Source organism: Desulfopila aestuarii DSM 18488, assembly GCF_900143695.1.
Taxonomy (GTDB): Bacteria; Desulfobacterota; Desulfobulbia; order Desulfobulbales; family Desulfocapsaceae; genus Desulfopila; species Desulfopila aestuarii.
Window position 1 is genome coordinate 57,672 of sequence record NZ_FRFE01000011.1, and the last position, 115,343, is coordinate 173,014.

General features: G+C 50.3%; 88 protein-coding genes and 2 pseudogenes (1 of these 90 only partly in view). 49 read left to right on the forward strand and 41 right to left on the reverse strand.

Features of this window, described 5'->3' with window-relative positions; genetic code table 11:
* The 4 genes from dnaK to BUF15_RS12225 all read left to right on the forward strand — a co-directional run.
* Window positions 1–524, forward strand: partial view of a molecular chaperone DnaK gene (dnaK, locus tag BUF15_RS12210; RefSeq protein WP_073613773.1) — the 3' portion only. Its footprint begins 1,381 nt before the window's first position; the window shows 524 of its 1,905 coding nt (coding positions 1,382–1,905); the start codon falls outside the window, past its left edge; the stop codon is at window positions 522–524.
* A gap of 258 nt (window positions 525–782) precedes the next feature.
* Complete coding sequence (gene trpS, locus BUF15_RS12215) at window positions 783–1,748, forward strand: tryptophan--tRNA ligase (protein WP_073613774.1); 966 nt, start codon at window positions 783–785, stop codon at window positions 1,746–1,748.
* 43 nt (window positions 1,749–1,791) lie between these two features.
* Entirely contained in the window at window positions 1,792–2,358 is a 567-nt protein-coding gene (locus BUF15_RS12220; protein WP_073613775.1) for an HDIG domain-containing metalloprotein, read from the forward strand.
* Window positions 2,359–2,492: 134 nt separating this feature from the next.
* Window positions 2,493–3,989 carry a carboxypeptidase M32 gene (locus tag BUF15_RS12225; RefSeq protein WP_073613776.1) on the forward strand — a complete coding sequence of 499 codons (1,497 nt, stop codon included), beginning with the start codon at window positions 2,493–2,495 and terminating at the stop codon, window positions 3,987–3,989.
* A gap of 15 nt (window positions 3,990–4,004) precedes the next feature.
* On the opposite strand, the gene BUF15_RS12230 is transcribed toward BUF15_RS12225, so the two are convergent.
* A complete protein-coding gene (locus BUF15_RS12230; protein WP_234981165.1) occupies window positions 4,005–5,198 on the reverse strand; it encodes an MFS transporter in 1,194 nt (397 codons plus the stop codon).
* Between the two features lies 1 nt (window position 5,199).
* Entirely contained in the window at window positions 5,200–5,745 is a 546-nt protein-coding gene (locus BUF15_RS12235) for a hypothetical protein (RefSeq protein WP_200802376.1), read from the reverse strand.
* Window positions 5,746–5,900: 155 nt separating this feature from the next.
* Between BUF15_RS12235 and BUF15_RS12240 the strand changes: the two genes are divergently transcribed.
* Window positions 5,901–6,488: a class I SAM-dependent methyltransferase gene (locus tag BUF15_RS12240; protein ID WP_073613777.1), complete on the forward strand. Its 588-nt coding sequence runs from the start codon at window positions 5,901–5,903 to the stop codon at window positions 6,486–6,488.
* A gap of 74 nt (window positions 6,489–6,562) precedes the next feature.
* Complete coding sequence (locus tag BUF15_RS12245; RefSeq protein WP_073613778.1) at window positions 6,563–7,489, forward strand: DMT family transporter; 927 nt, start codon at window positions 6,563–6,565, stop codon at window positions 7,487–7,489.
* 87 nt (window positions 7,490–7,576) lie between these two features.
* Here BUF15_RS12245 and nrfD read toward each other — a convergent pair whose 3' ends face one another.
* The 3 genes from nrfD to BUF15_RS12260 form a co-directional block, all read right to left on the reverse strand.
* Window positions 7,577–8,764, reverse strand: coding sequence for an NrfD/PsrC family molybdoenzyme membrane anchor subunit (gene nrfD, locus BUF15_RS12250; RefSeq protein ID WP_073613779.1), 1,188 nt, complete (start codon window positions 8,762–8,764; stop codon window positions 7,577–7,579).
* Between the two features lie 391 nt (window positions 8,765–9,155).
* Window positions 9,156–10,121 (reverse strand): peptidylprolyl isomerase, encoded by a 966-nt coding sequence (locus BUF15_RS12255; RefSeq protein WP_234981166.1) that lies wholly within the window; start codon window positions 10,119–10,121, stop codon window positions 9,156–9,158.
* A gap of 205 nt (window positions 10,122–10,326) precedes the next feature.
* Window positions 10,327–13,398 carry a ChaN family lipoprotein gene (locus tag BUF15_RS12260; protein ID WP_073613781.1) on the reverse strand — a complete coding sequence of 1,024 codons (3,072 nt, stop codon included), beginning with the start codon at window positions 13,396–13,398 and terminating at the stop codon, window positions 10,327–10,329.
* Between the two features lie 165 nt (window positions 13,399–13,563).
* Between BUF15_RS12260 and BUF15_RS12265 the strand changes: the two genes are divergently transcribed.
* The 11 genes from BUF15_RS12265 (at window position 13,564) to BUF15_RS12315 (ending at window position 33,736) form a co-directional block, all read left to right on the forward strand.
* The gene (locus BUF15_RS12265) at window positions 13,564–15,327 is read left to right on the forward strand and encodes a B12-binding domain-containing radical SAM protein (RefSeq protein ID WP_073613782.1); all 1,764 of its coding nucleotides are present in this window, start codon (window positions 13,564–13,566) and stop codon (window positions 15,325–15,327) included.
* A gap of 112 nt (window positions 15,328–15,439) precedes the next feature.
* The gene (locus BUF15_RS12270; RefSeq protein ID WP_073613783.1) at window positions 15,440–16,621 is read left to right on the forward strand and encodes a phosphoglycerate dehydrogenase; all 1,182 of its coding nucleotides are present in this window, start codon (window positions 15,440–15,442) and stop codon (window positions 16,619–16,621) included.
* A 453-nt stretch (window positions 16,622–17,074) separates the two neighbouring features.
* Window positions 17,075–18,013 (forward strand): DUF362 domain-containing protein, encoded by a 939-nt coding sequence (locus BUF15_RS12275; RefSeq protein ID WP_073613784.1) that lies wholly within the window; start codon window positions 17,075–17,077, stop codon window positions 18,011–18,013.
* Between the two features lie 92 nt (window positions 18,014–18,105).
* The gene (gene fabL / locus BUF15_RS12280; RefSeq protein WP_073613785.1) at window positions 18,106–18,858 is read left to right on the forward strand and encodes an enoyl-[acyl-carrier-protein] reductase FabL; all 753 of its coding nucleotides are present in this window, start codon (window positions 18,106–18,108) and stop codon (window positions 18,856–18,858) included.
* 166 nt (window positions 18,859–19,024) lie between these two features.
* Window positions 19,025–19,630 (forward strand): Maf family protein, encoded by a 606-nt coding sequence (locus BUF15_RS12285; protein WP_234981167.1) that lies wholly within the window; start codon window positions 19,025–19,027, stop codon window positions 19,628–19,630.
* Between the two features lie 620 nt (window positions 19,631–20,250).
* Window positions 20,251–23,607, forward strand: coding sequence for a cyclic nucleotide-binding domain-containing protein (locus BUF15_RS12290; protein ID WP_073613787.1), 3,357 nt, complete (start codon window positions 20,251–20,253; stop codon window positions 23,605–23,607).
* A 72-nt stretch (window positions 23,608–23,679) separates the two neighbouring features.
* On the forward strand, window positions 23,680–25,473 hold the full coding sequence (locus tag BUF15_RS12295) for a DnaB-like helicase C-terminal domain-containing protein (protein ID WP_073613788.1): 1,794 nt from the start codon (window positions 23,680–23,682) through the stop codon (window positions 25,471–25,473).
* A 91-nt stretch (window positions 25,474–25,564) separates the two neighbouring features.
* Window positions 25,565–27,442 (forward strand): GspE/PulE family protein, encoded by a 1,878-nt coding sequence (locus tag BUF15_RS12300; protein WP_073613789.1) that lies wholly within the window; start codon window positions 25,565–25,567, stop codon window positions 27,440–27,442.
* Complete coding sequence (locus tag BUF15_RS12305; protein ID WP_073613790.1) at window positions 27,439–28,275, forward strand: HDOD domain-containing protein; 837 nt, start codon at window positions 27,439–27,441, stop codon at window positions 28,273–28,275. Before BUF15_RS12300 ends, BUF15_RS12305 begins: the two co-directional genes overlap by 4 nt.
* A gap of 546 nt (window positions 28,276–28,821) precedes the next feature.
* Entirely contained in the window at window positions 28,822–31,629 is a 2,808-nt protein-coding gene (locus BUF15_RS12310) for a hybrid sensor histidine kinase/response regulator (RefSeq protein WP_159441291.1), read from the forward strand.
* Window positions 31,610–33,736 (forward strand): putative bifunctional diguanylate cyclase/phosphodiesterase, encoded by a 2,127-nt coding sequence (locus BUF15_RS12315; protein WP_073613791.1) that lies wholly within the window; start codon window positions 31,610–31,612, stop codon window positions 33,734–33,736. The genes BUF15_RS12310 and BUF15_RS12315 overlap by 20 nt, the downstream gene beginning before the upstream one ends.
* Window positions 33,737–33,829: 93 nt before the next feature.
* Here the strand turns inward: BUF15_RS12315 and trmFO are convergent, their stop codons facing one another.
* From trmFO to mutL, 3 genes are read right to left on the reverse strand one after another with little or no spacing between them, the layout of a single operon-like run.
* The gene (gene trmFO / locus BUF15_RS12320) at window positions 33,830–35,143 is read right to left on the reverse strand and encodes a methylenetetrahydrofolate--tRNA-(uracil(54)-C(5))-methyltransferase (FADH(2)-oxidizing) TrmFO (RefSeq protein ID WP_073613792.1); all 1,314 of its coding nucleotides are present in this window, start codon (window positions 35,141–35,143) and stop codon (window positions 33,830–33,832) included.
* A gap of 57 nt (window positions 35,144–35,200) precedes the next feature.
* The gene (locus BUF15_RS12325) at window positions 35,201–35,773 is read right to left on the reverse strand and encodes a 3D domain-containing protein (protein ID WP_073613793.1); all 573 of its coding nucleotides are present in this window, start codon (window positions 35,771–35,773) and stop codon (window positions 35,201–35,203) included.
* On the reverse strand, window positions 35,755–37,722 hold the full coding sequence (gene mutL, locus BUF15_RS12330; RefSeq protein ID WP_073613794.1) for a DNA mismatch repair endonuclease MutL: 1,968 nt from the start codon (window positions 37,720–37,722) through the stop codon (window positions 35,755–35,757). The genes BUF15_RS12325 and mutL overlap by 19 nt, the downstream gene beginning before the upstream one ends.
* Before the next feature lie 203 nt (window positions 37,723–37,925).
* On the opposite strand from mutL, the gene BUF15_RS12335 reads away from it, so the two are divergent.
* Entirely contained in the window at window positions 37,926–39,797 is a 1,872-nt protein-coding gene (locus tag BUF15_RS12335) for a penicillin-binding protein 1A (protein ID WP_073613795.1), read from the forward strand.
* Between the two features lie 110 nt (window positions 39,798–39,907).
* On the opposite strand, the gene BUF15_RS12340 is transcribed toward BUF15_RS12335, so the two are convergent.
* The 4 genes from BUF15_RS12340 to BUF15_RS12355 form a co-directional block, all read right to left on the reverse strand.
* Window positions 39,908–40,108, reverse strand: a complete 201-nt coding sequence (locus BUF15_RS12340) for a cold-shock protein (protein ID WP_073613796.1) — start codon at window positions 40,106–40,108, stop codon at window positions 39,908–39,910.
* A gap of 105 nt (window positions 40,109–40,213) precedes the next feature.
* Window positions 40,214–40,477: an RNA recognition motif domain-containing protein gene (locus BUF15_RS12345; protein ID WP_073613797.1), complete on the reverse strand. Its 264-nt coding sequence runs from the start codon at window positions 40,475–40,477 to the stop codon at window positions 40,214–40,216.
* 256 nt (window positions 40,478–40,733) lie between these two features.
* Complete coding sequence (locus BUF15_RS12350) at window positions 40,734–41,999, reverse strand: inorganic phosphate transporter (protein ID WP_073613798.1); 1,266 nt, start codon at window positions 41,997–41,999, stop codon at window positions 40,734–40,736.
* Window positions 42,000–42,016: 17 nt separating this feature from the next.
* Window positions 42,017–42,631 (reverse strand): TIGR00153 family protein, encoded by a 615-nt coding sequence (locus tag BUF15_RS12355; RefSeq protein WP_234981168.1) that lies wholly within the window; start codon window positions 42,629–42,631, stop codon window positions 42,017–42,019.
* A gap of 10 nt (window positions 42,632–42,641) precedes the next feature.
* On the opposite strand from BUF15_RS12355, the gene BUF15_RS27380 reads away from it, so the two are divergent.
* Window positions 42,642–42,800: a hypothetical protein gene (locus tag BUF15_RS27380; RefSeq protein ID WP_200802380.1), complete on the forward strand. Its 159-nt coding sequence runs from the start codon at window positions 42,642–42,644 to the stop codon at window positions 42,798–42,800.
* A 269-nt stretch (window positions 42,801–43,069) separates the two neighbouring features.
* On the opposite strand, the gene BUF15_RS12360 is transcribed toward BUF15_RS27380, so the two are convergent.
* Entirely contained in the window at window positions 43,070–45,148 is a 2,079-nt protein-coding gene (locus tag BUF15_RS12360) for a metallophosphoesterase (protein WP_073613800.1), read from the reverse strand.
* Window positions 45,149–45,399: 251 nt separating this feature from the next.
* Between BUF15_RS12360 and BUF15_RS12365 the strand changes: the two genes are divergently transcribed.
* Both BUF15_RS12365 and BUF15_RS12370 read left to right on the forward strand, forming a co-directional pair.
* On the forward strand, window positions 45,400–45,885 hold the full coding sequence (locus BUF15_RS12365; protein WP_073613801.1) for a methylated-DNA--[protein]-cysteine S-methyltransferase: 486 nt from the start codon (window positions 45,400–45,402) through the stop codon (window positions 45,883–45,885).
* Window positions 45,886–45,934: 49 nt separating this feature from the next.
* Window positions 45,935–46,207 (forward strand): hypothetical protein, encoded by a 273-nt coding sequence (locus BUF15_RS12370; protein ID WP_073613802.1) that lies wholly within the window; start codon window positions 45,935–45,937, stop codon window positions 46,205–46,207.
* Between the two features lie 167 nt (window positions 46,208–46,374).
* On the opposite strand, the gene BUF15_RS12375 is transcribed toward BUF15_RS12370, so the two are convergent.
* The 3 genes from BUF15_RS12375 to BUF15_RS12385 all read right to left on the reverse strand — a co-directional run bounded on the left by BUF15_RS12375 (window position 46,375) and on the right by BUF15_RS12385 (window position 51,536).
* On the reverse strand, window positions 46,375–48,720 hold the full coding sequence (locus BUF15_RS12375; RefSeq protein WP_084553947.1) for an FAD-dependent oxidoreductase: 2,346 nt from the start codon (window positions 48,718–48,720) through the stop codon (window positions 46,375–46,377).
* A 75-nt stretch (window positions 48,721–48,795) separates the two neighbouring features.
* Window positions 48,796–50,436, reverse strand: a complete 1,641-nt coding sequence (locus BUF15_RS12380; protein WP_073613803.1) for a glutamate synthase-related protein — start codon at window positions 50,434–50,436, stop codon at window positions 48,796–48,798.
* Entirely contained in the window at window positions 50,394–51,536 is a 1,143-nt protein-coding gene (locus BUF15_RS12385) for a class II glutamine amidotransferase domain-containing protein (RefSeq protein WP_073613804.1), read from the reverse strand. Before BUF15_RS12385 ends, BUF15_RS12380 begins: the two co-directional genes overlap by 43 nt.
* A 271-nt stretch (window positions 51,537–51,807) precedes the next feature.
* On the opposite strand from BUF15_RS12385, the gene BUF15_RS12390 reads away from it, so the two are divergent.
* Entirely contained in the window at window positions 51,808–53,067 is a 1,260-nt protein-coding gene (locus BUF15_RS12390) for a hypothetical protein (RefSeq protein WP_073613805.1), read from the forward strand.
* A gap of 98 nt (window positions 53,068–53,165) precedes the next feature.
* Here BUF15_RS12390 and BUF15_RS12395 read toward each other — a convergent pair whose 3' ends face one another.
* From BUF15_RS12395 to BUF15_RS12425, 7 genes are all read right to left on the reverse strand, one after another.
* Window positions 53,166–53,411 (reverse strand): Sec-independent protein translocase subunit TatA/TatB, encoded by a 246-nt coding sequence (locus BUF15_RS12395; RefSeq protein ID WP_073613806.1) that lies wholly within the window; start codon window positions 53,409–53,411, stop codon window positions 53,166–53,168.
* A 33-nt stretch (window positions 53,412–53,444) separates the two neighbouring features.
* Complete coding sequence (locus tag BUF15_RS12400; protein WP_073613807.1) at window positions 53,445–53,639, reverse strand: twin-arginine translocase TatA/TatE family subunit; 195 nt, start codon at window positions 53,637–53,639, stop codon at window positions 53,445–53,447.
* A gap of 130 nt (window positions 53,640–53,769) precedes the next feature.
* Window positions 53,770–55,086: an amidohydrolase family protein gene (locus BUF15_RS12405; RefSeq protein WP_073613808.1), complete on the reverse strand. Its 1,317-nt coding sequence runs from the start codon at window positions 55,084–55,086 to the stop codon at window positions 53,770–53,772.
* Between the two features lie 29 nt (window positions 55,087–55,115).
* Window positions 55,116–55,988 (reverse strand): purine-nucleoside phosphorylase, encoded by an 873-nt coding sequence (locus tag BUF15_RS12410; RefSeq protein ID WP_073613809.1) that lies wholly within the window; start codon window positions 55,986–55,988, stop codon window positions 55,116–55,118.
* The gene (gene thrC / locus BUF15_RS12415) at window positions 55,981–57,378 is read right to left on the reverse strand and encodes a threonine synthase (protein ID WP_073613810.1); all 1,398 of its coding nucleotides are present in this window, start codon (window positions 57,376–57,378) and stop codon (window positions 55,981–55,983) included. Before thrC ends, BUF15_RS12410 begins: the two co-directional genes overlap by 8 nt.
* A 46-nt stretch (window positions 57,379–57,424) precedes the next feature.
* On the reverse strand, window positions 57,425–57,805 hold the full coding sequence (rsfS, locus tag BUF15_RS12420) for a ribosome silencing factor (RefSeq protein ID WP_073613811.1): 381 nt from the start codon (window positions 57,803–57,805) through the stop codon (window positions 57,425–57,427).
* 39 nt (window positions 57,806–57,844) lie between these two features.
* Window positions 57,845–60,262 (reverse strand): DNA topoisomerase III, encoded by a 2,418-nt coding sequence (locus BUF15_RS12425; protein ID WP_234981169.1) that lies wholly within the window; start codon window positions 60,260–60,262, stop codon window positions 57,845–57,847.
* Between the two features lie 905 nt (window positions 60,263–61,167).
* On the opposite strand from BUF15_RS12425, the gene BUF15_RS12430 reads away from it, so the two are divergent.
* The 11 genes from BUF15_RS12430 (at window position 61,168) to BUF15_RS12485 (ending at window position 72,704) form a co-directional block, all read left to right on the forward strand.
* Window positions 61,168–61,623, forward strand: coding sequence for a ribosome maturation factor RimP (locus BUF15_RS12430; protein ID WP_073613813.1), 456 nt, complete (start codon window positions 61,168–61,170; stop codon window positions 61,621–61,623).
* Window positions 61,624–61,712: 89 nt separating this feature from the next.
* Window positions 61,713–63,143: a transcription termination factor NusA gene (gene nusA / locus BUF15_RS12435; protein WP_073613814.1), complete on the forward strand. Its 1,431-nt coding sequence runs from the start codon at window positions 61,713–61,715 to the stop codon at window positions 63,141–63,143.
* Between the two features lie 11 nt (window positions 63,144–63,154).
* Window positions 63,155–63,358, forward strand: a complete 204-nt coding sequence (locus BUF15_RS28335; protein ID WP_200802377.1) for a YlxR family protein — start codon at window positions 63,155–63,157, stop codon at window positions 63,356–63,358.
* A 104-nt stretch (window positions 63,359–63,462) separates the two neighbouring features.
* Window positions 63,463–66,345, forward strand: a complete 2,883-nt coding sequence (gene infB, locus BUF15_RS12445; RefSeq protein WP_073613816.1) for a translation initiation factor IF-2 — start codon at window positions 63,463–63,465, stop codon at window positions 66,343–66,345.
* Between the two features lie 9 nt (window positions 66,346–66,354).
* The gene (gene rbfA / locus BUF15_RS12450; protein WP_073613817.1) at window positions 66,355–66,774 is read left to right on the forward strand and encodes a 30S ribosome-binding factor RbfA; all 420 of its coding nucleotides are present in this window, start codon (window positions 66,355–66,357) and stop codon (window positions 66,772–66,774) included.
* A complete protein-coding gene (locus BUF15_RS12455; protein ID WP_234981170.1) occupies window positions 66,743–67,756 on the forward strand; it encodes a DHH family phosphoesterase in 1,014 nt (337 codons plus the stop codon). Before rbfA ends, BUF15_RS12455 begins: the two co-directional genes overlap by 32 nt.
* A complete protein-coding gene (gene truB, locus BUF15_RS12460) occupies window positions 67,749–68,522 on the forward strand; it encodes a tRNA pseudouridine(55) synthase TruB (protein ID WP_234981171.1) in 774 nt (257 codons plus the stop codon). Before BUF15_RS12455 ends, truB begins: the two co-directional genes overlap by 8 nt.
* Window positions 68,523–68,792: 270 nt before the next feature.
* Complete coding sequence (rpsO, locus tag BUF15_RS12470; RefSeq protein WP_073613821.1) at window positions 68,793–69,062, forward strand: 30S ribosomal protein S15; 270 nt, start codon at window positions 68,793–68,795, stop codon at window positions 69,060–69,062.
* Window positions 69,063–69,265: 203 nt separating this feature from the next.
* A complete protein-coding gene (gene pnp / locus BUF15_RS12475; RefSeq protein WP_084553949.1) occupies window positions 69,266–71,344 on the forward strand; it encodes a polyribonucleotide nucleotidyltransferase in 2,079 nt (692 codons plus the stop codon).
* Between the two features lie 102 nt (window positions 71,345–71,446).
* Window positions 71,447–71,929 carry a dUTP diphosphatase gene (gene dut, locus BUF15_RS12480; protein ID WP_084553959.1) on the forward strand — a complete coding sequence of 161 codons (483 nt, stop codon included), beginning with the start codon at window positions 71,447–71,449 and terminating at the stop codon, window positions 71,927–71,929.
* Between the two features lies 1 nt (window position 71,930).
* Window positions 71,931–72,704 (forward strand): MBL fold metallo-hydrolase, encoded by a 774-nt coding sequence (locus BUF15_RS12485; RefSeq protein WP_073613823.1) that lies wholly within the window; start codon window positions 71,931–71,933, stop codon window positions 72,702–72,704.
* A 43-nt stretch (window positions 72,705–72,747) separates the two neighbouring features.
* Here BUF15_RS12485 and BUF15_RS12490 read toward each other — a convergent pair whose 3' ends face one another.
* From BUF15_RS12490 to BUF15_RS12505, 4 genes are all read right to left on the reverse strand, one after another.
* The gene (locus BUF15_RS12490) at window positions 72,748–74,655 is read right to left on the reverse strand and encodes a GGDEF domain-containing protein (protein WP_073613824.1); all 1,908 of its coding nucleotides are present in this window, start codon (window positions 74,653–74,655) and stop codon (window positions 72,748–72,750) included.
* A 249-nt stretch (window positions 74,656–74,904) separates the two neighbouring features.
* Complete coding sequence (yhbY, locus tag BUF15_RS12495; RefSeq protein ID WP_200802378.1) at window positions 74,905–75,240, reverse strand: ribosome assembly RNA-binding protein YhbY; 336 nt, start codon at window positions 75,238–75,240, stop codon at window positions 74,905–74,907.
* 53 nt (window positions 75,241–75,293) lie between these two features.
* Window positions 75,294–76,490 carry a TraB/GumN family protein gene (locus tag BUF15_RS12500; RefSeq protein ID WP_073613825.1) on the reverse strand — a complete coding sequence of 399 codons (1,197 nt, stop codon included), beginning with the start codon at window positions 76,488–76,490 and terminating at the stop codon, window positions 75,294–75,296.
* Window positions 76,491–76,657: 167 nt separating this feature from the next.
* Window positions 76,658–78,469: a LysM peptidoglycan-binding domain-containing protein gene (locus tag BUF15_RS12505; protein ID WP_073613826.1), complete on the reverse strand. Its 1,812-nt coding sequence runs from the start codon at window positions 78,467–78,469 to the stop codon at window positions 76,658–76,660.
* A gap of 352 nt (window positions 78,470–78,821) precedes the next feature.
* Between BUF15_RS12505 and BUF15_RS12510 the strand changes: the two genes are divergently transcribed.
* The 4 genes and pseudogenes from BUF15_RS12510 to BUF15_RS28340 all read left to right on the forward strand — a co-directional run.
* Window positions 78,822–82,160: a transglycosylase domain-containing protein gene (locus BUF15_RS12510; RefSeq protein WP_073613827.1), complete on the forward strand. Its 3,339-nt coding sequence runs from the start codon at window positions 78,822–78,824 to the stop codon at window positions 82,158–82,160.
* A gap of 193 nt (window positions 82,161–82,353) precedes the next feature.
* Entirely contained in the window at window positions 82,354–84,162 is a 1,809-nt protein-coding gene (locus BUF15_RS12515) for a hypothetical protein (protein ID WP_073613828.1), read from the forward strand.
* A gap of 203 nt (window positions 84,163–84,365) precedes the next feature.
* Window positions 84,366–84,569, forward strand: coding sequence for a hypothetical protein (locus BUF15_RS26800; protein WP_143170710.1), 204 nt, complete (start codon window positions 84,366–84,368; stop codon window positions 84,567–84,569).
* A 36-nt stretch (window positions 84,570–84,605) separates the two neighbouring features.
* Window positions 84,606–84,842 (forward strand): annotated as a pseudogene (locus BUF15_RS28340) (hypothetical protein); the annotation flags it as partial.
* Between the two features lie 207 nt (window positions 84,843–85,049).
* On the opposite strand, the gene BUF15_RS12530 reads toward BUF15_RS28340, so the two are convergent.
* From BUF15_RS12530 to BUF15_RS12575, 10 genes are all read right to left on the reverse strand, one after another.
* Window positions 85,050–85,592 carry a DUF309 domain-containing protein gene (locus tag BUF15_RS12530; protein ID WP_073613831.1) on the reverse strand — a complete coding sequence of 181 codons (543 nt, stop codon included), beginning with the start codon at window positions 85,590–85,592 and terminating at the stop codon, window positions 85,050–85,052.
* A gap of 27 nt (window positions 85,593–85,619) precedes the next feature.
* Window positions 85,620–88,826, reverse strand: a complete 3,207-nt coding sequence (locus BUF15_RS12535) for an efflux RND transporter permease subunit (RefSeq protein ID WP_073613832.1) — start codon at window positions 88,824–88,826, stop codon at window positions 85,620–85,622.
* A gap of 47 nt (window positions 88,827–88,873) precedes the next feature.
* Window positions 88,874–89,899 carry an efflux RND transporter periplasmic adaptor subunit gene (locus BUF15_RS12540; RefSeq protein ID WP_073613833.1) on the reverse strand — a complete coding sequence of 342 codons (1,026 nt, stop codon included), beginning with the start codon at window positions 89,897–89,899 and terminating at the stop codon, window positions 88,874–88,876.
* 105 nt (window positions 89,900–90,004) lie between these two features.
* The gene (locus BUF15_RS12545; RefSeq protein ID WP_073613834.1) at window positions 90,005–91,351 is read right to left on the reverse strand and encodes a TolC family protein; all 1,347 of its coding nucleotides are present in this window, start codon (window positions 91,349–91,351) and stop codon (window positions 90,005–90,007) included.
* Window positions 91,352–91,602: 251 nt separating this feature from the next.
* Window positions 91,603–92,109, reverse strand: coding sequence for a DNA-deoxyinosine glycosylase (locus tag BUF15_RS12550; RefSeq protein WP_073613835.1), 507 nt, complete (start codon window positions 92,107–92,109; stop codon window positions 91,603–91,605).
* Window positions 92,110–92,147: 38 nt separating this feature from the next.
* Window positions 92,148–92,768, reverse strand: a complete 621-nt coding sequence (locus BUF15_RS12555; protein ID WP_159441292.1) for a DUF2799 domain-containing protein — start codon at window positions 92,766–92,768, stop codon at window positions 92,148–92,150.
* Between the two features lie 71 nt (window positions 92,769–92,839).
* Window positions 92,840–94,951: a PAS domain-containing hybrid sensor histidine kinase/response regulator gene (locus tag BUF15_RS12560; RefSeq protein WP_073613837.1), complete on the reverse strand. Its 2,112-nt coding sequence runs from the start codon at window positions 94,949–94,951 to the stop codon at window positions 92,840–92,842.
* 166 nt (window positions 94,952–95,117) lie between these two features.
* Window positions 95,118–96,332: an MFS transporter gene (locus BUF15_RS12565; RefSeq protein ID WP_073613838.1), complete on the reverse strand. Its 1,215-nt coding sequence runs from the start codon at window positions 96,330–96,332 to the stop codon at window positions 95,118–95,120.
* Window positions 96,333–96,500: 168 nt separating this feature from the next.
* Entirely contained in the window at window positions 96,501–97,751 is a 1,251-nt protein-coding gene (locus tag BUF15_RS12570; RefSeq protein WP_073613839.1) for a serine hydroxymethyltransferase, read from the reverse strand.
* A 533-nt stretch (window positions 97,752–98,284) separates the two neighbouring features.
* A complete protein-coding gene (locus tag BUF15_RS12575; RefSeq protein WP_073613840.1) occupies window positions 98,285–100,924 on the reverse strand; it encodes a cation-translocating P-type ATPase in 2,640 nt (879 codons plus the stop codon).
* Between the two features lie 225 nt (window positions 100,925–101,149).
* On the opposite strand from BUF15_RS12575, the gene BUF15_RS12580 reads away from it, so the two are divergent.
* Window positions 101,150–101,449: an MTH1187 family thiamine-binding protein gene (locus BUF15_RS12580; RefSeq protein ID WP_073613841.1), complete on the forward strand. Its 300-nt coding sequence runs from the start codon at window positions 101,150–101,152 to the stop codon at window positions 101,447–101,449.
* Window positions 101,450–101,625: 176 nt separating this feature from the next.
* On the opposite strand, the gene BUF15_RS12585 is transcribed toward BUF15_RS12580, so the two are convergent.
* The 4 genes and pseudogenes from BUF15_RS12585 to BUF15_RS28345 form a co-directional block, all read right to left on the reverse strand.
* Complete coding sequence (locus BUF15_RS12585; RefSeq protein ID WP_073613842.1) at window positions 101,626–102,219, reverse strand: SET domain-containing protein; 594 nt, start codon at window positions 102,217–102,219, stop codon at window positions 101,626–101,628.
* Window positions 102,216–102,680, reverse strand: coding sequence for a GNAT family N-acetyltransferase (locus BUF15_RS12590; RefSeq protein ID WP_073613843.1), 465 nt, complete (start codon window positions 102,678–102,680; stop codon window positions 102,216–102,218). Before BUF15_RS12590 ends, BUF15_RS12585 begins: the two co-directional genes overlap by 4 nt.
* 10 nt (window positions 102,681–102,690) lie before the next feature.
* Window positions 102,691–104,163, reverse strand: a complete 1,473-nt coding sequence (locus BUF15_RS12595; protein ID WP_073613844.1) for a RimK family protein — start codon at window positions 104,161–104,163, stop codon at window positions 102,691–102,693.
* Between the two features lie 138 nt (window positions 104,164–104,301).
* Window positions 104,302–104,484 (reverse strand): annotated as a pseudogene (locus BUF15_RS28345) (citrate/2-methylcitrate synthase); the annotation flags it as partial.
* 338 nt (window positions 104,485–104,822) lie between these two features.
* On the opposite strand from BUF15_RS28345, the gene BUF15_RS12605 reads away from it, so the two are divergent.
* The 11 genes from BUF15_RS12605 (at window position 104,823) to BUF15_RS12650 (ending at window position 115,223) form a co-directional block, all read left to right on the forward strand.
* Window positions 104,823–105,620 carry a TatD family hydrolase gene (locus BUF15_RS12605; protein WP_073613845.1) on the forward strand — a complete coding sequence of 266 codons (798 nt, stop codon included), beginning with the start codon at window positions 104,823–104,825 and terminating at the stop codon, window positions 105,618–105,620.
* A 567-nt stretch (window positions 105,621–106,187) separates the two neighbouring features.
* Window positions 106,188–106,541: a hypothetical protein gene (locus BUF15_RS12610; protein WP_073613846.1), complete on the forward strand. Its 354-nt coding sequence runs from the start codon at window positions 106,188–106,190 to the stop codon at window positions 106,539–106,541.
* Window positions 106,542–106,567: 26 nt separating this feature from the next.
* Window positions 106,568–107,806: a HEAT repeat domain-containing protein gene (locus BUF15_RS12615; RefSeq protein ID WP_073613847.1), complete on the forward strand. Its 1,239-nt coding sequence runs from the start codon at window positions 106,568–106,570 to the stop codon at window positions 107,804–107,806.
* A gap of 221 nt (window positions 107,807–108,027) precedes the next feature.
* Window positions 108,028–110,064, forward strand: coding sequence for a molybdopterin-containing oxidoreductase family protein (locus BUF15_RS12620; protein WP_073613848.1), 2,037 nt, complete (start codon window positions 108,028–108,030; stop codon window positions 110,062–110,064).
* A 247-nt stretch (window positions 110,065–110,311) separates the two neighbouring features.
* Complete coding sequence (locus BUF15_RS12625; RefSeq protein WP_073613849.1) at window positions 110,312–110,872, forward strand: NUDIX hydrolase; 561 nt, start codon at window positions 110,312–110,314, stop codon at window positions 110,870–110,872.
* A gap of 276 nt (window positions 110,873–111,148) precedes the next feature.
* Window positions 111,149–112,414 (forward strand): putative sensor domain DACNV-containing protein, encoded by a 1,266-nt coding sequence (locus BUF15_RS12630; RefSeq protein WP_143170712.1) that lies wholly within the window; start codon window positions 111,149–111,151, stop codon window positions 112,412–112,414.
* Window positions 112,415–112,464: 50 nt separating this feature from the next.
* On the forward strand, window positions 112,465–112,692 hold the full coding sequence (locus tag BUF15_RS12635) for a hypothetical protein (protein WP_073613851.1): 228 nt from the start codon (window positions 112,465–112,467) through the stop codon (window positions 112,690–112,692).
* Window positions 112,693–112,899: 207 nt separating this feature from the next.
* A complete protein-coding gene (locus BUF15_RS12640; protein WP_073613852.1) occupies window positions 112,900–114,297 on the forward strand; it encodes an aminotransferase-like domain-containing protein in 1,398 nt (465 codons plus the stop codon).
* Window positions 114,298–114,303: 6 nt separating this feature from the next.
* Window positions 114,304–114,447 (forward strand): hypothetical protein, encoded by a 144-nt coding sequence (locus BUF15_RS27125; protein ID WP_159441293.1) that lies wholly within the window; start codon window positions 114,304–114,306, stop codon window positions 114,445–114,447.
* 8 nt (window positions 114,448–114,455) lie between these two features.
* Window positions 114,456–114,953 carry a GNAT family N-acetyltransferase gene (locus tag BUF15_RS12645; RefSeq protein WP_073613853.1) on the forward strand — a complete coding sequence of 166 codons (498 nt, stop codon included), beginning with the start codon at window positions 114,456–114,458 and terminating at the stop codon, window positions 114,951–114,953.
* Window positions 114,954–115,007: 54 nt separating this feature from the next.
* On the forward strand, window positions 115,008–115,223 hold the full coding sequence (locus tag BUF15_RS12650) for a hypothetical protein (RefSeq protein WP_073613854.1): 216 nt from the start codon (window positions 115,008–115,010) through the stop codon (window positions 115,221–115,223).
* Window positions 115,224–115,343 lie beyond the last annotated feature (120 nt).

A 115,343-nucleotide genomic window follows, 5' to 3' on the forward strand; every position in this document is an offset into this window, starting at 1 on the left:
CGCGTGGGGTTCCGCAGATTGAAGTAACCTTTGATCTCGACGCTAACGGTATCCTTCATGTTTCCGCCAAGGATCTTGGTACAGGTAAGGAGCAGTCTATCCGCATCACCGCTTCTTCCGGTCTCACCGAGGCGGAAATTGAGCGAATGACCAAGGATGCCGAGCTGCATGCAGAGGAAGACAAGAAGCGCAAGGAACTGATCGAGACCCGCAACCAGGCCGACGCTATCGTGCATGCTTCTGAAAAGAGCCTCAAAGATCTTGGCGACAAGGTTGATGCTGAAACTCGTGCCAATGTCGAGAAAGAGATCAAGAATGTGAAAGAGGTAATGGGTAAAGACGATGTTGACGCGATCAAGAGCGCCATCGATGCCCTGACAGCAGCCTCCCACAAGCTTGCTGAGCTGATGTATGCCCAGGCCTCCAAGGATAATCCTGACGGACAGGGTGGTGCTGCAGGTGGTGCCTCAAAGAAGAAAGATGATGACGATGTTGTCGACGCCGACTTTGAGGAAGTGAAGTAATTCGCTTCGCTGCACAATATCCTATGTGCGGCAATAACCGGAAGGGAGTGGGGAAAGTGTTTTCCTTACTCCCTTTTTTTTGTTTTTTACGGTATGGTGTCCGGGTTGTCTTACGCCATAATTTCTGTGCCGTTATCCAGGAAATAGCTGGGGTCACCGGCAGTTGAGTCGGGCAACCAGGTCGATTTCCGTGCTCGCCATAGTGGTTTTGTTTACGCATGCGAGTTTATCTTCTTTTACTTTGAACAGTGTCATATTATGAAAGTACTATCAGGTATCCAACCTTCAGGAAAGCTCCATATCGGCAACTATTTCGGGATGATGCAGGAAATGATTTCCCGAATGGAAAGCTCGGAGCTGTATGTCTTTATTGTTGATCTCCATGCGCTTACCTCAGTGCATGATCGCGACAGGCTCGCCACCGGAACACTTGAGGCGGCCGCCGATTTTCTGGCGCTTGGCCTCGATCCGGACAAGTGTATTTTCTGGGTCCAGTCCGATGTGCCCGAGGTGTGCGAGTTGACTTGGGTTCTGTCCACTCTGGCGCCCATGGGGCTCATTGAGCGGTGTCATTCTTACAAGGACAAAGTTGCCAAAGGGATCATGCCGAGTCACGGACTCTTTTCCTATCCAGTGCTGATGGCAGCAGACATACTGCTGTATCAGGCAGATCGGGTGCCGGTGGGAAAAGATCAGAAGCAGCATCTTGAGGTTGCCCGCGATCTGGCCCAGAAATTTAATAACGAGTTTGGAGAGACTTTCACGGTTCCCGAGCCAGCTATCAGTGAGACCACTGCTATCGTCCCGGGGCTTGATGGCCAGAAGATGTCCAAATCCTACGGCAACACCATTCCCATTTTCATGGAAGGCAAGGAGCTGAAAAAGCGGGTTATGGCCATTGAGACTGATGCCACCCCGGTTGAGGACCCAAAAGACCCTGCTAACTGCAACCTCTTTAAGCTCATGAAACTGTTTGCAACGCCTGCGCGCATGGAGGAAATTCACGGTCTCTATGTGAACGGCGGTGCTGCTTATGGGTATCTCAAGCTGGAGTTGCTGGAGCTGATCAACGATAAATTCGCTGATGCCAGAAAGAAGAAAGCGGAGTTCCTGGCTGATCCAGCAGAACTGCGGGCAATTTTGGCCAAGGGTGGTCAGAAGGCTCGGGAAAAAGCGGTTGTCACCCTTGATCTGGTGCGTGATCGGGTTGGTTTGAAATACTGAGTTCATTATTGTTCTGTTATACACTTTGTGAGGAGTTGCAGATATGGGTTATGGAATAGAACGGGACGCGGCACTCGCCTTGGTTCGTGAGCATCTGCAAAACGAAAACCTGGTAAACCATTCACTGGCATCCGAAGCGGTATTGCGAGCAATGGCCAGAAAGCTTGGCCATGATGAGGACAAATGGGGGCTGGCTGGCCTTCTGCATGACCTTGATGCGGAGTCGGAACCTGATCTCGCTACGCATACGACCAAAACGGTGGCAATCCTCACTGAAAAGGGCGTCGATGCGGAGATTATCGAGGCCATTCGCCTTCATAATCTGGAGCCATATCCTGGCGCATCCCGTACTACACCATTGCAGCATTCGCTGGCAGCCGGTGAGACTATCACCGGTTTAGTAACCGCCGCGGCCTTGGTTCGACCGGATCGACAGCTCGGCTCTGTCAAGGTCAAATCGATAACCAAGCGTTATAAAGAACGAGCCTTTGCCCGCGGCGCCAACCGGGAAATCATCGCCGAGTGTGAACTTGTCGGTATCCCATTGACAGATTTCTGTGGGTTAAGTCTTGAGGCGATGCAGGAGATCGCCGGTGAAATAGGGTTGTAGCAATTTGTTGCTTGTATCTGAAGCGGAATGAGTGGAGTTACTCCGCTGTTCCGCTTTTTTGTTATTGTAACAGGCAATGTCTATGATGAGCCTAACCCATTAATACGCATCCCCAAGAAATAGAGGAGCATGTCATGAGTTCCGCATATTCCACATTGGTTGAAAAATTCCGGCAGCTCTCCAGGCTAGATCATGCAATGACCTTTCTGCAATGGGACCAGTTGGTGATGATGCCTCCCGGTGGTAATCAATCTCGGGCCGAGGCAATAGCCGAACTTGCCTCCATGCGCCATGAAATGCTGATTTCCCCGGAAATAGGCGAGCTGCTGCAGCAGGCAGAAAACCAGGTAGTTGAGGCACCTGAAAAACGTAGCCTTGTGGAAATGAAAAGAGAGTGGCAACAAGCGGTGTGTCTGCCGGCAAGTCTTGTTAAGGCACAGTCGCTTGCTGGCTCGACCTGTGAGCATGGATGGCGCAGTCAGCGAAAGGATAATGACTGGTCTGGATTTCTCAATAACTTTAAGGAAGTGGCGCAACTGGCCAGGGAAGAGGCAAAATTACGGCAAGAGGTGGAGCCGGAGAAATTCGCCACCCCGTATGATGCCCTGCTCGATCTCTACTGTACTGGTGATTCAAGCGCTTTTATTCAGGAAGTCTTTACTGGTTTGAAGGCGGAATTGCCAGCGCTGTTAGGGGAGGTGTTGGAACGACAGCACGCTTCGGCCGACCTGACAGGCTCCTATCCTATCGAAGCTCAGAAACATTTGAATGAGAAGCTTATGAGTTGTCTCGGCTTTGATTTCTCAGCCGGCCGGCTTGATGTGAGCATGCACCCCTTTTCCACTGGCGATCGGGGTGACCAACGGATCACCACACGTTTTCGCGATACCGATTTTGCCGACGCTCTTACCAGTACAGCCCACGAAACCGGTCACGCCAGCTATGAAGCAGGGTTGCCACTCGAGTGGGATGACCTGCCGGTGGGCCAGGCTCGGAACATGTGTATCCATGAAAGTCAGAGTCTGCTTTTTGAAAAACAGATATTTCTCTCACGCCCCTTCCTGCGATTCTTTACCCCTGCGATTCATAACCTGCTGCCTGAGTCGAAAAGGTTTGATGCTGATCAGGTATGGCGAGCCTGCATCAAGGTTCAGCCCAGCTTTATCCGGGTCGAGGCAGATGAGCTGACCTATCCTCTTCATGTCATCTTGCGTTTTGAGATCGAAAGAGAACTGATTAACGGTACGATCGAGCCGAAAGATATTCCTGAACTGTGGAACATGAAGATGCAGAAGTATCTCGGTCTCTCCACAGAAGGGAATTACCGGGATGGCTGTCTGCAGGACATTCACTGGACGGATGGCTCGTTTGGCTATTTTCCCTCCTATACTCTGGGGGCTATCAACGGTGCCCAGCTTTTTGCCACCATACGAAAAGAGCGACCGGACTGGCAGGACCTGGTCGTTAAGGGCGACGTCGGTTTTATTCGCGATTGGCTGCGTGAGAAAATCTGGAGCAAGGGCAGCACAATGGACTCTCAGCAGATTATGGCAGCGGCGACTGGTGAGGGAACCCATCCACGCCATTTCCTGGCCCATATTCGGGCCCGATATCTTGAAAACAGCTATTGAGGAGAGATCTGCTGTTCAAAGACTATGAAACTGATCGGGTGCACTGCGCGCTTGTGTGCGCAGTGCACGGTATTCTATAATGCCGGTTGTCAGCGGCACTAGCAGAAAGCACATCACGAAGAACACCACCCCATGCCAGCCGTTACGCTGGAACGCAAATCCCGCACCGGTAATTCCCAGCCAGCCTCCCGCATAATAGAAGAGCACGTAGAGGGCATTGGCCTTGCCGTGACCACCTGCCAGTTTTTTGTTGAGCAACCCCACTGCCACCGCATGGATGGTGAAAAAACCGGCACAGACCCCGAGCAGGCCAAGTACAATGGCTATAACTGACGGGAGGAGCAGGGTGAGGTGGGACAGGCCGAGAATACAGGTGCCGCCGATGAGGGCGGTACCGCCGCCGAAACGGTTGCTCATCTGTCCGGCAATGGGGCCTAGAAAAATACCGAGAACATAGACAAGGTAAATGAGTGTGATCAGTTCTGTCGGAAAATGGAAGGGAGGCCCGGCCAGTCTATAGGGAAGAAAGTTGAATACCGGGGAGAACATCAGAAATGCCCCGCCACCGCAGCAGTAAATGAGCAGCAGGTCTTTTCTCCGGATAAGTGAGGAAAAGGTGGTGGATGTATTAGCGGTGGATTGTTCCCTGACCGCTTTGCGCGGCAATACTATGAGGGCGGCGATGGTTGTCAGAAGAATCAGGGCTGCTGCGGAAAAGAAGGCGTAACGCCAGTGCAGGGGCGGGTGGATCCAGCCACCGAGCAATCGACCGCCAAGGCCGCCCAAAACCGTTGCCGATACATAGGAGCCCATAACCACGCTTAATCGTTCACTGGGAAGGGTTTTGGCCAACCAGGCCGCAAGGCTGGTGGTGAGGGCGGGTAAAAAAAGGCCTTGCATCAGCCGGGCACCGACCAGATGATGAAAATCATGGGTCAATCCGGCGTATATCCCTGCGGCGGCAACCAGGATGCCCCCGGTGAGAATGATAGGCTGAATAGGAAACCGATCGGAGAGAAAACCAAAAAAGAGGTTGGAGAGGACAATCCCGAGAATGACGGCGGAGACTGTTATCGAGACCTGAACCGTACTGACCCCGAACTCCGCCTGCAGTACCGGCAGGATGGGCTGGGTGAGGTAGACATTGGTAAATGAAGCGGATACCAGCGCAAATACGGCAAACTGCAGCTTGACCATCCCTTTGTCCACGTCAGTTGCTCCCTCTTGACTGCTTGGGCAGGATGAACTCAAGTGGCGCGTTGGGGAATCGATGTTGGAGCTGTGCGATATAACCGACATCATCCAGGCAGTCGGGATTGTCTATTTCGGTGCATGGTATTTCCACCACCTTCCAGCTTCCATTTTCCTGGTGCAGCAAGGCTGAAACATCTTCATAGCTGTTTGTCCCATCCGGCGATTGCGGCCGGCTGTCTACCCAGGCCCAGCCATCCTTGACCAGGAAGTTTTTGATCACAAAAACCACGTGTAATCCGTGCAGGTCCAATACTTCTCGGCGTAGTTCATCAAGGATTACTTTTCTGAGGATGCTGCCGGCGGGCGGCGTGAAAGCGGAGCTGTCGTTCGTGTCGTCGGACTGTGCCAAGGTATTGCCATACCCAGTCAAAAGAAATTGCAGTAGTATCAGTAAAAGGATGAAGAAACGTAGTGGCGAAAAATCGGTGGATAACGTAAAGAAGTTCAATTGCTCTTCCTCCAGGGCGTAATTGACTGAATGAGAGTTGACGCCATTACTCAAACATCGGTTTCTTCTCTATTACTTTTTATCAGGGAAAATGAAAAGCCCAATGCCTAACTGGGCGAACGATAGTATATCGTATCAGAAGGATCATAGGGTCGCATCGACAGATGGACAATCATTTGTCATGAATCTTTTGGGAAACGAGGCCGCACATGTGGGATCAGCGCTACAACACGCCGGAATTCGTTTATGGCGAGGAACCGAACAGTTTTTTGGTAGAAAATACGCAGTATTTAATGCCTGGATCTCTGCTTTGTCTGGCTGAAGGAGAGGGGCGGAATGGAGTATTCTTGGCCAGGAAAGGGTTTCAGGTTATTGCTGTTGACTCATCAATGGTTGGTTTGCAAAAGGCCAGGGCCTTGGCAGCTCGCCATAAGGTTGAGTTGCGTACAGTCGTTGCCGATCTTGCCGAATATGTGATTGATCCAGAGAGTGTTGATAATGTTGTCTCGATTTTCTGCCATTTACCACCCGAGGTGAGGAAGAGGATTCACGGGGCTGTGGTGAATGGCCTCAAGCCTGGTGGCGTCTTGATTCTTGAGGCGTATACGCCTGACCAACTCCTGCTGAAAACCGGTGGCCCTCCTGCAAAAGAGATGATGATGACCCTGGGAGAGTTGAGATCCGAACTGGCTGGACTTGACTTTGTTTTTGCACAGGAGATAGAGCGGGAGGTGGTGGAAGGGCGTCTCCACACTGGTGTAGGAGCTGTAGTGCAGGTAATAGCCAAAAAGCCGTAATGTTATGAGGTTCTCGGGCTCATGCGTCTATGATGAGCCTTCGTCTCGTATGTAGTCATTTCCCATAGGCCTGTATGTCACATTTGCAAGCTGTTTCGTTGATGGTTCTGGCAACCCTGATGTGGAGCATTGCCGGAGTTGTTACCCGGCATCTCGACGCTGCCGCATCTTTCGAGGTAACCTTCTGGCGCAGTACGTTTAACGGACTGGCATTGGCAACGACCCTGACAATTCTCCGCGGACCGGCGCTCTGGCGCCAGTTGGTAAAAGCACCCAGTGTGATCTGGGTCTCGGGTGTTTGCTGGAGCATTATGTTTACCGCCTTCATGGTAGCGATGACCCTCACCACAGTGGCAAATGTTCTTATTGTTATGGCTACTGGACCACTGGTGACAGCTCTTATTGCCCGATTTTTTCTTCGGCACACTCTTCCGCCGGCTACCTGGCTGGCTATTGCAGCTGCCGGGTTGGGGATTTTCTGGATGTTTCTGGAAAGAGGTGATGGCTCGCTGTCACTGGTCGGCTCCTTGGTAGCTCTGTCGGTACCTTTTGCCGCGGCTGTGAATTTTACGGTAATGCAGCGGGTCGGTATGGAGCGGGTCAAAGCTTCTGTCGCGGGCGGTGTGCCGGTTCAGGATATGCTACCGGCGGTTCTGGTGGGTGCAGTGCTTTCGTCTCTTGTGACGTTACCATTGTCTTTGCCTTTTCAGGCCAGTGGGCATGATATTGGGTTGCTGGCATTACTGGGCATTTTTCAGCTCGCGGTACCCTGTTTGCTGGTTGTTCGATTGACAAGGGAGCTTCCCGCACCGGAAATTTCTCTGCTGTCCCTTCTTGAAGTGATCTTCGGCGTAGCCTGGGCCTGGTTATGGGCCGGTGAACAGTTGTCGGTGCATACATTACAGGGAGGACTGCTGGTGATTGCGGCCCTTGTTGCCAATGAGATGGCTCGGATCGCGAGACAGCGCAGAGCACTGCAAAATCTTGAGGTTATGTTGTAGAAAGGAAATACGCTGGTGGGTGTCTCTTGTGGATCGTGGAAAAAGCGCGGGCCGGATCACAAGTGACACGGCCCGCTTTGGGAAAGATTATCTATTCCGCCATCTTTCAAGGGTCAGCGAGTTGAAAATGAGTTCGCCCCCCAGGAAGGCAGCCAGGAAGAAACTGACAGAACCGGTAACCATCATGTATTCGTGGAGAGTAGGGCTGTAGGAGTAGAGCGATGGATAACCGAAGAGATCGTACTGATGAAAATGGGGGATCAGCTGGCCCACAATTATCAGATCATAAAAGGTGACCGCTATACCGATCAGGATGCTAAGGCAGGCAAGAGCATACAATCCTGTTCGTTTTCCGCCGTTACTGGCAAGCAGCAGAATCAAGGGCAGGACAATTGCCAATCCAATCTCACCAAGCCAGAAATTCACGGCAAATTCGCCACGCACCAGAAGTTGCATCGCCTCGGGGTTATCGGTGAATTTGGTGGAGAAGCCGCCAAGGGCTTTCATTGCCGCGAAACACAAGACACCAACCAGCAGAGCCATGGTCAGTTTGAACAGTGCGGACATCGCGTCCTGTGCTGCTGTATCGACCTTGCTGTTCTGCAGCCAGCTACTTAGCCAGGTCAGCAGAATGATCATGCAGGATGCGGAGAGGGTGGACACGGTCAGGAAAAAAAGCGGCATGTAGTTCTCAGCCCAGAATCCGCGAGAACCGAGCAGGGCCATATCTGAATTCATATTGAGATTGCCACAAGTGATGGCCACCAGGGCACCAAGAGCAAACCCCCAGGCGGTTTTTCCACGACCCATCAGAAGGAACATGAAGTTGAAAGCCATAAGCAGCAGAAATAGCGTATAGATGGAACTCTTCCACCAGATATTGGACAGGGGATTGGGACTCAGAAAACCGAATATTGCCATGTTCCACGGATTTTCAATCTCGAGACCGATAGACATCAGTCCGGCTGCCATTGCAATTATGGCGAGAAAGACAGTGCGGTTGACAAGTGGGGCCAGCGTTTTGATGCCAAAAACCTGGCCGAGTGATGAAATAATACAGATACCTGTGGAGAGACAGGCGAAAAATACGTAGGGGGTGATGAGAATTCCCCAGGGAACTTCCCGGGAGGTGCCGAAGACGTGGTCGTGTCCGACAAAAAGGGCGTGGATAGCAAAAGCAACACCGACACCGACCAAGAGCGCGAACAGCACCAGTGGAGGTAGAAGGTTTTTGCCCGGCACATTCTGATCCTGAACGTTACTGAAAAATATCATACGGTTTCCTATTGTTTGCTCGTTTTTTCAGTTGTTCTGCCACTCTAGGAGCAGCAGGCTATGAAACACAGTCCCCTCAGCTGGATAGGACGCCTTTGAACACGTTGATTACATGTGGCCTCAAATAAACATCAGCGTCCTTAAATGTAAGGGTATCATATTGTTTGGCTTTGCAGAAGTACGACAGGGTAATAATACTGTGATGTGGAACCAAAATCAATGAAGCAGGTGAAGGAACGCTTTAATTGTCAGATTTTTCTGTCGACACATTCAGAGAATTATTCAGTGAATACGCGGGAGCAAGCTATAAAAGAAAAAGGACCTGCAACGTACAATGCAGGTCCTTTTGAGGTTCAATTGTGGATCTGAATCCCTTTAGGGTAATTCTTTTTTAGAAGTCAACCAGCTCCACATCGAAGACCATGTAGGCATTGGGTGGGATCGGCCCACGGCCGGAGGGGCCGTAGCCAAGATCCGGCGGAATGATCAATACCCGCTTCTCGCCTTTCTTCATACTAAGAAACGCCTCATCCCAGCCTTTGATGACCCGTCCCTGGCCAACTGGAAAATCGATCGGCTGGCCTCGGTCATAAGAGGAGTCGAATTTGGAGCCGTCCAGCAGCTTGCCGGTGTAGTGGGCCTTGACCATGGTGCCGGCAGAAGGGGTGGCGTCGCCTGTGCCTTCGCTGACTACTACATATTTCAGTCCGCTCGGGGTGGTGACAGCGTTAGGCCAGTTCTTTTTGATCTGGTTCAGTTCGGCTTCCTGGGCTGCTTTGGCCTTTTCGTTTTGAAGTTTTTCAAAATTCGCGAGCATACCATCAAATGCGGCCTGGTCACTTTTGAAAGCTTCGGCTTTTTTGCCGACGCGGACGATTTCAATATGGTTGATCTTGTCGCCTTGTTTAATAGAGTTCACAACATCCATACCCGAAACGACATGGCCGAAAACGGTATGTTTGCCGTCGAGCCATGGGGTTGGGACATGGGTGATGAAAAACTGGCTGCCGTTGGTGCCGGGGCCAGCATTTGCCATTGAAAGAACACCGGGAGAATTGTGCTTTAAGCTCGGATCAATCTCGTCCGGAAAGGTGTAGCCGGGACCGCCGGTGCCTGTGCCGAGCGGGCAGCCGCCCTGGATCATGAAATCATCGATCACTCGATGGAAGGTGAGGCCGTCGTAGAAATTTTCACCCTTCATTTTGGCGCCGCCACCGAGCTCTTTAGTGCCCTCTGCCAGGCCGACAAAGTTAGCGACAGTGAGAGGGGTTTTCTCAAATTCGAGGGCACAGACAATTTCGCCCTTGCTGGTGTCAAATTTGGCGTACAGGCCATCTTGAAGTTGTTCGCTTGCCATTACTGGTTCTCCGGTAAAAGTTGATAATAACAGTGTGAGTACAAAGAAAACAGACACGTTACGCATGGTTGCTCCGTTTGGGAAGAGATAATCTTGTATAGAAACAGGATCAATACAATCAAAGCCTCGACAATATACATGAAAACAACAGACTGCAAGGTGTAAAGGTAGCCCGGGTTTTTCGAGAATCCCACATGAAATTTATTCAGGGATGTTGCCCCGGAGGTTGTGAGGGTGTGAGGTCAATCGTGAAATCAAGGTGATGAGTGGAGCTTGCCTGCTTCCTTTCTACCTGGATATTGACTGTCTTTGCACCTGCCATATCCAGCATGGCTATACGTACGTCAACCATGTCCGAAACAGGAAATCCGGCGATGTTTCGAAGTACATCGCCTTTTTTGAGACCGGCCTCAGGTGCTTTACTTGTAGGGCTGAAGTCGGTAATTTCCACATAGGGTTGATCGTTCTTGACGTGTTCTTCCAGCATCACTCCCATTTTTGGCAGTTCTTCCAGCTTAATGGAAGACGAGAAAAAGAAATAATCGGCGATGTCAGCAATATCGGTTGTTGGCTGGTCTGCTGCGACATTCAACACTACTCCCTGGTCAATTTTCATTCGCCGTGCTACCCGCGGTGGAATGCCGGAATCCTTTCTGGTATGACCGTTTCCGGCCAAAACCACCATTTTGCGGTCGGAATGTTGGCGGAGATATTTGACAATGTTTTCAGCCATGGTCTCGTCCCATATGGCCTGTGCCTGAATAAAACCGCTGACTATGCCGCTGCCATGTCCGCCCTGTTCATGCATGGAGTGCACTGCCAGGAGCCGGTCACTGTAGCCGGGTAGGTCAAGATCGCGCTCAGGCGGTAAGCTTTTTCGATCTGCGGCTGAGAGCTCGTCTGTTCCGCCAGTGCGATAGACGGTGGAGACGATATCCCTCTCTAAATTGAGGCCAATAACCGGGATCTTTTTCGTCTTGGCCAATGAAAAAATTTCCCGGAAGTAACGATAGTCATATTGCCACACCTCAAAATAGCGCGACGCTTTCAGAAAATCCTTTTCTGTCATGAACCCTTTGCCCAATACATATTCGTCTAAGGCCTGCTGGCTGGTGGCGGGGAACATTTCCATCCCGATAGCCAGAGAAGGAATACGGGCTGAAAGGACCTCGATTAAACGCAGCTGCAGAAGGTGATCGCTGACTGATGTATGGTTTTCACCGATATATATAACATCCTTTTCGGCAAGCTCGCGGACAATTTTCTCAAATGAGCCAAGCTGGCTGGTGGCCCCTCCGAAAATTGGTTCTTCCAATACGATGTGAACACCATTTTTGCTCTCTGGAATCCGTTTTTCTGTCAATCTGCCCTGGGAAAAGTGAAGAAATCCATATTTGCCGTAATGGGAGAGGCGGTTGGCCACGGCTGCAGTCTCTGCTGTCGAACTGCTGGAGACAAGAATCGCCACATGTTGGGAAGTAAGAGGATTACGGCGAACATCGAGGGTGAAACCTTTTTTGGGATGGCTGGGGCTTGCAAAAAGGGTCCGGACTGACTGCTGATTGAGGCCAAGGAGGAGGAGATCGGCGTCCCGCAAATCACTATTTTTGACTTCATCATCGTACTTTACTTGCAGGTTGTTATTTCTCAGTATTTCAAGTAGGGGGTGGAAGATGGGTTCATCCTGTCTGGAGGCAAGAATTGCCAGCCGCCTCTCAGATCCAAGAAAATCCGACCATATTGCGGGGCGTTCGGGCGGGTCAAGACGACGAAGCAGGGCTGAATCGGGGTCAAGGGTAAATGCGAGAGGGCGTTCGGGTAGTTGGAGCTCAACTTCTGTCCGCTCTTTATCGGAAGTGACGGTAAAGGGATAGGTGCTGTTTGGGGTGGAGACGACCACCGGAATGGACAGTGAATACGGCTTTTCGGTTTCTTGTACCAGGGTAAAGGTGAGCAGGTTTCCCGTAGGGCGCGTTAATACCTCTATCTGTTCCGCATGAAATGCGGGGATGTCGGTCCGTTGTAACCGCTCTGTAAAAAATTGGGAAAGATCAACACCGTGTGATCTTTCGGCAAAAGCAAGCCTGAGGTCATTCCAGGTGGCGGAGCCGTGCTGGTGTTGGGCATAAAAGGCGCGAAGGCCGTTCATGAAATGAGCATGACCGAGCCGTTCATGGAGTTCATGAAAGAGCATCATGCCCCGGGAATAGCCGACGGCCCGTCTGGCCAAAGCTTCAGGCTGGGAGTGGCCGGCATCGATAAAATCGGAGAGAGGAATGACATTTGTCTCATGCACATAGCTCAGATAATTGAGGATCGCCTCTTTTCGGTAGGCTGCTCCTTCCCCCTCATCGGTACGAAAGGCATGATCGGCAAGATACGAGGTGAGTCCTTCGCACCAGTTCCCCTGGCTGGGATCGACGTCGACACTGTTGCCGAACCAGGAGTGGATGATTTCGTGGCCTAGCGAGGTATCCTTGATAAAGGGCAGCCGCAGTACTGCCTGGCCCAGAAGGGTAAAGGTGGGCATACCAAGGCCCGTAGGGTTGCGATTGGCGACGACAGCATAATAGCCGTAGGGGTAAGGGCCAATTTCCTTTTCATAACGAATGATATAGCCCCTGGCCTTTTTGAGATAGTCGTTGGCCAGCGCTCGATCTTCCGGGAAAAAGAGGGTGTGGACTCGCAGGTTGTTCCGGACGGTAATCTGAGCAGTATCATATCGGGCTGCGGCGAAGTGGATGGAAGAAAGCGGTTGATGCAGTGCCGCGGTGACGATGTTTCCTTTGCGCGCCAGCGGAAATGTCTCTGATTCACTGATGGCGGTAAAACCCTCAGGCAAACTGGCAGAAAGCTGATAATGCATTTTTCTTTTCGGTTTGGGATACCAGCCAGACAGCAGGGTGATAGCGTCGGAGGTTATCAGGTTCTGGTCGTTGGCACCAGCCTGATACGTGTAAGAAACAAAAAGCTCCTGCGGTTTTGGGTTGGCGTCAACAATGATCGTGGTGCCGGAAGTGAATGTACCTTCCATAGCGGTGGTGTCTTGCCTTTTCAGCAGGATGCCTGTTATCGTAAGCCCGCTGCTGTCAAGGGCCAGTGTCTCACCGGCTTTAACCTCGATTCGACTGGTGCCGGTCAGAAGGCCCCGTTCGCAGTCAAAGGAAACAGCCAGCTGGTAATCCGCTTGCCATTCAAGTTGGGCAGGAGTTGCAGCTTGCGTCTCAACAATGAAGAGCAGGGTAAGCAGGAAAAAGGGTATTGTTATCAGTTTCATGGTAGTTGGAAAGAAAGGCAGGACGATGAATCGTTATGTGGTCAATTCAACAGTAACCGTTTGCAATAAAAAAATATTGAAAATGAGGAAGCAGAATATCGGAGATAGTCCGGTAATTGCCGTTTTCTCAAGAGTAAAATCTCAAATACAATTCGTAACAAAGTAATGACAGAGACCTCTTCACGCCAGGAAAAAACTCCTGCGACTATCTCACGGCCCCGAATAAAACTTGTGGCGCTGAATGCCAGGTACACCCACTCCTGTCTTGCGCTATTTTATATCCGAAATGAATTGGCCGTCCATCTACCCGAAATGGAGGTGGAGATACTTCAGCTCACCATCAATGATAATAGTTATGAAAGTCTGTTGCGGATAACGGCTGATGAACCTTTCGGGGTCTTTTTTTCCGCTGCAATCTGGAACAGTAACAAGATAGCGGAACTGGCAGCAGATGTACGGGCATGTCTGCCGGATTGCCGGATTGTGGTAGGCGGACCGGAAGCCGGGGTGCTACGTGATAAGCTGCCGTTGAAATGTTGTTCAATGGTGATTGGCGATATCGAGGCCGTCGACTCTCAATTCTATCGGGATCTGATCTCAGGGCAACTGCAGGATACATATCAGGGGCGTTTTCTGAAATTGCAGGACAAAGTTTTGGGCTACCCTTTCCGTGATGAAGACTTTGCCGGCCCGCTCAAAAACCGTCACATCTATTATGAGAGTTCTCGCGGCTGTCCCTACAGCTGTACCTACTGCCTGTCAGCTACTGAACGGGGGCTGTATCATAAAGATATAGAGCAGGTTCAAGCCGAACTGGAACATATCCTGAGTTATAATCCCAGGGTGGTCCGGTTTGTCGACAGGACCTTTAACGATCTGCCGGAACGGGCACTGGCTATCTGGAAATTTCTTTTATCGTGCGACTGCGACACTCTCTTTCATTTTGAAATCGCTCCCGACCGCTTCACTCAAGAGATGTTTGAATTTCTGGAAACGGTCGGGCCGAACCGTTTCCAGTTCGAGATCGGCATTCAGTCAACCAACCCAGGGACACTTGAGGCGATAAACCGACGCATGGATATTGGTAGGGTGGGACCAATCATCGAAAAGATAGAGTCGCTTGAAACCATCCACCTCCATGTTGATCTCATTCTCGGCCTGCCTTATGAGACCAGGGAGAGCTTCGCTGACTCTTTTCGGGCGGTGTTTGCTATGGGTGCCCATTATATTCAGATGGGATTATTGAAAATACTTCCAGATACCCCGATTTGCCATGGGGCGAATGAGTACGGGTATGTGCATAGCGTACACCCTCCGTATCCGGTTTTTGCCAACAATTGGCTGAACTGTTCGCAGATGAGTGTGCTCTACTGGTTCTGTGAATGCGTTGAAAAATTTCATAACAACCGTTATTTCGTCTCGCTGTGGCGTTATCTGCGACACCAGGGGGGCGATATTTTTTCCTTTTTCCAACTGCTGCTGCAGGAAGGAGGGAAGGTCGGACTTCTTCAGCGTGCGGCCACACAGGAGTTGCTATGTGAGATCCTGGTCAAGGTTGCTTCGGAGCGATCGGACTGTTCTCGTATATGCGAACTGCTACGCTACGATTGGTTGAGATGCGGTTTTCGTAAGCTGCCCTCCTGTCTGGAACACGTTGCCGGGGAGGAGTCAATGGAGATGTCGCGAGATATCCTGTATCAGTCGCTGCCTGAGGAGCTCACCGATATGTATACCACCCAAAGCCGAAACCAGTTCTTCAAGCGTTCTGTCTTTCTCAAATTGTCAGGAGAGGTTACCACATTTCTTGGTTTGCCTGGCAGTGGTAACGCTGCTGTCCGCGTTGCTGTTGTTCAGGAGCGGGAGAAAACCATCCATGCCCACAACAGGGTTTTCGTTGTTGGCGAAGTCGGAAATGGACAAACAGATTGATTTGATTCGGAAACGACATATACTACCAACCGTTTAGCGGAGAATTATCTCATTTTTGCATCTGTTTTTTACGAGCAGTTTACCCATTTATCACCACCAGTCGAGGATTGTGATGACTACGTATCGAATACGTAAAATTAATGCTATTGCTGCCGAGGGGTTGCAGTTCTTTTCCGATGAATTTGCTGTGTCCGACATTGATCCGGATCCCCATGGCATATTGGTGCGCAGTTCACCGGTGAACGTGGACGATTATCCTTCATTGCAGGCTGTGGCTCGGGCAGGCGCAGGGGTGAACAACATCAATGTGGGTCGGGCAACGGAAAAGGGTATCTGTGTTTTCAATACCCCAGGTGCCAACGCCAATGCGGTGGTGGATCTTGTTTTCCCAATGATTGGGGTGTGGAAACGTAATATCTATAAGGGGATCCGCTTCTGTGAATCGCTGGCAGAGTTGGCAGCTGATGAAGTTGGGCCTGTGGTGGAAAAACGTAAATCGGCCTTTAAGGGTGAGGAAATTGCCGGCAAAACTCTGGGGGTGGTTGGCCTGGGGCAGATTGGGATGAGGTTGGCAAACGGCGGTATTCAGAGGCACATGAAGGTGAAAGGCTATGATCCTTCTCCGGCGATTGATAATATTCATCAGCTGTCGCCGGAGGTGAAAATCTGCCGCTCGTTGAAAGATTGTGTGGGGGATGCCGACATCGTCTCGATCCATCTCCCCTTAAACGACAAGACCAGAAACTTGGTGAATGGTGAATTTCTTGCGAAGTTCAAGCGCGGGGCAATGCTGGTCAATTATTCACGTGAACAGATTGTGGATGAACAGGCGGTGATCGAGGCCTTGGACAATGGATGGCTGGAGGCGTATCTCACTGATTTTCCCACATCGCAGAATGTGGGCCATGAGAAGGTGTTGACCACTCCCCATCTTGGTGCTTCCACCAGCGAATCCGAAGAAAATTGCGCCTGCATGGCGGTCCGAGAACTTGCGGCCTACCTTAAATATGGCAACGTAGTGCACAGCGTCAACTTTCCCAATATTGAATCGACACCGACCGATGCGGTGCATTCGCGCCTTATCGTTATTAACCGTGATGTTCCTGGAATGATCGCCTTCATCTCCAACGTTTTTGGCAATAAACATCTCAATATTGCCAGCTACTTGAATAGATCAAATGGAACAGTAGGGTACAATATCATTGATGTGGAGACAGAGATACCGGAAGATATTGTTAGTGAAATAGAAAAAAATCAAGATGTTACCAGAACAAGAATAATACGGTTTCGCTGAGATTTGGCCGATGTAGGGGTCGGGTATAAAAAACATTACGCTCAGGGGCGCGATTTTGGGTATTGATTGAGAAATTTTACTGAAAAGGGTGTATTTGTACAAAAAATTGTATATTTTTCGTGAGCTGGAACCTCTTTCGATTACCGGATTATCTGCTAACATATAAAGAAAACAGGCATTGGGCTGAATCAGATACAAATGGCACAGGAGATGCAATAAGTATTATGCTTTTATCTCTTCTCTCCTTTCTCCTGAGAAAAACCGACCCGGCTCCCCCGCCCGGTCGGTTTTTCTTATTTCAGGCTTTTTTTCGCAATTCACCGTAGATTTGACTCTTTTCTGGTAGTGTAATTGTTTTACCTGTCAAGTCAGATTGGCTTTTTCGTGAATGATGCAACCTTTGGATGAGATTGTACACATCCAATTGTTTTTGCAGATATATTATCAGATTGTATGACTTCAAAAATACAACAAACAGTTTTGTTAACAAGATGTGTGGGCTACGAGTCGTTATTGCTTGAAGAGCGTCTGCAGGCGGTGATGTCTTGTCTCGATCTGCCGGATACGTTTCATGGTCGGACCATTTTATTAAAACCCAATCTGATCAGTAGTCGAGGGCCGGCAATAGCCTGTACAAGCCCACTTTTTCTCGCAGCAGTTGCGCGCTGGTTCTATGAGCAGGGTGCAAGGATTTTGATTGGAGATTCGCCGGCGTTCGGTACCACCGAATCGGTGATGGAGAAACACGGTATGACCGCAGCTCTTAATGGCCTGCCGTTTCGCCAGATTCACTTCAAGAGCCCCGTGCGTCGAACTGTTGCTGGTGGCGTGACGATTGAAATCGCTGCCGAAGCACTGGAATGCGATCTGTTGGTGAATCTTCCTCGACTAAAGGCTCATAACCAGATGTATATCACCTGCGCGGTGAAGAATTTTTTCGGTATCGTCGTTGGCATGCGTAAGGCGATGCTCCATATGCGTCATGGCAAATCACACCGAGAGTTTGCCGACATATTGCTGGCACTCCCAGATCTCGTGACACCCCATCTTTCGCTGGTGGATGGAATCGAAGTCATGCATCGTTCCGGGCCATTAGACGGTGAGAAACTTATGCTTGGCTGTATTGGTGGCGCTCAATGTCCAGTGGCGCTTGATACCGCGATGCTCGAACTTCTTGGTGTGCCGAAATCTCACAGTCCCCTTTGGCAGGCGGCATACGGTCAGCAACACAAAGGCGCCCAGTCGGAAAAACTACTCTATCCGCTGGATGTCCCCAGTCAGTTTCACGGCTCAGGTTTCCTTTTGCCGCAAGGCTTGAACCCCGTTCGTTTCAGTCTATTACGGCTATTGTTGGGTGGTATGCGAAGATTGAAGCTTGCCTTTCGGCCCTGAATATGATGGAATGGCGGATTTTGTCAAACTCACTATAAAGTACAATTGTAATGAATCATATATTGTAAGTAGATCATAAAGGATAGATCCATATGTTTAATTTACGTGGAAAGGTTGCTCTTATTACTGGCGGATCTCGCGGTATTGGCCGGGCTATCGCCCTGCGACTTGCTGAGAACGGAGTTGATGTGGTGGTCAACTATGTTCGTCACAAAAAAGATGCCGAAGATACAGCAGCTCTGGTTGAAAAGGCTGGAGCCAGTTGTCTGGTGGTGAAGGCGAATGTTGCAAAAGAAGAAGACGTACATGCAATGTTTGGTGAGCTGGAAAATCGTTTCGGGCGACTTGATTTTCTTGTTTCCAATGCCGCCTCGGGGGTATTAAAGCCGGCCATGGAGTTAACGGAGAGGCACTGGAACTGGGCAATGGATATCAACGCCCGGGCTCTTCTATCTCTTGTTCAGCATGGAGTGCGGATGATGCAGTCCGGTAGTCGGGTGATGGCGGTATCCAGTCTTGGTTCGGTTCGGGCTATAGAAAATTACACCACTGTGGGTGCGTCCAAGGCGGCACTGGAATCTCTGGTGCGGCATCTCGCTGTCGAACTTGGGCCCAAGGGGATCATGGTTAATACCATCAGCGCTGGCGCAGTGGATACAGATGCCCTCAAACATTTTCCCAACCGAGATCAGATTCTGGAAACCGCACTCTCTAGAACTCCGCTTGGGCGGCTGACTACACCTGAAGATGTTGCCAATATTGCTCTTTTTCTATGCAGTGATCTTGCTACCATGATTCAGGGCCAGGTAATCACCGTCGACGGCGGTTACGCCATTCGTGGGTAATACCTTACAGATTGATTTCGTGTTTTTGCGCAAGAAAAGAATCTGCATGAAAGGTATTTATATCTCTTTGTTGAGTGTTAGTCCGTACCATCATCACGACCAACCCAATGGCTGGTATGTTCAGCCCTTGGGTTGATTTCTCTTACCTCTTTGTCCTCTTCCTGCCATGATGTATCACACCCTTAAGCCCCTGGTTCTTGCTTCCAATTCTCCAAGAAGAAAAGCTTTTCTCGATGATCTCGGACTCAACGTTACGATCTGGGCCAGGGATATTGATGAAACGCCTCTGCCAGGTGAAAACCCGCAGCACTATGTTGAGAGGATGGCCCTGGAAAAAGCTCTGGCGGTGAAAAACCGTTTTTCCCAGCACTATGTACTTGCGGCCGACACAGCTGTTTGCATTGGGGATACTATTCTTGGAAAACCGGCGGATGACGAAGAGGCTGTGGTAATGCTCCTATCGTTGGCCGGTCGGGTTCATCTGGTTCGCTCCGGAATATGTCTTCTTTCCGAAGCGGAAGGTGTGCAAATCGTTCATTCTGTTGCCACAGAGGTTCGATTTGCCGATTTTGATGAAGCGGTTGCCAGAGCGTATGTCTGTGAAGGCGAATCCCTCGACAAAGCTGGTGGTTATGGAATACAGGGAAAGGGCGCTTTTCTGGTGGAGCATGTGGCCGGATCCTACACTAACGTCGTGGGGCTACCACTTGTTGAGGTGGTTGCTTTTTTGACCCAACAGGGAGTTATCATTCCAGTCCGAGGCACAAAATAGGAGAATTTGCCCGAAATAGAAGTGGAATGGCATTCTTTGTTAAAAAATGAAGCTCAGCGCTGTGTGTTGACATTTTCGTATGTTGAGTGTAACAATTTTTCTCAATCTCTTTGAATTCAATTAATATTTATCAAAGATGAGCCAAAAAACAGCAGGAACTGCTTCTCTTTTGTCGGATTGCTGAATGGCAGCATGGAGCTGCCATTCTATTTTAAGGGATAAAACGCCAATTACATTTGGGTGTTTGAGCGAATATTGTTGAGATGCCTTGGAATTATATCAAATATTCAGTAGTATATTTTGTAAATCCTTGATGTGGCCGTCAGGCGTCTGCTGGCTTTCAGGATGAAAATGGCAGTTCTGGCAGTTAAGCGAAACTATCGCTGTTTGGAGCACCTATTTTTTTCATGCGGCTCTTGGCGGAGAAAACTGTGCAAAACTGCGGCCTGCAAATAGTAGTGATGTATTGTGTTACCTCGATCGGCGAATTTTTTGACTGTGTGTTGGTCTTTTCGTTATTCCAAACGATCGTGGAGGGGGAGGCGAGTTGACCGGAAATGCTGCTTCCGGCATACGACTGAAAACGCCAGATGTTTGCGTCCTTAAGCAGGAGCCCATAAATGACAGAGGCAATCCGCCAGCAAGAATGTCTTAACACCCTGAAGACCTTCAATAATACCGTTGTTACCATTCGGTTGTACCCTCCTAATGCACCGCAGATAGCCAACGCGGTTGAACGTGGCTATAAAAGCGTGAAGCAGTTTCTGCGACAATATGGTGCTTTTACCATTGCCCTCCGCGGTAATGAACCGGAGCTATGCGGTGAAGTCCTCGATCCGCAGGTTGTTCAGTCGATTTCCAATCTCATAGTTTTTCGGCACTTGAATCTGCTGCAGACCGATAGGCTGAGCATCACTGCCGGACTGGATCGGACTGGCTTTAAAAGGATTCTTGAAATCTTCAGTGCCAAGGTCGATCAGATCAAACAGGAAGATGGCGGCTGGGCCTATATTACCCGTCTGGGTCTGAATAAGTATTTTGCCGACCCCAATGCCGAAAAGAGTGAAGAAGCCGAGGAGAAAACAGATGGACCTGCGGCAATAGCGGAAATTGAAAGACATGAGGTTCGGCGTGAATATCTCGACGTTCTCCATGGGCGGGAAAATCGTTTTGCTGTCATTTCAGAGCTGAAGTCGGTCTTGGCAATTCCGGCAACCGGTGCCCCGATATTGGCGGCAGCGGTGCTGGGTGTGCTTGAAGGGATGGTCCAGAAAAAATTGTTCGTCGTTTCTCAACCGTTCCAGCTGATCATGGAGAACTGCGGTAAACTGATTGACGCAGGCCAGGCAAGAGAACTCGTTGCCGAGACAGCCACCATCCTCCTGAAGACAGCAGAACAGCCAGCGATTGTTCTGCTCATGTGCCAGTATTCCCAGGGCGAAACAGCCTCGATGCTTCTCCGGGCGCTGGAGCAGCAGATCCCGTTGGAGCTTTTCGGCTCCGTTATCCGGGATCTCCGACAGGCTGCCACACAGTTGCGAGTTACCCAGACCCGCGATTCCAAGCAATTGCAATTCGTGATCGATGCAACCGACCGGCTTTTGGTCACTCCTCGGGGAAAACAGTTCCTCGGGCAGGAAAAGGCTAAATCTATTATCGAGGCCGGGGAAAAGGCTCGGCGATCCCGGCGGGTAGAGGCAGGGATAAAGTCGCTGCTGCAGGGAAATGACGAGGTTCTGCAAAGTGAGGAGATACACACCCATCTGCCCTTTGTAGTGAGGAAAATGGAGGCCGAGGAGATGGATCGAGAGATCAAGGTTATCTTCTCAAAGCTTTCTGGCTACTACTTGGATGGCGATGGTCCAACGAGGGATCGGGCAATGAAAAGTCTGGCCCAGGTTGCCGAGAACCTCACAGAAGGGAAGCGCTATGATCTGCTGAAAATGATTTTCGAGCCGCTTTTCCATTGGCTGAAAACATCTGAAAACGGTGATATTATCTATGAAAAGGTTAGCCTGGCTCTCCATTGGCTGATGGCGGAATCCTGGAAAAGACAAGAATTTCAGGTCGGGGACGAGATCCTCAGTATGTTTTACCAGATACGTTCTGGCGCCTTGCGGCGACCGGGTCCGGTCAGGGCCATCATTGGCCGCGCTCAGGATAAAGGACTTGACCGGACGTTGATGCGGCAGCTGCTTGATCAATGCCTCGAATCACCGAATGATGAAGTGCTCAGCCGCAGGCTCATCCTCCAGGGCCCGATCGCCACGCGTTTTCTGGTGGACAGCCTTGTTCGAGCCGATGAAACGAATGACCGGTTAAAAATCATCGATCTCCTGACATATGGGGAGCAGTTTCTGCCGGCAATACTTGCTGAAAAACTGGCAGAGCCGATGCCGTGGTACGGTAAACGAAACCTTCTGAAGTTACTTGGTGAGACAGGCTCGGCTGATTACCTCGAAATGGTCTACCCCTTTTTGCAGCATGATGATCTGCGGGTTCAGCGGGAGGCGTTCATCTGCCTCTATAAAATGAGCGGTGAAAAGCGTAGAGACGCTTTGCTCCGGGCGCTGAATGAAAGCGGGGAGACCATGAAGTTACAGGTTGTCCGCGCCCTGGTGCCTCTTGGCGACAGTGAAGTAGCCGAGGGACTCCGCCAGGTGCTTGACGAGCACCGGTTCTATTCCGATGACTTTCGTGACACCTTGCTGTCCAGTGTCTGTCTTGCCATTGCTCGTTGCCCATATCCGCAAGCTGAGAGGATCCTACAGGGTTTTCTTGACCAAAAAGGCGATCGGGCAACCCGTAAGATCGGGGCTAAGGTTTGGAAGACTGCGGAAGAGGCTCTCAACCAGGTTTATGAAGCGCAGCAGGATGAACGGCAGTTGAAGGCCAAAGCTGGGCAGCTGCGAAAAAAAAGTTTATTAACTAAGGGGATCCCGGTAAAGGGCGGGGAACCCGAGCGCAGAAACATTACAGGGCTCACCGAAGAAAAGACGATTCGCGAACTGGTGGCAAATGACGATAAAGATCTTGCCCGGGCCCATCTTCTCGAGCTGATTACGAAGGTTTCACGGTTACGAAGATTCACACAGGCTGAACAGTTGCGTGAATGGCTGATTGAGATTGACTCTTCTGCCTTGACTGACATCATTCGGGCAGCGGAAATTATTGAAGAGGAAAAACACTCGGCGGTGGACAAGGGACATCTTGAGATATGGTCGGGGCTGTTTGATGTGCTGACGACTGAAGAGTTCAGCGCTTTTTATCATGCGTTGCAACATAAGCAGTTTAGCGATGAAGAGGTGATTATAAAGAAAGGCGCGACTCAGAACGCACTCTTTTTTATCAACACGGGCAAGGTTAAACTCTTTTTCCGGGATAAGGATCGCGAGATGCTGGCTGCAACCCTGCAGGGGGGGCAGATACTTGGTATAGGCTCTTTTTTTGACGCGTCTGTCTGGACCATTTCGGCAGCAGCCCTCGGTCAGGTTGATGTGTCAATCCTCAAATTTGAAAATATGCAGGAATGGAGCGAATCATATCCGGCCCTGGAGTCGAAACTTCATGACTTCTGCCTGAAATTTGAGAGTGTTGACAAGGTATTCAGCAAGGCAGAAAATGATCGTCGGCGCTACCCTCGCTACCCGACACCACCCTTGCGGCTTGCGGTAACGTTATTGAACAGTGCAGGACAGGGCGGCGTGACTACCAAAGCAGACCTGGCCGATCTTTCACGAGGCGGCGGTTCGTTTTTTATGCGTATTTCCAAGCGGGAAAATGCCCGGCTGTTGCTCGGCAGAAGTCTCAAAATCGCTTTGCCGGTTGAGGAACCCGACGGGAGGGCGATCTCGTTTTCTGGTGTGATCGTGGCCGTCCGGGCACAACATGCCATGGAATACGAATATTCTGTTCATGTCGAATTCGATACGGTCCTCGACAGCAGTCAAATGCAGAAGATTATGCGGTTGTTGTAATGGTAGTGCAACCAAGACTGAATCTTTTTGCTCTCTATGCGCTGTTGATGCGCCGATAAATTGATCCGGATCATGAATTCTTCTGAAGACGCAGTTTCGCGCTTTTATTTCGACCACCTGGAGAATGGCCGGCAGGACAAGGGGGTGCTCACCGCTGAGTGCCCTTTCTGCCGAACCCAAGAGGGCGAAAAAGCCGGAAAGCTCGTGGTCATCATAAACCCGGGAGCTTATTTTCATGGCTATTTTCGTTGTCTCAGTCGCTGTGTACCTGGTGGTTTTCCTCTCTGGTTTGCACATCTGATAGGGCTGGCTCCGGATGCTGTTCCCGGCTATGATCCTGATCGTGATCCATTACGGCAACTGCCCGATTACCCTGTAGCCAACATAAATGGAGAAATGCGGTCTTGCCATGACCGGCTCTCAGATGAGATTCTCACGAGATATCGGGAGATGGGGGTTCAACCTGAACTTCTTTCGGAGTTGCAGGTTGGATATAACGGTCGCTATATCACGTATCCCTATATCCAGGCCGATGGCAACTGCTATTCGCTGCGCTGCGTTTTTCCCGAGCGGCCTGAAGACTATTTCTGGCAAGGCGATGATCGCTTTTCTAACGATCCGTTCAGGATTTTCAATGTTCAGGATATTGAGCGATGCGCTGATGGAACGCTTTTTCTCTGTGAGGGTGAAGATAATTTCCTGACTATCAGACAGCAGGGTTATCCTGGTGTTGCCGTACCACACCACCAGGCGTTTGAGAATATTGATCCCGAACAGTTTAACGCTATTCGTACCATCTTCCTGGTCACCGTTCACAGTGGCGAGGCAGATGCTGCTGCTCGTGAACTTGCTGCTCGAATCGGTTACAAGGTCAGACTGCTCGTTTGGGCCCCTGGTACTCCACGGAACTATAGTCTCGCTGACCTGGCGCGGGAGAAAGGGAAAAACTTCCGGCAGGCTGTAACGGAAATGATCCGGCGTGCCAACGCTTTTTCTCCTTTTGCCGGCCCAGAGCGCGAATATGCACGATTCCTCCAGCAGTTGGCTGGACGGGGAGAGGGGGCCTACACCTCTATCCAGACCGGTTTTTCCCGCCTCGATGGAGCGCTTGAAGGATTGCATGGTCTCAATGTAATTGGTGGCGCCCCTAAAGTCGGAAAGTCGGCATTTGCCATTCAGGTAGCCAGCCAGATGGCTGAACAGGGAATTCCAGTACTGTATTATGATTTTGAAAATGGCCGACAGCAGATCTATCAGCGCATCCTCAGTCGGCTCTCTCGTCTCGAGATTCGGCAACTGGTCGAAGGCAAGCTTCAGGGAACTGAGCGTCAGCGTTTTGATGATGCTGCAGCGAAGCTACGTCGGATGCTGAATGTTTTGCGGGTAGTGAATGATCGTAAACTCACTCCCGAACTGATGCGTAGACATATCGACTTCATCCGCCATGAGACCCGCAGCAAATATGCTGTTGTGGTTATTGACAGCCTACATAAGCTGCCGTTCAAGGATTTTAACGAACGGCGCACAGGCATCGATGCCTGGCTCCGTCATCTTGAGTCGATTCGCGATGAGTTGCAGGTCTCGTTTCTGGTGATTTCCGAGTTGTCGCGCGGCACTGAAAAAGCTTATTCTGAAGAGCCGCATCTTGGGGTATTCAAGGGCTCTGGAGATATCGAATACAGTGCTGACAATGCTATGGTCCTTTTTCCGAAAACAGTTCAAAAGCAGAATGGCGACGGAGATAAGCGATCTGCCACACTCTGGGTAGTTGCTTCACGAGAACACAGCCCTGGACCAGTTGCAAGTTACGAGCTCGATTATCCGTTCTGGGGTTTTGTGGAAAAAGATGTTGAGCCTACTTTGTAGGCCTGATCCGCAAAAACTGTAGCCGTAAATGAAATGATCGGAGCTCAGCTCCTGTCGCAGGCTTGAAATATCTTCCTTCAACAACCATGTGATGACAAACGAAACCACGAAAAAAAAATATGGTGAGATCGTTTCCCTTTTGCTGGACTCGGGAAAGGTCAGCGAGAAGGATGTGCGGTACGCCGAGCGTATTCGTGAGAAGTTGGCGACACCACAGCCGCTTCTGAACATCTTGAAAGATCTTAAATTGATCACTGATGATACGGTACGGGAAACCATACAGAAAACCAAGTCGACTGTGCGGATCGGCGAGTTGCTGGTTGAGCTGGGCTATTTGGCACCGGATGATCTCCAGGCTGCGTTCAATGTTCAGAAGGAAACGGATACTTCGCTTCGAATTGGCGAAATTCTGGTAAAATATAACTTTATTGACAGTCGGTTGTTTAACAGGATCCTGTCGATCCAGCTCGGATACCCGGTAGTCCAGCCGACTCTTGCTGCCATCGATCGTGACCTCACCTCACGGGTGTCCACTAAGCTTCTTAAAAAACATAATTTCCTGCCGCTCAAAAATAAGGATGGCGCTACTATTGTCGCCTTTTACGATCCTACTGACCATGAGGCGATTGCTGTCGCCAGAAAACTGTTCGGTGCCCAGATCATTCCTGCTGTCAGTGATCAGAAAGCACTTCTCGACACGCTTAAGATCATGGAGAATGAGGCGGGTGGGAAGGCGATAAACGTTGATAATAAGACCGTTGTTGGAGTGGTTAATTCCATTATCCTGGCAGCCATTCAGAACGATGCCAGTGATATCCACATCGAGCCGATGGCAGATGTGATACGCGTCCGTTTCCGCCTCGATGGCGTCTTGGCTCATCATCAGGATTTCCCCAAGGATATTGCCCCCGCGCTCAGCAGCCGGCTGAAGATAATGTGCAAGGCGGATATTGCGGAAAGACGACGCCATCAGGGTGGCCGAATTCTCTTCGACTATAAAGAGGGCCAGGTTGATCTGCGCGTTTCCTTCTATGTGACGATTCATGGCGAGAAGATTGTTCTCCGGCTTCTCAAGCAGAAACAGGAGCTGTTGGATATCTATTCAATCGGTATGTCGTCCAGGATGATCCATCGTTTCCTTGAGGAGGCGGTCTATCAGCCAAGCGGTGTGTTGCTGGTCACTGGGCCAACAGGCTCAGGTAAGACTTCAACTGTCTACAGCTGCATTAACCATGTGAACAATCCGCAGATCAGTATTATTACTGCTGAGGAACCTGTGGAATATGTGATGGAGGGGGTGGCCCAGTGCTCCATTGACCCGGCAATTGACCTCACTTTTGAGGAGACGCTTCGTCATATCGTTCGACAGGATCCAGACATTATCATGATCGGCGAGATCCGTGATAAATTTTCTGCCGATATGGCTATGCAGGCTGCGCTTACCGGTCACAAGGTGCTGAGCACATTCCATACAGAGGATTCCATCGGTGGCCTTATTCGCTTGTTGAATATGGATATCGCGCCTTTTTTGGTATCTTCGACCGTGGTCAGTGTTCTGGCCCAGCGTTTGCTTCGAAGGATTTGCCCGGCATGCGCCGCACCGGTCAAGATTACACCAACCCAATTGCAGCGACTGGGGTGTGAGTTCGCCGACATTGCCGATGGTAAATTCATGAAGGGGCGCGGCTGCAGTGAGTGTCGGCAGACTGGTTATAGAGGCAGGGTTGGGGTTTTCGAATTGCTTGTCCTTGATGAGCTTGTTCGGGATGCCATACTTGACAAAAAAACCAGTTTTGAAATCCGGCAGATCGGAGTACAACATGCGGGATTGGTCACATTATTGGAAGATGGGCTGGTCAAGGCCGCGGCGGGTATAACTACAATAGAGGAGTTGCTGCGCTGCCTGCCAAAACTTATGCCCCCTCGCCCTCTTCATGTCATTCAGCGTTTGTGTGGAACCGTAAAATGAGCGATGTAAATTCTTTTATTGATGATATTGAACGCTTTATCGAGTCTGGAAAACTGACGTTACCGGTCTTCAACCCGACTGCCATGCGGGTACAGCAGGAACTGGTCAAGAAAGAACCGGATATGGGAGTGGTGGAAAAGCTGATTATCCGTGATCAGACTTTGGCAAGTGAAGTGTTGAAATTAGCAAATTCTGCCTTTTACCGTGGATTGGTGGAAGTGCGGACGGTAAAGGCTGCTATGATCCGGTTGGGAATGCGGGAGGTGGGTAAAATTGTGTTATTGGCCGCATCAAAGACCCAGTTTCGTATTGTTGATAAAGAGCTGTCTTTGATGTTGAAAAAGATTTGGCAACATTCCGCCGGCAACGCGCTTGCTGCCAACTGGCTTGCCCGGCGGTGTGAGTTTACCGAATTGGCTGGGCAGGCTTTTTTTAGTGGTTTGTTCCACGATATCGGGAAGCTGTTTTTACTGGTCGCAGTTGAGCAGGCCAAGTTGCGTACATCCGGTAAGATGACCAACGCCCTTCTGCTGGAGGTGATCAACACCCTGCACACCCGTCAGGGCTATAGCCTCATGCAACATTGGAATATGCCAGAGGAGTACTGTGTCGTTGTTCGGGATCATCATGAGCCAAACGTCGATGCCAAAAACACCCTGCTTATTATTGTTCGTCTGGCAGATATGGCCTGTCACAAACTAGGTATCGGTATGTGTTCGCTCACTGATATCAACCTGGCGGCCACACCTGAGGCAAACCTTCTGGAAATCACCGAGATTGATCTAGCTGAACTGGAGATCATGCTGGAAGACACCACTGCTCTGACGCGCTGAATAATCTATTTTTCCATATAAATTAAGCTGTATATTTTCCCATCTTTCCTGCAATAGGAATGGTGTTTTCAAGGTGCTATTTTTTTTCATCGCGATCTTCTTTTGCTACTTTTATGTAGAGCATCTGGATCACCCGGTATTACTACTTCTTTGTGCCATTACATCTATGGTAAATCTCAATTATGTAGGATAAATGCCTAGTTATTCATCAAAAACGATTGGACTTTTCTGATTATCTTTTGATAGAGTTCATGTGTTAGGACTATTTGCTATTTCTGAGTACTGTTTGAGCCATTTCTGAATGTTTTAACTCGTCTTTGTTGCCTGATTATATCAGGCGAAAAACGAGGACAGACATGCCAGGCTGAAAGAGATTGCAAAGAGGAAACCGTCAATCGTAAAACTTCGTTACACTGGATCAAAGATACATTCGGAAACGGATATAGAGACGGATTCCGAATATGTGGTTTGATTTTCTCCTATATCAACATGCACTGGCAATTTTATAGTCTTCCTATTCGCGATAAGCTGAAAGTTATCATCTTCATGGCATGCTCAGTGGCACTCTTGCTGACGGCTGTTGTGTCGGTGGTGAGTCAGTGGGGTGTTGCACGGGAACAGCTTAAGACGGAATTGGAGACACTGGTTCAGGTGATAAGTCAGAATAGTGTTGCCGGATTGACCTTTCATGATCGGGATGGGCTTGAAGATGTTTTGGGTTCTCTACAGGTAAAGTCAACTGTTATAAGTGCCCAGATAATGAACAGTAACGGTGAGGTCTATGCGAGATTCGTGAATCCTGCTTTTCAAGATGAATTTCGGGAAGAGATGACGCCTCGTGAGTTGCTGCAGCAGCCTATAGGGGTTCGGTCTACTTTTGAGTCAGCCAGATGCAATCAACCGATCACGCTGGATGGAAAACAGATAGGCCTTCTGACTGTTGAAGTGAGTAACAGGGAAAGCAATCACTATCTCTTTCTTGTAAGCGGGGTATTGCTGCTCACGAACGGTTTGGTCTTTGCGCTTGTGGCAATGATGAGCGGCAGACTGGTCAAGGTGATTTCCTCACCGATCACAGAACTCAGCCGTGCAATGAAAAAAGTTTCAGATGAGAACCAATATACTGTCCGGGTTCCCATTTTCAATGAGGATGAACTCGGTCTGTTGGCCCGTGGATTCAACGAAATGTTGGCCCAGATTGAGGAGCGGGACGAATATCTGGAAGAGCAGGTCAAAGAACGGACACGTGATCTTGTGGAGGCGAAAGAGGTAGCTGAAGAGGCGAGTCGGGTCAAATCGCAGTTTCTCGCTAACATGAGTCATGAGATACGAACGCCGATGAATGGCGTTCTAGGCATGGCGGAACTCATGCAGGCAACGGATCTCGATGCCGAGCAGACAAGACTGGCTAAAACAATTCAGGGCTCGGGAGAAGCCCTTTTGGAGATCATCAACGATATCCTCGATTTTTCCAAAATCGAAGCGGGACGTCTTGAGCTGGAATATATCGACTTCGATTTGCGGATGCTAATCGAGGATGTGGTACAACTGCTGGCACCGCGTGCCCACGCAAAACACCTGGAACTGGCAACTGTTTTTGAAGATAGGACCACCACCGAACTGCGTGGCGATCCCAGTCGGTTGCGGCAGGTTATCGTCAACCTGGTGGGTAATGCAATCAAGTTTACCGATAAAGGTGAGGTTGTCGTGCATGTTTCCACCATTTCCTGCGGGGTGAACCGGGAGATGCTTCATGTCGAGGTGAAGGACACTGGAATCGGCATAAGTTCGGAGAGTATGAAGCAGTTGTTTACACCATTTTCCCAGGCCGATGGTTCCATGACCAGAAAGTATGGCGGCACTGGGCTAGGACTGGCTATTTCCAAACAGATAGTCGAACTGATGGGCGGCACTCTACGTTGTGAGAGCGAACCAAAAAAGGGCTCAATTTTTTATATAGATGTCGAGCTGCCGCAATGTCTCGCCGAACATCAGCAGGTGGACAGAGAGTTTGAGGGGTTAGATGGGTATCGGTTATTGGTGATAGATGATAACGCGACTAATCGGGCCATTGTCACCAATCAGACCAAACGTTGGGGCATGGTAAGTGACAGTGCCGCAAATGGTCGGGAAGGACTTGACACCCTGCATGAGGCGATCAAGAACCATTGTCCATACGATTTTGTGGTGCTCGATATGCATATGCCCGATATGAACGGTCTGGAGGTCGCCAAGGCTATCCGCAACGATCCTGCTTTTCAGGATCTTAAAATGATCATGCTCACTTCGGTGGGGTTGCGGGGAGATGCCAAAATGGCCCGTGACAGCGGGATCGTGGCCTATTTGACGAAACCGGTTCGCCAGGCCGAACTCTATGCGACGTTTATCAAGGTACTGTCTTTGGGTGGCGATGGGGCGGATAAACAGATTATCACGAAATATAATATTGTTGATAATATTCCAGCCTTCGATTTGTCAGTGCTTGTGGCTGAAGACAATGAAACAAACAGGGAAGTCGCCAAGGGGATGCTGAAATATTTCGGTTGTCGAGTCGATTTTGTCGAAAACGGAATGAACGCCGTGAAAGCGGTGATGAAAAAAGATTACGATCTGGTTCTTATGGATTGCCAGATGCCGGAGATGGACGGTTATGAGGCTACTATGGCTATTCGTGCCCACGAACAGAGTGCAGGAAAGGAAAGCGCCTTGAAAATTGTGGCTCTTACGGCCCATGCCCTGGGTGGAGATCGTGAACGATGTCTGAAAGTCGGGATGGACGACTATATGAGTAAGCCGTTCAAGCAGGACGACCTGCAGGAGATGTTGCGGAAATTGTTTACCGACAAGATGGTTCGACCGCGACAGATATCCGCTTGCGAGTTGGGCAGGACAACGAAAAAAATCGAGTCACCTGAATCTGACAGGACAACGGTCAGCAATGAGCAGGAAGGTATATTTGAGGCGAAGACGAACAAAAGAGAGAGGGAATCTGCAATCGATGTATCGGTGCTGGCTGGTCTCAATGCCTTGGAGATTCCTGGTGAACCTTCAGTGAAGGACCAGGTGGTTCGCGCCTATCTGAACAATGGTGAGTCAACCGTGGCAAAGTTGAAGGGCTTTGTTGAAACAGGCAGAATGAATGATCTGCGGATAGCTGCTCACACCATGAAATCAAGCAGCGCAAACGTTGGCGCCTTGCGGCTTTCAAAGATGTGCGCAGAGCTTGAGTCCATTGCTGCTGTAGGAATAATAGAGAATATAGATGATCTTATTGAGGCGATCCATAATGAGTATTTGCAAGTTGAGGACTCTCTGAACATGGAGCTGATATTGGATGATACACAGCATACCTGAACGGGATAAACCGCTGGTTCTGATAATCGACGATGATCTGTCTATGCGTCTTGCCATGAAGGCCGCTATGGTCAGATCCGGATTTGAGGTGGTGATGGCGGAAAACGGTCGAGACGGCATAGAAATGTGTACTCGACGGGAACCGAATTTGGTGTTGCTTGATGTCGTCATGCCGGAGATGGATGGCTTTGAAACCTGCCTGGCAATACGTCAATTGCCGAGTGGAGAATTTACTCAGATTCTGATGGTAACCGGCCTTGATGATGTGGAGTCCACCGAAAAGGCATTTGAAGCAGGTGCTGACGGCTTTATTTCCAAACCAATCAACTGGGTGATGCTGGGGCATCGTGGGCGATATATGCTGAGGGCCGGTAAGGCCTTCCAGGAGCTGAGTAAATCCAGATTCAGACTTGAAAAAACGCAGCAGATGGCTCAGCTGGGTAATTGGGAAATTAACCTGCAGACCGGAGAATTCAGCTGTTCAGATGAGGCGTGCAGGCTGCTTGGACTAGGTGACAATCAACGGCCAATGAGTTTTGAGCATTTTTTCTTGACCGTATCGGCGGTGGAGAGAGATGAAATAAAAGATAGGATCGAAAAGGCGATCCTTGAGCGACGTTCGTTCAGGGTTCCCTATCGGGTCTCGCATCCCGACGGCTCACAGCGCTATATCCTCAATCAGGGAGAAGTACTGTTTGATGATCAGCAGGTTGCTGTGATCATGTTAGGGGCGGTGCAGGATATCACCATGCAGAAGCTGGCCGAGGAGGAAATTAAACGGCTGGCCTTTTATGATGGATTGACCGGACTTTCCAACCGGTTGTTTTTTATGAACCAGTTGGAGCAGGAAATCCTCTATGCCAAACGAAAGAGTACGATTTTTGCCCTGCTTTATCTCGATCTCGATCAATTTAAACGGGTCAACGACACCTTTGGCCATTATGTCGGGGACCAGCTTTTGAAGAAAATTGCCTTGGATCTGCAAAACTGCATACGGGCAGCTGATATTGCATCAAGATTCTGCGACAATGACCTTGAAAAGCTGATAGCGCGGTTGGGAGGCGACGAGTTTACTATTATTCTCACAGGAGTCAGGAAGGTTGAGCATGTGGCAACTGTAGCCCGCAGGATTGTGAAGGAACTGCCCAAACCTTATACCATTGAAGGTCACGAGATAGCCATTACCACCAGTGTGGGTATAAGTATGTACCCTGCCGACGGTAAGGACCCGAATATACTGTTAAAACACGCTGATACCGCTATGTATCAGGCTAAGAAAAGCGGCCGAAACAACTACCAGTTTTTCCGAAAAGAATTAAATGCTGAAGTTGTAGAGCGTTTCTCTCTGGAGCGTGACATATCGAGAGCACTTGATCGAAATGAGTTTATCCTCTACTACCAGCCAAAAATTGATTTGAGGTCTATGGGGATTGTTGGGGCTGAGGCACTGATTCGCTGGAATCACCCCGAGCGGGGAATGGTCTCGCCGGCTAAATTTATCCCGATTGCCGAGGAGTCAGGCCAGATTGTCGGTATTAATAGATGGGTCGTCAAGACCGCCATCGAACAGTGGCAGAAATGGATCTCTACAGGACATGTACCAGGCACAGTGGCAGTAAACATGTCGGGTTATCAGTTTGCCCAGCAGAAGGTTATGAACACGGTTGCTGAGGCTCTGGAGCTTTCAGGGCTTGATCCCGAGTTTTTGGAAATCGAGATTACGGAAAATATTCTGATGCAGAATATCAGTGAGGCGGCGGCAGTGCTTCAACAGCTGAAAAATATGCGGGTACGAATAGGCATCGATGATTTCGGGACCGGGTATTCTTCGCTCAGTTATATAAGCTCGTTTAAGGTTGATACTATTAAGATCGACCGTTCTTTTGTGATGGGCTGTATCGAAAAACCGGACAATCTTGTTATTATTAAGACCATCATTGCCATGGGCCAGAGTCTGGGCATCAAGGTGGTGGCGGAAGGGGTGGAAACCGCTGAGCAACTTGAACTTATCCGACAGCATGGGGCGGACATGGCCCAGGGCTATTATTTCTCAAAGCCAGTGCCACCAGAGGAATATATAAGATTATTGGACAAGAAACTATATTGACCTTATCTCTGCCTGATTGGGAAAGTCTAAAAGGAACGCCTCAGCTGGAACAGGAACCTGTCCCGGCTGAGGCGTAGTTGTTTGGGGGATAGTTCAAATTTGTTCGCTTTCACGCCAAGCAGCCAAGGCGGCAAGTGATGCTTCTGCCCGTTTCTGCCCGCGAAACCGCTTCGGCACTTTCTTTTCCCAGGCAGGAAAAAGACCGAAGTTGACGTTGGACGGTTGAAAATGGGCGGGATCGCTGGTGGTTAGATGGCGGATAAGTGCGCCGAGTGCGGTTTCCGGTGGTGGTACAACCGGGGACTTGCCGGTAGCTTTCCTGGCGGCGTTAATGCCGGCAAGCAGCCCCATGGCCGCCGATTCCACATAGCCTTCCACTCCGGAAAGCTGGCCGGCGAGCAGGATATCCGGCCGGTTTTTCACCTCGAGGCTCGGCAGCAGGATCTCCGGCGCACAGACGAAGGTGTTACGGTGGATGGAACCGAGGCGAACGAATTCGGCCTGTTCCATTCCCGGTATCATCCTGAAAATCCGCTTCTGTTCACTGTAGGTAAGTTTGGTCTGAAAACCCACCATATTGTAGGTTGTCCCCTCTTCGTTCTCCATTCGGAGCTGGACCACCGCATACGGATCCCTGCCTGTGCGCGGGTCGGGAAGGCCAACAGGTTTCATTGGTCCGAAGCGCAAGGTGTCCTCGCCTCGGGATGAGATAACCTCGACCGGCAGGCAACCCTCGAAGTACTTAGGTTCTTCAAATGCTTTCAAGGGAACATAGTCGGCTCTGTTGAGCTCGTGAATGAACAGTGAATAGCATTCTTTATCCATGGGGCAGTTCAGGTAATCACCAGGGCCCTCGTCGTAACGGGATTTGCGGTAGATGATTTCCATGTTGAGGGAATCGGCGCTGACGATGGGAGCGATGGCATCGTAAAAGGCGAGCCGTTCACGTCCGGTCAGTTTGATCAGGTCCTCGGTGAGCAGTTCAGAGGTGAGCGGGCCTGTGGCAAGAACAATGGGTTCCTCTGAAGGTGGAGGTAGTTCCCGTACTTCATGGCGGATGATCTCGATGTCGGGATGGGAGGTGAGCGTCTCGGTGATCATGGCAGAGAATTTCGCACGATCAACGGCCAGTGCCTTGCCGGCAGGAACCCGGCAGGCGAGAGCTGCCTGCATGATAAGCGAGCCACAGCATCGCATCTCTTCTTTTAGCAGGCCGACAGCTGAGGTTACATCGTCTGAGCGAAAAGAATTGCTGCAGACCAGCTCGCCGAGCTCCGGTGACTCGTGGGCGGGGCTGAACTGAACGGGTTTCATTTCATGGAGTGTAACGCGGCAACCACGTTGTACAGCCTGCCAGGCGGCTTCGGCACCGGCGAGGCCACCACCGATTACGGTTATATGTTGCATATTTTTCCTGCATTGAGGCGATCGTGATTAAGAGGACCGCTCTGGTTGATTTGAAGTTTATTTGGGGTACTCGATCTTAACCGGAAGTTTTTGTCGGCCCCACTGCAGAGCCTCGTCATGAGAGCTGAAATAGAGATCGATCCGGTTCCGGCCTTTGATGGCACCTCCGCGATCTTCGACCCGTCCCCAACCCCAGCCAGGTACATACATCCTGGTACCGAAGGGGTAGTAGCGGGTATCGGCGGCAATGGTACCATCTTCGGGCAGGAGAGACCAGGGCAGAATGCGTAAAGGAATCATCCAGGGATGGCCGGCAGTGTCCATGGAGAAAAGACCGGGTTGAGGTTCCTGAGGGTCTGTTCCGCTGGCTGTAAGACCGGTGTAGGGGCGACCGGCACCGGAACCGGCACTGACGTAACGGTTCCAGAAGTCAAGCTTGAGATAGCTCCAGCTTCCACGTTCCCAGCTGCAACAGACTGAGCAGCCGCAATAGGCTGTGGTCTCCATCATCTTGCTGACCGGCTCTTTGGCGCAGCCTCCGAGGATGAGTGTCGCGAGTCCAAGCAAACAGATAGTGTGAGAAGTGAATCTGCTGGTGTTGAAGTTGAAGTTTATGTTCGATAAAACCATTTCTGTATTTCACGTTGATTGAACAGTTTCACCACCGGACGGCCATGGGGGCAGTGGGAAAAGAGATCTGCTTTTGCCATTTTATTCAGCAGGGCGTCAATTTCCCGGTGGCTGAGGGTTGTACCCGCCTTGACGGCTGCTTTGCAAGCCATGGTGGAGAGGATATGTTCGATTTTATCGCCGCTGTCACGACGGTTGGTTTCGCTGCCGAATTGTTCGAGGACATCGGCCAGTAGTACCGATGGGTTCGATTTTCCTGCAAGTGCGGGCACCGCAGAGATGAGATAAGAGTTGCCGCCGAATTCCCGAAGAGAGAAGCCCATCTGATCAAGTTCCTCCGCGTATTGTTCAACCAGTTTTGCCTGAAATAGAGTGAGTTCGACAGTTTCGGGAAAAAGAAGATTCTGGCGGACTACCGTTCCACCCAGGTATTGGCGGCGCAGTTCTTCAAACAGCAGACGCTCATGGGCTGCGTGCTGGTCGATAACCAATAGCTGGTTTTCATGGTTTCGGCAAAAGATGTAGAGATCGGAGAACTGACCGATAATCTGCAAGCCATGTCCCTCAGGGCTATCGGGCAAAAGGGTGGACTGCTGCGGGACAGCTGAGACTGTAGGGCGAGGTGTACAAGGTGCAATCGGTTCCTGTCGAGGTGCTGGCGGTTCTGCCGTTTTGAGCGTTGGACTCTCAATCTGGCGAGACGGGGCCTCCAACATTACCGATGTTGTATCAGGCTGGCGTATTGTTGGCGCAGCTTGTCTATTGCTCATCGGTGACGTCTGAGGCAGTGAGGTCGGTTTTGCGTGAGTTGTATGCTCTGGTGATGAAACAGAGACATGTACGGTTGCCGGTTCCGGTTGGAAAGGGCTTTCGGCCGGTTGATCACGTTCAAGCGGAATGGAGGTAGTGGCAGTTTTCCCGTCTCTACCGAACATCGTTGTCTGTAAACGTATCTGCTCATACTGCATGGCGGCGGCGACCGTGCTGCTGATAAGAAAATGGACGTCGCGACTGTTGCGAAAACGGACTTCATGTTTGGCAGGGTGGACATTCACATCCACTTCGTCAGGAGGCAGAACAAGATGGATAAGACCGGCAGGGTTCTTGCCTTTCATGAGAAAATTGCGGAGTCCTTCGGCGACCCCGTGGCTGATCATCCGATCTTTGACAGCTCGGCCGTTGACAAAAAGCCGTAAACGGGCCGGGCCGATGTTAAGTTTTTCTGGTGGCAGCAAAAAGCCGTAGACATATCGAGCTGATTGACTGTGGTGAGAATCTTCACCAACTTCGATAAATTCCCCACTGTAATTCATCACTGACGCTAATCGCTCCTGCAATGAGAGCGTGTTGTCCAGGGAGAATGATCGTTTGCCATTTACTGAAAGGGTAAAACTGATTTCCGGCCTCGCCAGAGCGTAATTTCTCACGACTTCGTCGATGTGGCCGAGCTCGGTGCGAACCGTGCGCAGGAATTTTTTTCTGGCTGGGGTATTGCCAAAGAGGTTACGGATCTCAAAGATCGTGCCGATACCACAACCCGCCTCATGAACTCGGATGAGTTTTCCAAAATGGACTTCAGCCCGGGTGCCGAGTTCCTTATCGGTGCGTCGGGAGGTGATGGTCATCTTCGAGACCGACCCAATGGAAGGGATAGCCTCGCCACGAAAGCCAAGGGTGGAAATCGCAGACAGATCAGCGTCGGTGGTGATTTTCGAGGTGCCATGACGCTCAAGACTGAGCAGCACATCGTCCTCATCCATGCCTTCACCGTTATCGATGATGCGGATGAGACCGGTGCCTCCACCTTCTATCTCGATTTCAATTCGGGTAGCACCGGCGTCGAGGCTGTTTTCCAGCAATTCTTTGACGACGGAAGCGGGACGTTCAACAACTTCGCCGGCGGCGATCTGGTTGGCGAGCTGTTCTGGTAATATACGGATTTTAGCCATCGAAAAAAAGGAATTAACGTTGCGTGATAGGGATCACGTGGTACAGTGCATCAACAGTTAAGGATACACGAACAGATGATTTTTGTCAGTTGTGTCGTAAGCCTGTGAACCAGGGGTTCCATCACTCTCCCTCTCGCCAGGGTTGCCTTGCAATTCAGGAGATGATGACATAGCCCATCAACTATTACCATTATTATCCCCGCGTGTCAGACGAAAATCAAAGTCCCATCCCGAAGAGTAGTACCTCCACCACCACTCGCCGCAAGCTGCCCCTTGGGGAAAAACACATTATCGGTTTTCTGTTTGTCATATGTCTGTTGTTGACCGGTTTTCTCGGCAGCATGCTGCTGACGCTGAAATGTCTGGCGATTCCAGATCTGCGAAGTGTCGCCAACTATGCTCCCCTCCAGGCCTCTATTATTTACGACAGGCATGGTCATGAGGTCGATCGCATCTTTACCGAAAACCGCACAGTAGTGCAACTAGATGAGATGAATCCATTATTACCGAAGGCCTTTGTTGCAGCGGAAGACGGCAGATTCTTCGAGCATCCTGGCCTTGACTGGTTTTCGGTTGTTCGGGCGATCTTTGCTAATGTGCGAAGCGGCAGAAAAAGCCAGGGCGGCTCGACAATCACTCAACAGGTGGCACGGGCGCTGCTTCTTTCCCCGGAGAAAACATACATCCGAAAATTCAAGGAGGCTATTCTCGCCTGGCGGATCGATACGCTGCTTACCAAGGAAGAGATTCTCTTTATTTATCTCAACCAGATCTATCTTGGTGAAGGCGCCCACGGGGTTGAAGCGGCAGCCCGGGTTTATTTCGACAAGAGTGCTATCCAGCTGAATCTTGCAGAGGTAGCTCTGCTGGCAGGATTGCCGCAAGCACCATCGCGGTATTCGCCGCTGAAAAATCCCGATTTGGCCCGAGGCCGACAGCGGTATGTCTTAAACCGGATGGCAGAAGATGGCTATGTCAGCGCTGAATCGGCCCGCGGCGCCTATGAGAAGGAGTTGAACCTTCGGACTGTTCATGAGCCCTATGCTGCTATGAACGGCTACTACCTTGATACAGTGAAGAAACAGGCTTTTGAGATACTTGGTCGACCGCTACAGGAGGCTGGAGCAAAAATATACACTTTTCTCGATCAGGACCTGCAACAGCAGGCATATAACGCGGTTGGCAGTGGTCTGAAGGCGACCCGCTCACGACAGGCCCTGAAGGGGGCCGTATCCCGGGAGGTTCCGCAAGGGGCGTTGGTCTGCCTGGAGAGAAAAACCGGTAAGGTACGAGCCATCATCGGCGGTGCTGACTATACCCAGTCACCCTTTAACCGGGCTACCCAGGCCCGTAGACCGGCTGGCTCAATTTTCAAACCGTTTGTTTATAGTGCAGCCCTCGAAAACGGCTGGCAGTCCAACTCGCTCATCAGTGACGCCCCGCTGGCAATATCCGGCCGTAAGGGTTCGACCTGGCAGCCAAAGAACTATACTGGACAATATCATGGTGAAATATCGCTGGAGACGGCTCTAGTCAATTCTTACAATACTGCAACGGTGCGGCTGATGCAGCATGTCGGTGTGAAGAAGGTCCATGAGATAGCAAAGAAGGTAGGAATTACCGCGGAGATGCCTCCGGATCTTTCTCTTGCCTTGGGGGCGGTGGATGTTTCGCTACTGGAAATGACGGCTGCCTACTCCACGTTTGTCAATAATGGACGTCGGGTAAGTCCTGACTTTATCGATGCAATTGTGGTGGATGGCCAGAAAAACGTCGTGCCGCTGCGCGCTCCAACTCTTGCGATGTCGCCGACTGTCGCCCTGCAGATGCGAATGATGCTGGAAAAAGTCATCACTGACGGAACCGGTAAACGGGCTGCAGGATTGGTTGGGAAGAGTGGTGGCAAGACAGGTACTTCAGATAATAACAGAGATGCCTGGTTTATCGGTTTCAATGGGGATTATCTGGCCGGGGTGTGGGTCGGGCATGATCGGAACCAGAGTCTTGGCAATACCGAAAGCGGTGGCAGAACGGCTGCTCCTATCTGGCGTGAATTCATTGGAAAAACGAAGTGAAAAAAATGACTGACATCGTTTGAAAAAACGATGGATGATGAGGGATGAAGAGAGTGGGAGAATGGAATCCAGTGGCGCTAAGAAAACTCAGCGCCACTGGACAGCGCAGATTATAACTTAGTTACATCCTTTGCTGCCGGGCCTTTCTGGCCGTCAATTACTTCAAAACGAACACGCTCGCCTTCTGCCAGCGATCTGAATCCGTCGGTCTGTATTGCTGAATGATGCACGAAGATGTCTTTGCCGCCGTCCTCTTCGATAAATCCAAAACCTTTCGCATCGTTAAACCATTTTACTGTTCCTACTGCCATTGTTACTACTCCTGTATAAAGATAGGGTTATCAGCCCCTGAGATAATGATTGGGTGCTGATGTATGATTCGGGCGTGTGCCCGGTGGTACCTCATGAACGTCGAACTAGCGTCTACGCTTGCCTTTTTTCTGGGGTTTGGCTTCGCGACAGACGAGCTGACGGTTTTTGTATCCTTGTTTGTTCAAGGTTTCCATTGCTTTGTGACCGTCGGTGCGGTTTGCCATCTCGATGAAGGCGAACCCTTTCGAGCGACCGGAAAACTGGTCGATGACGAGATTTGCTTCGACTACCTCTCCATATTGATTAAAAAGGGCCTGAACTTCAGCCTGGTTGATGTCATAAGGAAGGTTGCCGATAAAAAGTTTCACGTAAAAAAATCTCCTTGAAGCTGTGACCAGCACGGGAAGTTGTCGGCAACAAAAATGCAAAGAGAGGACTGCAAGAAGGATGTCGAGAAAGACTACGCGTGATCTATCTAAAATGTGTTAGGGTCTGAACAGTACAATAGATGGGGCTTGATTACAAGAAAATAACGTGCGGAGGGTCACTCGGAGTGGAATAGATGAAAACAGGACCGTCACGTGGAAGTGGCGGTCCTGTCCTTTTACAAGTCGTCTAGCAGGATTAACCGAAAATGCCTTTCAAGGTGAAGAAGAAAAGCATCGACATGATAGCACCGGCCGGCAGGGTGATCAGCCAGGATACGATGATGTTCCCCACGACCCTCAGATCGAGTGCGCCAACACCGCGGGCGAGGCCGACGCCAAGGACAGCACCTACGAGAATGTGGGTGGTTGAAACCGGCAAACCGGTTCTGGAAGCGAGAACGACGGTAGTTGCGGCAGCCAGTTCGGCGCAGAACCCACGAGAAGGTGTGAGTTCAGTAATTTTTTTGCCGACTGTCAGCATTACCTTGTAGCCGAGGGTGAGCAGACCGAGGACAATGCCTCCTCCGCCAAGCAGCAGAATCCACAGGGGCAGATCAGACTTTTGGGCAACCTCGCCGCCGGAATTGACAATGCTGACGACAGCGGCAAGGGGGCCGATACCGTTGGCAACGTCATTAGAACCATGGGCAAAGGCCATGGAGCAGGCGGTAAAAAGCATCATCGGGGTGAAGACCTTTTCGACACTGGCAAAATGGAAGTCGCGATTGCGGCTGATGTCTTCTTTGATATTACGGACAAAAAACCAGCCAAGACTGGCGGTGAGCAGGCCGATGATGATGGCAATGAGAAAGCTCTGGCCGGAGGAAAGCTCGATCTTCAGGTGTGTCAATCCCTTGAAAAGGGTGACCAGGGAGATAACGAAACCGACCAGAAAAATATACATAGGAGCATATTTTTTAGCGTTACGCAGTGGTTGGTCGGTATCAAAGATAAGCTTTCGGGTACTCATTACCAGCAGGAAAGAGATGATACCGCCAATGGCTGGCGAAATGACCCAGCTAGCAACAATGCTGACTACCTTGGTCCACTGTACCGCATCGGGCCCGATGCCAACCACTGCAAAACCGATCAGGGCACCGACAATCGAGTGAGTAGTTGAAACCGGCCAACCTTTCGCAGAGGCAATCATTAGCCAGAAAGCTGCAGCAAGCAGAGAAGCAAGCATGCCGTAAACCAATATCTCGGGGTTGTCGGCAATTCCGGTGGGAACAATAATTTCCTTTCGGATTGTGCTGGTTACATGACCACCAGCCAGAACAGCTCCCGCAAACTCAAAGAGAATGGCAATAGCGATAGCCTGTTTGATGGTGACAGCACCGGCTCCTACCGAGGTGCCCATAGCGTTGGCCAGATCGTTGGCACCGATACCCCAGGTCATGTACAGACCAAAAATTACCGCCATGATGACCATGACGGTTCCATAACTCGCAATAATATCCATTTTTTCCTCGTACTCTTTTATTTGGACAGGAACAGCAAAAGTCTGTCAGCCATGTTTTCTGCCTGATCGGAAATGTTACCAATCAATTCAAGGATGTTATACCAGAACATGACGGAAACGGGGTCCAGTTGACCCTCGATAGCAAAGAGCGCCCGACGTGCCTTATGGAGGATGGTATCGATATTGTGTTCGCTACGGCGAACACCGGCTATCATAGCGGAGACTTTGTCATTTTCCCTTCCACCGAAGCCGACTTCAAGCAGTTCATCAAGCTGCTCGATCATGTTTTTTGCCTCAGAGATAATCTCCATGGTACCTTCCAACAGTTCGTCCAGTTTGGCCTTCAGCGCTTCCGGGACATCCATATCGCGGTAGGTGACGATCTGGCTGATGGTCTCGGCGGTATCGGCAATACGGTCCTGATCGCTGATCAGGCCAAGCAAATCCTTACGATCAACTGGCAACAGGAGCGAGGTTGGCATATTGAGACGGAATGTCGCTTTGATCTGGTCCGCCTCGGATTCCAATTCAGCAATCTGCCTCGCCACCTCTTCTGTCTGGGCGGTGTCTTTGGCATAGACGGCGTCAAAAAGCGGCGGTACAAGACATATGCAGGAAAAAACGATCCGCATATGTTCCTGTATGGGTTTGAAAGGAGAGCGTCGGAACAATCCCGACAACGGGGTGGTTGACCTTATGGGCATGATCATGAACCTCGAAGTGAAAATGGTTTATACCAGCTGGTATCGTCTTTCACATCTCGCAAACATCGGCAGTTTGCGAGATGTTACAAATGTATGAAAAACCGGTTAACTTACTCTGAAGCTGGTCCAATTGCCACAAATAATCTCTTGGGCCATAATGCTGAAAAAGCGTTGTATTAGTGGGTATTGGTCCTTGTTTAACGTATTCCTAATACAAATTTAATATTAGCTTTCGTTTTCGTTTCGGTTCAAGCAAAAAGGAACAATTGATCTATTGTCAGTCAGCAGCTTATTGAGGACAAGTGAAAAGCGAAGACCTATTGCTTGAGGTTATGTCGGGCTTGAAGATCGTTTTCAAACGTGGTTTTACTTGAGATTGTTGATAAGTTGCGTCAGCGGTTCAGCTGGATAGCTTAAAGGGATCAGCTCATCCTTTATCTGCTGGAAAATCGCCGGACCTTGTTGATGAGCACTGTAAATGATGTGATGGTTCTTAATGGCTCCGACATTTTTCCATACCGATCCAAACGGATCCAGCGGTGTGTGGCCGGCCACGAAAGGGGTGCCTTTGGTGAGCCCAAGAGTTTTTCGAAATCGCTTGATATCTCCTTTGTTGTAGCCGCCAGGATAGTTTGCTCGCTGGAGGCGGGTTCTGGTTACTTCCCGGGCCAGAGAATCGTTTTCGCCGATATGCACAAGGTCCTCATAAGACACTTCGGTGCGGGGAGGACCGGCGTGAGTTGCATAAAAATATGGAGAAGTGACGATATACGGAAGGCTCCTGTAGTAGTTTTCCATCTCGGTGACGTATTCTGCTCCCCGCAGCTGGTTCAGGCGCTCCCGCATCAGAACGCCCTGAGAGATCCCGTTTTTACTGATATCGGTGGAAAAACTGTCGTGGTTTCCGCGAATATAAAAGAAATTCTCAGGGAAGTGCAGTTTGAGCGCAAAGATGAGGTCCATCATCAGAATGGAGCTGTCCATCTCCTCCATTTCATCGAGATTTTCCGAATGGACCGCATCTCCCAACAAAACAAGGGTTACCGACTTTGACCTGAGGCAGCCAAGCAGACAGTTTTCACTGAGAATCTTTAGGAGGTTATCTACCTCGGCGTGGAGATCACCGACAATGATAGGCATTGCACGCTGCTGCAGATCGACGATGCCGCCAGGTTTATGGTCACGGGTCAGGGGCCGCAGGGGCTCGTGGGCCATGAGCTTATTGACTTTACGGATCTGTTCAAGGGCTGTGTTTTTTTGCAGAATATCAATAGGGCCTCCATAAAGCTGCCGTAGAAAGAGAAAGGACTTGTATCGATTGGCGGCGACACGTTCACGGTAATCGAGGTCGTCGAATCGAACAAGTTTGACACCTACCGTTTCATCAATGGGAGTGATCGTGAGATCTCCCCTGGTGTTGGTGACGGTAACGTGGCGTTTGGCAACTTTCTCGGAAAAGTGGAGAATGTCGTCATATTCCTTATTGGACCTGCCAATGATGACAGTCTCGCCGACCTTGATCCGGACAAAGCCCGCAGGGGATATAGTCGAACAAGCCTGCGGTGTGTTGATAATCCAGTTTTTTTGTACAGATTTGCGATTAACCCCAAGCGGTATTTCCGGATGAAAACAGAGACGTTGGTCGCCCAGCAGCATCTCGAATGTTCGGCCATCGTGGGCTATACGGTTTACACCGCTTATTCGTTGAACATCGTTGGTGATGGTAAACCAGTTGGATTTTCCAAAACCGAAGAGTTGCTGCCAGCCGGCCAGGGTCTTGAGGCTCGGACGCGGCGGCTTACGGGCGATGGCCCAGCGCGGTACAGCGGCTACCCCTTTTTCGGCGATACGCATGGGTTTTCCTTCAAGGCCTTTGCGTAGGTAAATATTCATACCGGCTCGGTGCATATAGAGAGCGATCTCCTGGTAGGCGAGGATCTGTTTTTGCACCATCTCTTCGCTGAGCGCGGAGTCCACCGGAAAATACCCTTGATTCTGACGGGCCATGCGCCGTTGAAAGATCACTTCAGGGTCCGGCAGCAGAAACTCGAAGATATATTTATCACGCCAGTTGGTTTGGAAAAACCGTTCACCGTTAGGCGGAATCCGAACACGGGAAGTCTCGAGTGCAAGAGGAGGATCGGCAGCAAGCCATTCCTTGTCGAAGACTGTGAGAGCTTCCTTGTGCCCATAAAAAGGCATACCGAGATGAACTTCGCGGGGCCGGTAGATGAGGGTCTGGTCGCGCCACCAGCCTTTTCTTGTAAGATCGATGTAACCTTCGTTAGGCCATCCGCGTATTTGATTAATGTAGTAGGATTTGCCTGCTCCAGGAGGGCCAGTCACCACCAACTGAAGGTATTCAAGGCCGATTGGCATGGAGATGCCGCGGATGATCTGGGTGTTTTTGATGGGGACGAGGATTTTTTTCAGTAGATCTTCCATGTTCAGTCGGTAGCAGGGGCAAAATACGTATTTGGGTAAAAAACTTTCATACCCTCAAGCACGCAGTATGCAAAGGCGAAATTGTTTCTGCGTGCATACAAGGTTTAGGTTTGAAGCTCCGGTTGAGTTTTTCAGCATACTCAGGTCTTTTTCCCGATGTCAAGAAAAGGTGACGAAGTCGATAATATAAGGTACATATATGATGTGAAAAAGGCGAGATGGCGTGGACGAACGAGCAGAGGAGTTTTGGCATGGATTATTTTTTCGAAATCAAAGACACTGGCCAGTGCCCGTTACGTGGATTCATCGTGTCTGCCGATTTATACCATGTCCAAGGCGTCCGATTTGTGCTGAAGGATGAAAACAATAGTGCTTCCACTCCCCCGGGACCGTTGCATCGTCGCGTACAAGAGCAGATAGAAGCTTACCTTCAGGGGCAATTGCAACAATTTGATCTGCCCGTCAAGGTCGCTGGCACTCCATTTCAGCAGCGGGCGTGGGCTATAATGGCTGAGATCCCGTTTGGAGAAACTCTAACATATGGCGAGATCGGTGTACGGCTGGGTGGTGCCCATCTGGCCAGAGCTGTCGGGAACGCCGCTAATAAAAATCCATTGCCGCTTATTATTCCTTGTCATCGAGTCCTCGGCAAAAACGGCAACTTGACAGGGTTCGCCTGTGGTACCGAAACCAAGGCATTTTTGCTTGCGCTTGAACGAGAGAGCCTCGGCGGTTAGGTCGATCGCAGGGGTAGGTAACAATCACCACGGTAAGGATGATTGAATTATGGAAATTATCATCGGCTCGATACCGCCGCTTGCGCCCCAGTCACGTAAACCCCAGGAAAAAAATGGCCAATTGGTCGAGGGACAGCTGCTCCATGTCAGGCAGCCCCGTAAAGGCATTGCCGGTCCTTCCGGTATGGAGCGACGGGGAAAAAATGTCAAGGACCCCTTGAAAGGGAGAGTGCTCACCGTGCTGGTTGCCGATGCAAACTCTCTACCACCTGATCTTGACAGTGGCAAATACGCTGTACAACTCCGTTTCGTTCGCAAGTAGTCTTCTCCTTCTCATTCCTCTTGAAAAAGAGAAGCCCGCCGGTAATAGACCGACGGGCTTCTTTATACTGACTTTTTCTCAAATTCACTTAACACCCCACAAGGGGGCTACGCACATTTGTACAGATTATCTTCTTGTTATTTTACAAGAAAATAATCTGTAAGGTACTAATACGGATTCATTGTCCAGATAGCACAGGGGCAGGTGTCGGCACAGAATCCGCAGGCGATACATTTCTTGTCGTCTGAGACATATTCAAAGGTAGCACCATTTTCTCCAGTAACTCCCGGCGCAAATTCCACCCGGCTGATGGCTCCGGTGGGACAGATGGTCTCACAGAGGTGGCAGTCACGGCATGAGGCACAGGAGAGGCAGCGATCAGCCTGTTCGGTTTCGGTGGTGCCAACCATATCCGGCATATAGTGGGTAATGGTCAGGGCTTTCTGGAGCACTACAGGCTTGGCAAACGGTTTCCATTCGACGCCTTGCACTTCGGCGATGATAAATTCGGCCGCTTCCTTGCCGGCACCAAGAGCGTTGGTGGCAAGACCGGGGCGTTCGACATCACCTATCGCCAGAACCTTGCCGTTGGATGTAACATGGGCTTTGCTGGTGGTGATCCAGGACGCTCCACCGACAGTAATGGTTTCCACGGATTCCGGCAAAAAGGAGAGCGCCGGTACATCGCCGATAGATATGAAGACACTCTGAGCCGGAATCACCTCGCCTTCGGTGGTAACCAGTCCCTGCTCGTTGACTTCTTTGGTGAAGACCGGCCACTGGAACTGGGCGCCTAGGGCTTCGGCGGCCTCTTTCTCCTTGCCAAAAGCCAGCGGCTTCTGGATATCCACTAACGTGACCTTTTCTGCGCCAAGACGGTAGGCCTCGCAGGCGACGTCGCAACCCACGTTGCCCGCACCAATAACAACCACTTCGCGGCCCACTTTCATGGGGGAATCGCTTTTTGCGGATTTGAGGAAATCGAGGGCAGGCGTAACTCGCTCGTTGCCTGGGAACTGCAGGCGACGCGGCTCATGGGTGCCGATGGCGATCACTACGTAGTCGAAATCGTTCTGCAGCTCGGCAAACTTCGATTTGGTCATGGGGGTGTTGAGGGATACCGTGATTTTGTCCATGGCGGTGAAACGGGCAATTTCCATATCCCAGATGGCCTGGGGCAGACGCTCCCAGGGGATGACCTGAGCAAGTTTGCCGCCAAGTTTATTGTCGGCTTCAAAAATATGGGCTTCGACTCCGGCCAGGGCCAGCTGCCAGGCGACGTTCATTCCAGCGGGCCCGCCACCGATAACAGCAACTTTTTTACCAAGCGAAACGGCTGGTTTTGGCGCAGGGAAGTGTGAAACCGCCCGGCCAAGAATCTGCATATCGATGGACGCATCCACTCCGGTTCTGGAACAGTTCTCCATGCAGAGGTTGGGACAGACGGCGCCGCACACTGAAGCCGGCAGTGGTGTATAGCGCAGGAGCATATCATACGCTTCGTCGGCTTTGCCTTCACGGATAAGCCGCAGGCGGTCGACGGTGGGAATATGAACCGGGCAATAATACGTACATGGTGCGGCTGATTCGCTGTTGGCCCACCATGGTTTTTTGCGGCGCAAATCACCGGTAACGATGGCTGGGATGGGAGATCGGTCAAGTCCCGGTGCAAGGTCGCGAAGGGGGTCACCGCCGAAGGCTTTGTTCCAATGTTGATTACGGAACTCAGCCATGGGCATGGGTCCAGAGAACATAAGTGCCCGCTCTTGCGGGGTGACGGCAATCAGGATATGCCACTCTTCTCGTTTGGTGAGCGTTTCCTGAAGGTCTTCGCGATGGATTTTCTGTAGATAGGCAGGCATCCGTTCAACGAGCCATTGCCACTGTTCATCATTTGGCTCGGTGAGACGTGCACTGGTTTTGTGGAAAGAATCGTCGATTTTTCCACGAAAATAGATGGTTCCGCCTACCATGCCCACACAGGGACGATATCCGAGGATATTTTCCGGATTTTTGGCTTCGATGCCGCAAACTACAGCGATGCCGCCGCAGTTGAACTCGGCGAACGAGTCACCGGTGGAACCGAGTACCCAGAGCTCAGGCTTCTGATAGTCCGGGTTCCATTTGGTCATTGTCAGGCCACGGGCACCGATGGAGCCGGCTATATAGACCTTACCGGCGGCCATGGCGTTGCATGCGCCGTTGGTGGCATCGCCAAGCACCGTGATTTCGGCACCAATATTGAGGTAGCCGACGTCATCCGAGGTGGCGCCCTCGCAGCAAATGGTTGTTCCGGGCATGCCCATACAACCGAGACGCTGGCCGGAAGGACCTTTTACCCTGATGTCGAGTCCGCCTTCACGCTGCAGACGGATGCCGATATTATGTTGACCATAGGTTTCGAGGAAAAGGGAACCGGATTCTGATGCGGCTTTGCGCACCAGTTTCTCAAAATCCATGGAACTGATTCGTTGGCCTTGTTCGTTTAGGCCTTTCACAACAGTCGTAGTCACTGAAAACTCCTCATGTCAGATACAGTGGCACATACGTTCGGGTAGTGCCATGTCGTATATTTTGTTCTCGGCCTGTTAGCACACATATTTGATCTGCAGACGTTCCGCGGCAGCCTTGTCGGCTATGCCGAGCGCATCGGACATGCCTACGGGAAGTGACTGGGAGCGGCCGAGCGGAGCCATGATCTTCTTCACCTCGGTGTTGATCGACATGAACACTTCCGAGACCCTTTCGGCGACCTTGTCCTGATCAAGACGCCTATACAGCTTGGGGTTCTGGCTGGTGATACCTTTCGGACAGATACCCACGTTGCAGACGTTGCAGCGATTCTTTTCGTTGCCAAGACAACCGGCTACTGCCTGCATGATGTATTTACCGATATGGACACCCGATGCACCTAGCATGACCAGCGCCATGCCATTCTGGGCCACATTGCCATTCTTGCCGATACCGCCTGCTGCGAAAATGGGTATCTCATTCTGTTTGCCCTGGGCGGCGAGATCGAGATAGCATTCGCGGACGCAGGAGGCGACAGGATGTCCGGTGGCGTCCATGGAAACATTGTAGGCAGCACCCGTGCCACCGTCGATGCCATCGATCATGAGGCCGGCGGCATACGGATTCCGAACCAGGTTGTTGAGTACCGACTTGGCTGAAGTGGAAGCGGAGATCTTGGGGTAGACTGGCACCTTATGTTCAAAGGCCATTGACAGGGTCTGGATCATCTTCATGACACTCTCCTCGATGGAGTAGAGGGTCTGATGAACTGGCGGTGAAGGCAGATCTACGGCCTCGGGAACACCGCGCAGGCGAGCGATAAGTTTAGACACCTTGTACCACATTAACAGGCCACCATCACCGGGCTTGGCGCCCTGGCCATATTTGATTTCTATGGCTGCCGGCAGGCATTGCATATCCGGAATGGCGCGGATAATCTCGTCCCAGCCGAAATAGCCGGATGCGATCTGGAGAATAATGTATTTCAGGTAGGGACTTCTGAGTACCCAGGGGGGACAGCCGCCTTCACCAGTACACATCACCACCGGTAGACCGAGCACCTCATTGCAGTAGGCAACTCCCTGGAGCATCCCGAGCCACATATTGGGTGACAGGGCACCGAAAGACATTGAACCGATGACGAATGGGAAAATCTCCCTGGTCGGAGGAATCCAGCCGCCGGAAATTGTATTTTCCAGGAACTCTTCTGGCGATAATACCCTGCCAAGAGTTGTGGTGACGTTGAATTCATGACGGCCAGCATCAAGTGCCGGGTCGGTCAACATTGAAATACGGTCGAACATGATGCGATCGAGCAGGGTTGGTCCCTCGACGTTTCTTCGACCGCCGCGTTTGTTCGGTTCACCCTTCATGTTGTTGTAGAAGAGCGCGCGGTTCTCATTGGTATTGGCAACCGGTCCAATCGCTTCGTTGGGGCAGACCATGGAACACATGCCGCAGCCAATGCAGGCGTTGGCCATGGTGGTTTTCTGGCGGATACCTGTAAAGGTCTTGTAGTCGCTGCCTCGTTTCTTGCTCAGGATCTCGAGTTTCGGCATCCTGACCCGGCGGTAGGTAAGCTCAATAGACTCCTTCGGGCAGATGGCGGTACATTGACCACAAAGGGTGCAGCGGTCCTCGCGATGCTGGATGATCCAGGGGACGTCGGCGTAGGTCAGGCTGCTTGGGGTAACGGTAACTGATCGTGCTGAGACCATATCTGTAATTCCTTTCTATCGGGGGGGATGATAACTGTATGTTCACGCATGGGCTGAAAATCGAACGCCGGATCACGGTCGGGAACCATGGCATCGACGCCGCAGAGTTCAGAAGCAATGGCCCAGGCTCCGTCACGGCCACCTACTGTTGCCGGGCGCATCTTCTTCTGGTCCATGACCAGCATGCAGGTTTCATCGGGCAGGGTGCCGATGACGGCATTCGGTCCGTCAATTATCAGACGGCGGCACACTTCACGTAAGCCTCTCAGAAAATCGCCTTGCGGGTGAGTCTCCAGCTCTCTGGAACTGAGCGGGGTTATGATATGCTTGTAGGCCTGCAGCGGCAATTTGAGCTGTCGAAGCGTATAGTGGAGGATGTGGGCAAAGACCTCAGAGTCGCTCTGATACCCGATATATCCAGGGATGTTTTTTCCAAGCAGCCAGTCACGAATAGGCACGAATGCGGTATTTTCACCGTTAGTCATTGTTGCGATGCCCTGAATGAAAAAGGGATGGCAGGCGTAGAGGTTGATGCCGTAATTCGTATTCTGTCGCCCCTGTGCCATGCAGACGCGGGACTTTATCTGGCCGTCCCAAAGGCAGAGTGCCTCTCCGATCTCCATCGGCCAACCGACCTCCTTGATCATGGCAACGTCAGGATAAAACGAGAAAACGGTCAAATCGCCATTGTTCTCCTCACCGATTCGACGCAAGTCGAGACGCGTGCGGAGCATTTCTTCCTCCCGTTCCTCCTGTGGGCGGTCTTTAAAGGCCGGTGGCATCCTGTATGCCCTCAGGAAATAGCGATAACGCATTTTGCCGGACATTTTTTCAGGATTCATGGCGAAACGGTGGTCATATTTGAGCTCATAGCCCCGATCATCCATGTACTCGTCCATCCGCTGCTCGGCTTTGCGGGAATGGGCAATACCGGAGAGAATGGGGAACCTTGGGTTGTATTTGAAGTCTTCAAACTCCATACCACGAAGCAAGAGGCCAAGCCCGGAACCATCATAGCCTTCCTTCATGGCTTCCATGGCTTGCAGCACTTCGTACGGAGAGAAGGGTTCATTCGCTGTTTTTAGGGCTAAGCGACACATGAGTTCTCCTGGTGAATAGATAGAAAAGCGCCCGGGAGGGCGAAGTTAAAACGTCTCAAGAGGTACACGCCGGGGGGGGAGTTCCTGCCGGATGAAATACAAAATAGATGGTGCTGTACTGATGAACTGATATGTATAAATAACTGATTCGATAAAGTCAAGAAAAATGGCAGATCCGCCGGAGCCGCGAATTTATGCTATATTTTCTGTTTTTAACAGCCGAAAAGAAGACTGCGGAAAACGTAAAAAATATCTTTCCAGGAGATGAAAAATGAAAATTTCCACCTCAACTCTTGGCATGGATGCAACAATGACTCACAGGGACGTGCAAACGAGTCAGGGCAAACTTGCGGCTGCGGCCACAAGTGGAGTTTTAGATCAATTTCAACTGAAGATACCAGCATTTAGCTCATCAATGCAGCGACAAGCTGTTTGTGTCGAGGCAAGTTCTTGTCTAGCGAAATCATCGGTCTCAGGAGATGGTTGGACAGTAGCACATGAACAGGAAGAAAAAAACACTGTTGGCCGGGTCGTTTCCGAAATCATTAATCAACCCGTGCAGGTGAGGGAGTTCAGCAGCATAGATCGAGGAGGGCAAAGCTTTTCCGCTGGTTTGGAATCGAAACCACTCGATCAACAGAGAGATGCTTCTCAACTTTCAACCCGAATGTCCCTTTCGCTCAAACAGATCCACTACCAGGAGGAAACACTCAGAGTCAGTACCACGGGTACTATCGAAACCGCAGATGGGCGCACTGTAAACCTTGGCCTTGATCTTGCCCTTGAACGGGTGGAATATGCGGAGCAGGAGTATGTAACCGGTATATTAGCGGCCCGGTTTGTCGACCCTTTGGTTCTCTCGTTTGATGAGGGACTCAACGTTCTTGGCAATAGCCAGTTCAGCTTTGATCTCGATAATAATGGAACTTTAGAAAAAATTGCCAGTCTCCGTTCCGGCAGCGGTTTTCTGGTGCTCGATAAAAATGGCGACGGTCTTGTGAATAACGGCAGTGAACTGTTTGGTCCTGAATCTGGCTACGGGTACGGTGAACTTCGGTTTTATGATACAGATAACAATAACTGGATTGATGAAAATGATGCGATTTTTGATCGGCTTCAATTGTGGATGGGGGGCGGTAGTGAAGATGGCCACCTGGTCAGCTTGCGGGACGCTGGGGTGGGGGCGCTTTCATTGGCGTCAGTAGGGACGGATTTTCAGTTGAAGGCAGCAGACGGCCGAATTCTTGGTCAGATAGGCAACGCTGGGATATTTCTCACCGAAGCTGGTGAAGTCCGGCCATTGGCCGAAATTGACCTGGCGGTAGATCAGGAGACTCCGTCTCACACATGGCCGGAGTTTTCCGGGGAAATGCAGGAAGCCTTACGCTTGTTGCGTGAGCTGGTGATAGAGAGAAGGCGTGTGGCGCAACTCAGGTTCCTGGCACAACACGAGAGATTGGAACAGCGGCGAGAAGGTCTTTTGGAGCGTCTCTTTGCCTTAAAGGATAATAACACATCCCTGTTAGGTTGAAAAAAAGAAGGCCGGGGCAGATATTGCTGCCACGGCCTTCGGTGATAATCATTTTTCCCGATCTCTTTTAAAAAGAGATGAAGAGAGAGTTCCAGAAATTATCTTAGAACTTTGCCGATATTTTTTACCTGGTCGACCTTCTCTTTTATTTCGACAGCTTCTTTGACACCGGGGATGTCGTCCACCAGCGATTTGGTCTCATCCTCTATGCCACTCACCCCTTTTTTGAAGGAGGAGATAGCTTTGCCAAGACCGTGGCCGATTTCCGGCAGTCTCTTGCCGCCGAAAACGAGCACGCCGATGGCGAGTATAACAATCAGTTCCGGGGTGCCAAGTCCAAACATGGTCGATCTCCTGCAAAAGGGGCGGGACGGCAATCAGACCGTCTTGTCGCTGTTGTCTTTCTTTTCTTCGTCGATTTTTTTAGCCGTATCGTCCTGACGGGTTGCTTCCTTGAAGTTTTTGATACCTTTTCCGATACCGGAGCCGATTTCAGGGAGTTTTCCCGCTCCGAAAATAATCACTATAATAACAAGAATGACAATCAGTTCCGGCATTCCAAGTCCGAACATAACTCTACCTCGGCAAATATTAATGGCTGTAGACCGGAGTAAATCCGGGTGTGGTTAAAGGGTCGATGCAAGCACCCTCGAGACTTTAGAGTAGTCTCTGCATAAAGTCAAGCGTGTTGCCACCGACATCTCAGTGCATGGCGCGAATGGTCTTAGCCAACTGCGTCATCCTCGAAAGTATTTCCGTTTCATCAATGGTTGTCAGTTCTCTGTCCTGCATGACCACCTGACCGTTAATTACTGAGTGGAGTACATCGCTTCCTCGTACAGCATACACCAGATGGGAGGGAATATTATAGCATGGGGTGAGATGCGGTTGATCCATATCGACTACGATGCAATCCGCCTTTTTGCCGATTGCCAGGGTACCGATAGTATCATCGGCGGAGAGTGCAGCTGCTCCACCCATAGTTGCTGCATGGAGGGTGGTCTCGGCATTCATTACCGTGGGATTGAGATGGGCAATTTTGTGAACCTTGGCAACGCAGTTCATCTCGCCAAACAGATCGACATCATTATTGCTGGCACTGCCATCGGTACCAAGCGATACTGTTGCTCCGGCGGCCAGCAGCTCAACAATAGGTGCCGTCCCGGAGGCAAGTTTCATGTTTGATTCAAGGCAATGGCTGACTTTAACACCACGTTCGGCGAGAAGCATGATTTCATCGGGGTCGAGCATGACGCAATGGGCCGCGAGGGTATTTGGGCCTAAGAGCCCAAGCTGATCAAGATGACGAACAGGTGTCAGCCCATACCGTTCCTTGCAGGTGGCTACTTCCTGCCGGTTTTCGGAGAGATGGGTATGATAGAGGCTGCCGGTATCAGCTGCGACCTGGCCAAGACGGCTCAGAAGTTTGGGGGCACAGGTGTAAACGCTGTGTGGGTCGGTAGTAATGGATATAAGCGGATGATTCCTATAATGCTGGAACAACTCAGCTATGTAGGCAAAGCCGTTTTCCAGTTGCCCGTAACAGGGGGAAGGGAAGTCATAGAGCACCTCACCGACCCAGGCGCGTATACCGGTTTCTGCTGCGGCCCGGGCCACTTCTTTGGCAAAGAGATACATGTCACAGAAGCTGGTGGTGCCGGATTTAATCATCTCGGCGATGGAGAGCAGGGCCGACTGGTAGACAATCTCAGGTGTGAGCTGCGCCTCAATGGGAAAAATATGCTCCTCAAGCCATGTCATCAGAGGCAGATCATCGGCAATCCCTCGAAAGCAACACATGGGGGCATGAGTATGGGTGTTGATTAGCCCTGGCATTATCAGTCCATGTTCGGTGTGCAGCCGTCTGCTCTCAGGATATTTCTCAAGAAGCGTTGCTGTAGGCGCAATCTCAGTAATCGTATCGCCGGTGATGGCTAGACCGTGCTGGAGGAGAAGTCCGGCCTGGGTGGACCCAGGCAGGAACCATTTGCCGCTGACGATGAGTGATGGTTGTTGCATAGTGAAGACCGGAGTAAACAGGGGTAAAATTAACTTTTCTGAAAAATCTGGGCTGTGAAGCTTTGCCTGTGGGCGATAATTTCCACGATGAGTTGCTGTAATTGCGGAGTTACTTTTGCGGCAGTTCGGATGATATCTTCCAGAAGGATCGGTTGAAAATTGTCAGGATCGTTGACGTTGGAAACAACAGAAAAGCCGAGCACCTCCATGCCGGCATGGCGGGCAACGATGACCTCGGGAACCGTGGACATGCCCACCGCATCGGCGCCGACATCGCGCAGCCAGCGGGTTTCTGCAGGAGTTTCAAGGCTAGGCCCGGGGATGCAGACATAGGTTCCGCTGATGACTTTGACCAGGCCACAGCTTCTGGCCGCATCGAGTGCGGTTTTGATGAGGGCTGGGTGATATGGTGTGGAAAGGTCGGGAAAGCGGGGACCCCATTCGTCGATATTTGGTCCGCGCAGCGGGTTCTCGCCAAGAAAGTTCAAATGGTCACGGATCACCATGATGGAGCCCGGAGCAATGAGCGGGTTGAGTCCGCCGGCAGCGTTGGTCACCAGTAGCAAGCGCGCCCCAAGAAGTGACAATACCCTGACAGGAAAGGTGATCTCGCGTGTGGAATACCCTTCGTAAAAGTGGAACCTGCCCTGCAGAGCAGCCACGGGTTCGCCTTCGAGGTAGCCGAGGATCAGGTTGCCCTGGTGGCTCTCCACCGTGGAGACGGGAAAATGGGGAATATCGGCATAGGGAAGGACCAGGCGAGTATCGATCCGGCTGACAAAATCTCCAAGGCCGGTGCCGAGTTGGATAACGGTGCGGGGCAGAAAAGGGAGTGTGTCGCGCAACTTGGCGACACACTCCTGTACACGCTGAACGTAATCGGAAAATTCCCGATCAGCCATGACGGGCGTGGGCCTTTAGATAGTCGCGGATGCTGTTAATATCAGCGTCCATATGCTCACAGCGAGCCTCACGCTCCAACAGGCCAATAAAGGCTGCCGGAGTCTCCGGTTCACTACCGATGGCATCTCGGACAGCATCACCAAACTTCGCGGGATGGGCAGTAGCGAGACAGACCATGGGCACGCCTTGTTTTTTGTGGTGGCGGGCCGCCCTGACGCCGATCGCGGTATGTGGGTCAAGTACGTAGTTGAACTCTTTGTGGAAATCTCGAATGGTTTCGATGACCTGTTCTTCGGTTACCGCCAGGGCCGAGAAGTCGCGACGGATCTGGTCCTGATAAGACGAGAGATCGATTTTTCCGGTTTCGGCAAAGATCTGCATCTGATCGCGGGTCCTGTCCGTTTCACTGTCGAGGAGATAATAGAGATAGCGCTCGAAGTTGGAGGCGGATTGGATGTCCATGGACGGACTGCTGGTCTGGGTCACTGTGCCGAGTGAATAATCGCCACTGTTCACAAACCGGCTCAGGATATCGTTGGAATTGGTGGCGAGCACCAGCCGCCGGATAGTCCCCTCAGGCAGCATCCGTTTGGCAATATAACCGGCAAAGATATCTCCGAAATTACCGGTTGGAATGGCAAAGTCGAGGGCTGTGTCTTTTTCGTGTTTACAGATGTGCAGACAGCTCCAAACATAGTAAACAACCTGAGCGAGAACCCTTGCCCAGTTGATGGAATTGATGGCACCAAGAGCGTAATTGTTTTTGAATTCGACATCGCCAAAGATCTTTTTGACAATGGCCTGGCCGTCGTCAAACGAGCCGCGGATGGCGATGTTGAAAACATTATCGTCAAGCACGGTGGTCATCTGTTTTTCCTGCACCGGACTGACCCGCTGGTGCGGATGCAGGATGAAGATATTGATCCGGTCTTTGCCGCGGACGCCGTAGATGGCTGCACTTCCGGTATCACCGGATGTCGCGCCAAGGATATTGAGAACCGCGTCGTTTTTCGCGAGCAGGTATTCAAAGAGGTTGCCGAGAAACTGCAGGGCAATATCCTTGAATGCCAGGGTCGGTCCATGGAATAGCTCAAGGATATGAAGGTTGCCGCAGTGAACCAGCGGGGTCACTTCAGGATGACTGAAAGTGCTGTATGATTTATTGATGAGATTACGCAGGTCGCTGTCAGGGATGTCGTCAATAAAACGTGACATCACTTCAAAGGCCAATTCCGAATAGCTGAGATTCTGCCAGGAGGAAAGGGTCTCACTGCCAATACGCGGAATGGTGCGCGGTAGGAGCAGGCCGCCGTCTTCAGCTAATCCCATCAGTACAGCTTTGGTAAACGGGATGTGGGCGATTCCGCCCCGTGTGCTAAAATATTGCATAAGTGTGAGCTCGAAGTTGTTGAGACGAGTTGTGGTGAATAACTGCCTATTCTACGTCTTCCAGCCGAATGCGCGAGGCGTCGTGCCATAACCCTTCCAGGTCATAGAAGCCACGCTGATCGTGATAAAAAATGTGGACGACGACTTCGTCAAAGTCGAGCAGAACCCACATGGCCTCTTGCAACCCTTCAGCCTTGGATGTTCGCACCCGCTTGGAGCGCAATGTGGCCTCAATGGTCTCGGCGAGGCCCTGCACATGTCGTGTGGAGCGGCCGCTCATGATGACGAAATAGTCGGTAAACGAAGACAACCCCTGTACATCGAGGATGACCACATCTTCAGCCTTATTATCCAGTGCAACGTCTGCACAGGCCTTGGCAATTTCCAGGCCGCCTTTATCGCGGTATTCTTTCTTGATTTTTGTCATGGTTACTTGTGCCCTTTTCTTTATGGGCTGTCAAATTGTTTATTCCGATTTCTGCTTTTTGCGTGGCGGGAACTCAAAACTGATCTTCCCGTTTTTTGCCAATAGCAGATAGGCGTCGAACGGTCGTCTTTTCTTGGAAATGAACCCTTTGATGAGTTCGGTTTTCCCTTCGGAGAGCAACTGTTGTATATGGTCGGGAAGGATCTCTTTGGAGAGAATAATCTTCCCGATTTTCAAACCTTTTTTCTCATCACCGTCAAGGGCCGACTCCGACATATAGCCGGCAGGGGTTTCAAACACCTGACTGCCGTCCAGAGGCGATGTGCCGAGCGAAACCCCTTTTTTGATAGCGTTAATATCAAGGTCACTGGTGGAATCGGCAAAAAGGAACTCAATTTTTTTACCGGCCAGCCGGACCGAAGCGGTAAACTGTTTGCCGCGCTTGGAACGAAAGTCGGCATAAGGGCCGAGGGTTTCTCCTTGCAACAGCCGCACTATCTCCTCTTCGGACATGACACGCCCACCCAGGATTTTTCTCAGTGAAATTTTCTGATCTTCAGAGACCCAGGCGGTAGGGGTGCTGAAGTAACGGATGCCGTTTACCGGGCTGAACGGGGCCTCAGGCCTGACTTCGTCTGTTTCGAAGTTTTTAACCTGGTTGGTAATATGGCGGGTCAGGTCCCGGATCTCTTTCATGAACTTATCCCGGGTGAACTGACCTTTTAAAATCTGGTTGAGCTTAAACTCCCATTCACCGGTCATCTCCGGTGAGGCGAGAACTTCGATCTTCATTGCTTCAAGAAGAGACAGCAGCTCAAACGCCTTGCCAGTTGGGGTCAGGTCCTTACCTTCCCTAACCAGGTATTTTTCATTAATCAGTTTTTCGATGATGGCGGCGCGTGTTGCAGGGGTGCCGAGACCCCGCTCCTTCATGGCATCGGCCAACTCCTCATCATCGATAAACTTGTCGGAGTTTTCCATAGCGGAAAGGAGGGTCGCCTCGTTAAAACGCGGCGGCGGAACCGTCTCTTTGTCTTCCTGGTCGATCGAATCGCAGCGGACTTTGCCATCTTTGGGCAGGGGCTCTAACAGTTGCTCTTCCCCGGAGTCGATAGCGGCCCCATAAATGGCTTTCCAGCCGGCTTCAAGCAGGATCTTTCCTTCAGTGAGAAATGTTTCATCTTTTACAACCGAAAGACGACGGGTGTTCTGGTAAATGGCAGCCGGAAAGAAGACAGCAAGAAAACGCTGAACCACCATCTGATAGATTTTGGCTTCCGGTTCAGAGAGATCGGAAGGCAGAACATTGGTGGGGATAATAGCGTGATGGTCCGAGACTTTGGCATTGTTAAAGATGCGCTTATCGGGATGCACGTATTTCTTTGCAATGGCTTCGGCTGCAAAACGCCCGAATTTCCATTCGGACTGGTGCTTCATGATACCATAGACTGTCGGTATATAGTCCTCTGGAAGAAAACGGCTGTCGGTACGCGGGTAAGTGAGTACCTTGTGACGTTCGTAAAGTGCCTGAGCAAGAGAGAGGGTGTTTTTTGCCGAAAATCCGAATCGTGAGTTGGCTTCTCGCTGCAGCGAGGTGAGGTCGTACAGCTGTGGCGATTTCTGGCTGGTCTGCTTGCTGGTCTCTTCAACTTTGGCAGGCTGGCCGGTGCACTTCTCCCTGATTGCCGTTGCCTTGGCTGGAGCCCAGATCCGGTCGGCTTTGGCCGAAGCATTGTCTTCTTCCTTCGTGAAATTGGGATCGATCCACTTTCCGGTGTACGTTTTCTTTTCACCGCAGTCAAAAGTGGCTAGTAAGATAGAGTACGGAGTTGGAACAAAGTCCATCCTGACCCGTTCACGCTTGACGATGAGAGAGAGGGTAGGCGTCTGAACACGACCGCAGGGAGTGAGGAAAAAACCGCCTTTTCTGGAGTTATAGCCGGTGAGAGCCCGAGTGGCGTTGATGCCTATCAGCCAGTCAGATTCAGAACGGCAGAGCGCGGTGTCCTCGAGGGAAGTCATCTCCTCGTTGCTGCGGAGGCTCTTAAATCCAGCTTTAATGGCGTCCGCAGTCATGGATTGCAGCCATAGTCGCTTAAAGCTCTTTTTGGCAACCGAACTGTTCCAGACGAAGTTGACTATATACTTGAAGATCAGCTCACCTTCACGGCCGGCGTCGCAGGCGTTTATGATCTCGGTGACATCGCTTCTACGGATCAGCTTCTGCAAGACGTTCAGCTGGCTCTTGGTCCCATCCAGTGCTTTCAGCGGGAATTTCTTCGGCAGAATCGGCAACGTGTCCATGCCCCATTTCTGGTAGGCCGGATCAATCTCTTCCGGATAGCAGATGGACACCAAGTGACCGATGGCATAGGAGACAATATAGCTCTCGCTCTCATAATGCGTTTTGGATTTAACGAACTTGCCCGGAAGGACTTTGACAAGATCGCCGGCCACGCTGGGCTTCTCTGCTATAATTAATGTTTTTGCACTCATTGATTAGGAAAAGATGATGTATGACATACTCGCGAAAAATCTACAACTCGCCATAGGACGCACTGGGTAATTCAACGAGTTACAAGGCTGAGCTGTCGGTGTACCCGGTCTTTTTGCGAGACCGACAGTTTTGTCTGGGGTGCTTTCAAGTTCAGTTCCGTTTACCGGGATACGAATAGGCCAAAGACTGTTCTGGGTGCATAAATGTTACTATTGGCTATAGTTGAACCGGTGTTATTGTTCTGGGCTTGAAAAGCAAAAAAGAGGGAGGGCAGCCCTCCTAGCGAAATAGACAGTTGTTGTATATATCTGTGTGCTGTTTGTCAATCGTAATTTCAAATTATTTTGTTGCTGGCCGTTATTGTTGTTGCTGTTATGTTACTGATTATGTATGAAAAAAAGCTTATTAATACTTCGTTTGCACAAAGCTGATCCATAAAGCGATTCAAGAAGAATTCTCTTTGTAACGATTTTTGTGGGCTGGGGTAATAATTGGAACAGGTGCAAGTGTATAAGTTATGGTCTTTCTGTATTTTGCCATAAAGAGAAATGATGGATGCCGCTTGACAGGAAAGATTAAATATGTTTAATCTAATCTCCCGAAAGTACCGGTCGCATATCCTTTTTTGCCAAAGGTGTTGCCCATCCTTTCAGTTCAAACGCTACGTACGTCTTTTCAACGTTGTGTTTGATCTCGCTGGCATACCTCCTGCTTTTTTCTGCAGGCAGGCTTTTGAAAGTGGGCTTTGCCCGCTTTTTTTTATGTCTGATTCACGGAGCCGCTTGGCTGTAACCACCCGTTTCTGCCGGAGATTGTTACCGGCGGCAATGATTGCAGGTACTACAGGTAGACGGATAGTATACGGATGAGTGAGTTTATCATCGAAAAAATAGAAGAATTTGCCAACACGCTTCTGCCCTCGATGGGGCTTGAGCTGGTTGAAGTGCAGTTCCGCCGGGAAGGACACGGCTGGGTACTGCGGCTGTTCATCGATTGTGAGACGGGAATTACTGTCGATCATTGCGCTGACGTCAGCCGGGAAGTGAGCGATTTTCTGGATGTTGAAGATCTGATCGAACACCAGTACCATCTGGAGGTTTCATCTCCAGGGCTTGAGCGACCGCTGAAAACGGTGCGGGATTACGAGAGGTTCGTCGGCAGAAAAGCGAAAATCAAATTGCGTGAATCCGTCGATGGCGAGAAGGTGTACGTTGGCGAGATCCAGAGTGTTCAGGACGAAAGTGTCGAGCTGGTAGTAAAAGAGAAAGGCGTTGTCGTTTTGCCGTTTGAACATATCAGAAAGGCACGGCTTGCATTATAATATTGGAACGGACTTCAGTGTCAGAAAAACCGGAAACGGATGCCCCTTATGCAGGCAGAGGCAGGAAGTAACAAGCATGGAGCAAGGTAATGGTATCGGAGCTTAAGCGCATAATCGACCAAATCAGCAGAGATCGCGGCATTGATAAACGGCTGCTGGTTGAGGCCATCGAAGAAGCAGTGCAGTCTGCTGCAAGGAAAAAACTGGGCAGCAGGCGTGACATCGAGGTTCGTTACAATGACGAATATGGCGAAGTCGAGGTGTTTCAGTTTCGCAGCGTGGTGGAAGATCCAGAAGACGAGCAGACCGAAATCGCCTATGACGAGGCCAAACGCCTCGATCCCGATGTTCAGCTCGGTGACGAACTCGGCGAGAAGATGCCGGACATCACTGATCTCGGACGTATTGCTGCCCAGTCCGCCAAGCAGGTTATCATCCACAAAATGAAGGATGCTGAGCGGGAAGTCATCTATGATATGTTCAAGGATCGTAGAGGCGAAGTGGTGAGCGGCATTGTCCAGCGTTTCGAGCGGGGCAACATGATCGTCAACCTTGGCCGTACCGATGCGATCCTGCCGAAGGACCAGCAGATACCCAAACGTTCATTTAAACAGGGCGACCGTATTCGTGCGTACCTCATGGAGGTCCGTCAGACTGCACGCGATTCTCAGCTGGTGCTGTCAAGAACCTGCGATGAATTTCTGGCAAAGCTCTTCCAGATGGAGGTGCCAGAGATCGCCGAAGGTATCGTTCGGATCATGGGTGTTAGTCGTGAGCCCGGCTTTCGGGCAAAAATCGCGGTCAGCTCCTCCGAGAGCGATGTCGATCCAGTAGGTGCCTGTGTTGGCATGAAAGGTTCAAGGGTGCAGAACGTCGTACAGGAACTGCAGGGTGAACGCATTGACATTGTTACCTGGTCGCCTGATCCCGCAAAATACGTCTATAATGCTCTCGCACCTGCTCATGTGAGCATGGTACGGGTGGATGAGGACAGCAACTCCATGCTGGTGGTTGTACCCAATGACCAGCTGTCGCTGGCTATTGGCCGTCAGGGCCAGAATGTGCGTCTTGCTTCCCGGCTTCTTGGTTGGCGGATTGACGTAAAAAGCGAACAGCGCTGGAACAATCTTCAGGACCCAGGCTATCAGTCGATCCTGGCATTGCCGGGTGTTGAAGAATCACTTGCCGACCAGATTGTCGGGAAAGGTATCTTCTCGGTTGTTAATCTTGCGGGAAGGCCAGTTGAGGATCTGCTGGTTATCCGATCGCTTGATGAAGAGACTGCAGCCAGACTGATTGAAGCTGCAAAAGCTGCACTGAGCAAGATGACGGAAGAAGAACGTGAGGAGATTGCCGGCAACGCGGCTGACGAGGTTGCTGATACATCTGAGGCAACAACGGCTGACTCGGGCGATTCCAACAGCGAAGAGGTTCTTGACCTTGAAGAATCTTCCAGAAATGAAGGTGAAAACGGCGAAGCTGGTGATGTACAGGAAAGTGAGCCGCAAGGAAATGCATGAGGTTCCAGGCTATGGAGCCTATCAGAACTTGCGTAGCATGTGGCCGTAAAGGCGAAAAAAGTGCGCTGCAGCGTTTTGTCTGGGGTGAGGATTCACCTATACGTGATACAGATGGATGCGCTCCTGGACGGGGCGCTTACTGCTGCAGGGATGAACGCTGTTTGGAAAGGTTCGCTGGCCAGCGGAAAAAATGGAAAAGAGTATTTCGCCTTTGAATAAATAGTATCTATAATAGCTCAAGCGAACGGAAATACAGTGACCGGTATTTCCAGTCCATGAGTATGGATTGCTTGATGAGAAGGAAATACGGGAGCAGAGGATGAGTAGGGTGAGGATTTACGAGCTGGCTAAAGAAGCTGGAATGAGCAGTAAGGCGTTAGCCGATAAACTGGTGGAGCGCGGATACGATATCAAGAGCCACAGTTCCTCGGTTGACGATGAGACTGCTGCCAGAATCCGCAACGAAGTATTTAAGGATTCAGATACAGAAATGGTCGAGAAACGCATCAGCAGTGATCAGGGATCGACGGTCATTCGTCGTAGGTCAACGGTTATTCGCCGTAGGCCAAAGCAGGATTCGGAGATGGAGGACACAGGCGAAGATTTGTCTGATGAAAGCCTCGATCTGGCTGAGATAGATGAGGAACGTCCTGTTCAGGCAGAACCATCCGAGCCCGTACAGGAAGCTCCGAAAAAAGAGCAGCAGCCAGATTCATCCAGAGCCAAGGTAGTATATCGGCCCGAGGTGAAAACTCCGCCTCAACCTGTAAAGACAGCACCTGCGGCTCCTGTTGCCCAGAAAGTTGAAACTCCGGCAGAAGAGATCGCTCCCGACACGGCAGTGATTGAAAAAGTCGAGGAAAAAACTGCTGATACTGTTGAGGCCAAGACGGCTGTTCCTGTTGAAGAAAACGAGCCTGATGTTGCGGTTGAAGCTGAAGCTTCGGTTAAAAGTCCGGTCAAAGAACAGCCAACCATGACCACTTTTGAGAAACCGGTTCGCAGTGAGAAGAAAAGGCCTGCCAAAGCTGCTGCAGCACCACCTGCTCGTAAAGGAATGGCCCGTATCGTTGGCACTATAGAGTTGCCGTCCGAGCAGGAAGAGGAAAATGGCGGTCGAGGAAGTCGTAAGAAACCCGCTGCCGGCAGCAAATCAGCTCCCCCGGCTCGCAGACCACGTCCCGCAAGTTCTGTCGCCGGTCCTGAAGTTGTTGCACCGGTGAGTGCCGATGTTGCAGGACGGAACAAGAAGCGCGGCAAGGGTGCCGATGAAAAAACCTTTGCCGATGAGCGTGGCAGTAAGCGTCCGGGCAAGCCGTTGAAGAAGGGTAAGAATGTCAAGTTCACCCACTTTGGCGATGATTATCAGCGGGGTGGCGGCAAACGTGGCAAGAAAAACCGCCAGAAAGACCGTCAGTCCCAGGCCGTTGCTGAGATGAAAGCAAGTAAGCGGCGTATTGTGGTCTATGAGACCATCAGTGTTGCCGAACTTGCCAGTCGTATGCGGGTCAAGGCCAGTGAAGTAATTGCCAAACTGATGGGACTTGGTGTAATGGCCACCATCAATCAGGCTGTTGATGTAGATACTGCTATGCTGATTGCCACTGATTTTGGTTACGAAGTCGAGCAGGGCATCACCGAGGAAATCGGCATCCAGTTGCTTGAAGAGTCTCAGGAAGGCGGTGTTGCCGAGCCCCGTTCGCCGGTTGTTACGGTTATGGGCCATGTCGATCACGGCAAAACATCCATTCTTGATGCTATCCGTAAAACCGATGTTGCCGAAGGCGAAGCAGGTGGTATTACCCAGCATATCGGTGCGTATCATGTGCGCTCCAGCGCGGGTGACGTGACGTTTGTCGATACACCTGGCCATGCGGCTTTTACCGAGATGCGTTCGCGCGGAGCACAGGTAACTGACCTGGTCATTCTCGTTGTTGCTGCCGATGACGGCGTTATGGATCAGACCCGTGAGGCGATAAGTCACTCCCAGGCGGCCAACGTGCCAATCCTGGTGGCGGTAAACAAGATCGACAAGGCCAATGCCGATGTGGATCGAGTGAAGCGTGAGCTGTCTGATTACGATCTCATCCCGGAAGACTGGGGTGGCCAGACCATGTACTGCGAAACCTCTGCCAAAAAGGGTATTGGTATTGATGAGCTGATGGAAGCGATCCAGCTCATGGCGGAGATGCTCGAGCTGAAGGCTGATCGGAAACGGAATGCTAAAGGGCGGGTTATTGAGGCTCAGCTGGATAAAGGGCGCGGACCTGTGGCCACTGTTCTTATTCAGGAAGGTACTCTTAAGGTAGGTGACTACGTTGTCGTGGGTATGCACAGCGGCAAAGTGCGTGCCATGTTGGATGATCGCGGCCGAAACATGAAAACAGCCGGACCATCTATTCCGGTTGAGGTTCAGGGACTTTCAGGTGTTCCCCAGGCCGGTGATGAATTTGTCGTGGTAACCGATGAGAAAATGGCCAAGAATGTCAGCCAAGCACGGGCGATGAAAGCCCGTGAGGCTGAGCTCGGCGCAAGCAGCAAGATCTCTCTTGACAAGCTGTTCGAGAAAATGAGCGAAGGTGATGTTCAGGAACTGCGCGTTATTATCCGCTCCGACGTCCAGGGTACTCTTGAAGCCTTTGCTAAAGCTGCTGAAGAACTGTCGACCAAGGATATTAAGGTCCGGGTTCTGCATGAAGGTACAGGTACCATTACCGAATCCGACATTTTACTCGCGTCAGCATCTGAAGCTATTATTATCGGCTTTAATGTACGACCGACGGTGAAGGTCAAAGAGCTTGCGGTAAAAGAGAATGTTGATGTCCGTTCCTATGACGTCATCTATCATGCCCTTGACGATATTCGTAAGGCTATGGTCGGTATGCTTGAGCCAACCTATGCAGAGGATGTCATTGGTACTGCAGAGGTTCGAGAGACCTTTAGTGTGCCGAAGATCGGAACCATTGCTGGCTGTGGTGTCATGGATGGCAAAATCCAGCGGAACGCCGGGGTCCGTGTACTGCGTGACGGTGTGGTGGTTTACACCGGCAAGATCAGCTCCCTCAGACGATTCAAGGATGATGTCAAGGAAGTGGCGACCGGCTATGAATGCGGTATTGGTGTAGAAAACTTTAATGATATCAAAGTGGGTGATCATCTCGAGGCGTTCGTCATGCGCGAGGTGGAAGCCACGCTGGAGTAATCGGGCAACGTGAGTATTTGGGATCCGAAACAGACACTGGATTCTGTCGGCTTAGGCCGGCAGGAAATGAAGCGCTCAGCACGCGTGGCGGACGCCATGCGGAAGGAGCTTGCTGTACTTTTACTGAACAAGGTCCGTGACCCGAAACTTGCTGAGGTACATATCTCACGAGTGGAGGTTACGGACGATCTGAAAATTGCACGCATATTCTTTACCCTTCTCAGCGGCAAAAAGCATGCTGGAGCCGCCGAAAAATCGCTAATTAAGGCGAGAGGGTTCATGCGCACTCACATCGCGCGGACGCTAAACATGAGATACACACCCGATCTGCAGTTCAGATACGATGACACTGCCGACAAGGTGGCTCAGGTAGAATCCCTTTTCCGGGACATTGAAAATGAGCGAAAAGAGCATGGTGAAGATTCCTGAGGATGTCATCAGTACCATCCGATCGGCCCAGTATGTTATTTTGTCGACCCATGTGCATCCCGATGGTGATGCACTTGGTTCGACTCTGGGTTTTGCCGACATTCTTGAAGGCATGGGGAAGACGGTACTGGTCTTTATGGAGGAATCGATCTCCCATCTCTATAGTTTTCTGCCACTCAAGGAAAAAATCGTTACTGACATTCAGACCGTAATCGATTTCGCTGACAAAGCTGGCGATAGACTTATCGGTATTGCACTGGATTCAGGCGATGACAGGCGACTAGGGCGACATATGGATGAGTTGCTCAAGATTTCGCCATTTCTGGTTATCGATCATCATAAGTCTCATAAGGATTTTGGCGAATATCGTTGGGTTGCCCCGACTATTTCTTCCACCGGCGAGATGATTTACGAGCTGGCTATTGCTTTGGGGGCGGAGATATCCCCTGAGGCGGCCATCAATCTTTATGTTGCCATTTGCACCGATACCGGCTCGTTTCGGTATGAGTCCACCAGTCCTCGTACTCACCAGATTGTTGCCGAGCTCATCGAACATGGCGTACGTCCTGAACAGACCGCGCAATGTTTGTATGATAACCTGAGTCTTGGCCGCCTCAAGCTTCTGCAGATGGTTCTCAGTACACTGAAGGTTTACGACGAGGGTCAACTTGCATTTGTTCATGTGACCCGTGAGATGATCGAAAAGAGTGGAGCTTCTGCGCACGATATTGAAGGATTTGTCGACTATCCGCGCTCGCTTGGGACAGTGAAGGTCGCTACCTTCATCAAGGAGGCCGATAACGGTCGTATTGCAGTGAGTCTTCGTGCAAAAGGTGAACTTGATGTTGCCGAGGTCGCTAATGCTCTCCAGGGAGGCGGCCATCGTAATGCCGCTGGATTCCGGGTAGAGGGGCGCTCAATTCATGAAGTTCATGAGATGGTCCTTGCCGAGCTTCGGAGTCGATTGCAAAACAATGCATGAAGAGTCTGCTATGGTGAGTGCCGACCCGAAGGCAGATTTTTCCGCCGGAGTGTTTCTTATAGACAAGCCAGTAGGCCCGACCTCCTTTGGGATTGTACGGCAGCTGCGCAAGCTTCTCGGTATTAAAAAAGTTGGCCATGCGGGAACCCTTGATCCTTTTGCCTCAGGCCTGTTAATTGTCTGTGCCGGCAGAGCTGCAACGAAAATGATCTCCTTATTCATGGATGGTGAAAAGGAATACCTGGCAACGCTCTGCCTTGGCAAGAAAACAACTACTCTTGATCCTGAAGGTGAGCTTGTTGGAGAGACAGTTGTTGGTTTTCGTTCTGCGGCTGAAATAGAGAAATGTTTAGCAGGATTTCGCGGTGAGCAGATGCAGAAGCCCCCTATGTATTCTGCATTGAAACATAAGGGCAAACCTCTCTACCACTATGCTCGTCAGGGAATTGAAATCGAGAAGGCCCCGCGTGCTATCACCATTCGGGAACTCGTGCGTATAGATGGTAATGGTGATGTTGAGGGGGATTTTCCTGAACTGCGATTACGGGTGGTTTGCTCCAAGGGAACCTATATTCGAACACTGGCCGCAGATATAGGTGATGTTCTTGGTTGCGGAGCGTACCTGACGGGGTTAAGACGAACGAAAATTGGACCATTTTCCGTCGAGAAGGCGATTGATGGGAACCTGCTCCCCATGATTGAAGAACGTGACAATGTCCTGGCAGGAATGTTATCTGTCGAGGATGTTGCTAATCTGTTGCAATAATCTGTAGAGTTGGCTAATCTTCAGGATTCAGAAGTGCTGACTTTGTAAACATCATGCGCATACGTCGCATGATGTTTACTTTTGCAGCGAAAAAAAGAGTATGTTGCAGTACTTGGTCGGGACACGCCACCTGTCTGCCGGACCGCAACCCGATTTGCAGCTGTAAACCGGGACCCTCACTGGGAAGCCTATCTACCTCCCTGGTGAACTTGAAACCCATAAAACTGATATTAATTGAACATATTGCGCAAAGAGCTACTGGAGGTCGTTGTGGCACAGACAACTGAGAAGAAAAGCGAAATTATCGAGAAATTCAAGACTCATTCATCAGATACCGGCTCTTCGGAGGTGCAGATTGCCCTTCTTACCGATCGGATCAAATATCTGACCGAGCATTTCAAAACCCATAACAAGGATCATCATTCCCGTCAGGGTCTGTTGAAACTTGTTGGACAGCGTAGAAGCCTTCTCGATTATCTGAAAAAGAAGGACGTTAACAAATACCGAAGCCTTATTGCGGATCTCGGTATTAGAAAGTAGAGCGATTACCAAATTGGTGGTATTTCGTCTCACACGGTAGTGCCATTTGATGATACCTCAGGCTGCGCTGGATCAAACCGGCAGTAGACTGAGGTATTGTCGTTATTGGAAATCCGGAAAAAAAGAGCATACGGGGCTGGTGGATAATCCAGTCGATTAAGTGGCACTGAGCATTGCCCTGATGCCGAAAAATTGGAGAAAAAATGTTTACAAAAGTAGAAGCTGAAATCAGTGGAAAAACCATATCTATTGAGACCGGCAAAATTGCCAAACAGGCATCAGGTTCAATCGTCATCCGGTGCGGCGGCACCGTTGTTCTGGTTACCGTAGTCGGTGCCAAAACCGCCAGGCCAGACCAGAGTTTCTTTCCCCTTACCATTGAATATCAAGAAAAGCTGGCCTCAGTCGGCCGTATTCCAGGAAACTATTTCCGTCGTGAGATTGGAAGGCCTAGCGAGCATGAGATCCTGACCTGCCGGATCATAGACCGCCCGATGCGCCCCCTGTTTCCGGAAGGCTATATGTGCGAAACCCAGGTTATCGCTACTGTGCTTTCTGCAGACCAGCAGAACGATCCTGACGTTCTTGCCCTCACCGGTGCATCCTGTGCAATCACCCTGTCCGACATCCCGTTTAACGGACCGGTAGCCGGTGGTCGTGTTGCCTGTGTCGATGGTCAGTATATCCTTAACCCGACCCGCAAAGAGCTGCAGGATTCAACCATGGATATCGTGGTTGCCTGTACGAGAAATGCGGTGGTTATGGTTGAAGGTAAATGCGATGAATTAACCGAAGACGAGGTTCTTTCCGGTATTTTTTATGCCTTTGAGCATCTGCAGCCCCTGATCGATCTGCAGGAGGATCTGCAGAAAACCAACGGCAAGGAAAAACGTGTTGTCGAGGCTCCCAAGGTAGATGACGAGTTGATGGCCAAAGTGAAGGACATCGCGACTGAGGGCATGAAGACTATTGTCTCCTGTCTCGATAAGATGGAGCGGTATGATCGCTACGACGAGCTGAAGGAGCAGGTTGTCTCTCAACTTGACGAGACCGGTGAGCGCGCATCTGAGATTGGCGACTATTTGTCTTCACTCAAGAAGACCATGATGCGAGGCAATATCGTCGAGAAAGAAGTTCGTATCGATGGTAGAAAATGCGATGAGGTCCGCCCCATCAGTTGTGAGGTTGCCTACCTGCCGATGACCCATGGTTCTGCACTGTTTACCCGTGGTGAGACCCAGGCCCTTGTTTCTGCCACCTTGGGTAGTGAACGGGATCAGCAGCGAGTCGAGACTCTGCTTGGTGAAGAGAGTGTGCGATTTATGCTGCACTACAACTTCCCGCCATATTGTGTTGGTGAAGCCAGAATGCTGCGTGGACCTTCCCGTCGTGATATTGGCCACGGGACCTTGGCTATGCGCGGTCTCTCCGCTGTTTTACCAAGCGCAGAGGATTTTCCTTACTCTGTTCGGGTTGTTTCCGAGGTACTTGAATCAAACGGTTCTTCCTCAATGGCCACTGTCTGTGGCGGTTCCATGGCGTTGATGGATGCTGGTGTACCGATCAAAAATCCGGTTTCAGGCATTGCCATGGGCCTTATCAAGGAAAATGACAAGGTTGTCATCCTTTCCGATATCCTTGGTGATGAAGATCACTTAGGTGATATGGATTTCAAGGTTGTCGGTACGCGCGACGGCGTTACTTCACTGCAAATGGATATCAAGATTGATGGTGTCGATCGCGATATCATGGGCCGCGCCCTCGAGCAGGCCAAAGCTGGCAGGATGCATATCCTGGGCGAGATGACCAAGGGGATTTCTAAATCTCGTGAAGAGGTCGCTGATCATGCCCCGAAATATTTCGTGCACAAGATCAATCCTGACAAAATTCGTGATATTATCGGCCCCGGCGGCAAGATTATCAAAGAGCTTTCTGCCGAATTCGATGCCAAGATCGAAGTTGATGACAGCGGACTGGTGAAGATGTTCACCATGAACGGCGCGCTCGGAGATGCTCTTATTGCAAGAGTGAAGGAAATTACCGCCGAGGTGGAAATTGGCGCAACCTATAAGGGTGTCGTCAAGACCATTAAGGATTTCGGCGCATTTGTTGAAATCCTGCCGGGTACCGATGGACTGGTCCATATCTCTGAGCTCGACACCAAGCGGGTGGCAAAAGTCTCCGACGTGGTGAAAGAAGGCGACGAGATCGAGGTAACCGTACTCGATGTCGATAATCGCGGTCGTATCCGTCTCAGTCGCAAGGCGCTGATGAACGATTGATGCACGACGTTGTTGTCTAAGTAGAGCGAGAAAGCCGGCCCGATGATCTCATTGGCCGGCTTTTTCTTTGTGCAATTGTATCTTCTTTTTCCACATAATAGTATGACTTCACGAATCAATAATGATATCTCCAAAGCGAGAGTGAGTATCTCCTGGTTTTTGCCTGAAGAGCAACGGGATTTGCCCTTACCTGGTTATGAAACCACAGGTTCCGCTGGTATGGATGTTTGCGCGGCGGTTGAGCATGATACGGTATTAGCGCCTGGAGCAATTCTCCTGGTCCCTACCGGGTTTGGTGTTGCCATTCCCCAAGGGTATGAGATCCAGGTGCGCCCGAGAAGTGGTCTTGCTGTCAAACACGGAGTAACCATTATCAACAGCCCTGGCACCATCGATTCCGATTACCGGGGGGAGATCAAAATTGGTCTCATCAATCTCGGCAAAGAACCTTTTACCATTAAACGCGGTGATCGGATCGCCCAACTGGTACTTGCACCGGTGACCATCGCCAGTTGGCAACTGGTCGAAGAACTTGATGATACCGCCCGCGGAACAGGCGGCTTTGGTCATACCGGAGTGCGTTGATATGCGATTTTCAGTTCTCGGCAGCGGCAGTAAGGGAAACAGTGTCTATATAGAGGAAGGACGCACAGCAATCCTTATTGATAACGGTTTTTCCGGGAAGGAGCTGGAACAGCGGCTGAGTACTATTGGCCGGTCTCTGGATAACCTCACAGCTATCTGTGTGACCCATGAGCATAACGATCATATAAATGGCGTGGGGGTGGTTTCAAGGCGGTGCAAGGTACCGGTATATGCGAATGGGGGAACCTTTGCCGGAGCGGAAAAAAAGATGGGGAAGCCTTTTCGCTTTATCGAGTTCGGTACCGGCGATGAGCTGGCGATTCAGGACCTGGAGGTGCGATCTTTTCGTATTTCTCATGATACCGCAGATCCTGTTGGTTTTGTGATTAGTAATGGTCGCGAATACCTGGGCTACTGTACTGATACCGGTGCGGTTTCAAAATTAATGGAATTGCGTCTGGCCCGTTGCCACGGTCTGATTCTCGAGTTTAATCACAACCTCGATATGTTGAAAAATGGACCCTATCCACTGGTACTCCAGCAGCGGGTCCGATCCAGCCAGGGGCATCTTGCTAACGAGGATGCCGGGCAGTTTTTGAAAAGACTGCTCCATAGGAACCTGAAAACCACGGTTCTTGCCCATCTCAGTGAGACTAACAATACCCCTGAGCTTGCATTACGGGCCGCTATAGAGGCTGTTGGGTCCGAATCTTGCGGCGAGTTGATTGTGGCTGAGCAGCAGATACCAACCCGGCTTCTTTCACTGATAGCTTGACTGAGTGTATATCACTTTTGAATCTTCTCGGGATGGCAGTCTTTTAGACGACAACGTTTTGCTCCCGCCGATCGCGTACAATCACCGAGCCGCAGATGGATTTTGCGCGTTTTTTCAGGTCAGAGGCAATGGAGGAAATCTCGGCGATGGAACAGATGCGATGGATTTCCGTCGAGACCACGCCAATGGAAAGTGAAAGCAGCCCGAACTGCCGGCTGTTTCCTTCCCGATCCATGCTCATATACATGTCGTTATCCAATTCTTCTTTGGTATGAAATGCTTTTCGTAACTGATTGAATTGCTCTAAAACATATTTACAAATGGCAAGAGAGTGTTTGGGCCGGGTGATAATGATAAAATCATCCCCGCCGATATGGCCGGCAAAACCGATGTTCGACTGGTCCCATTTCTTTACTGCATTGACCAGAATATCCCCGACCTTCTTGATAACCCTGTCGCCCATTTCAAAGCCATGCCGGTCATTGTAGGGTTTGAAACTGTCGATATCAATATAGCAGACATCAAAATGAACTGAGCGCGACAACATCTGGGCAATCTGGCGCTGGATGAATTCATTACCCGGAAGCCCTGTGAGAGGGTTAGCACCTCGAGCCATCATCATGGAATTCTCCGTAACCGCGTTCAGAATGGCTCTGACAGATACTGTTCCGATATATTTGCCACTGCGGGTGACGCAGATATCGTCATATACCGATAGCTGTTGGCGCAGATGCACCTTTCTTGCCACTTCCTCAACTGATGAATAATGTGGAACCTGCAGAAAACTCTTTTCAAGCACATCCCCCACATTTTTATAGTAATTAAGACTCATGCCATAACCGTGACGTCCAACCATATGACTTTCCATAAAGCGGCGACGGTTGATCAGCCCGAAGAGACGATCCTTATTGAGAACTGGGATGCAGTCTAATTGGGGCGAAGCCGTAAGACGCTTTAATACCTCGAGGACACGGTCGTTGATATCGATCGGTTCGACAAATGTGCTGATGTCGCCGACGCAGATGACCTCATCAAAAAGTTTGGTGCCGGAAGTCTTGATGGACGGCAGAATCGGAATGTCGAGTTGCTCGACCGACACGGCCTCACGTGATGGTCTGGCAAAGTGATAGCCTTGTAGCAGTTGGATACCGATTTCCCGGCATATCTGCAAATCGTTTTCGCATTCAATCCCTTCGGCGATGACATCTATGCCGATGCGATGGCAGGCGGTGGCGATCGCGTCGATCAGATTATAGTTGATATTGCCTTTGCCATGATGCTGGAAAAAGTGCCGGTCAATCTTCACATAATCGGGTTCGAGCATACTGAGCATCTTCAACCCGCCATAGCCAGCCCCGAAGTCGTCGATAGCAATCCGAAAGCCCCGTTTTCGGTAGTGATCAATTGCTTTTATAAAAAGATTGTAATTGACGACAGCCTCTTGCTCGGTGATCTCCAGGACAATACTCTCCTGAGCGATTCCGGCCTGATTTGCCATTTTTTCGGTCAGGCCGGTGTTGTGGTCTGGATGGAGTAAACTGGTTGGACAGATATTGACAAAGAGCAGGGCGTTTGATGCAGGAATGTTTTCTTTGGCAGCACAGGTGAAACTGTTATTGCGGCAACACATATCCAGTGGCAGGGTCTGGCCGGTGATAATCGCCTGCTGAAAAAGATTCTCTATGGTGTCAAAAGGATTTGGGCCAACAGTCCTGCACAGCGCTTCGTAGGCATAGATCGATCCTTGTTCGAGAGAAACGATTGGTTGAAAAAAAGAAGTCAGTCGGTTCTCGGTAATGATAGTCTGCAGCGCGTCATGGCTTGCCCTGAGGTCGTGGTCCAGCTGGCATGAGGGGTAGGGGGGATGTGCTTCTGGTGTGCTATGTGTAGAGATAAGGCGAAGGTTGTTTTCCCGATTATTTGCTGAACTGTCAGTTAATCTTCTGTTCATGATGGTAAAAAAGTCCAACGTTATGGTTCTAACCTGAAAGATTTACGAAAGAACCTGTAATATGAGGTTCTTCATCGGGGGTAAGACAGTCATGAACATAGACTGCAACTGTTAGAATGTGTTTATAATTACATAACAGAAGTGTTATGTGGGTGGGGGCGTGTATGAAAAGAGATTGGCGTGCTAAAAGGCGAACAGCTGGGAGGAAGAGGCGCATTCGTATAAAGGCGAATGCGCCTGGGAGCGGATTTACTCTTTGGGGAGACGAATACGTTCTTCTTTTTTTCGCTTCGGGTTGGCGCGATAGAGTATCAGGGTTTTACCGATGATCTGAACAAGGCTGCTACCGGTTGCTTCAGAGAGCGCGATGCCAGCTGCATCTTTTTCTACACCGCTGTTTTTACCAAGTTTGACCTTGATTAGCTCTCGGCGCAGCAATTCCTGATCGGTTGCTTCTATCAGTTTTTCACTCAAGCCTTCCTTGCCAACCTGAATAAGAGCCGAAAGGTCGTGGGCCAGCCCTTTCAAAAATTTCTTCTGTCGACTGGTAAGCACCAGCATATTGTCCTGTTGTTCTTCTGTCATAATATCCTTGTAATACAAAAATGTGGTGTTGGTCTGTCTGTAAGCAGCTGGTTTTAATTGAAAAGATTTTTGAAGATCTCGTATCCGCCGACCCAGGTACCGATGGCAGAGCCGAACCCGGTGAAGAAAAAAACGAGAAATACGCGCAGCAGTTTGTTTTTCCACCAGCCGGTAAATGAAGAGATATCTACACCAACCGATTCAAATTCACGAACAACCGGAGGGGCCTTCATGACTTGGATAAACGCTGTCACATAACCTGCACCAATAACAGGTGTGAGGCTGGTGATGGGTGCAGCCGTAAATGCGCCGATGGTGGTGAAAGGATGAGCAAGAGCCAGCAAGGCACCGATGGCGGCGGGAATACCGTTGGCAAGGATCCAGAAGAGCAGGTTCGCCCCTGCGACATCGGCTCCCTTGGTGATGCCGATAATGGCAAGAGACGCAAGGATCATAAAGGGAATTGACCAGCCGACGACTTTCCAGCTTTTCGACACTGGGGGGATCGTACTGATCTCCGTTAACCGGTCACGTTGGTCGATACCAAAGGCTTTTGTAATTCCTTCCACATGACCGGCACCTACTATTGCAACGACCCTTTGCCCTGGAGCTTCCTTAATTTTTTCAGCCAGGTAGACATCACGCTCGTCTATCAGTACGCGTTTCAATTCTGGGAAAGACTGCCCCATTTCTTCCATCAGACCTGCAAGGACATCTTTCTTTTTCATATCCTCAAGTTTTTCGGAGCTGATTTCTTCGGAATCAAAGACGCTCGCCAGAAGCGAGCTGAGAAGATACCCTTTTCGAAAAAACGAGGTCGATTTCCAGGCGCGTCGCAGAGTAATCCGTACGTCACGGTCGCAGAGTGAAATCGGGATGTTGTGACTATTCGCGGCCTCTGCACCAGCCATCAGTTCGGCACCGGGCTTGACGCCCAGCTGGCCGCCAAGTTTTTTCTGAAATGAACTCATCAAGAGGCTCACAAGCAGGGTCGAGAGCTGCTTGTTGCGGATAATCTGCCTGAGATCGAGAGCTTGCCAGTTCTCTTTCTGTAACAGGGCTTGATAGCGGTTGGCATCAAGTTCGAGACAGACCCGGTCCGGTTGTTCTTCAGTGATAACCTGCTGTACCAGATCTACTGATTCCTGGGAGATATGAGCCGTGCCGATAAGGAGGATCTGCTTCTCAACAAGCTCAATATAATGCACATCCGGACCATGGTCGCCGGCCGGAAAAGATGGTGTTGTCATGGGACTGAAATAACTGTGAGAAAGGATGGTGCGGATGACCCGCTCTGGAAATCTGGATATTTACGATAACTGCCGGAGAATTACACTCTCCAGCAGTTATCCAAGAAGATACATCCTGTCGGGAAAAATGCAAGCTTTGCTGTGCTTGATCAGTGTGTAAGGCGGCTTTACACTTTCTTCATTTTCAACTGGCTGCCAGGTTTGAGATGGTCGGAAGAAAGGTTGTTCCACTCTTTGATCTGTTTGGTGGAGACATTGAATTTGCGAGAAATAGTCCAAAGAGAGTCGCCGCTTCTGACCTGATACATGTCGTAAGGATCAGCAGGGGACTCAATTTTTAAACCATTGGAATTCTTTTTTGGTGTGAACTTTGGGGAAATTTTGGCTGCGAGAGCTAATGTTGCATCCCTGTCGCTTAGCAGATGTGAGGGCGATGCCGTTCTAGCTGTGCTGCTGCCACTTTTTATCAATTTGGTAGTGGATGCCAGAATCTGGGTGGTTCCACCTTTTTTCTGAAGTGCTATGTCTTTGTTAGCTGTTTTGCCAGCCCCTTCGACATAGAGGGCAAGCTGTTGTCCGGCTCTGATATGCTTGGCATTTTTCAAGCCGTTCCAGGCCATGATCAGTTCCGCAGGGACATGATATTTTCGTGAGATTGCTGAAACCGTTTCTCCTTTCTTGATACGATGGAGAATGAGGTTTTCCTTGTAGCTGGCCAGCATGGCCTGGCTGCCTTCAGGGAGCAGCTGGTACTTAACAGTGGTGAATGGGATACGCAGATTTGTCCCCGGTTTAAGACGTGACGATCGGAGATTATTCACCTTCAGGAGGGTGGTGGTGTTGATGTCATATTTTTTGCAAATTAGAGCCAGCGTTTCCCCTTTTCTGATAACATGGGTTTTGAAATCTGTACTGGCATAGGTATGCAACCTCTTTAAGTTGTGTGAGGCGATTTCTTTGGTGCCTGGTGGGATCTTCACCGCATAGCTGCTCTGGTTGGCGGGAGTTTTTCCTGTGCGGAGTTCTGCATTCAGTTCTTTGATGGTATCAGTATCGGTTCCGGCAATGATGGAAACTGCATCGAGGCTTAACCCAGGCCCCACCGAAATGGTGTCAAATTCGAGAGGTTTTTCCAGTGCAACCTTGTCAAAACCAAACTTTTCAGGCTGTCTTGCAATAATGATGGCGGCGATAAGCTTTGGGACATAGCGTTTGGTTTCAAGGGGCAGGAAGTCGGTCTTGGCCAGATCCCAGAAATTGTCGACCTGATATTTATCCATGCCGCTTTTAATTTTTCCTGGACCACAATTGTATGCTGCAACAGCCAGATGCCAATCGCCAAAATCACGATAAAGATCACCTAAAAAATTGGCGGCAGCGACAGTTGATTTTTCGGCATCGCGGCGCTCATCGAGATATTTGTCAATGGTGAGATTGTACATCTTGCCAGTGGAGCTAATGAACTGCCAGAGGCCAACGGCGTTGGCATGGGATAATGCTCGCTGGCTGTACCCACTCTCGATCATAGAGAGATAGATGAGATCATTTGGAAGTCCTGATTTGTCCAATTGTGCTTCCATGATAGACTGGTAACGACCGGAACGGTTCAGCCATTTCTGGAAAGTTTTGTGTTGTTTATTCTGGAAAAGATCAAGGTATGCGGCGACCTGTTTATTGAGAATAACCGGAAAGTCGTAGGGACTCGGCTTGGAAGGATCGCCATTTATAAAGACAGTCCCCCTGTCGCCCCAGTCACCGGTGCGGCTCAGAGCCTCCAGTTCCTGGTCGAGGGTGAGGTCCGCCTCAGTTTGAACCAATTGTAGTGCTGGGTCATCGGAGTCCTGCAGTTCGCCATCTACGGAAACTCCCTGCAGATCATGCAGAAAGCCATGCTGTGAGTTGTTGGCACAGCCGAAAAGGAAGAGACTGGTTCCGAGTATGGTCAGCAGGGAGAATCGTTGTATATAGGTTTTGAGCATAAGTTGGATGAAATAACGCTATGGTGAAGCCGGGTGGAGAATTGCTCTGGGGTGGAAAGACACCAGTATTCTCAGGACGCACGCGGCAGGTGAACATGTAAATAACTGAATTGCCGGTTTTCAGGGTGGATCTTGACGAAAATATCCTGTTTTGACCTGGAAAAGGGTATTGAGTTACCCGAGATAACCTAGTACATTCAGTGCTGTTTTTTGCCGAAATAGCGGCACATTGCTGCATATTTAAAACCTAAGTTGCCGAGAAATGCAACAATAATACGACTGGCTCTCACTATCCCGGTCTTCCCTCGCCCCATTGATGTCCATATCTGCCTCATGCTGCAGATACAAAATTATGATCAAAAAGTTCTTATTTTTTCTGATATTTCTATGTTTTGCTGCTGTTACAGCTGCCGGATTCGGTGCGTATGCCTTGTACTACCTCATCGTGCTGCATCCAGGTCCGGAGATAGAGGCTCATAATATCCAAGCGATACTCGGCCAGGAAAGCCCTGTTTTTTACAATGACAACACCACCAAGCTGGGGGTCTTTTTCGACGAGGCTCATCGGCAGTATGTCAAATACGCCGATATTCCGGTCGAATTTGTCAACGCGCTGGTCGCTGCCGAGGACAACCAGTTCTTTAGCCATTTTGGTTTTGACATCCTGGGAATCGGCAGGGCCATGGTGAAGAATATTGAGGCAGGCAGAATTGTGCAGGGCGGAAGTACTCTGACTCAGCAGACCGCCAAGAACCTGTTTAAACGGTCTGAAAGATCGTTTAAAGAAAAACTGAAAGAACTGCTGTTCGCTCTGCGACTTGAGTATCACTACAGCAAGGAGGAAATTTTCGAGTTCTATGCCAATCAGTTTTATGTCAGCGGCAATGGCCATGGCCTCGGGGTTGCGGCTCGACATTATTTCGATAAAGAGGCCAGTGATTTAAATCTGGTCGAATGCGCCTTCATTGCCGGCTCTGTCAAGCGTCCGAATTACTACAATCCCTTTTTTCAAAAAAACGAAGAAGCTGTGCAATTGGCGAAAGTGCGGGCTAAAGAGCGGCTCAACTACGTCCTGGACAAGATGCTGGAACTCGGCATGATTGACCGTGATGTGTATGAAGAGGCGGTTGCTGCAGATATCGAGTTCAAGCAGGGCCAGGTTGGATATCAGCTTGACTATGTTATGGAGGTCGTAAAAGATGCGGTTTCTTCAGATGAGGTTTTAGCTGAACTGGAAAAGAACGGTATCGACAACATCTCCACTTCAGGGGTACGGATAATTACCACCGTGGATAAAATCGTGCAGGATCAAGCTGTCTACGCTTTGCGCCATGATCTTTCCCGGCTTGATACCGAGCTGAAAGGTTATGAGCATGATGAGGTGCAAAGCGAGTATGCTGCCATTACTTTTCCTGGCGATGAGAAGCTTGAACCCCGGGCCTTTTTGTTCGGCACGGTGCAGGAAGTAACCGGCAAGGGCAAGGAAACTCGTATAAACGTCGATTTTGGTAGTAAAATCGGTTCGGGTGTGATCGAAGGTGACAGTCTCATGCGGTTGGCTGAGGCTCGCGCAAAATGGCGGAAGAATAAATGGGCTAAGGCCGGAGCCAAGGAGTTGCAAAGTCTGGCTGAGCAGATCGTGTCCGGCGACCGCATCTGGGTGAGTGTCAAGGAAGTGGTGGAAGAGGGGAGCGCCCTGCTCGAGCTTGAGAAATACCCTGAAATCGAGGGTGGAGCCATCGTGGTTCAGGATGGAACGGTCAAGGCAATGGCTGGTGGCGTAGAAAACAGGTTCTTCAACCGCGCCATTCAGGCCAGGCGTACCATGGGGTCATCATTTAAACCATTTGTTTATGCAGCGGCATTACAGCTCGGGTGGAACAGCAGTGACCTCTTGAAAAACAGTCGCGATATGTTTGTCTACCACCGCCAGCCCTATTTCCCACGACCGGATCATAAAAGTCCGTTCAACGATGTCTCCATGAGTTGGGCTGGAACAAAATCTGAGAATGTGGCTTCGGTGTGGCTGGTTGCGCATCTTTGTGATCAACTGAATTCTGTGCAGTTTCGTGATTTGGCCGAACATCTTGATCTCACCCCACGGGTCGTCAATGGTGAAACGGAAGCATACCGGGCTTACAGGGCCAGGATTCGTGATGAGTACGGTATTCTCATTACCAATGATACGCTGAAAGAAGCGGCATTTCGCGCGGCTGTGCGGACAAGCGAAACAGATTTTATGTTTGAAGACCTGATGGACGACTACCGGTTTCTCCGATCGATCAATTATGGTCTTAACGTCGATCGCTACCGGAAAATGCTCGATCAGGAGGTTGCTAGCCTATCTGGATCTAGCGCCAACGAGCGAAACGAACTGCAGACACGCAAGAGCTTGCTGTACATGAATTATCTTGCTCTCAAAGCCATGCGACAACGGTTGAAGAGTTTTGCCGAATGGATTGACGGCTCAAGCTTTTTTACCGACCAGCAGGATGGTGGGCAGAACGTCTCGGGTGAGCTGTTTTACGACTACGAGACGGGCCGTTATGTCTTCCAGCCTGGCAGAGTGACCAACCCCAATCTGGAGGTCGTCTACCGGAGTCAGCTTGAGGAGCATCTGTATACCCTTTCCAGCTTTGAGCGTGAGCGGTTCTGGGGGAGCGTACAACTGTATGGCGTGGTCTCTGTTGCCGGCTTTGACCTGCTAAGTGAGCAGATAGAACAGGAATATCAACGCTTGGAGCGAGAACTACCCTACAGCTTTGATGTCCTCGCCGATGTCTCAGACTTCCGTATTTTTGCAGGATTGAAGTATCTCATTGCCCTGGCACGGGAGATGGGAATTGCCAGTGGCATGCAGCCGGTACTCTCGTTTCCGCTTGGTTCGAACGTCGTCAGCCTGCTCGAAACCACCAGGATGTATGAAGGGCTGGTAACCGGCATCGTGACTACCTATGGTAATGATCCTGAGAATAAGGATCGCGACAGCCTGCTTTTTATAGATCGTATTGAGTCTGCCGACGGGCAGATCCTCTATCAGCCTGAGCAGCAGGCAAAAACAGTTCTGGGCCCCAAAGCCCGAATTGCGGTCGGCCATATCCTTGAAAATGTCGTGAAATTCGGTACTGGCCGGCAAGCTGACAAAGGGGTCAAACTGTCCTCGGAGGAAGGCGGACCACTCGATAAGTTGAACATTTCGGTGCCGGTTCTTGGTAAGACCGGAACCGCCAATGACTATACGAATGCTGCCTTTTTGGGCTACCTGCCTGCGCCGGCTGAGGATGGCAGCGGCCTTGTACTACGTAACGGCTACGCGGTCGGTGTCTATGTCGGCTATGATGACAACGTGTCCATGCGAAAGTCAACCATCAAAATCAGCGGTGCAGCTGGTGCCTTACCGACCTGGATTGAGATCGTCAATACCTTGATCCGTGAAGATGATTTTGTCGGAAAACTTGACCCGGCAGAGATTTCTTTCAACGGCTTACAACTCAACCGTGATGATAAGGGCCAGCTTAATCTCATTGCCGATCAGGAGCAGGGGGGAATCGTCACTAGCCCGGCCAGGGAGGCAAGTTTGGGCAACCGGTATCAGCCATCCATTTTGACCTTTGGTACCCTCACGGCTGGCGGCGGCTTTACTCCAGATCGAAGCTATCAGCCATTCTGGCGTGCAGCTGAAGGACCGTAATATTAATAGAAATAGGAGAGGAGCTGATTTTCCACTTTGACTTGGCCGCAGGCTCTGCTTGTGGTAATATGCCCGCCAGCGTGTTGAATTTTCGCTCTGATAAAACTAACATCTTTCGCTCCATTATCTCTTTCCCATGCTTTCTTGCAGGATAGCAGACATCCCCAGGGAGCATCATTTCAATAAAAGACATATGAAAAAAGTTCTCTATATAACTGCTGTCGCCTGGTGCCTCCTGATGTTAAATGGCTGTGCTGAGGGACCCAAAAGGGTCTTGCCCAATGACGCTACCGGAGGTCTGAAACCAGGCCAGACGGATAAAAGTACGCAAACTGGTGTTGAAGGGCAGGGAACACGTTATCTCGATGCTACAGATGGCAAAGATCTCTCGCTTGCACAGATAGCGGCTGATAATGTTACCCCGCCACTTACCTATATCAACAGTCGGCTCTACGATTACGGGAAGAAGCTCGATCGCTATAAAGAGCTCGACCAACAATCGCTTACGGCTAACCTGAGTCCGGAAGAGACAGAGCAGATGGTTAACTGTTTCAAAGATCTCCGGCGGATAACGGATAGCTATACCACCGTTCAGGCATCGTTGCTTCAGGGGAGCGGAACACTCAGTGGTGCGGAGATGATGGCGCTGCAGAAGAGCGATATCGAATTTATTGAAAGTCCCTGCGGTAAAATGCTGGCTACTACCGACGAAGACGGACCGGTGTTCGGGCAACGCGGCAAGGCGACAGATCTTTCCCAGCTTGAGACGGTGATTGAACGGTATTCAGCCAACAAGCAGTACGAGGAGATCGTCCAGACCTGGCTGCAGGTGCCGGCCGAGCAAGTGGATCGCGTTGATCTCAACACACGGTTGAGGTACGCCAACGCCTTGATGTACCTGCACCAGGAGGATCAGGCGGCCAAGGTGTACGGGCAGATTGTTAATCAGATGTCCGCGTCCGAGGAGCAATCCACCGATCTCATTTCGCTCAGGAAAACACTTGCCGATCTCTATACCGCCAGCGGCAATTATCCGGCGGCAGAAGAGCAGTATAAGAAAATTTCGCAGGACTTTACTAACCTTACCGCCATTGATGAGTGGTCAAAGCTGCAACTATCCATCCTTGAACGCAGTGTGGCCGGAAGCCCTGAACTGACGGAATATTCAGGATTGTTGCGGAACTACCTTGGCTTTATTCCGGAAAAAGACGGGTATAAGGTTGTTTGGCAGGCTGAAGAGTTTTTGACCAATTATCCCTACTCCGCGGTTTCCTCTAATGTTGACCTGATCAAAAAACGGGCCCAGGAAAAAGCCGATGCCTGGATGAACGGTTTTATGGGCAAGGTGGATGAACTGGTAGCAGAAAAGAAATTCCAGGAAGCCATCCAACTGGTGGAGAACGCACCGGTTGACCTGATGGATGAGGAAAAACGTAACGCCCTCAAGGTGAAAAAAGAAGACTTCGTTCTGGCCGAAGCGGTGGAAAAAGAAACTTCAAAACTTGCCAACGTCCAGGAACTGCAGCAGAAATGGAACAGCGGTATGCTGCTGGTAAAAGGGGAGCGCTTTGATGAGGCGATCGCCGTTTTTACAGAAATGCTGGGCACCGAATATGGAACAAAAGCACAGGAAAAGATAGTCGAGGTTTCACAACTGGCAGCACGGGAAGAGCGCCGGAAGGCGGCAGATCTCTTTATCCGATACACCAAGACCACTGATGTCGAAGGCCAGAAAAAGCTTTTGATCGAGTCTCGTAAAATTTTAAAAGATATCCTGATCAAATATCCCGATGTTGATATTGCTGAGAAGGTGCGCGGCAATATTCAGCGGGTGGAGCAGGAGATGAACGCCATAGATCCGACGTTGCTTTCAAGGGTGGATATGGGTCTTGAAGCTCCTGCAAAGGAAGAAATTGATGTATTTGATACTGCTCAGGGCCGCCAACCAACACAGCCTTCAGCGTCGCAGCTGCCGATCCTGGTGCAGCCACCAAGTCAGTAAGACGTTCAATACAGATTGTTCATTTAAGACCCCCGAGGAAGTCTTTCCTCGGGGGCTTTCTTTTTATAGTCCATTTCCATTCCGGAACCACTTTCGTCTATACTGAAAACATACTTTCTGAGATTGATATCTCTTTGGTTGCTATCAGCGCCATGACTGCTGTTCTGACAGGTGGCAACAACTTCCAGTATGATGGAGAAGATATGGATGGAAAAACAACGCGAAGCCAGACGGATAAGCAACATACATTTGAGGCGCTCTTCAAAAAGCTGATGAACGAGATCCATGCAGCTTCGAGTCCAAACTCAATAATGGTGGGTTTACGAAATAAGATTTTAAAAGTCTATGATGTCGAAATGGCAACCATCTTCCTGGTCGATGCAAAAAAGAATCAGCTCGTATCCTAGGTACTGCTGCCAGGGGATGCGCTTTCAAAGATCAGGATGAGCATTAATAGGGAGAGTATCGTCGGTTTTGTAGCAGATACCAGGAAAACGCTCAATATCAATAATGTCTACGATAAAGAAGAGCTGTGTCAGATCCATCCGGGACTGACCTTTGACCGACGTTGGGATGAGAAGGGTGGACACCGGACCCGGCAGGTGCTGTCCACCCCGGTTGTTCATCAGAAGAACCTGATGGGGGTCATTCAGCTTATTAATAAGGTGAGTGGTGCGGATTTCGACAGCAGGGATGAAGAACGAATTGGTGAACTCGCCGAGACCCTCGGAATAGCGCTTTTCAACCATTACAAATCAGGTAAGAAAATACCTCTGCGCTATGAGGAACTGGTGCGAAGAGATATTATATCTGCTCAGGAAATGGAACGTGCAATGGTTATAGCAACTCAGCATGAGCGTGACAATCTGACCGGTTCTGCTTTCTATTCAGTAGCCTGTGAGCAGTTTAGGCGGAGTGAGGGATTTGGACTTCAGGGCTCCAATCAGCCGTTCAGGTGGAAAGTAAGCGGCCAGAGTGTCGTGCTGCGCTTCAAGCACAGGCAGGGCTTTGGCTGCGATCTTGCTGGCCTGGGGCTGAAGATCGCATTCAAGCTTGATGTAAACCCCGGCAGCCCGGATCAGGGCCTGCAATAAGAGTTTTGTTTCACCGGTTGCGTGATACCAGTCATGTTCAAGTACTTCATGCATCTCGAAAAAAAGCTCGAGATCCCAGAGCATAAAGCTGCGGAGAAAGGGATCGTCTATTTTGCCGGAAATGGATTCTATAGCCTTTCGGTACCGATGAAGACGTTCGTTGATGTATGCCACATAGATTTCAGCCGGTTCAGTGGCCAGGAACTGTTGGGCAACAGTCATTACAGGCTTTTCACTTCCTTCTTTCAGCGAGAGCGCAAGCGCGCTGGAAAGTTCATTTCTGATGTCGCGGCTCAACCGGTCAGTGAAGGGGTTGAAGCGAAGCTGGTTTTTCATCGTGATATCTTCCTTAAGGTGCTGGGGTTACAGCGTCTTGTTTTTCAACATAAAATACATGACTGGCACCGCCATACGACTGATCAAAAGCGAGGCGATCTCGCCGAACATAAGCGAAATGGCAAGCCCTTGAAATATCGGGTCGGCCAGAATAACCGAGGCCCCGACCACCACCGCCAGTGCTGTCAGCAGCATGGGACGGAAGCGGATGGCACCGGCATCAACAACTGCCTTGTCGAGTTGCTGGCCTTCTCGTACCCGCTGCTCGATGAAATCGACGAGGATGATGGAGTTTCGCACAACAATACCGGCACCGGCCATGAAACCGATCATTGAGGTAGCGGTAAAAAAGGCGCCAAAGCCCCAGTGCGCCGGTAGAATACCAATCAGCGAGAAGGGGATGGCAGCCATGACAACAAAAGGGGTAAGGTAGCTCTTGAACCAGCCTACCATCAGCATGTAGATCAGAATCATCACTACGCAGAAGGCAAGTCCCAGATCACGGAACACCTCAAGGGTGATGTGCCATTCGCCGTCCCATTTCATTGCGGGCTGTGACTCATCAAAGGGCTGGCTGAGGTTGTAAAGCTCGACCTTCCCTTCTGATCCGCCATAATCGGCAGCGTTAAGTTCCTTGAGGCGATTATTCATTTCAAAGATAGCATAGACCGGGCTTTCGACCGAACCGGCTACATCACCGGTCACATAAATGACTGGTTTAAGGTTCTTGCGATATATCGGTTGCTCGACCCTAATTTCACTGACGTTGACCAGCTCACGAAGGGGAATCATATATCCCGACCTGTTATTTTCTGGGCGCAGAGAGATGTTGAGGATATTGTCAATCCTGGCGCGATAAATGAGAGGGAGCTGCAGGACTATGTTGATCTCTTCCTTGTCGGTTGGCTGGTGGAAAAGATCAAAGGCGAGGCCGCCCATGCCGATCTCGATGGTGCGGGTGATCTGTTCTTCGGAGATACCGTTGATTGCAGCTTTTTCTTTATCCACTGTCAGCACGGTTTTGGTTCTGTCGTCCTCTCTGAACCAGTCGACATCGACCACCCCTTCGCTGGAGTGGAAAATATCTTTCACCGCATTTGCCAGTTGAACCCGCGCCTCATCACTTGGTCCGTAAATCTCTGCCACCAGGGTCTGCAATACTGGCGGACCGGGGGGGACTTCAGCAACGGCTACAGTGGCGCCATATTTTTCTGCGATGACGGCGACTTCCGGCCTGATACGACGGGCGATGTCATGGCTTTGCAGGTTACGAGCATTTTTCGGCAGCAGATTCACCTGGATATCGGCCATGGTTGGGCCTTTTCGCAGGAAATAATGGCGGACCAAACCATTGAAGTTGTAGGGTGAAGCCGTGCCAGCATAGATCTGGTAATTTACCACGGCGGGATCTTCCTGTACTATCTCCGCCATCTCCAAAGCGACCCGGGAGGTGTGTTCCAGGGTTGATCCTTCCGGCATGTTGAGTATGATCTGGAATTCGCTCTTATTGTCGAAAGGTAGCATCTTGACCTTGACCATGCCGAGGTAGACCATGGATGCAGCGCCGATGAGAAGAGCGGTTATGGTAAAAAAGAATAGCATCCTCCAGGCGGGGTGTGAGAGCAACGGGTCCATGACCAGATGGTAAATCCTGGTGAACCAGTCGTCAGGCATGCTCTCTTCATGGCTGCTTGTTCCATGGTCGTTTTTTCGCAAGAGGCGTGCTGCGGCCCAGGGGGTGACGGTAAAGGCGATAAGAAGAGAAAATACCATTGCCGCGGAAGAACCCACCGGAATCGGTCGCATGTAGGGCCCCATCAGTCCGCCCACAAAGGCCATTGGCAGGATGGCGGCGATGACAGCCCAGGTTGCGAGAATCGTGGGATTACCAACTTCACTCACCGCCTCGATGGCAACACTTACCCTTGATTTTTCTTTGTTCGCAGGCAGATGAAGATGGCGGACGATATTTTCAACGACCACAATGGCATCATCAACCAGAATACCGATGGAGAAGATGAGGGCAAATAGAGTTATCCGGTTGAGGGTGTAACCATAAAGATAAAAAATGAGAAGTGTGAGCGCCAGAGTTGACGGAATGGCTAGCATAACCACCATCGATTCCCGCCAGCCGAGAAAAAATAGAATCAGTATTGCGACACCAAAAACCGCGATACCCATGTGCAGCAGTAACTCATTGGATTTATCCGCTGCGGTTTCGCCGTAATCACGGGTGACGGTTACAGTAATATCTTCAGGGATAAGGGTGGGGCGCAGTGTTTCTATTTTCGCCAGCACCTCTTCCACCACTGACACTGCATTAGCACCTGGTCGTTTGGCGATTGACAGGGTAACGGCAGGCTCGGGTGCTGGCAATCCAGGTGCACCGAAAAGAACGTAATTGTTGGGTTCCTCTGGCCCGTCAATGATTGTGGCCACATCCTCAAGATAGACTGGGAGCCCACCATATACACCTACTACCACTCGTCCAAGCTCCTGTGCGCTGCCGAGAAACGTGCCCGTCTGCAGCAGGATTTCCTGGTTCATTGACTGCAGATTGCCGGAAAAAGACTGCAGATTCACCTGGCTGATATGCGGCGCCAGATCGGTGACGTTGAGATTTCGTGAGGCGAGCAACAACGGATCGAAAAGGACGCGTACCTGGCGTCTGGCACCACCGATAAGAGTGGTTTCGGCGACATTGGTGATACTCTTGATTGAGTCGTCTACCTGGGCGGCTAATCGTCGTAACGTCAGGTGGTCGTAGTTTCGACTGTGAAAGGTAAGGGCGAGGATTGGCACATCGTCGATGGTGTGTGGTTTGATCAGTGGCTTTGAGACCGAATGGGGGATACGATCGAAGTTGGTTGCAAGCTTCTGGTTGAGCCGGACGATCGAGGTCTCAAGATCTTCACCAACATAGAAACGGACCACCAGAAGGCTGTGGCCCGGCATCGATGTCGAATAGATGTATTCAACCCCAGGCAGCTCGTAGAGTAGTTTCTCCATTGGAATGGTCAACCGCTGTTCCACCTCTTTCGGAGTGGCTCCCGGCATGCTCACCATCACGTCAATCATGGGTACTTTTATCTGTGGCTCTTCTTCCCTTGGCAGCAAAACGATGGCAAGAAGGCCAAGCAGGATGGAAGCGAGAATGGCAAGTGGTGTCAGCCTCGAGTTGATAAAAGCCTGGGCCAGATGGCCGGCAAAACCTGGAGCATTTTGTTCTGTCATTGTTCTTCAGGAGGTAGTTGAAAATCGTTGGTTAAAGGACACTCTGGCTACTGGAAGGTGACTGGCTGGCCGTCTTTCAGCAGGTTCTGGCCTTCGACCACAACCCGTTCTCCCTGAGCGAGGCCTGAGAGCACCTCGAGAGTGTCGCCATAGCGACTGCCGGTGCGGACCAGACGCAAACGGGCGATATTCTCGTCGACAACAAACATCTGTTCCATCTGCCCGTGCATAACCAAAGCCTTGTTGGAAACAGTCAGAGTGTCAGTGTTTTTCCGAGTGAGAACAACTCGTGCAAATTGGCCGGGACGAAGATCGGAATGGGCTTGAATATCCAGTTTTACAGGTCCGCTACGAGTGGAGGGATTGGCGGTAGGTGCCACCTCCGTGACAGTACCTATGACTGTGAGGTTGGCGGAAGGGAGCCTTACGGACAACTGATCCCCTTGTTTCATATGGATGATCATTGCCTCGGGAATTTCGGTAAGAACCTGCAATTGTGTTTCATCTTCGATGTCGAGCAACGGTTTACCTGGAGTGGCCAAGTCGCCACGATTGGCCATCTTACGAGTTACTCTGCCGTCAAATGGCGCGGTGATGTGAGTGTAACCCTGCATGGTCTGGGCTTCTTCGTAGGCGGCCTCGGTAATGGTTAACGATTCTTCAAGGGATTTGACAGTTTCCGGGGTAGCAGCATTTTTGGCGAGCAGCTTCTTTTCCCGGTCCAGGTTGCGGCGGGCTTGTTGAAACTCCGCCTGCGCCCGGCGAAGGCGGGCGTCGATTTCACCGGCACTGATTTCAAGCAACACATCTCCTTTCCGCACTTCGGAACCAAGAACTACCGGCATGGTGGAGATGGTGCCGCTGACTTTTGTTGAGATCTCTGCCCGATTCTTTGAGGCCACCGTGCCAAGCACCTCAATTTGATTCGTCACGGGTGATAATTGCACCTCTGCCACCGTCACCTTTTGGATAGGCAGCTCGACTTTCGACCTGGCTTCAGGGTCTTCTGTCCGGCAGCCGAACAACAGGGAAAATAGTAGGGCAACTCCACAGGCTCGCCACAATGATTTCATCTTTACGTCTCCAGTTAGACAAGTTTTTCTCATAAAACATCACGAAGGGGATACGTACCCCTATGGAATTCATTCATAAACAACACAAAACGAATGTCTCAGGTACTAAAACTGTCCGGCTCCGGTGGCGCGCCGCAGATTGGCGATAGCTATCCTGTTCTCGGCCTTGGCACTTGCCCGTCGTGCCCGGGCATCGGTAAGGCGCATTTCCGTATCGATCAGGTCAGAGGCCAGGATAACACCCTCCTGAAACCTGGTTCGACTCAGCTTTGCGCTCTCTTCAGCCACCTCAACCATTTTAGCGGTGAGTTGAAGCCGCTCCAATGTCTGCATGTAATTGATCTCGGCTTGCTGCATTTCAAGGTCGAGGGCCAGATCGATTTTGGCCTGCATCGCCTGCATTTCAGCGAGGCGGGCTTGGGCCGCGGAGATTTCGGCTTCGGTCCGGTTGCCGTTGTAGAGGCTATAGTTGAGCCGTACGCCGGCCTGCCAGGAATCTCCGGATTCACCAAGCACAGTGCCGTATTCATACTGATAACGGGCATAACTGTCGATAACGGGTTTCTCAGTGCTCCGAGCTCCTGAGAGTGCAGCCTCGGCTGCGGAAATCTGGTCGCGTATGACCTCCAGTTCTTTTCGGGCGGCATGGGTGAACTGCTCCGGGACTTCCTGCTGCTCCACGATTTCCGGCAATGTGCCTTTGCCTTGCGAATGGAGACCGAGAAGGTTCCAGAATATCTTGCAGGCCAGATCAAAATCGTGGCGGCTGCGTATGCTGTTTTCCCGCTCCCGTGCCTGTTGCAGTTCAAGGTTGAGTATATCTTCCTTTAACAGGTCACCTTCCTCGTAACGGGCCCTGCCGACTGCAAGCGAAGCCTCGATGGAGGCGACTGCGGCATTTCGCACATCTACCATCTCTTCTGCCTGGCGAATGTTGTAGTAGCTGCGCACCACCTCATAGGCTAGTTGATGATGAACGGCGCCGAGTCGACTTTCTGCTGCCCGTTTTGTTGCGTCGGCTTGCTCAATTTCAGCCCTGGTCTTGCCGCCGTCATAGAGGCGATATTGGAGCATGGCCTGCAGTGCGAGACTGTCTGTTCGGCCAGGGTCATTGAAATCGATGGAGTTGTCGAAGGCACCTTGGTTGAGGATATTGCCAAACGAATACATTGGGTTATCGGTTTGGGAGTATTCGCTGCCGAGCGTTACAGTCGGTAGGGTGGCAGAAAGTGCGGCAGTGGCCATCGCCTGTGAGGAGGCGATCCGTTCCAAGGCAATATGGATTTCCGGATTGTTCGTCAGTGCATATTCGACTGCCTGAGCAAGACTCCACTCTCCCGGTATCTCAAGAGATAACGGTTGCGTCTCAGAGAAGGCTATGTAAGGTGTTGCTGGCAGTAAAAAGGCGAGCATGGTGAGGGCTCGAGCAGATTGATGAAATAATGAAAGCATAGTTATTTACATAAGATATTAAATTTAATTATTTGATTAAATAGAGTAAGTGGTATTTTAAATTCTGTCAAAGAAAAATCTCTATCTCTCATCCATGTACAACATATGTATTTAAATATACATAAAAAAAAGAGAGTGAAAAAATGCATCTATTCAGAAATAATGACAAATGTAATTATATTGTATGTTAGGCGAAATGGGTAGTGTTTTCGGTGAGGTATTTTTGAAGTTCGTCTACCAGTAATTGATTACTATCGACAAAGGTGGGTCCGCCAGACGTCAATCTTTTCCTCAAGTGAATATCTGGCATTGGCAGGGCTGGTAGAAATCAGGCGTTTGACGCGGATATGGTCGAGCAGCGTATCCAGGGAGGGGATGACATACCTTTTGAAGGTCTGTTCGGCTTTGGTGCCGTTGAAAAATATCTGCTCAATTGATGGATAGTAGGTCAGCAAGCTACGAAAATCATTAGATATAATGGAGCTATCATCGATATCGGTGTCGAGACTGGATGCTCTGGTGCAGGAAGCGATGACGTCCCAGAGGCCGATACGGTTGGCCAGGAGGATCTGAAGCCGTCGTTCGTAGTCGAGCTCAAAACTCGCACCAATGATTTGGCCCATGATATGCCAGAATCCGTTTCGAGGATGGGCATAATACTGCGTTTCAGATAAAGAGACCCGGCCGGGCATGCTACCAAGGATGAGGATGCGAGTCTGTTGATCAACAACCGGGGGAAAGCTTTGCAGAGTGTTCATAACAGCTTTGAAATTCTTATCTCACTTTGGGCCTTTAATTACTGGTAGGCCTGGTACCGTCTTCGGAGAAAGTCGAGTCGGTGGTCAATTTCCTCCTTTTCTTCCAGAACATTTTGAAAGCGACGCTCAAGGTCATAGTGATCATGCTTTAACTCTTCAATGGTTCGGTAAACCCTTCGACGTTGGTCTTTGGGAGTCGCATTGTCGAGCAGAATATGTTCATTTTGACGAATCTCATGTTCAATATCGGCAATGCGGCTGTCCATGGATTGAAGTTCGTTATTAAGGGAATTGCTTTTGACGGTGTGCTGATAGATTTCCCGTCCGCCGTCATATCCCTCAAGGAATCCGCTTTCCAGCTTTTCAGGGCAGATCCCGGAATATTGATAGCCTCCTTTGCCTTTGATGAATCCATTGCGCGGTGTGCAAAAGAGCAGCAAGCCGTTATCGTAGCCTTTCTGGTAGGTGTTGAAATCGGGTGCGATACCATATTCTGAACAGGCTTCTTGATGAGCACCGATTCGCTCGCGCGATTCGCCTTTGGCTCCATCTTCATAGCCAATGGTTAACCAGTCGCCGTTCAAACACTCATTTTTGCTTAAAGTGGCGCAACTGGAGAGGGAGCAAATAAGAAAAAGGCAAATGACTGGAGACTTCACGCCGTTACTCCAAAGTAGGATTGATGGGAATCAATGACACCAAAGTATTGCACGACAGAAAAATGACCTGATCAGCACGAACCATGCTGCTGGAGTATTTCTTCCAAGGCATGGATATCCACAGGTTTTGAGAGGTAATGATTCATGCCGGCTTGTAGACACTGTTCTTTGTCACCGGTCATGGCGAAGGCCGTGAGGGCAATAATTGGAATTTGAGCAATTTTGCTATATTCCTGTTGAGAACGAATACGGCGTGTTGCCTCAAAACCGTCCATTTCCGGCATCTGTATGTCCATCAGTACACAGTCATATTCTTTGGTGAGTAAGGTCTGTAAGGCCTGACGGCCATTATGGGCAATGGTGACGCTGTGGCCGAGTTTTTCCAACACTGATCGGAGAATCTGTTGGTTAATGAGATCATCTTCTACAAGCAGGATGTGTTGCTGTGTTACATTTTTTGCATGCTTGCAGGGGGGGATCGGTTTGCTGGCTGGTGGTGCCAGGGGCGGTGCAAAGCCTGCTTCTATTTCAAAAACAACCTGCGTGCCTCTCTGGCTCCTGTTGGAAATGGTGATGGTGCCGCCCATGAGCTTGACGAGTTGTCTCACGATACTAAGACCAAGTCCCGTCCCTTTGTATTTTCTCCTGAAACTGCTTTCAAATTGAGAAAATGGTTCGAACAGTTCCTTGTCTGAATGTTGAGGCAAGCCGATGCCGGTATCGGTGACCGTGCACTGCAGAGTGGTTTTGTTCCCTTTAGGCTGATCCTTCATCTGGACATGAATGGCAATTTCGCCGTTATTGGTGAACTTGACAGCATTTCCGACGAGATTGGTAAGTATCTGGCGAAAACGGATTTGATCGGCGACAATGAGATCGGGCACTTCATCATCGATCCGGCTGACAAGGGCGATTTCCGGCGTCTTGATCATGGTCTGAAACGAGGCGATGAGGGAGTTAATGACCTCCCGGGGGGCAAATATCTCGTTTCGTATTTCTATCTTCCCGGCTTCGATTTTCGAAAAATCGAGAATATCATTTATGATTGTAAGTAGGCTTCTGCCAGACTTAAGGGCCGTGTCAACATATTGGCGCTGTTCGTCGGACAAAGCTGTCATTCCCAAGAGCTGCATTGTGCCCAAAATGCCATTCATGGGGGTGCGGATTTCATGACTCATATTTGCAAGGAACTCGGATTTGGCGCGATTGGCACGGTTGGCCTGTTCCTGGGCAGCCTCAAGTTCCAGCATGATCATTTTCCGGCTGGTAATATCTCGGGTAACTCCAATGATACCTGTAAAAATGCCGAGAGTAGACCAGAGAGGAGAGGCGATACTCTCGATCCAGATGATAGTACCATCTTTCTTGGTAAACTCCATCTCCCAGTGGATGGGCTGGTTGCGGCCTTTTTCCTGTTTGGAGGGTGTGCGCTGGAAATTTTCAAAAAGCGGTGACTCAAGAATAATCGAGCGGTAGAGAACCGGCAGGGCCTCGCTGGTTGTGTGGCCGCTCAGATTGATCATCGAAGGGCTGATAAACATTGGTTTTAAAGCGGTGTCTGTAGTCCAGATAACATCATGGACGTTATCGGCCAGCAAGCGATAAAGTCGTTCACTTTCGCGTAGATCCAATTCGGCTTTCTGGCGCTCGCTGATATCGCGGGCGACGGTAAGGATCAGTTCTTCTCCGTCGACGTTGAGCATTAGGGCATTGATCTCTACCGGAATTTGCCTGCCGTCCTTGGTGATGTGGACACTTTCAACGGTATCAGAACCTTTCTCATAGAGACGTTTGGCCCGATCGTTCATAGCCGAAGCGTAGGCGGGATGATTGATATCCCTGGGCGTCATGGTGAAGAATTCCTCTCGGCTGTAGCCAAGTCGTCGAATTGCCTCTTTGTTGACATCGGCAAAGGCGCCAAAGGTCATGTTCTCCCGGTCGGGAAGAATGACAAACATGGCGTCGGTAGCGTAATTGAAGTATTTTCGGTACCTGTTTTTGCTTTTACGCAGCAGTGTCGCGGATTGGTGCAGGGCTTCTGGGCTGTCCGATCGAATCTGGGGTGTGGCCGGTTGCGGGGATGTTGCCTGTTGCAATGCCTCTTCAAGTTCGGCGATACGTTGAAGGGCTCTCGAAAGTTGTTCTCGCAGAGGCGGCGTCTTGTGTTTGCGTATTGAAGGCATGGGTGGTTGTGACGGGCGCGAGATTGAACGTTAAGCACCTGGTCCCGAACGGTTTATGCCGGGACGAGTTCGTGTGGGCGTGCTGGCAATGGTACTGTATCGATTGAGGAGGGTCAAATGAAAAAGAAGGACTGATCGGCCCTGACAGGTTTGAAATGGCACTCTGTCATGTCTTCTTATATATGTCCTGCTGCGTTGCAAATATCTCCGGAGCCTGATATCTCAGGAAAATGGCAGCGATGATAGCCAATATAAGAAGAACGCTACCGGTGCAAATCAGGGAAAGTGAGAGGCTGGCATGGCGTGAACCGATGCCAATCATTGGTCCAAGGGCTGCGAAACCGAGACGGATCAGCAGGCTGCGAATTGAGAGGACTGTGGCCCGGATAGTCGAGTCGCAGTACATATTGGTGAGGTCTTTCAGAAGTGGGGTTGCATAGCCCCGGATAAAGTAAAAGGCTGAAAGGGTTATGAGACCCGGGATCAGTGATGTCGCGCCCAGCAGAATATATCCAGCGGGAATCAGCAGGATGATGAGAAGAATAGCCATGCTGTTGCCGATTGTGGAGATCAGTTTATGGGAATAGGCGGAGACAATGGCTACGATGAGATTCAAAATCACCCATATTGGAGTAATAGCCGTTTCATCAAGGCCCTTATGAACAAAATAGACCTGACAGGTCCAGGCCATGCAAAGGGTGGAGGTACCAATGACGGAGGAGAGCAGGATGGCTGCGCTCAGCTTGAGGTTGATGAAAAGCGATTGGTGGCAGATCCTGATGATCTGGCTGAAGGAGGGCTGTGTTGCCAGTTTTTCCCGCTGTGGTTCTACAAGCAGCAGAGATGCGGGGATGGCGATTGCGGCGATCAGGGCCTGGGCGCCATACACAGCCCGGTAGCTGATCATGGCAGCGATAAGGCCACCGCAGATGGCGGCGGTGGTTTCCGCAAGGTTGCCTAAGGCAGTGATCCTCCCTTCATACTGAAGATACCGGTTCTGGTCTCCTGTTTCGGCGAGGCTGTCGTAAAGGAGTGCGGAGTCGGAGCCGGAGATAAAACTCCCGCCAAGGCCGAGAATGATTTCCGCTATAAGAAAATGGCCGAAACTGCTGGAAACCGAATAGAGGACAAAACCGAGCGTACCGAGGACAGAGCCGAGAATAAGTGAGGTTCTGCGACCGATCATGTCGGCCATATAGCCGGATGGTATCTCCATACAGGCAACACCAAGAGAATAGATGGCCTGCAGCAGGTAGATGTCAAATTCATCAAGGCCGTTCGCGTTGTAAAAAAGAGCGACCACCGGCATGATCAGCATGAACCACTTTGATAGCTTGATCAGATAGAGGTAATAGATATTGGTGTGAAGGGATAAACGCATGTCGTACCGACAGAATGGCAAGTTGTTGGATGGTTTGGGTACGGTTCCCTGCAAGTACGCAAAACGGCTGTGGTTGTGTTCGGTAGATCAGGAAAGGATTGGAAGTAAACGAGAGGTTGCTCTCCTGTCAGGAAGCAACCCCTCGTGGTGTCGCCAGGCTGACCGCAATTAGAAGAGGTGCTCAAGTCCTGGTGCGGGGAAGGCTGAGCAGAGTTTTTTGACTTCCTCTGCAATCTCTGCATGGAGCGCTACGTTTTCCGTATCGTTTATGACCGAATCGATTTTATCACCGATGAAGATCATCTCTTTTTCAGTGAAACCGCGGCTTGTGACGGCGCATACGCCGATACGGATTCCGCTGGGGTCAAATGGTTTGCGTATATCAAAAGGAACGGCATTGTAGTTCAGGACAAGGCCCGCAGCATCAAGGGCCTTGGCGGCTTTTTTGCCAGGCACGCCCTTATTCGTCAGGTCAACCAGCATCAGATGGTTGTCTGTTCCGCCGGTGACCAATTGGAAACCTTTAGACATGAGAGTTTCAGCCAGCATTTTGGCATTTTTCAGTACCTGAGCCGTATAAGCTTTGAACTCGTCTGTTGCCGCTTCCTTCATGGCAACGGCGATTGCTGCAGTGGTGCTGTCGTGGGGACCACCCTGAATGCCTGGAAAGACGGCCTTATCGATAGCGGCAGCATGCTTTTCCTTGCAAAGGATCATGGCTCCACGTGGCCCACGCAGTGACTTATGGGTGGTTGTGGTTACAACATCAGCGTAGGGCACAGGTGAAGGATGAGATCCGCCAGCGACGAGTCCTGCGAAATGAGCCATATCTACCAACAGGATTGCTCCAACCTCGTCGGCGATTTCCCGGAATATCTTGAAATCGGGAATGCGTGGATACGCAGAGTGACCAGCGATGATCAGTTTAGGTGTACAGGCAAGGGCCGTCTCTCGGATAGTTGTGTAGTTCAGCAGCCCAGTTTCACGATCGAGGCTGTAGGATTGGGCATCGAAAAACTTGCCGGAAATGGAGACCGGTGATCCATGGGTCAAATGACCGCCATGGGGTAGGGCCATGCCGAGAATTGTGTCTCCAGGGTTAAGGAAGGCCAGGTAGACCGCGAGATTGGCGGGAGAACCCGAGTAAGGCTGGACATTGACATGCTCGGCGCCGAAAAGGTTCTTCGCACGCTCTATGGCGAGGTTTTCCACCTGGTCGATGATTTGCTGACCCTCGTAGTAACGCTTTCCGGCATAGCCCTCGGAATATTTGTTGGTCAGAACGGAACCGCTGGCCTGCAAAACGGGGGTAGAGACGTAGTTCTCAGAGGCGATAAGACGGATTTTGTCAGCCTGACGCTGCTCTTCCTGGCGGATAAGTTCGTGGATAGCCAGGTCTGATTGTTGTAATTCTTTCATTGTTGCTCCTGCTTGCTGCCGAGGAAAACTTGTGGTTCGGCTGGTAATTTCCGCATGACGTAATTGGTACGTAGCAAATATCCTGCTGTGTATGGTGCGACGGTTCCTGGTGATGGTGTCTACCAGAGACTGTTCACTGGAGAAACCGCATACAGTGGAAGATTATTGACGATACTGACCAACAGGAAAAAGGGACCTGTTGGTCAACAGGGTGCCAAATATACCCAAATTGTCCGGAATTGAACAGGGAAATTTCAGCTATTGCGAAAAGCGTAGAAAGTTTAGGTGGATAGTTTTGGTTTGTTACGCATTTGTGTTTCCAAATATCTGAATAGATAGCTGAAATGCTATAATTGGCATGGGTGCTGAAATCGTAGTAAGTCCCTTTTGTCTTTGGCGGATCCGTAATCTCTCCCCTTGATTTTTGTCAAGATGGGCAGGACAGATTCGACATCTATGAAGATCCAGGAATGCTCTTTCCTCAAATTACCATAGCGTTTTGTTTCTGCATCGTCCGATTCAGTTTTCTCCTCTTACTGGCAGGCTGAGCTTGTGGAGGTCTTTGGTCCATCCGCTCTGTCGCGTCCGAAAAGATAGCAGATCAGGGAGAAAACACCGGTCGCCACCATTAATTCGAATATCTCAGAGGCAGTAAGCGGGGTAACATGAAAGATAAAATGGAGCGGAGTGTACATGATGAGGACCTGCATCATGAGTGAAAAGATTACAGAGAACCAGAGCCAGCTGTTGGTGAGCATTCTGACCTGGTAGTTATTGCGGATTACAAAGACCAGCATCATTTCGTAGAGAACGATATAGTTGAAGACCATGGTCTGGGCTCGTTGAATTTCTATTGGGTCATTACTGTTTCCGCCGCTCAGCAGAAATAAGCCAAGACCGATGAGTGAGCCGGAGAATCCGAGGGCGATGAGGAGCCGCAGTCGTTTGGATGGCAGGATGCCTTCGCTGATTGGAATTGGGGGGCGTTGCATGATGTTTTTGCCGTAGGGATCGACGGCGTAAGCCAGGGCCGGGGCACCATCGGTGATGAGATTGACCCACAGCAGCAGCAGTGCAGTGAGTGGCAGGTTGAAGCCCAGTAGTACCGCCAAAAGAATGATCAATACCTCCATGAGGTTGCCGGAAAGGAGCAGCATGATAGATTTCTGAATATTTTCGTAGATGCCCCGCCCCTCTTCGACTCCAGCAACTATCGAGGAGAACGAATCATCGAGGAGAACAAAATCAGAGGCTTCACGAGCCACATCCGTACCGCTGCCGACGGCAATCCCGATATCGGCACTTTTTAGAGCCGGGGCGTCATTTACGCCATCACCGGTCATGGCGACAATGTGGCCCTGCTCCTGCAATGCTTTTACGATTCGTTGTTTGTGTTCGGGTATGACCCGGGCAAAGATATTGGTGCGGGTAATTGTTTGCGAAAATTCTTCGTCGGTCATCAGGTTAATCTTTTCGCCGGTCAGCATCTCTCCATCGATGCCAATCTCTTTGGCAATAGCTTTTGCTGTTTCCCGGTGATCCCCAGTGATCATGATAACCCTGATATGGGCAGATCGTGCCTTTCTGATCGCATCGATCACATCATCGCGAGGGGGATCGATCATGGCCTGGAGGCCGATGAAGGTAAGGCGTTCTTCCTGGGTATCATCTGGGGAGTCTGCTTCCCTATAGGCAAAAGCCATTACCCGCAAGGCCTGCGATCCGAGATGCTGATTAGCTTTGAGAATGATGCTGCGATATGTATCATCAAGAGGATGAATTTCGGAGCCGATCTGGACATCGGTGCAGTGGTTGAGTAGTTGGTCAGGTGCGCCTTTCGTGCAGAGCAGGGTGTGATCATCTTCCTGCACAACCACGCTCATCAGTTTGCGGCTCGAATCAAAAGGGCGCTCATGGATTCGTTTGCCGTTATGGCTGACCCCGGCAATTTCTGCAGCCTGAAACAAAGCAATTTCTGTGGGGTTTCCACCTTTTCCAGCTGCAAAATCTGCCTTGCTGTTATTACAGGCGATGCCGATGGTGAAAAGCAGTCTCAGATCCTGATTGATTGACGTCCTATGTTTGATGTCGTCGTGGTTGAAATCGAATTCGCCTCCAAGCGTCCATGCCCGTTGAACGGTCATCTGGTTTTTAGTGAGGGTGCCGGTCTTGTCCGAACATATCACATCGCAGCAGCCCAAAGTCTCAACGGAGCTTAGGCGTCTGACCAGCATGTTTTTGACCAGCAGCCTTCTGGTACCAATAGAGAGAGCGATGGTAACAACCGCTGGCAGGGCAGTGGGTACGGCAGCGACCGCCAGGCTGATGGCGATAAAGGCAAATTCCAGAAAAGCCGAAACATGAATGGTGGTTTGCTGGAGGTAGTAGCGGCCAAGGCAGAGGCAGAACACGAGAATACAAATGGCGATGATAACCAGACCGAGATTTTTACCGAATCTGTCGAGGCGTTGTTGCAGTGGTGTTTTTTCTTCTTCCGCCGAGGCGACGAGCTGGGAGATTCGCCCGATTTCCGTTTCCATGCCGCAGGCGGTCACCACTGCTATGCCTCTGCCTCCGACCACAGAAGTTGCGGAAAAGACCATATTACTTTGATCTGCCGGGCCGGGTTCGCCCGCAATTTTCGTCAGCTGTTTGCGAACCGGCTCGCTTTCTCCTGTGAGAGCAGATTCTTCGATCTGTAACTCAATAACACTAATCAGACGTGCATCTGCCGGAATCTTATCTCCGTTTTCAAGATGGATAATATCGCCATAGACCAGTTCGGCTGCGTCAATAATGGCAGTGATACCATTGCGGGTGACTTTTGCTTCAATAGTTACCAGTTTTTTAAGGGCTTCCAGTGAGCGATTGGCTCTCAGTTCTTGGAAAAAACCGATGAGTCCGTTCATGAGCAGAATTGCCAGGATGACAAGAGAGTCGGTATATTCACCTATGATAACTGAGAAGATTACAGCGATAAGTAACAGGTAGATAATGAAATTGGTGAACTGCGCGAGCAGTATCTTCCAGGCAGGAACCGGTGGGCGAACCTTCAGTCGGTTGTATCCTTTTTCTTGCTGGCGGAGATTCACCTCGTGATCGGTGAGGCCGCTCAGTCTGGTTTTCAGGTGGCAGAGAGTTTCCTCAACTGAGAGCTGAAAATAGACGGGCATGTTTTTTTCCTCTTGATATGGCCGGCAAGACCATTTTTTTGTGTTGTTACAAAGACCGGCAGCTTCGCTACATAATCACGATGCAACTGATAGAATAAAAAAAATCAGGTTTCTTCCTATTAAAAGTATTACCTTGAAATCCTCGGAATGCAAAGTTGTTCCGGTGTTAATGTGTCAGGCCTGGCGGTCTGTTTGAAAATGAAGACAAATACGAGGATACAAACGATGCACGTAATTATAGATCTCTGTGTGGTGCCACTTGGTGTTGGAGTCTCTGTTTCCCAGTATGTGGTGGCTTGTGAGCAGATCATAAGAGAGGCGGGTCTGAAGAGCGCTCTCCACGCTTACGGAACCAATATCGAGGGGGAGTGGGATGTGGTTATGGCGGCTGTAAAAAAATGCCACGAAACCATTCACGCGATGGGGGCACCCCGTATCACTACTACCATCAAGCTGGGAACCCGGATCGACAGACATCAGACCATGGCAGATAAGGTGAAGAGTGTTGAAGATAAAATGTCCTAACGAAGGTTCATCCAGGAATGAGCATTCATTCACAGAGCGGGCTGAGGATACGAAGTCTTCAAGAAGAACCCGTTGAGTGAAATTGTCTTTACACTGGCTGTTGATATAACCCATTCATTACATGTTATGAATGATGTTGCAGAAAATGTGAATATTTTCTGCAACATCTGTTGTCGTCAAGATCTAGCTCCATCATAATAGCAGGTGCGAATGGACAGCAGCTCGCTATGTCCTTCGGCGATGTCATGAAGGATGCGCAATATCTCCGGTTCGAGAAACACCTGAAGTGGTTGCTCTACCAAGGCCATGTCGGGGAAGGCCGCTGCAAGTTTTTGGTCCCAGATTCCGGCGTAACGGAGCAGGTCGTCCGGGTATACTACCGATCGTTCACTACCTTCGGCTGAGGCCGTAAACGGTTCGATAATGTTGAGATAGCCGTAATCGTCAGTAATCTCCTCACCTTCATCGATATCGCGGATGGCAACTTCGAAGTTGTAAGGGGTGAGGCAGCAGTTGGCGTTGAAGCTGTGGTTGATGTAGCGGCCGTTATCCCAACAGAAAACATACTCGCCGCGGTTATTGCGAAAGGAGTATTTCATTAAAATGTCGTGATAACGGGAATCCTGGCGGGCCATTTCATCCTGGGGGATCACGCGGTCGAGGTGGTCGAGAGTCCAGGTTATAGTACCTCGCGGGATCGGTCGGGTGGCCACGAGCCCGTAGCCTTTTTCAGCATCAATATATTTGACGGCGGTATGTGGGTGAATCATTGGGCTGTATCCTTTGGGAATATTTCTTTTCTCATGCACAGGGCGTTGCAGCCGTCTTCGTAATAGCCTGGTTTCTCTCCGTGCCGTTGGAAACCGGTTCTCTCATACAGCTTGATGGCGCCAATGTTCTGTTCGCAAACTTCAAGTGTTACATAGCGAAGGGTGTTTTCCCTCGCGAATTGTTCAGCAAAAGAGACAAGCTCTCTGCCATAACCGAGATGCCGGGCCCAGGTGCTGATGCCGATCGAATAAATCCTGAGGTTCTGGCTGCGGCGCCGTCGGAGCAGAATAAGATAGCCGGCCAGTTTGCCCTCCTGTTCAATCTTGACCGCAACACTGTTGGCCCGGGTCAGGAGGTAGCGGAACTGGCGACGGGGGATCCGGTCTGAAGTGAACAGCTCATGCTCAAGAGCGACGAGCGCATCAAGATCGGAGAGGGTAGCCGGGAGGATCAGGGCCATATGCTTTTCGTTATGACCTGCTTTTGTGGCTCAATCGTTCGGCAAATTCGCGGAGGATGATCCGGTACAGCTCGTTGCCGAGAATCTTATCCTCAATGCCGTGATCGATGGAGGGGTTGTCGTTCACCTCGATGACTACCGCGTTACCGTCAACCAGCTTGATATCGACGCCGTACAGTCCTTTGCCGACGAGGGCCGAAACTTTGGCTGCCACCTTGGTCACCTGCTTGGGAACAGTGTGGACAGGGACGGTCTCTACCTTGCCGGAGCGGGTAGAACTGCCAGCCTTGTGATGGTAAATCTGCCAGTGACCACGGGCCATGAAATATTTACAGGCATAGATGCAGTCGCCGTTCAGCATCCCAATCCGCCAGTCGAACTCGGTGGGCAGGAACTCCTGGGCGAGCAGGATCGAGCTGCGTTGGAACAGGGCGGCGAGCAGATCGTCGTAGTCCTGTTTGTTGCTGACCTTACTGACACCCACGGAAAATGAGCCGTCAGGAATCTTGATAACCATGGTTGGGCCAAGTTCCGTAGATAGCTCTTCATAGTCGGGTGGGCTCATGCGAAACAACAGCCTAGATTTTGGCGATGGAACCCCAGAATGGTCTTGCAGTTCTTTTAAGAACACCTTGTTGGTACAACGGATGATCGAAGACGGGTCGTCGATGACCACCATGTCCGCCTGCTTCGCTGCTTGGGCCAGCCGATAGGTTACATGGTTGACGGCAGTGGTTTGCCGAATAAAAAGGGCGTCAAATTCCATCAGCCGTGATGAATCGTGCTCGGTGATGAGCTCGGCATTGATATTCATCTTTTTTGCTTCGCTGATAAAGAGATTGAGCGCCGTCTTATTGCTAGGTGGAAAAACTTCGTCAGGATCGTGGAGGATAGCGAGGTCGTAACGGGCCGCCTTTTTGCTGCGGGGCTGGCGCCAGATTTTCCGGTTAAAACTATCGAGGCTGTCGGCAAAGAGATCTTGCTGGCGATCGTTCAATTCATCCAAGGTGAGTGGGCGGATACGGGTTATCTGGGCTTGCTGGGTGCCACTGAATGTGACCCGCAAGATTGGTGCCGGGTACTGATCAAAAATAAAACGGGCCACCCGTTCGAGTTTCGGGTCCTGGCATTTGCCGAAGAAAACATCGAGATGAAATTCTCCGTTTTCCGAATCAGCCGGGAGGTTGTCATGACATCGACAAAGACGGAGCAGAGTGTTGTCCAGCTTGACCGGAGTGCTGCTGTCGAGCCTGTTGAGTGTCTCAATACTGGGTATGACTTTGTGCTTGCGGGCCTGGGCGAGCAGTGAGCAGTAGTATCCGAGCGAATGGTAGGAGAGGTCGGAGCAGAGGTTGATGACAAGATTCGTCTGCAGGGCCTGTTCTTTACTTTGCAGATACTCGAGGGCGGTGATAACGCTCTCGGTCTGGTAATAGGGGGCCCATTGACTGTTGGTGTCGATAATGATGAGAACTGAATTCATAGTATGCTCTGATTTGTCCGGGTCTGGTATATCCCATCACCCTATGCTGGAACTAGCCGGTAGGTAATTTCATGAACCGGCAGCTAGCGGGAGTGGAGTCGGTATGCCGTTGCCTGAAGAGCGTTCCTCCAATGGATTCTAGGTAATGTTGGTGAAATCGGTATATTCGGCCCTCGGCCTGATCAGCCTGTTGTTGCTCAACTGCTCAAGGATATGGCAGGTCTAGCCCACGGTCCGATGTAATGCAAAAATAGGAGTGAACAGTTCCCGTGGCAACCCCATGGCGTTATACAACGAGGTGATGTGGAGGTCAACATTTGGATATGCTCAACATCGGGATATACTTTATTCCATTCAAGAGTATACGTTGATTTTTTTGGGGTACATTTTGTAATGTGCTGATTATTATACGATTCTCTAGTGTTTATTGTAAACCGTTGTAAAATTGAGATCTGCTCGCCCTTCCATCGATACAAACGTTGCCTGAATTCAGGATTTTTCATCTTGTTGGCTTTTTTTCGGATCACGGTTTTGGCTTTGTCTATGGTAAATCTCCTCACATGCCATAATTATTTGACGAGATAACCTATTATTCAAAATCGATGCAAAAAGTCGAACTTCAGAAAGAGACGTAAGCATAACACAGGAAATTGCACTATATGGACAAGTTGATTACCAAAAAAAAACTTCCCTCTCTGGTGGATACCCATTGTCATCTCGATATAGAGCGCTACTTCCCTGACTTTGAAGTAACCTTGGATCGATCACGTATTGCCGGTGTTACAGATCTGGTTATTGCTGGTGTCGATCGAGATGGCTGGCAGCGGATTGTGGAATTGAGCCGTCGCTATGTCGGAGTACATGCTGCGCCTGGAATGCATCCCATGTATCTTGAAAATCATCGGCCAGGAGATCTTGAAACCCTGGCGCAACTGGTACAAACGGAAAACGTAGTTGCCCTGGGAGAAGTTGGACTGGATTATCATATTGATAATGCAGATCGTAGCGCCCAGCAGAAACTCTTTGAAGCACAGATTGATCTTGCTGCCGCCTCTCACCTGCCGCTCTTGCTGCATGTACGAAAGGCCCATGATCAGGTTCTGGCAACGCTCAGGCGCAAGCGGTTTGCCGAAGGCGGGATTGTTCATGCTTTTAATGGAAGCCATCAGCAGGCTCTTCAATTTGTCAATCTTGGCTTTGTAATCGGTATTTGCGGCACCATTACGTACGACCGAGCCAGGAAAATACGTAGGGTTGCAGCAGAATTACCGTTGGAGTCATTGGTACTTGAAACCGATGCTCCAGATATCCCGCCTGCAAGCCACTGGAGGGAGTGGAACTCTCCGGAATATCTTCCTGAGATTCTAGAAGCTCTCGCGACGATCAGGTCTGAGAACGTTTTCGATATTGCCGGGCAGACGACCATAAACGCTCGTCGAGTGCTCGGACTTGGCTGAACTGAGTGACAATTCTTCCGAGTGTATTGCACATTTTTGGTTTGCAGTTTAAAGAAATCACAAAGTTTATTTGTAATGGTGCGAAGTTGGTGTCATCACCTGTTTCTCGTCGGTAAACTCCCAAAACCAGTTGTCATTCCTTTGCTTATGGGGTATACGTTTGATAGGAGTTCGTGGGTCTGTCTTTGCTACTGTCGTCGATACAGTGGGCTGTTGTTGCAACTTCGCTGCAATCCTCATTTTTTGTCTATCATCTTAATGCCTTCTGTTATGTTCTGACGATTGGCAAATCGATCGCCGTGTAATATATGGATGAAATCATTTTTTTCATCTGTGGTATGCCGGGTGGTAAGCGGATATCTATGTCCATTTTTTCCTGTATTATAAAGAGCATTGGCATATGACCAGTTCCTGGTGATCAGATTCGGTTGCCTGGGGTTTTGGGGCAGCGAGAATGAAGCGGCGTAAAAACGATGCTATATTGTCACATTATGTATATATATATGTAGGGGAAGTAGTTCGAAGAGTAGTTTCTATTCTTCGACGTGATTTATAGGGGATAATAATATGAGAATGCAACAACATGTAGTGGCAGCAAATGATGCTCGTCAGAGACTGCGGGTATATTGCGATGCTGAAGTCGAGGTGGTAACCGGTGACCGTCGGGTGGCCAGAGGGCAGATGCGCGATGTCGGCCTTAACAGCCTCTATCTTTTTGTCGATGAGACCAATGAAACATTTCTCATCGAAGGTGAGCCTGTCAGGGTGCGAATAGGCATGAAGCGAGATGGCAGTAACCTGACAATTGAACTGGAAGGTTGTGTCTCCAGGATGGATGATTTTGGCTTTGTCGTACAGTTTTCCAAATCCCTGCGATGGTGGCCTGTCTTTATTATCTTTCCCGACCAGAAAGAACATTAACGGCTGAAAAGCTGGAGTGATCGAGTATGGTGCCTGGGAAAGAACTTGCTGCCGGCATGAGAATGCCCGGTGGCAGAAAGGTTTTTCTGCGTTTGCAGAAAAACCTTATCTGTCTTGAAAAGGGCCGATACGACGTACTGGAAGATGACGGCTTTGTAAACGGTCTGGCCGGCTATCTCTTTGATCTGTATCGGTTTCAATACTACGATTTTGCCCATTCCATTTTACATATCTTAGGCAATTGCAGCGTCTGTCCTACAACGCTCTACCGGGAGAAGGCCCTGTTTGTTCTCTCTCTTTTTGCCGAAAACGCCTTGAAAGACGACAACGATCAGGCTGTGCAGACGCTCTCCTGGATTTTTTCCCGCTGGCTGAAGCAGGAACAGGAATATCTTGGTTGCTTTGAATATGTCTGTAATCAGATCCAGCTGCTGTTAAAGCGAATGCTGTCCCGAGGTTTGTACTGTCAGGTGCTGCTTTGGCTGCAGCTCTTTAAGAGTATCTCGAAAAAAGAGGTGCAGCGCTCTTCTGCCATACAAGCGGTGGTGAGTAGAATGCACGACACTCTTGCTGGGCAGCTGAGAAAACATAATCCAAAAAAATTAGGAAATCTTGAACCTGCCGCAGAAGAGCTTGAGTGTTTATTGAACTATCAGGCCGATAACAGCGCCCAGACCATGGTGGATGAATTATATCGTTCACCCGACAAGGAGCGGCGCCTCGCACTCATTGAGAGACTGTCGCGACTTGAGGACGATGTCGCCTTTATTCTTATCGAAAAACTTGGTGTTAACGCTCCATGGTACGCGATTAGAAATGCGGTACAGATTATTTCCAGACTGAAAACCGTTCGTCATTTTCATCTGATAAAATCATTTCTCGAGTATCCGGATGCTCGCGTTCAGCAGCAGGTTATCGCTTTTATCTCTCGGCTTGATCGGGAACGGGCTCTCGAACAGTTGTTGCGTGGGCTTGAGGTGTGCGATGATTCACTGAAATTTCAGCTTATCCAGAGACTATCGGTCACCGGTCAGAAAGCTGCGGAAAAAGGACTACTTCGGTTATTGGAAGGCCGAGATGAACTCGACCAGAAGATCCGTGAGGATATAGTATTGCTGCTGTGTTCCGAGCTAAGTCATTTCCCGTCCGATCAGGTTGTTGAGGCGCTGCAGCAACTGGTCGAAGAGCGGAAAAATAGCAAAATGAGTAATGACCCTGTCCTGATCAGGGCTCAGCAAACCCTCAAAATGCTCTCTTCTTTTTGAATAGTTCAACTTCTTGACGTTCTTGTATAATTAGTAGAAGGCCGAGCTTTCTTCACTTCGAAGAATTCTACCCAATTTTTGCTTTAACGTGTAAATTTCAATCGTGATTCCTCCGAATGGATCCAGGAATGTCGAGTTCATCGTAGCGTTCAAGCGTTTGCCATACAGCTTCCTTTTTTGAAGGCTGAAGAATATAGAGTACATTTTGTTGGGAGAATTCAATGATCCGGAATGCAGAGCATGAATACAAGAAAACAGTCTGTCCACTTGATTGTCCAGACAGCTGTGGAATGATTGCCAAGGTCGAACACGGTAAGGTCGTCTCGTTGGCCGGAGATCCCGAGCACCCTGTGACCAACGGCTATATATGTCGGAAGATGCGTAATTATCCTGAACGACTCTACAACCAAGAACGGATAGTATATCCACAGGTACGCGTTGGGAAAAAAGGTGAGGGGAGGTTTCAGCGAATAACCTGGGATGAGGCTTTGCACATCTTTGCCGAAAAGATAAAAGATGTTAGCGCCCGTTATGGGGGCGAGGCTATTCTCCCGTACCAGTATGCTGGCAATATGGGCGTATTGAACCGTAATGCCGGTTACGCTCTTTATCATAAAATAGGTGCAAGCAGGCTGAATGAGACTATTTGCTCGGCAGCAGCCGGAGCAGGTTGGGACATGCACCTTCAGGGTGTGCCAGGAAGCCCTCCGGAGTTGGCAAGGGATGCAGATCTCATCGTAGCTTGGGGTATCAACCTTAAAGTGACGAATATCCATTTCTGGCAATATGTGGTCGCTGCTAGAAAAAGAGGGGCCAGGTTGCTGGTGATCGATCCCTATCAAGGCGAGACAGCAAAAGCTGCCGATGAGTATCTGCAGGTAAAGCCGGGCGGCGATGGCGCCCTGGCTCTTGGCGTAATAAAGGCGATGCTGGAGAAAGAGCATGTCGATAGGAATATGCTCGCACGGGAGACCACCGGTTTTGCAGCTCTCGAGAGCTATCTCAGCTGCACATCCTGGGAGGAGTTTGGGCGACTTAGCGGTGTATCGCGCGAGAGAATCGAGGCGCTTGCCGGGCTACTGTACCAACATCCCAAGACCTTCATCCGGATCGGTATCGGTCTTAGTCGAAACAGTTGCGGTGGCATGAGTGTTCGGGCAATCGTCTCTCTGGCTGCCGCTTTAGGACTGTTTAATGGCGGATCGGGCCGGGGAGTGCTTCTTACCTCCAGAGCGTTTGTTGGCGATACGGCAAAGTTACGATTTCCAGAACTGTTGGCGAAGCCGACCCGGATGATCAATATGGCTCATCTCGGCCATGCCCTCACCGCGTTGACACCTCCAGTACGCCTTTTTATCGTATATAGTTGCAACCCTTTGAGCGTTGCCCCTGATGCATCGATGGTCAGACATGGTCTGTCCCGGGATGATCTGTTTACCGTTGTTCATGAACAGGTGATGACCCCGACCGCTCGCTATGCTGATCTTTTACTGCCTGCGACCACATTTCTCGAAAATACCGATCTGTACACAGGCTACGGGCATTTTGAAATGGCGGTTGTCAAGCCGGTCATTGAACCAGTAGGTGAGGCCAAAAGTAATTTTGATCTTTTTCAAGAAATTGCCAGCCGACTAGGCTTCACCGATGTACCATTTCGGCAGAGCTCCGAGGAACGGATCGCATCCTATATAGCAACCCTGAAGGGTCTTCCTGAAGATTTTACTTACGATGAAGGTCTGGTTGCTACAGGATGGATAACCTCGACCAGAAAACGGTTAGAGGAGTCAATTAGGGGCCGATGGCAGAAGCCATTTCGTTTTGTCAGCCATTCCTCCGAGGAAAATCCCCAGGTGCCGCCCATTGCCTGCCTTATGGAGCCTTGTGAACAGGGCGACGTTGAGTTGATCGCAAGACTACCATTTGCTCTGATCACTCCGCCCCATCCTGACCTGCTCAATTCCACCTTTGGAGAGCGCTACAAAGGAGAATTCGGAACGGTACTTGTCCATCCCGATGATGCCCGTTCGCTCTCGATCAACGATGGAGACAATGTGAAAATTATCAATCTTCGGGGGTGGTCGGTTCGAGTGGCACGGGTGACTGAAGATACCTGCAAAGGATTGCTTGTTGCCACAGGTCTGTTCTGGGAAAGCGATGCTTCCTCCTCAGGGATCAACGATCTCACCTCCCAGAAAACCACAGATATTGGGGATGGGCCTACCTATCATGAAAGCAGAGTTTCCATGGTGCGGCTGTGAGCTATATTTGTCCTGTTGTTTCACGGACGGATGAAATGGTATTGAAGGCTTAGGGGGAATAGTGATGATCCCGTTCGGAAGCCATTGCCTTTCCCATTTATCGTAATCTGTTGATGTAATCATCTCCAACTCCTCACAGATAGGGGTATGATGCAGTAGTTGTCTGTGTGCTTGACGATTCTACTTCCAGCGTATAGCGTTGTCTCAACGGAAACTTACAAGATTTTTTTTGCCATGAGGCAATGAGATGGATAAGAACCAAAAAGAAATAGATGAAAGCTGGGAAGTTCAGCCGGGCAAGGTGGTGTTGAAAACACCGGTGGTCACGATTAATGCAGGACCGGTGAGATGTAAGCGAAGCGGTAGGGAAAAAGAGTTTTTTCTTTTTGACTTCCCGGATTGGGTCAATATCGTTGCAATAACGTCTGAGCAACAGATAGTGCTTATTCGGCAGTTTCGGTATGGTACCAAAAAAATGGAAATTGAAATACCGGGTGGCATGGTTAATCCCGGTGAGAATCCTCTTGCTGCTGGCTGTCGTGAACTCTTGGAGGAGACCGGTTATGCCGGGAATTCAGCTCGAATTATCGGTAAAGTTTGTCCCAACCCGGCGATTCAGCGAAATGCCTGTTATACTGTGCTGGTTGAAGATGTGAAGAAGGTTGCAGACCCTGCTTTGGATGATATGGAAGATATCGAATGCCTACTCTATTCAGAAGCAGACGTGCGGCAGCTCATCAAAACTGGAGAAATCGATCATGGTCTGGTTTTGAATGCTTTGATGTTTTACGATGACTTGAAAGGTTAGGAGAAAAAGGCAAATTTTCTATTTTTGCATATTTTAACCTCAAATAGAAAGCATCACTGTTTGACGTGTCATGAATGAAAATCATTTTGTCCTTCATTGAAAAACCTTGTTAAATAAAAGTATTGCCGTCTTGACAACAAGCTGTGAATCGCCGGATGAGTCGTGCAACCTGTAAAATTGCCCTGTGTGTGTCCCTTTTACCTCACAGACCTTTTGAGAGCCTGTCGCGATTTGACATGGTTCGACCTCTAACTTGGTAAAGTAACAAAATAAACAATGAGTTATGATGCTTATAATTTGAGCAGGGAGTATGTCGACGAGCTCTGGCTACGTATGGAGAGACTACTGGAATCAGCATCTCCTGCGGAAATGATGGACAATATTCTCCAGAATGTTGGGGTGATGCCTACTCGTGAGCATCTTGCGATGATCATGGACGGCGCATTTTGGACAAGTTTTTCCAGAGATGAAGGCAATGAGGTTACTGTCTCGATTATCTTTACCGAGGCGGCAAGATCATTTGACACCTTTTTCTTTGACGAACCGATCCCCTTTGATGTGCGAAATCTGGTCAAGTTGGGAGCTGCGCTGGAAAATCCGCGTGCAGATATCGGGGTCTGGCCCGATGAAGATGGACAATTGCAAATCTGGGGCTTTAAAACCCGTTCAGAAAATGTTCTCATAGCTAATCTCTGGATTCAAGCCTTGGGCCCGGGGCAAATTCTGGTCACTTTCGGCGGTAAGAGTATTGGAGCGTTGATCAGTAACCAGGCTGTTTTTGTCGATCATGCCAATCTGATGCGTGCGGTTATGCCGAGGCTTTCTCTTTCCCAGGAAGAGCGGACGAACAAGATGCTCAAAATGGTCCGCTACACCTCGCTACTCACAACAGCTCGAGCCATGCGAGGCCATGGCCGTGGCGGAACTCTTCTTGTTGTACCTGATCCAGAGGGATGGCGGCGATCGATTGATGCCCCTGTGCCGTACACCGGTGGCGCCAGTTTTCTCGAAAGCGATTATGATGTTTCGCAAAAGCCAACATTACTCGCACCGATAACGGATTTTTTCTCTGCTCTGATCAAGAAGAAAGAGTCGAGCCAACGGGATAAGCTCTCACGAATGAAAGCACAGGTAGACCAGCAATGCCAACACATTGCCCGATTGACGGCCGTTGACGGTGCTTTAGCGATGACATTTGACCGTTTTGTTTTCTGTTTTGGTGCAAAGATAATTGCGGCTGAAGGCCAGGATGTGCCGGCTTCACTCAGGGTTGTCAGGCCCGTTGAGGGCGACACTGGGAGGATTGTCAGTCTGACCGATATTGGTGGCACCCGCCACCAATCTGCCGCGATATTTGCCCACGCCCAGCCCGGGGCAGTGGCTGTGGTGGCCTCGCAGGATGGCGGGGTGACATTTTTCACTACCGATTCGGAGAATGGTGAGCTTTTCGCTGTCCAGCAAGCCGAATTGGCGGTAATGCATGAAGGGCTTGGGGCGGCGTATTGGAATTATTTCAGAGTAGCTGAGATGGATTTGCTCTAGGTTGCAATTCAAAATGAACTGAGAGCTGGTTAACTATGAGGAGAACATTCATGACGTGGTTGCGTGTGCTCATACCGTTATTGACGATATTGATGGCGTCCTGCTCGAACTCTGATGAACAGAAAGTGCAGGAGGAAACAGCGCAGGAGAGGATAGGGCGTGAGGCGGCAGAGCAGATCAAGTCTACCTTGCAGAGCGCTGAAAATGCCCGTGAGTTACAAAATCAGCACACCCAGCAGATCGAAGAAGCTGTGCAGCAGAACTCCAAAGAGCAATAACTGCTTTTATGCATTAAAAAACATCTGCGAACTGTGGTGGCAAAAAGGGAGGCCGGTAGTACCGACCTCCCTTTTTGCGTTTTCACATTAAAGTCCTTTTCGGCTACGAAACGTTGTTTTTTTTCTTCCTGACAAATGAAGTATTGACATGGGGTGAAAATTCGCATATTGATACCGTATCAATACAGTATAGATATGGTGAATGATATGTATGAAATTGACAGAGAGCTTGATGTACCCTTATACGTCCAGATTCGCGACAACATCGTAGCTGCAATGAGTGCAGGTCGGCTGAAGCCTGGGGACAGGCTGCCTTCAGTATGCAGCCTCGCTAAAGAGATTGGCGTTACTCAGGCAACTATACGACGAGCGCTGCAGGATCTGGTGGATGCGGGCCATACCGAATGTCATGTCGGGCGGGGGACCTTTATCCGCGACGCCAGTGCAGGCTGTGAGGCAACTGCCTGTACGTATACCGGAACCCTTGAGGAGATTGATGACGAATCTGGGCGTAACTCCATGCGTGGAGATATGCGTGAGCATGCAGCCAGGCGTCTGCGAAGGAGTGTCAGTAAGGCGTTGTACGATATTATGCCGTTGGCCCATAAGCCTGGGATAATAGCCATGACCAAAGGGACTCCTGATGAAAAAATGATACCCGAAGGGTTTTTAGAGGAGCTCTGCCAGTTGACCTTGGAGCGGGGCGCTGCACGTTATGTGCAGGCCACTGATCCAATTGGGTTAGCTGACTTGCGAGAAGAGATCGCTAGAAGAGCCAGCCGTGATGGTTCCAAAGTTACTCCAGATATGGTGATGATAACGAACGGGGTCATGCAGGCGATCACTTTAGTTGCCCAGCATTATATGGAATCACGACCGGAAGTTATCTGTGAGACACCTTGTTTTCAGGGTGTTTCAAACTCTTTTGCGGCAATGGGGCATTGGGTTGAGACGGTCCGGCGCGATGACAATGGGCCGATGGTTGATCAACTTGAACGGTTTTCTACCCAGGCAAACCGGTTGCTCTATCTTTGTCCCTATGCGCACAACCCAATGGGCACCAACCTGAGTCCTGACCGTTCTGCATATCTGGTGGAATGGGCCAGGAAAACGGGGAGCGTGCTGATTGTTGATGAAATTTTCAGGGAGCTGCAGTTTAGCGGGGAAGGTCATCCCAGCCTGATAAGACAACTTGGCGGTGAACAGACGATTGTGGTCAATTCGTTGTCAAAATCCATTATGAGCGGTCTCCGGATTGGTTGGATAATTACCTCGCCCCGGCGAATTCAGGAACTGGCTCAATTGAAGAAGTTGATGGACCACTCTGCCCCCACGTTTATGCAGGGTATGGCGTTTTCGCTGTTGCGCTCCGGCAAATTTGAAACGCATACTCAGCAGATGGTTGAATGTTACAAACGTAGAATGAATACCATGCTGAAGTCTTTGCAGAAGATGATGCCTGCCGGAGTACGCTGGTCTCAACCGGACGGTGGCTTCTCCATATTACTAGAGTTGCCGACCGGATACTCAAGTGTAGCCTTGTTGTTTAGTGCCATTGATATGGGAGTCTCCTTTCTGCCCGGACCGCTGTTTGACATCGATTAACGTTATGTGAATGGACTTCGGCTTTCAACCGCCTGGTCAGATGAGCATGAGATCAAGGAAGGAGTTGAACTGCTGGCCAGCAGTATCGAAAAATTTTTAGCAATGCCGCCATGTGATACCGGTTTGAGCGGCATGGGCGGATTTCAATAAGGCCTGTTATGGAAAAAGCATACCACATTACCAAGATGACACGGGCTGACCGGGAGCAGGTCATGGCAATATTCAATTATTATATTGAGCACTCGTTTGCCGCATATCTCGAAGAGCCATTGCCACTTGAGGCCTATGACAGAATGCTTGAGGCTGCTGCAGGTTATCCGACGGGATTACTCCGTGATGCGACCAATACTGTTTTAGGCTTTGGAATGCTTCGTCCCCATAAACCAATCCCCACCTTTCGGCATACTGCTGAGGTGATGTATTTCCTGCATTCAGAATACAGGGAGAGGGGATTGGGTAAAATGATGCTGCAATATCTTGAATCAGAAGGTCATAAGCAGGGCATTACGACTCTGCTCGCCCACATCTCTTCACGTAACCCGCAAAGCCTCCAATTTCATGCCAGAAACGGTTTTCGCCAGTGCGGACGTTTTGAAGCAGTGGGAAGAAAAAACAACGAATCGTTTGATACGGTCTGGATGCAAAAAATGCTCTGATGAGCCGGCATCTATGAATGTGAAAATAAAAAACTGAGAAAATGGTACAGAAAAATGAATCCGCAAGTCATAGAATTGATGCTTAGAGAAAAGCGTGAAGACATGCTTCGCGAAGCGGAGCGACAACGACTTATTACCTTGTACGAAGAGGGACAGCCTCAAATAGACAGTAAAATTGCTGTTGTCGTTGGCGATATTTTGATTCGGCTGGGGGAACGACTAAAAAAACGTTATGGTCTGAAGGTGGAGATACCGACCACCTCTTTATAAATTTCTGGTGCTACATGTTGATCTGCAGGATGTGATTATGGAAAGTTCTAGGAGGTTATAAAGTACTTCATGATAACTGCGAGTTGACTTCAGTGTGGTGTTTATGTCAGACTTGAATGA

Coding starts and splice junctions, on each gene's coding strand:
- trpS (WP_073613774.1), top strand. CDS start 783: ATGAAAGTACTATCAGGTATCCAACCTTCAGGAAAGCTCCATATCGGC.
- BUF15_RS12220 (WP_073613775.1), top strand. CDS start 1,792: ATGGGTTATGGAATAGAACGGGACGCGGCACTCGCCTTGGTTCGTGAG.
- BUF15_RS12225 (WP_073613776.1), top strand. CDS start 2,493: ATGAGTTCCGCATATTCCACATTGGTTGAAAAATTCCGGCAGCTCTCC.
- BUF15_RS12240 (WP_073613777.1), top strand. CDS start 5,901: ATGTGGGATCAGCGCTACAACACGCCGGAATTCGTTTATGGCGAGGAA.
- BUF15_RS12245 (WP_073613778.1), top strand. CDS start 6,563: ATGTCACATTTGCAAGCTGTTTCGTTGATGGTTCTGGCAACCCTGATG.
- nrfD (WP_073613779.1), bottom strand. CDS start 8,764: ATGATATTTTTCAGTAACGTTCAGGATCAGAATGTGCCGGGCAAAAAC.
- BUF15_RS12255 (WP_234981166.1), bottom strand. CDS start 10,121: ATGGCAAGCGAACAACTTCAAGATGGCCTGTACGCCAAATTTGACACC.
- BUF15_RS12260 (WP_073613781.1), bottom strand. CDS start 13,398: ATGAAACTGATAACAATACCCTTTTTCCTGCTTACCCTGCTCTTCATT.
- BUF15_RS12265 (WP_073613782.1), top strand. CDS start 13,564: ATGACAGAGACCTCTTCACGCCAGGAAAAAACTCCTGCGACTATCTCA.
- BUF15_RS12270 (WP_073613783.1), top strand. CDS start 15,440: ATGACTACGTATCGAATACGTAAAATTAATGCTATTGCTGCCGAGGGG.
- BUF15_RS12275 (WP_073613784.1), top strand. CDS start 17,075: ATGACTTCAAAAATACAACAAACAGTTTTGTTAACAAGATGTGTGGGC.
- fabL (WP_073613785.1), top strand. CDS start 18,106: ATGTTTAATTTACGTGGAAAGGTTGCTCTTATTACTGGCGGATCTCGC.
- BUF15_RS12285 (WP_234981167.1), top strand. CDS start 19,025: ATGATGTATCACACCCTTAAGCCCCTGGTTCTTGCTTCCAATTCTCCA.
- BUF15_RS12290 (WP_073613787.1), top strand. CDS start 20,251: ATGACAGAGGCAATCCGCCAGCAAGAATGTCTTAACACCCTGAAGACC.
- BUF15_RS12295 (WP_073613788.1), top strand. CDS start 23,680: ATGAATTCTTCTGAAGACGCAGTTTCGCGCTTTTATTTCGACCACCTG.
- BUF15_RS12300 (WP_073613789.1), top strand. CDS start 25,565: ATGACAAACGAAACCACGAAAAAAAAATATGGTGAGATCGTTTCCCTT.
- BUF15_RS12305 (WP_073613790.1), top strand. CDS start 27,439: ATGAGCGATGTAAATTCTTTTATTGATGATATTGAACGCTTTATCGAG.
- BUF15_RS12310 (WP_159441291.1), top strand. CDS start 28,822: ATGGCATGCTCAGTGGCACTCTTGCTGACGGCTGTTGTGTCGGTGGTG.
- BUF15_RS12315 (WP_073613791.1), top strand. CDS start 31,610: ATGATACACAGCATACCTGAACGGGATAAACCGCTGGTTCTGATAATC.
- trmFO (WP_073613792.1), bottom strand. CDS start 35,143: ATGCAACATATAACCGTAATCGGTGGTGGCCTCGCCGGTGCCGAAGCC.
- BUF15_RS12325 (WP_073613793.1), bottom strand. CDS start 35,773: ATGGTTTTATCGAACATAAACTTCAACTTCAACACCAGCAGATTCACT.
- mutL (WP_073613794.1), bottom strand. CDS start 37,722: ATGGCTAAAATCCGTATATTACCAGAACAGCTCGCCAACCAGATCGCC.
- BUF15_RS12340 (WP_073613796.1), bottom strand. CDS start 40,108: ATGGCAGTAGGAACAGTAAAATGGTTTAACGATGCGAAAGGTTTTGGA.
- BUF15_RS12350 (WP_073613798.1), bottom strand. CDS start 41,999: ATGGATATTATTGCGAGTTATGGAACCGTCATGGTCATCATGGCGGTA.
- BUF15_RS12355 (WP_234981168.1), bottom strand. CDS start 42,631: ATGCGGATCGTTTTTTCCTGCATATGTCTTGTACCGCCGCTTTTTGAC.
- BUF15_RS27380 (WP_200802380.1), top strand. CDS start 42,642: ATGGGTTTGAAAGGAGAGCGTCGGAACAATCCCGACAACGGGGTGGTT.
- BUF15_RS12360 (WP_073613800.1), bottom strand. CDS start 45,148: ATGGAAGATCTACTGAAAAAAATCCTCGTCCCCATCAAAAACACCCAG.
- BUF15_RS12365 (WP_073613801.1), top strand. CDS start 45,400: ATGGATTATTTTTTCGAAATCAAAGACACTGGCCAGTGCCCGTTACGT.
- BUF15_RS12370 (WP_073613802.1), top strand. CDS start 45,935: ATGGAAATTATCATCGGCTCGATACCGCCGCTTGCGCCCCAGTCACGT.
- BUF15_RS12380 (WP_073613803.1), bottom strand. CDS start 50,436: ATGGTCTCAGCACGATCAGTTACCGTTACCCCAAGCAGCCTGACCTAC.
- BUF15_RS12385 (WP_073613804.1), bottom strand. CDS start 51,536: ATGTGTCGCTTAGCCCTAAAAACAGCGAATGAACCCTTCTCTCCGTAC.
- BUF15_RS12390 (WP_073613805.1), top strand. CDS start 51,808: ATGAAAATTTCCACCTCAACTCTTGGCATGGATGCAACAATGACTCAC.
- BUF15_RS12395 (WP_073613806.1), bottom strand. CDS start 53,411: ATGTTTGGACTTGGCACCCCGGAACTGATTGTTATACTCGCCATCGGC.
- BUF15_RS12400 (WP_073613807.1), bottom strand. CDS start 53,639: ATGTTCGGACTTGGAATGCCGGAACTGATTGTCATTCTTGTTATTATA.
- BUF15_RS12405 (WP_073613808.1), bottom strand. CDS start 55,086: ATGCAACAACCATCACTCATCGTCAGCGGCAAATGGTTCCTGCCTGGG.
- BUF15_RS12410 (WP_073613809.1), bottom strand. CDS start 55,988: ATGGCTGATCGGGAATTTTCCGATTACGTTCAGCGTGTACAGGAGTGT.
- thrC (WP_073613810.1), bottom strand. CDS start 57,378: ATGCAATATTTTAGCACACGGGGCGGAATCGCCCACATCCCGTTTACC.
- rsfS (WP_073613811.1), bottom strand. CDS start 57,805: ATGACAAAAATCAAGAAAGAATACCGCGATAAAGGCGGCCTGGAAATT.
- BUF15_RS12430 (WP_073613813.1), top strand. CDS start 61,168: ATGAGTGAGTTTATCATCGAAAAAATAGAAGAATTTGCCAACACGCTT.
- nusA (WP_073613814.1), top strand. CDS start 61,713: ATGGTATCGGAGCTTAAGCGCATAATCGACCAAATCAGCAGAGATCGC.
- BUF15_RS28335 (WP_200802377.1), top strand. CDS start 63,155: ATGGAGCCTATCAGAACTTGCGTAGCATGTGGCCGTAAAGGCGAAAAA.
- infB (WP_073613816.1), top strand. CDS start 63,463: ATGAGTAGGGTGAGGATTTACGAGCTGGCTAAAGAAGCTGGAATGAGC.
- BUF15_RS12455 (WP_234981170.1), top strand. CDS start 66,743: ATGAGCGAAAAGAGCATGGTGAAGATTCCTGAGGATGTCATCAGTACC.
- truB (WP_234981171.1), top strand. CDS start 67,749: ATGCATGAAGAGTCTGCTATGGTGAGTGCCGACCCGAAGGCAGATTTT.
- pnp (WP_084553949.1), top strand. CDS start 69,266: ATGTTTACAAAAGTAGAAGCTGAAATCAGTGGAAAAACCATATCTATT.
- dut (WP_084553959.1), top strand. CDS start 71,447: ATGACTTCACGAATCAATAATGATATCTCCAAAGCGAGAGTGAGTATC.
- BUF15_RS12485 (WP_073613823.1), top strand. CDS start 71,931: ATGCGATTTTCAGTTCTCGGCAGCGGCAGTAAGGGAAACAGTGTCTAT.
- BUF15_RS12490 (WP_073613824.1), bottom strand. CDS start 74,655: ATGAACAGAAGATTAACTGACAGTTCAGCAAATAATCGGGAAAACAAC.
- yhbY (WP_200802378.1), bottom strand. CDS start 75,240: ATGACAGAAGAACAACAGGACAATATGCTGGTGCTTACCAGTCGACAG.
- BUF15_RS12500 (WP_073613825.1), bottom strand. CDS start 76,490: ATGACAACACCATCTTTTCCGGCCGGCGACCATGGTCCGGATGTGCAT.
- BUF15_RS12505 (WP_073613826.1), bottom strand. CDS start 78,469: ATGCTCAAAACCTATATACAACGATTCTCCCTGCTGACCATACTCGGA.
- BUF15_RS12510 (WP_073613827.1), top strand. CDS start 78,822: ATGATCAAAAAGTTCTTATTTTTTCTGATATTTCTATGTTTTGCTGCT.
- BUF15_RS12515 (WP_073613828.1), top strand. CDS start 82,354: ATGAAAAAAGTTCTCTATATAACTGCTGTCGCCTGGTGCCTCCTGATG.
- BUF15_RS26800 (WP_143170710.1), top strand. CDS start 84,366: ATGGATGGAAAAACAACGCGAAGCCAGACGGATAAGCAACATACATTT.
- BUF15_RS12530 (WP_073613831.1), bottom strand. CDS start 85,592: ATGAAAAACCAGCTTCGCTTCAACCCCTTCACTGACCGGTTGAGCCGC.
- BUF15_RS12535 (WP_073613832.1), bottom strand. CDS start 88,826: ATGACAGAACAAAATGCTCCAGGTTTTGCCGGCCATCTGGCCCAGGCT.
- BUF15_RS12540 (WP_073613833.1), bottom strand. CDS start 89,899: ATGAAATCATTGTGGCGAGCCTGTGGAGTTGCCCTACTATTTTCCCTG.
- BUF15_RS12545 (WP_073613834.1), bottom strand. CDS start 91,351: ATGCTTTCATTATTTCATCAATCTGCTCGAGCCCTCACCATGCTCGCC.
- BUF15_RS12550 (WP_073613835.1), bottom strand. CDS start 92,109: ATGAACACTCTGCAAAGCTTTCCCCCGGTTGTTGATCAACAGACTCGC.
- BUF15_RS12560 (WP_073613837.1), bottom strand. CDS start 94,951: ATGCCTTCAATACGCAAACACAAGACGCCGCCTCTGCGAGAACAACTT.
- BUF15_RS12565 (WP_073613838.1), bottom strand. CDS start 96,332: ATGCGTTTATCCCTTCACACCAATATCTATTACCTCTATCTGATCAAG.
- BUF15_RS12570 (WP_073613839.1), bottom strand. CDS start 97,751: ATGAAAGAATTACAACAATCAGACCTGGCTATCCACGAACTTATCCGC.
- BUF15_RS12575 (WP_073613840.1), bottom strand. CDS start 100,924: ATGCCCGTCTATTTTCAGCTCTCAGTTGAGGAAACTCTCTGCCACCTG.
- BUF15_RS12580 (WP_073613841.1), top strand. CDS start 101,150: ATGCACGTAATTATAGATCTCTGTGTGGTGCCACTTGGTGTTGGAGTC.
- BUF15_RS12585 (WP_073613842.1), bottom strand. CDS start 102,219: ATGATTCACCCACATACCGCCGTCAAATATATTGATGCTGAAAAAGGC.
- BUF15_RS12590 (WP_073613843.1), bottom strand. CDS start 102,680: ATGGCCCTGATCCTCCCGGCTACCCTCTCCGATCTTGATGCGCTCGTC.
- BUF15_RS12595 (WP_073613844.1), bottom strand. CDS start 104,163: ATGAATTCAGTTCTCATCATTATCGACACCAACAGTCAATGGGCCCCC.
- BUF15_RS12605 (WP_073613845.1), top strand. CDS start 104,823: ATGGACAAGTTGATTACCAAAAAAAAACTTCCCTCTCTGGTGGATACC.
- BUF15_RS12610 (WP_073613846.1), top strand. CDS start 106,188: ATGAGAATGCAACAACATGTAGTGGCAGCAAATGATGCTCGTCAGAGA.
- BUF15_RS12615 (WP_073613847.1), top strand. CDS start 106,568: ATGGTGCCTGGGAAAGAACTTGCTGCCGGCATGAGAATGCCCGGTGGC.
- BUF15_RS12620 (WP_073613848.1), top strand. CDS start 108,028: ATGATCCGGAATGCAGAGCATGAATACAAGAAAACAGTCTGTCCACTT.
- BUF15_RS12625 (WP_073613849.1), top strand. CDS start 110,312: ATGGATAAGAACCAAAAAGAAATAGATGAAAGCTGGGAAGTTCAGCCG.
- BUF15_RS12630 (WP_143170712.1), top strand. CDS start 111,149: ATGAGTTATGATGCTTATAATTTGAGCAGGGAGTATGTCGACGAGCTC.
- BUF15_RS12635 (WP_073613851.1), top strand. CDS start 112,465: ATGACGTGGTTGCGTGTGCTCATACCGTTATTGACGATATTGATGGCG.
- BUF15_RS12640 (WP_073613852.1), top strand. CDS start 112,900: ATGTATGAAATTGACAGAGAGCTTGATGTACCCTTATACGTCCAGATT.
- BUF15_RS12645 (WP_073613853.1), top strand. CDS start 114,456: ATGGAAAAAGCATACCACATTACCAAGATGACACGGGCTGACCGGGAG.
- BUF15_RS12650 (WP_073613854.1), top strand. CDS start 115,008: ATGAATCCGCAAGTCATAGAATTGATGCTTAGAGAAAAGCGTGAAGAC.